This is a genomic window from Agrobacterium sp. 22-221-1, from assembly GCF_053522445.1.
In genome coordinates this window covers 1-99,371 of the sequence record NZ_JBNWCL010000019.1, presented here as the reverse complement: position 1 = coordinate 99,371, position 99,371 = coordinate 1, and the positions used below count along the sequence as shown (strand labels likewise).

100 protein-coding genes and 2 tRNA genes are annotated in these 99,371 nt (G+C 59.8%); 44 read left to right on the top strand and 58 right to left on the bottom strand.

Annotated features, from left to right (window positions below):
* Positions 1 to 156: 156 nt before the first annotated feature.
* The 29 genes from folD to motA form a co-directional block, all read right to left on the bottom strand.
* Positions 157 to 1,056: a bifunctional methylenetetrahydrofolate dehydrogenase/methenyltetrahydrofolate cyclohydrolase FolD gene (gene folD, locus ACQZ5N_RS22330; RefSeq protein ID WP_448734134.1), complete on the bottom strand. Its 900-nt coding sequence runs from the start codon at positions 1,054 to 1,056 to the stop codon at positions 157 to 159.
* 77 nt (positions 1,057 to 1,133) lie between these two features.
* Positions 1,134 to 2,909, bottom strand: coding sequence for a hypothetical protein (locus tag ACQZ5N_RS22325; RefSeq protein ID WP_448734133.1), 1,776 nt, complete (start codon positions 2,907 to 2,909; stop codon positions 1,134 to 1,136).
* Positions 2,910 to 3,023: 114 nt separating this feature from the next.
* Entirely contained in the window at positions 3,024 to 3,698 is a 675-nt protein-coding gene (locus ACQZ5N_RS22320) for a WecB/TagA/CpsF family glycosyltransferase (RefSeq protein ID WP_269830465.1), read from the bottom strand.
* Between the two features lie 203 nt (positions 3,699 to 3,901).
* Positions 3,902 to 4,435: a flagellar basal body-associated FliL family protein gene (locus ACQZ5N_RS22315; protein WP_080852680.1), complete on the bottom strand. Its 534-nt coding sequence runs from the start codon at positions 4,433 to 4,435 to the stop codon at positions 3,902 to 3,904.
* A complete protein-coding gene (locus ACQZ5N_RS22310) occupies positions 4,435 to 4,803 on the bottom strand; it encodes a hypothetical protein (protein WP_026363659.1) in 369 nt (122 codons plus the stop codon). Before ACQZ5N_RS22310 ends, ACQZ5N_RS22315 begins: the two co-directional genes overlap by 1 nt.
* Positions 4,804 to 4,832: 29 nt before the next feature.
* On the bottom strand, positions 4,833 to 5,390 hold the full coding sequence (locus tag ACQZ5N_RS22305) for a rod-binding protein (protein WP_448734132.1): 558 nt from the start codon (positions 5,388 to 5,390) through the stop codon (positions 4,833 to 4,835).
* Between the two features lie 115 nt (positions 5,391 to 5,505).
* A complete protein-coding gene (locus ACQZ5N_RS22300) occupies positions 5,506 to 5,925 on the bottom strand; it encodes a hypothetical protein (RefSeq protein ID WP_004432556.1) in 420 nt (139 codons plus the stop codon).
* A gap of 14 nt (positions 5,926 to 5,939) precedes the next feature.
* Complete coding sequence (gene fliR / locus ACQZ5N_RS22295) at positions 5,940 to 6,695, bottom strand: flagellar biosynthetic protein FliR (protein WP_020812910.1); 756 nt, start codon at positions 6,693 to 6,695, stop codon at positions 5,940 to 5,942.
* Complete coding sequence (gene flhA, locus ACQZ5N_RS22290) at positions 6,692 to 8,779, bottom strand: flagellar biosynthesis protein FlhA (RefSeq protein WP_004432552.1); 2,088 nt, start codon at positions 8,777 to 8,779, stop codon at positions 6,692 to 6,694. The genes fliR and flhA overlap by 4 nt, the downstream gene beginning before the upstream one ends.
* Before the next feature lie 157 nt (positions 8,780 to 8,936).
* Positions 8,937 to 9,203: a flagellar biosynthesis protein FliQ gene (gene fliQ, locus ACQZ5N_RS22285; RefSeq protein WP_003503352.1), complete on the bottom strand. Its 267-nt coding sequence runs from the start codon at positions 9,201 to 9,203 to the stop codon at positions 8,937 to 8,939.
* Between the two features lie 48 nt (positions 9,204 to 9,251).
* Positions 9,252 to 9,722 carry a flagellar hook assembly protein FlgD gene (gene flgD / locus ACQZ5N_RS22280; protein WP_020812913.1) on the bottom strand — a complete coding sequence of 157 codons (471 nt, stop codon included), beginning with the start codon at positions 9,720 to 9,722 and terminating at the stop codon, positions 9,252 to 9,254.
* A complete protein-coding gene (flbT, locus tag ACQZ5N_RS22275; RefSeq protein ID WP_004432543.1) occupies positions 9,713 to 10,162 on the bottom strand; it encodes a flagellar biosynthesis repressor FlbT in 450 nt (149 codons plus the stop codon). The genes flgD and flbT overlap by 10 nt, the downstream gene beginning before the upstream one ends.
* Positions 10,159 to 10,503 (bottom strand): flagellar biosynthesis regulator FlaF, encoded by a 345-nt coding sequence (gene flaF / locus ACQZ5N_RS22270; RefSeq protein ID WP_004432537.1) that lies wholly within the window; start codon positions 10,501 to 10,503, stop codon positions 10,159 to 10,161. Before flaF ends, flbT begins: the two co-directional genes overlap by 4 nt.
* Before the next feature lie 34 nt (positions 10,504 to 10,537).
* Complete coding sequence (locus tag ACQZ5N_RS22265) at positions 10,538 to 11,641, bottom strand: flagellar hook-associated family protein (protein WP_004432535.1); 1,104 nt, start codon at positions 11,639 to 11,641, stop codon at positions 10,538 to 10,540.
* A 3-nt stretch (positions 11,642 to 11,644) separates the two neighbouring features.
* Complete coding sequence (gene flgK / locus ACQZ5N_RS22260) at positions 11,645 to 13,123, bottom strand: flagellar hook-associated protein FlgK (protein ID WP_004432533.1); 1,479 nt, start codon at positions 13,121 to 13,123, stop codon at positions 11,645 to 11,647.
* A 22-nt stretch (positions 13,124 to 13,145) separates the two neighbouring features.
* The gene (locus tag ACQZ5N_RS22255) at positions 13,146 to 14,426 is read right to left on the bottom strand and encodes a flagellar hook protein FlgE (protein WP_080852683.1); all 1,281 of its coding nucleotides are present in this window, start codon (positions 14,424 to 14,426) and stop codon (positions 13,146 to 13,148) included.
* A 105-nt stretch (positions 14,427 to 14,531) separates the two neighbouring features.
* Entirely contained in the window at positions 14,532 to 15,203 is a 672-nt protein-coding gene (locus ACQZ5N_RS22250) for a response regulator transcription factor (protein WP_004432529.1), read from the bottom strand.
* 282 nt (positions 15,204 to 15,485) lie between these two features.
* Positions 15,486 to 16,052, bottom strand: coding sequence for a lytic transglycosylase domain-containing protein (locus tag ACQZ5N_RS22245; RefSeq protein WP_448734131.1), 567 nt, complete (start codon positions 16,050 to 16,052; stop codon positions 15,486 to 15,488).
* Entirely contained in the window at positions 16,000 to 17,361 is a 1,362-nt protein-coding gene (fliK, locus tag ACQZ5N_RS22240) for a flagellar hook-length control protein FliK (RefSeq protein ID WP_448734130.1), read from the bottom strand. The genes ACQZ5N_RS22245 and fliK overlap by 53 nt, the downstream gene beginning before the upstream one ends.
* Entirely contained in the window at positions 17,358 to 18,635 is a 1,278-nt protein-coding gene (motC, locus tag ACQZ5N_RS22235) for a chemotaxis protein MotC (RefSeq protein WP_448734129.1), read from the bottom strand. Before motC ends, fliK begins: the two co-directional genes overlap by 4 nt.
* Entirely contained in the window at positions 18,632 to 19,939 is a 1,308-nt protein-coding gene (locus ACQZ5N_RS22230) for a MotB family protein (RefSeq protein ID WP_448734128.1), read from the bottom strand. Before ACQZ5N_RS22230 ends, motC begins: the two co-directional genes overlap by 4 nt.
* Positions 19,936 to 20,592 carry a hypothetical protein gene (locus ACQZ5N_RS22225; RefSeq protein WP_448734127.1) on the bottom strand — a complete coding sequence of 219 codons (657 nt, stop codon included), beginning with the start codon at positions 20,590 to 20,592 and terminating at the stop codon, positions 19,936 to 19,938. The genes ACQZ5N_RS22230 and ACQZ5N_RS22225 overlap by 4 nt, the downstream gene beginning before the upstream one ends.
* Positions 20,593 to 20,905: 313 nt before the next feature.
* Positions 20,906 to 22,198: a flagellin N-terminal helical domain-containing protein gene (locus tag ACQZ5N_RS22220; protein WP_020811422.1), complete on the bottom strand. Its 1,293-nt coding sequence runs from the start codon at positions 22,196 to 22,198 to the stop codon at positions 20,906 to 20,908.
* Between the two features lie 308 nt (positions 22,199 to 22,506).
* The gene (locus ACQZ5N_RS22215) at positions 22,507 to 22,944 is read right to left on the bottom strand and encodes a hypothetical protein (protein WP_004432518.1); all 438 of its coding nucleotides are present in this window, start codon (positions 22,942 to 22,944) and stop codon (positions 22,507 to 22,509) included.
* Positions 22,945 to 22,949: 5 nt separating this feature from the next.
* The gene (flhB, locus tag ACQZ5N_RS22210) at positions 22,950 to 24,032 is read right to left on the bottom strand and encodes a flagellar biosynthesis protein FlhB (RefSeq protein ID WP_004432517.1); all 1,083 of its coding nucleotides are present in this window, start codon (positions 24,030 to 24,032) and stop codon (positions 22,950 to 22,952) included.
* Between the two features lie 128 nt (positions 24,033 to 24,160).
* The gene (gene fliG / locus ACQZ5N_RS22205) at positions 24,161 to 25,204 is read right to left on the bottom strand and encodes a flagellar motor switch protein FliG (RefSeq protein ID WP_020811423.1); all 1,044 of its coding nucleotides are present in this window, start codon (positions 25,202 to 25,204) and stop codon (positions 24,161 to 24,163) included.
* A gap of 27 nt (positions 25,205 to 25,231) precedes the next feature.
* Complete coding sequence (gene fliN, locus ACQZ5N_RS22200) at positions 25,232 to 25,771, bottom strand: flagellar motor switch protein FliN (RefSeq protein ID WP_425647865.1); 540 nt, start codon at positions 25,769 to 25,771, stop codon at positions 25,232 to 25,234.
* 64 nt (positions 25,772 to 25,835) lie between these two features.
* Entirely contained in the window at positions 25,836 to 26,795 is a 960-nt protein-coding gene (locus tag ACQZ5N_RS22195) for a FliM/FliN family flagellar motor switch protein (RefSeq protein ID WP_035263931.1), read from the bottom strand.
* A complete protein-coding gene (motA, locus tag ACQZ5N_RS22190) occupies positions 26,792 to 27,664 on the bottom strand; it encodes a flagellar motor stator protein MotA (protein WP_004432509.1) in 873 nt (290 codons plus the stop codon). Before motA ends, ACQZ5N_RS22195 begins: the two co-directional genes overlap by 4 nt.
* A gap of 186 nt (positions 27,665 to 27,850) precedes the next feature.
* Between motA and ACQZ5N_RS22185 the strand changes: the two genes are divergently transcribed.
* From ACQZ5N_RS22185 to ACQZ5N_RS22105, 17 genes are all read left to right on the top strand, one after another.
* Positions 27,851 to 28,630 carry a DUF1217 domain-containing protein gene (locus tag ACQZ5N_RS22185; protein WP_448734137.1) on the top strand — a complete coding sequence of 260 codons (780 nt, stop codon included), beginning with the start codon at positions 27,851 to 27,853 and terminating at the stop codon, positions 28,628 to 28,630.
* 1 nt (position 28,631) lies between these two features.
* On the top strand, positions 28,632 to 29,366 hold the full coding sequence (gene flgF, locus ACQZ5N_RS22180; RefSeq protein WP_004432506.1) for a flagellar basal-body rod protein FlgF: 735 nt from the start codon (positions 28,632 to 28,634) through the stop codon (positions 29,364 to 29,366).
* An 11-nt stretch (positions 29,367 to 29,377) separates the two neighbouring features.
* Positions 29,378 to 30,784 (top strand): flagellar protein export ATPase FliI, encoded by a 1,407-nt coding sequence (fliI, locus tag ACQZ5N_RS22175; protein ID WP_020811273.1) that lies wholly within the window; start codon positions 29,378 to 29,380, stop codon positions 30,782 to 30,784.
* A gap of 42 nt (positions 30,785 to 30,826) precedes the next feature.
* Positions 30,827 to 31,351, top strand: coding sequence for a hypothetical protein (locus ACQZ5N_RS22170; RefSeq protein WP_233283552.1), 525 nt, complete (start codon positions 30,827 to 30,829; stop codon positions 31,349 to 31,351).
* Positions 31,352 to 31,522: 171 nt separating this feature from the next.
* Positions 31,523 to 31,915 (top strand): flagellar basal body rod protein FlgB, encoded by a 393-nt coding sequence (flgB, locus tag ACQZ5N_RS22165; RefSeq protein ID WP_004432502.1) that lies wholly within the window; start codon positions 31,523 to 31,525, stop codon positions 31,913 to 31,915.
* A gap of 3 nt (positions 31,916 to 31,918) precedes the next feature.
* Entirely contained in the window at positions 31,919 to 32,338 is a 420-nt protein-coding gene (gene flgC / locus ACQZ5N_RS22160) for a flagellar basal body rod protein FlgC (protein ID WP_020811275.1), read from the top strand.
* Complete coding sequence (locus ACQZ5N_RS22155; protein WP_004432500.1) at positions 32,335 to 32,670, top strand: flagellar hook-basal body complex protein FliE; 336 nt, start codon at positions 32,335 to 32,337, stop codon at positions 32,668 to 32,670. Before flgC ends, ACQZ5N_RS22155 begins: the two co-directional genes overlap by 4 nt.
* 18 nt (positions 32,671 to 32,688) lie before the next feature.
* The gene (gene flgG / locus ACQZ5N_RS22150; RefSeq protein WP_004432499.1) at positions 32,689 to 33,477 is read left to right on the top strand and encodes a flagellar basal-body rod protein FlgG; all 789 of its coding nucleotides are present in this window, start codon (positions 32,689 to 32,691) and stop codon (positions 33,475 to 33,477) included.
* 20 nt (positions 33,478 to 33,497) lie between these two features.
* Positions 33,498 to 33,986 (top strand): flagellar basal body P-ring formation chaperone FlgA, encoded by a 489-nt coding sequence (flgA, locus tag ACQZ5N_RS22145; protein WP_059760559.1) that lies wholly within the window; start codon positions 33,498 to 33,500, stop codon positions 33,984 to 33,986.
* Positions 33,983 to 35,104, top strand: a complete 1,122-nt coding sequence (locus ACQZ5N_RS22140; protein WP_004432497.1) for a flagellar basal body P-ring protein FlgI — start codon at positions 33,983 to 33,985, stop codon at positions 35,102 to 35,104. The genes flgA and ACQZ5N_RS22140 overlap by 4 nt, the downstream gene beginning before the upstream one ends.
* Positions 35,101 to 35,637, top strand: coding sequence for a MotE family protein (locus ACQZ5N_RS22135; RefSeq protein WP_004432496.1), 537 nt, complete (start codon positions 35,101 to 35,103; stop codon positions 35,635 to 35,637). The genes ACQZ5N_RS22140 and ACQZ5N_RS22135 overlap by 4 nt, the downstream gene beginning before the upstream one ends.
* On the top strand, positions 35,634 to 36,353 hold the full coding sequence (gene flgH, locus ACQZ5N_RS22130; RefSeq protein WP_020810646.1) for a flagellar basal body L-ring protein FlgH: 720 nt from the start codon (positions 35,634 to 35,636) through the stop codon (positions 36,351 to 36,353). Before ACQZ5N_RS22135 ends, flgH begins: the two co-directional genes overlap by 4 nt.
* Before the next feature lie 28 nt (positions 36,354 to 36,381).
* Positions 36,382 to 36,882 carry a flagellar basal body-associated FliL family protein gene (locus ACQZ5N_RS22125; RefSeq protein ID WP_059760557.1) on the top strand — a complete coding sequence of 167 codons (501 nt, stop codon included), beginning with the start codon at positions 36,382 to 36,384 and terminating at the stop codon, positions 36,880 to 36,882.
* Positions 36,879 to 37,616 (top strand): flagellar type III secretion system pore protein FliP, encoded by a 738-nt coding sequence (fliP, locus tag ACQZ5N_RS22120; protein WP_059760555.1) that lies wholly within the window; start codon positions 36,879 to 36,881, stop codon positions 37,614 to 37,616. Before ACQZ5N_RS22125 ends, fliP begins: the two co-directional genes overlap by 4 nt.
* Positions 37,617 to 37,988: 372 nt before the next feature.
* Complete coding sequence (locus ACQZ5N_RS22115; protein WP_020810649.1) at positions 37,989 to 38,909, top strand: flagellin N-terminal helical domain-containing protein; 921 nt, start codon at positions 37,989 to 37,991, stop codon at positions 38,907 to 38,909.
* 408 nt (positions 38,910 to 39,317) lie between these two features.
* Positions 39,318 to 40,280 (top strand): flagellin N-terminal helical domain-containing protein, encoded by a 963-nt coding sequence (locus ACQZ5N_RS22110; protein WP_142778667.1) that lies wholly within the window; start codon positions 39,318 to 39,320, stop codon positions 40,278 to 40,280.
* Positions 40,281 to 40,520: 240 nt separating this feature from the next.
* Positions 40,521 to 41,462: a flagellin N-terminal helical domain-containing protein gene (locus ACQZ5N_RS22105; protein ID WP_059760551.1), complete on the top strand. Its 942-nt coding sequence runs from the start codon at positions 40,521 to 40,523 to the stop codon at positions 41,460 to 41,462.
* 187 nt (positions 41,463 to 41,649) lie between these two features.
* Here ACQZ5N_RS22105 and ACQZ5N_RS22100 read toward each other — a convergent pair.
* Positions 41,650 to 41,724: transfer RNA gene (locus ACQZ5N_RS22100), tRNA-Thr, on the bottom strand.
* Between the two features lie 155 nt (positions 41,725 to 41,879).
* Between ACQZ5N_RS22100 and ACQZ5N_RS22095 the strand changes: the two genes are divergently transcribed.
* The 10 genes from ACQZ5N_RS22095 (at position 41,880) to ACQZ5N_RS22050 (ending at position 48,731) form a co-directional block, all read left to right on the top strand.
* On the top strand, positions 41,880 to 42,146 hold the full coding sequence (locus ACQZ5N_RS22095) for a hypothetical protein (RefSeq protein WP_004432485.1): 267 nt from the start codon (positions 41,880 to 41,882) through the stop codon (positions 42,144 to 42,146).
* Between the two features lie 103 nt (positions 42,147 to 42,249).
* Positions 42,250 to 43,542: a UDP-N-acetylglucosamine 1-carboxyvinyltransferase gene (gene murA / locus ACQZ5N_RS22090; protein WP_448734126.1), complete on the top strand. Its 1,293-nt coding sequence runs from the start codon at positions 42,250 to 42,252 to the stop codon at positions 43,540 to 43,542.
* Positions 43,543 to 43,656: 114 nt separating this feature from the next.
* A complete protein-coding gene (locus ACQZ5N_RS22085) occupies positions 43,657 to 44,097 on the top strand; it encodes a DUF2948 family protein (RefSeq protein ID WP_004432481.1) in 441 nt (146 codons plus the stop codon).
* 133 nt (positions 44,098 to 44,230) lie between these two features.
* Positions 44,231 to 45,529, top strand: a complete 1,299-nt coding sequence (gene hisD / locus ACQZ5N_RS22080) for a histidinol dehydrogenase (protein WP_448734125.1) — start codon at positions 44,231 to 44,233, stop codon at positions 45,527 to 45,529.
* 3 nt (positions 45,530 to 45,532) lie between these two features.
* Entirely contained in the window at positions 45,533 to 46,006 is a 474-nt protein-coding gene (locus tag ACQZ5N_RS22075; RefSeq protein WP_004432477.1) for a UPF0262 family protein, read from the top strand.
* Between the two features lie 2 nt (positions 46,007 to 46,008).
* Entirely contained in the window at positions 46,009 to 46,497 is a 489-nt protein-coding gene (locus tag ACQZ5N_RS22070; RefSeq protein WP_004432476.1) for an arsenate-mycothiol transferase ArsC, read from the top strand.
* Between the two features lie 143 nt (positions 46,498 to 46,640).
* The gene (gene infA, locus ACQZ5N_RS22065) at positions 46,641 to 46,859 is read left to right on the top strand and encodes a translation initiation factor IF-1 (RefSeq protein ID WP_003503453.1); all 219 of its coding nucleotides are present in this window, start codon (positions 46,641 to 46,643) and stop codon (positions 46,857 to 46,859) included.
* Positions 46,860 to 46,892: 33 nt separating this feature from the next.
* Complete coding sequence (locus ACQZ5N_RS22060) at positions 46,893 to 47,516, top strand: Maf-like protein (protein WP_020010410.1); 624 nt, start codon at positions 46,893 to 46,895, stop codon at positions 47,514 to 47,516.
* Positions 47,517 to 47,519: 3 nt separating this feature from the next.
* Entirely contained in the window at positions 47,520 to 47,747 is a 228-nt protein-coding gene (gene yacG / locus ACQZ5N_RS22055) for a DNA gyrase inhibitor YacG (protein WP_065654468.1), read from the top strand.
* A 150-nt stretch (positions 47,748 to 47,897) separates the two neighbouring features.
* The gene (locus ACQZ5N_RS22050; RefSeq protein ID WP_448734124.1) at positions 47,898 to 48,731 is read left to right on the top strand and encodes a DUF6030 family protein; all 834 of its coding nucleotides are present in this window, start codon (positions 47,898 to 47,900) and stop codon (positions 48,729 to 48,731) included.
* 12 nt (positions 48,732 to 48,743) lie between these two features.
* Here the strand turns inward: ACQZ5N_RS22050 and galE are convergent, their stop codons facing one another.
* The 3 genes from galE to mscL form a co-directional block, all read right to left on the bottom strand.
* Positions 48,744 to 49,775: a UDP-glucose 4-epimerase GalE gene (gene galE, locus ACQZ5N_RS22045; protein ID WP_137452377.1), complete on the bottom strand. Its 1,032-nt coding sequence runs from the start codon at positions 49,773 to 49,775 to the stop codon at positions 48,744 to 48,746.
* A 327-nt stretch (positions 49,776 to 50,102) separates the two neighbouring features.
* Positions 50,103 to 51,269, bottom strand: a complete 1,167-nt coding sequence (locus ACQZ5N_RS22040; protein WP_448734123.1) for a pyridoxal phosphate-dependent aminotransferase — start codon at positions 51,267 to 51,269, stop codon at positions 50,103 to 50,105.
* Positions 51,270 to 51,423: 154 nt separating this feature from the next.
* Entirely contained in the window at positions 51,424 to 51,852 is a 429-nt protein-coding gene (gene mscL / locus ACQZ5N_RS22035) for a large conductance mechanosensitive channel protein MscL (RefSeq protein ID WP_003522754.1), read from the bottom strand.
* Between the two features lie 219 nt (positions 51,853 to 52,071).
* On the opposite strand from mscL, the gene ACQZ5N_RS22030 reads away from it, so the two are divergent.
* Entirely contained in the window at positions 52,072 to 55,581 is a 3,510-nt protein-coding gene (locus tag ACQZ5N_RS22030; protein WP_448734122.1) for a PAS domain-containing hybrid sensor histidine kinase/response regulator, read from the top strand.
* 56 nt (positions 55,582 to 55,637) lie between these two features.
* Here ACQZ5N_RS22030 and ACQZ5N_RS22025 read toward each other — a convergent pair whose 3' ends face one another.
* The 13 genes from ACQZ5N_RS22025 to ACQZ5N_RS21965 all read right to left on the bottom strand — a co-directional run bounded on the left by ACQZ5N_RS22025 (position 55,638) and on the right by ACQZ5N_RS21965 (position 69,153).
* Positions 55,638 to 57,485, bottom strand: coding sequence for a methyl-accepting chemotaxis protein (locus ACQZ5N_RS22025; protein WP_080817891.1), 1,848 nt, complete (start codon positions 57,483 to 57,485; stop codon positions 55,638 to 55,640).
* A 143-nt stretch (positions 57,486 to 57,628) separates the two neighbouring features.
* The gene (gene visR, locus ACQZ5N_RS22020) at positions 57,629 to 58,330 is read right to left on the bottom strand and encodes a transcriptional regulator VisR (RefSeq protein ID WP_003522758.1); all 702 of its coding nucleotides are present in this window, start codon (positions 58,328 to 58,330) and stop codon (positions 57,629 to 57,631) included.
* Positions 58,331 to 58,383: 53 nt separating this feature from the next.
* The gene (visN, locus tag ACQZ5N_RS22015) at positions 58,384 to 59,115 is read right to left on the bottom strand and encodes a transcriptional regulator VisN (RefSeq protein WP_035262791.1); all 732 of its coding nucleotides are present in this window, start codon (positions 59,113 to 59,115) and stop codon (positions 58,384 to 58,386) included.
* A 370-nt stretch (positions 59,116 to 59,485) separates the two neighbouring features.
* Positions 59,486 to 61,168 (bottom strand): flagellar basal-body MS-ring/collar protein FliF, encoded by a 1,683-nt coding sequence (fliF, locus tag ACQZ5N_RS22010; protein ID WP_035262795.1) that lies wholly within the window; start codon positions 61,166 to 61,168, stop codon positions 59,486 to 59,488.
* A 129-nt stretch (positions 61,169 to 61,297) separates the two neighbouring features.
* Positions 61,298 to 61,681: a chemotaxis protein CheT gene (gene cheT / locus ACQZ5N_RS22005; protein WP_035262798.1), complete on the bottom strand. Its 384-nt coding sequence runs from the start codon at positions 61,679 to 61,681 to the stop codon at positions 61,298 to 61,300.
* A 14-nt stretch (positions 61,682 to 61,695) separates the two neighbouring features.
* Positions 61,696 to 62,241 carry a chemoreceptor glutamine deamidase CheD gene (gene cheD / locus ACQZ5N_RS22000; protein WP_003522762.1) on the bottom strand — a complete coding sequence of 182 codons (546 nt, stop codon included), beginning with the start codon at positions 62,239 to 62,241 and terminating at the stop codon, positions 61,696 to 61,698.
* The gene (cheY2, locus tag ACQZ5N_RS21995) at positions 62,238 to 62,627 is read right to left on the bottom strand and encodes a chemotaxis response regulator CheY2 (protein ID WP_003503467.1); all 390 of its coding nucleotides are present in this window, start codon (positions 62,625 to 62,627) and stop codon (positions 62,238 to 62,240) included. The genes cheD and cheY2 overlap by 4 nt, the downstream gene beginning before the upstream one ends.
* Positions 62,627 to 63,682 (bottom strand): protein-glutamate O-methylesterase CheB, encoded by a 1,056-nt coding sequence (gene cheB / locus ACQZ5N_RS21990; RefSeq protein WP_196378039.1) that lies wholly within the window; start codon positions 63,680 to 63,682, stop codon positions 62,627 to 62,629. Before cheB ends, cheY2 begins: the two co-directional genes overlap by 1 nt.
* On the bottom strand, positions 63,679 to 64,587 hold the full coding sequence (cheR, locus tag ACQZ5N_RS21985) for a protein-glutamate O-methyltransferase CheR (RefSeq protein WP_174056163.1): 909 nt from the start codon (positions 64,585 to 64,587) through the stop codon (positions 63,679 to 63,681). Before cheR ends, cheB begins: the two co-directional genes overlap by 4 nt.
* Before the next feature lie 13 nt (positions 64,588 to 64,600).
* On the bottom strand, positions 64,601 to 66,868 hold the full coding sequence (locus tag ACQZ5N_RS21980) for a chemotaxis protein CheA (RefSeq protein ID WP_448734121.1): 2,268 nt from the start codon (positions 66,866 to 66,868) through the stop codon (positions 64,601 to 64,603).
* A 16-nt stretch (positions 66,869 to 66,884) separates the two neighbouring features.
* Complete coding sequence (gene cheY1 / locus ACQZ5N_RS21975) at positions 66,885 to 67,250, bottom strand: chemotaxis response regulator CheY1 (protein ID WP_003493773.1); 366 nt, start codon at positions 67,248 to 67,250, stop codon at positions 66,885 to 66,887.
* Positions 67,247 to 67,546 (bottom strand): STAS domain-containing protein, encoded by a 300-nt coding sequence (locus ACQZ5N_RS21970; protein WP_003493771.1) that lies wholly within the window; start codon positions 67,544 to 67,546, stop codon positions 67,247 to 67,249. The genes cheY1 and ACQZ5N_RS21970 overlap by 4 nt, the downstream gene beginning before the upstream one ends.
* Positions 67,546 to 69,153 carry a globin-coupled sensor protein gene (locus ACQZ5N_RS21965; RefSeq protein ID WP_448734120.1) on the bottom strand — a complete coding sequence of 536 codons (1,608 nt, stop codon included), beginning with the start codon at positions 69,151 to 69,153 and terminating at the stop codon, positions 67,546 to 67,548. Before ACQZ5N_RS21965 ends, ACQZ5N_RS21970 begins: the two co-directional genes overlap by 1 nt.
* A gap of 505 nt (positions 69,154 to 69,658) precedes the next feature.
* Here ACQZ5N_RS21965 and ACQZ5N_RS21960 point away from each other — a divergent pair.
* From ACQZ5N_RS21960 to mnhG, 7 genes are all read left to right on the top strand, one after another.
* Positions 69,659 to 70,036, top strand: a complete 378-nt coding sequence (locus ACQZ5N_RS21960) for a hypothetical protein (RefSeq protein ID WP_448734136.1) — start codon at positions 69,659 to 69,661, stop codon at positions 70,034 to 70,036.
* A gap of 106 nt (positions 70,037 to 70,142) precedes the next feature.
* Entirely contained in the window at positions 70,143 to 73,061 is a 2,919-nt protein-coding gene (locus ACQZ5N_RS21955; RefSeq protein WP_448734119.1) for a monovalent cation/H+ antiporter subunit A, read from the top strand.
* The gene (locus ACQZ5N_RS21950; protein ID WP_003503487.1) at positions 73,061 to 73,396 is read left to right on the top strand and encodes a Na+/H+ antiporter subunit C; all 336 of its coding nucleotides are present in this window, start codon (positions 73,061 to 73,063) and stop codon (positions 73,394 to 73,396) included. Before ACQZ5N_RS21955 ends, ACQZ5N_RS21950 begins: the two co-directional genes overlap by 1 nt.
* Positions 73,393 to 75,039, top strand: a complete 1,647-nt coding sequence (locus ACQZ5N_RS21945; protein WP_448734118.1) for a monovalent cation/H+ antiporter subunit D — start codon at positions 73,393 to 73,395, stop codon at positions 75,037 to 75,039. Before ACQZ5N_RS21950 ends, ACQZ5N_RS21945 begins: the two co-directional genes overlap by 4 nt.
* Positions 75,036 to 75,524 carry a Na+/H+ antiporter subunit E gene (locus ACQZ5N_RS21940; RefSeq protein ID WP_003522771.1) on the top strand — a complete coding sequence of 163 codons (489 nt, stop codon included), beginning with the start codon at positions 75,036 to 75,038 and terminating at the stop codon, positions 75,522 to 75,524. The genes ACQZ5N_RS21945 and ACQZ5N_RS21940 overlap by 4 nt, the downstream gene beginning before the upstream one ends.
* Positions 75,521 to 75,802, top strand: coding sequence for a K+/H+ antiporter subunit F (locus tag ACQZ5N_RS21935; protein ID WP_080791409.1), 282 nt, complete (start codon positions 75,521 to 75,523; stop codon positions 75,800 to 75,802). Before ACQZ5N_RS21940 ends, ACQZ5N_RS21935 begins: the two co-directional genes overlap by 4 nt.
* Positions 75,799 to 76,143 (top strand): monovalent cation/H(+) antiporter subunit G, encoded by a 345-nt coding sequence (mnhG, locus tag ACQZ5N_RS21930; protein WP_003522773.1) that lies wholly within the window; start codon positions 75,799 to 75,801, stop codon positions 76,141 to 76,143. Before ACQZ5N_RS21935 ends, mnhG begins: the two co-directional genes overlap by 4 nt.
* A 43-nt stretch (positions 76,144 to 76,186) precedes the next feature.
* Here mnhG and ACQZ5N_RS21925 read toward each other — a convergent pair whose 3' ends face one another.
* The gene (locus ACQZ5N_RS21925) at positions 76,187 to 76,423 is read right to left on the bottom strand and encodes a hypothetical protein (protein WP_448734117.1); all 237 of its coding nucleotides are present in this window, start codon (positions 76,421 to 76,423) and stop codon (positions 76,187 to 76,189) included.
* 126 nt (positions 76,424 to 76,549) lie between these two features.
* On the opposite strand from ACQZ5N_RS21925, the gene ACQZ5N_RS21920 reads away from it, so the two are divergent.
* Positions 76,550 to 76,885 carry a helix-turn-helix domain-containing protein gene (locus ACQZ5N_RS21920; RefSeq protein ID WP_448734116.1) on the top strand — a complete coding sequence of 112 codons (336 nt, stop codon included), beginning with the start codon at positions 76,550 to 76,552 and terminating at the stop codon, positions 76,883 to 76,885.
* A gap of 34 nt (positions 76,886 to 76,919) precedes the next feature.
* Here ACQZ5N_RS21920 and ACQZ5N_RS21915 read toward each other — a convergent pair whose 3' ends face one another.
* The 6 genes from ACQZ5N_RS21915 to ACQZ5N_RS21890 form a co-directional block, all read right to left on the bottom strand.
* The gene (locus tag ACQZ5N_RS21915) at positions 76,920 to 78,095 is read right to left on the bottom strand and encodes a Shedu immune nuclease family protein (protein ID WP_448734115.1); all 1,176 of its coding nucleotides are present in this window, start codon (positions 78,093 to 78,095) and stop codon (positions 76,920 to 76,922) included.
* A gap of 143 nt (positions 78,096 to 78,238) precedes the next feature.
* Positions 78,239 to 78,314, bottom strand: a tRNA-Phe gene (locus ACQZ5N_RS21910).
* Positions 78,315 to 78,556: 242 nt separating this feature from the next.
* Positions 78,557 to 78,982: a hypothetical protein gene (locus ACQZ5N_RS21905; protein WP_448734114.1), complete on the bottom strand. Its 426-nt coding sequence runs from the start codon at positions 78,980 to 78,982 to the stop codon at positions 78,557 to 78,559.
* A gap of 155 nt (positions 78,983 to 79,137) precedes the next feature.
* The gene (locus ACQZ5N_RS21900; protein WP_448734113.1) at positions 79,138 to 81,354 is read right to left on the bottom strand and encodes a 3-hydroxyacyl-CoA dehydrogenase NAD-binding domain-containing protein; all 2,217 of its coding nucleotides are present in this window, start codon (positions 81,352 to 81,354) and stop codon (positions 79,138 to 79,140) included.
* 144 nt (positions 81,355 to 81,498) lie between these two features.
* Entirely contained in the window at positions 81,499 to 82,707 is a 1,209-nt protein-coding gene (locus ACQZ5N_RS21895; RefSeq protein WP_448734112.1) for an acetyl-CoA C-acetyltransferase, read from the bottom strand.
* Between the two features lie 37 nt (positions 82,708 to 82,744).
* The gene (locus ACQZ5N_RS21890; protein ID WP_448734111.1) at positions 82,745 to 84,541 is read right to left on the bottom strand and encodes an acyl-CoA dehydrogenase C-terminal domain-containing protein; all 1,797 of its coding nucleotides are present in this window, start codon (positions 84,539 to 84,541) and stop codon (positions 82,745 to 82,747) included.
* A 377-nt stretch (positions 84,542 to 84,918) separates the two neighbouring features.
* Here ACQZ5N_RS21890 and podJ point away from each other — a divergent pair, with 377 nt between their 5' ends.
* The 4 genes from podJ (at position 84,919) to ACQZ5N_RS21870 (ending at position 91,267) form a co-directional block, all read left to right on the top strand.
* A complete protein-coding gene (gene podJ, locus ACQZ5N_RS21885; RefSeq protein WP_448734110.1) occupies positions 84,919 to 88,656 on the top strand; it encodes a cell division protein PodJ in 3,738 nt (1,245 codons plus the stop codon).
* A 263-nt stretch (positions 88,657 to 88,919) separates the two neighbouring features.
* Entirely contained in the window at positions 88,920 to 89,846 is a 927-nt protein-coding gene (locus ACQZ5N_RS21880; RefSeq protein WP_003522786.1) for a sulfite exporter TauE/SafE family protein, read from the top strand.
* Positions 89,843 to 90,670 carry a TIGR02186 family protein gene (locus ACQZ5N_RS21875; protein ID WP_035265149.1) on the top strand — a complete coding sequence of 276 codons (828 nt, stop codon included), beginning with the start codon at positions 89,843 to 89,845 and terminating at the stop codon, positions 90,668 to 90,670. The genes ACQZ5N_RS21880 and ACQZ5N_RS21875 overlap by 4 nt, the downstream gene beginning before the upstream one ends.
* 159 nt (positions 90,671 to 90,829) lie before the next feature.
* A complete protein-coding gene (locus ACQZ5N_RS21870) occupies positions 90,830 to 91,267 on the top strand; it encodes a universal stress protein (RefSeq protein ID WP_003522788.1) in 438 nt (145 codons plus the stop codon).
* Positions 91,268 to 91,316: 49 nt separating this feature from the next.
* On the opposite strand, the gene pdeM is transcribed toward ACQZ5N_RS21870, so the two are convergent.
* The gene (gene pdeM, locus ACQZ5N_RS21865; RefSeq protein WP_448734109.1) at positions 91,317 to 92,045 is read right to left on the bottom strand and encodes a ligase-associated DNA damage response endonuclease PdeM; all 729 of its coding nucleotides are present in this window, start codon (positions 92,043 to 92,045) and stop codon (positions 91,317 to 91,319) included.
* 34 nt (positions 92,046 to 92,079) lie between these two features.
* Positions 92,080 to 94,599, bottom strand: coding sequence for a ligase-associated DNA damage response DEXH box helicase (locus ACQZ5N_RS21860; RefSeq protein WP_448734108.1), 2,520 nt, complete (start codon positions 94,597 to 94,599; stop codon positions 92,080 to 92,082).
* A gap of 121 nt (positions 94,600 to 94,720) precedes the next feature.
* On the opposite strand from ACQZ5N_RS21860, the gene ACQZ5N_RS21855 reads away from it, so the two are divergent.
* Positions 94,721 to 95,224, top strand: a complete 504-nt coding sequence (locus tag ACQZ5N_RS21855) for an RrF2 family transcriptional regulator (RefSeq protein ID WP_059760503.1) — start codon at positions 94,721 to 94,723, stop codon at positions 95,222 to 95,224.
* A 97-nt stretch (positions 95,225 to 95,321) separates the two neighbouring features.
* On the top strand, positions 95,322 to 95,783 hold the full coding sequence (locus ACQZ5N_RS21850; protein ID WP_448734107.1) for a carboxymuconolactone decarboxylase family protein: 462 nt from the start codon (positions 95,322 to 95,324) through the stop codon (positions 95,781 to 95,783).
* 26 nt (positions 95,784 to 95,809) lie between these two features.
* On the opposite strand, the gene ACQZ5N_RS21845 is transcribed toward ACQZ5N_RS21850, so the two are convergent.
* The 3 genes from ACQZ5N_RS21845 to ACQZ5N_RS21835 all read right to left on the bottom strand — a co-directional run bounded on the left by ACQZ5N_RS21845 (position 95,810) and on the right by ACQZ5N_RS21835 (position 98,212).
* On the bottom strand, positions 95,810 to 96,451 hold the full coding sequence (locus ACQZ5N_RS21845; protein ID WP_269828233.1) for a YitT family protein: 642 nt from the start codon (positions 96,449 to 96,451) through the stop codon (positions 95,810 to 95,812).
* A gap of 73 nt (positions 96,452 to 96,524) precedes the next feature.
* Positions 96,525 to 97,136: a YitT family protein gene (locus ACQZ5N_RS21840; protein WP_448734135.1), complete on the bottom strand. Its 612-nt coding sequence runs from the start codon at positions 97,134 to 97,136 to the stop codon at positions 96,525 to 96,527.
* A 134-nt stretch (positions 97,137 to 97,270) separates the two neighbouring features.
* On the bottom strand, positions 97,271 to 98,212 hold the full coding sequence (locus tag ACQZ5N_RS21835; RefSeq protein ID WP_448734106.1) for a methyltransferase domain-containing protein: 942 nt from the start codon (positions 98,210 to 98,212) through the stop codon (positions 97,271 to 97,273).
* 168 nt (positions 98,213 to 98,380) lie between these two features.
* Between ACQZ5N_RS21835 and ACQZ5N_RS21830 the strand changes: the two genes are divergently transcribed.
* Positions 98,381 to 98,647 (top strand): DUF6460 domain-containing protein, encoded by a 267-nt coding sequence (locus ACQZ5N_RS21830; RefSeq protein ID WP_003493739.1) that lies wholly within the window; start codon positions 98,381 to 98,383, stop codon positions 98,645 to 98,647.
* A 1-nt stretch (position 98,648) separates the two neighbouring features.
* Complete coding sequence (locus ACQZ5N_RS21825) at positions 98,649 to 99,146, top strand: CAP domain-containing protein (protein WP_448734105.1); 498 nt, start codon at positions 98,649 to 98,651, stop codon at positions 99,144 to 99,146.
* Positions 99,147 to 99,371: the final 225 nt, after the last annotated feature.

The following is a 99,371-nucleotide window of genomic DNA, read 5'->3' as shown; positions in this document are numbered from 1 at the left end:
CGGTCTCTAACGACCAGGATTCCGACGGCCTTCCGCCCGCACTCTACATAGCACAAATCCAATACACAGGATTCCGGCTCAAGCCCGGAATGACGGAAGTGAGGGCGCAGCGCACAAAAATCGCTGTGCCGTGTAGTTCGATTGAACGCGACAGGCTTAAAACTTCGGCGCGGTCAGACCCAGCGCGCGATGGGCGGCGATGACGGTGTTGGCCATCAGCATGGCGATCGTCATCGGGCCGACACCGCCGGGAACCGGCGTGATGGCGGCGGCCACGGCGCTCGCCTCGTCATAGGCGACATCGCCGACCAGCTTCGACTTGCCTTCACCTTTTTCCGGCGCGGGGATGCGGTTGATGCCGACATCGATGACGGTCGCGCCGGGTTTTACCCAATCGCCCTTCACCATCGCCGCGCGACCGACCGCCGCAACGAGAATATCCGCCGTCTTGCAGATGCCAGCCAGATCCTTGGTGCGGGAATGCGCCATGGTCACCGTGGCATTGGCATTCAGCAGAAGTTGGCCCATCGGCTTGCCGAACAGGTTTGAGCGGCCGATGACCACGGCGTTGAGGCCGGAAAGGTCTTCGCCATGAATGCCGCGTACCAGAAGCATGGCGCCGGCGGGCGTGCAGGAAATGAGACCGGTGGCGAGATCGCCGGTCGCGAGCTTGCCGGCATTGAGTACGCTCAAGCCATCCACATCCTTTTCGGGCAGGATCGACTGGATGATCTCATCGGAATTGAAGTGCTTCGGAAGCGGCAGCTGCACGAGAATGCCGTGAATGGAAGCGTCGGCGTTCAGTTCGCCGACCAGCTTGAGGAGTGCGGCCTGCGTGGTTTCCTCCGGCAGCGTGTGCTGGATGGAGTTGAAACCGCATTGCTTGGCCATCTTGCTCTTGGAGTTCACGTAAGCATGGCTGGCCGGATCGTTTCCGACGATGACAACCGCGAGACCGGGCTTTACGCCCTTTTCCTCCTCAAGCGCTTCTGCCGATTTGCGGACCGCCTCCGTTACCGAAGCCGCCTTCGCCTTCCCGTCAATCACAACTGCCATGCGTCCTGCTCCTGCTGGGTTACGTAGGCTCCGTATGGTGCCCCCTTCGCAGGAATGCAAGCGAAAATGCGGCGTTTTCAGGCTGTTTTGCGGTAGTCTTCGCGGCGATCGGTGTAATCGGCAAGACGCTCTCTCAGGAACGCCAGTTCGCGTCGCAATTCCATCAGTTCTTCGGCTTCGGCCTGGGCATGGTCGAAGTCCCCGGCCAAGGCTTCGGCCAGAAGCGGTGGAAGTCCGGAAGAGGCCGGATCAGCACTCCTGACCGTGCGGTTGCCCATCAGGACCTGCCGCACGCGCTCGTCCAGCGGCATGTCGTCGTCGTCATTGACGGCCTCGCCGTAATAATCAGCAAAGCCGTCTTCCTCCGGCTCAATCTTGTCCTCTGCGGCAAGGTCCGGCAGATCGTCGAACACCGCCGGCTCGATCGGTTCGAACTCGGAAATCTGCAGAGACTCGACCGGCGACTCGACGGAGGATGGAAGTTGCGCGCCCTCTTCGATAAACAATGCGCCCTCCTCTTCCTCGTCATGGCGACGGTAGCTCAGGAGATAAAGACTACCCAGCAGTCCAATCAAGGCGCCGCCGCCCGCCAGCATGGCGGCCTGCGTCAGATCGCGGGTCAACTCGCCGGGTGCGGCCTTCTTGGTCAAACGGGTTTCGACCGCGGGCGTGGCGGATGCGGAGAGGTCGCGGCGTTCGCTTGCCTCAAGATAGACATTTCGCGCCGTTTCCAGTTCGCCCTGCAACCTGGAGAACTCGCCGGGGGCGACACCGAGTTCGTTCAGGCGGTCGAGATATTTCTTATGCTCGCCATTGGCAGTCGCGATCTCCTGAGAGATGCGCTTTTCATCCGCCCGCAGGCCTTCCAGCAATTGCCGCAATGCGGGGGCGGCAAGCGCCTGTGCGGCATCCACCGCGTTCTGCGCGGCGATACGACGGGGGTGTTTCGGGCCGTAATCGACCGAAACCGCAGCAAGCGCCATGCTGGCGGTCGAATGCTTCTGCCTGATATCCTCAAGCGCCGAAAAACCCACGCCGGCCGGCAGAGGCTTCGCAAAGGCATCATTCGGCTTCAGCGCCGAAGCCGCCGTCAGATCGGCCTGAATGGACAATTGCTGCCGGGTGGTTCGCGCCAGATTGTCGTTTACGTCGCGCAACTGCTGTTCGAGTTGCTGCGCCTCGGCCATCACGGTGTCACCGTGACGCATCTGGAAACCGTTCAGCGCCGCTTCCGCCTCATCGAGCCTTGTCCGCGCCCTCTCCGTCTCACGCATGGCGGGCGTCATGGTGCCGGCCTTGCCATCCGCGATCACGCGCATCGAAAGATAATCGGTAAGCCGCATGGCGGTTTCCGGCGTTGCGGCCTTGCCGGTCACGATCAGCGTATTTTCATCCGGGGTCAGTTCCAGCCGGATCGCTTCGCCCACCGCACCGTTCAGCGCCTCCCGCTCGGATAGCGGACGCGCATCCGCGCCGGTCAGAAGGTCGAAAAGCAGGCCAAGCTCGCCCTGATTGCGAACGCCGACCACATCGGCGGACTTCAGCTTGAGATCGGCGGTTATACGGTCGAGCCCGGAGGGTGAAAGCAGGGTACGACGCGCCATCGCGAGAAAACGGGCGGCGTCGGGGGCATCGTAAGCGGTCTGGGAGACCTCGATCCGGGCCTGCGAAACATAACCGCGAAAGCCCGAATCGACGAGCAGAAGCGGAAGGGCAGCCCCGGCAACGGTGGCGGCGGCGATGCATCCGGACGTCAGGAGACGCCGACAATGTCTGCGCCATTGCGATACGGGCGCAGCGACATTATCCTCGTCAGGGCGGATCGCCATCATGTCCGGATTGTCATCAACCATCTGAAGCCGTCTGCCGCCCTCGGTGCCGCCCGCAACGGGCGACTGTCAAAACCTTACGAGAGGTTAAAGGATCGTGGCAAACAAATGGTTAACGCAAGGCCTGCGAGAACGGCCTCAGCTCTTGCCGAGCGCGATGTGCCAGGGTTCGGCGCAAAGGCTGTAGAGCCAGCTCATGTGAAGCTTGCGGAAAATTTCCGGCATGCCGGCCACTTCCGAAGACAGGACCTTGAACAGCGGGCCAACCGCAATGGTGACCCGCGCATTCTCGCGGCTGACGGTGCGGTGCAGCCATGTCTCCTGGTTTTCCTTCAACATTCCCGCCAGCAGAACATCCACCTTAACGCCCGATGCATCGCGGTTCAGCATGACGAAATCGTGCCAGGGCGCGTGCGCCCGCAACCTGGCGAGAACCTCGCCGATCTGCGCGGCATCATCTCCCGCCACACCGATACGCTTCGGCACGGCCATATAGGTCAGAAGCGCCATCACAAAGGCGACGCCGTCGATGGGCGCAGGCAAAGGCTCACCATTCTCGTTGCGTGCGGCGGTCCTCATTGCCTTGCCCTGCGGCAGAAGCAGGCAGCTTTCCAGAATCTGCCGGTAGGCGTTGTCCTTGAGCGAAAGCTTCGCCTTCTCGATGGTGAGAAAGGACAGCATCGTGTGCCCTTCACAGGCAGACGCCCTGCCGCTGACCAATTCCAGCGCCCCATTCCAGTCGAGATCACAGACGCGCAGTCCGTGGATATTCCGTTGCGATTCCGGCCGCGCAAAACCTGACGCGAAACTCATTGCCAACCCCCAAATGCCAAACCCATCGCCACCGATCCGACACATGGTCTGCGGAATGGTGGTTCATGGGTTTGTTATACAGGTGCAGGTTGAATTTAGCTTGAAAGCAATCTCTAGAATGCCTGGGGATACGGCAAGAGACAATTAACCAGAAGGATGCTCCGCAATCCGCTATCCCGCCGACACCCCTCGCCTGCTGGTCGTCAGTGGCTTGGCGCCGCTTCTTTGCCGGCTTCGGCCTTCTCGCCCTCGACGAGCTTGACCGAACGGGGCGTGCCATTGCCGTTCTGCTCGCGGATGTCGGCTTTCGACAGGTAATCGAGCTGTTCGATCAGCACATCCTCGACCACCTCGTCATCGAGCCTCTTGTTCAGCCCCTCGCGGATGCGCTGCTTGAAGGCTTCGGGATCGAAGGTGGAAATATTGGATATATTGACCATGGAAGAACCCGCAAGCAGCGTGAACAGTTCGTCGGTCATCAGCTGCGTTGCCGGCAGCTCGATCTTCGCCATCTTGGTCTTGTCGACGCGCAGCGAAATACGGCTGAGGAAATAGCCGTTCACCCCGCCATCATTGATGACCGGGATCGTGATGCTTTCGCCCTTGACCAGTTGCAGATTGGCCTTTTTTGCCCCCGCCTCATCCGGCGCGGGCGCCGTCGCCAACTGGACGGAGAAATACACCGCGCCGAGCGTGACGGCGCAAACCCAGACGCCAGTGAGAAGAAGCTTCAACATCAGGAGGCTGCGCCGTACATGAACTGTTCCTGCGAATAGGTGCCGTCCGTATCGGCTTCCTGGATCGCGTTCTTCAAGAGGTCCGCGACCGCGCGAACCGCATTCAGATGCGCCTCGACGCGGCTGGCATTGGTGGCGAGCTTGGACTTGATGCCCTTGACCTGCTCCATGTAACCGGCGGCGATTTCCTCACGCGGCGTATCGCGGAACAGCATCGTCAGCTCATAGAGGCAACGGCTCTTGTGGGCGTTGGAGACCTTGAAGTCGAACTGGGGGTCCTTACCGATATTGTCGTTCTCGTTGTCGATGATCATCTCAAGGCGGCCGAGAACGGATTGGATACGGTGGTCGTTCGACATAAGGTCCATGCTTGTCTCCTCGTTAAGGTTTTTCATTCTCAAGCCTCGTCCGTTTTCTCATTGGAAACGCCGAGGACCTGCCGCTCGAACTCCGCCACCATCCGAATTGCAGCATTATTGTCTTTTTCATTCATCGATACGTCGGTAATGCCTTTGCTTTCAGCCTTCCGAAGCGCATCCTTGTAAGCCTGTTCCGCGATGCCGACGCCGCCATTTCTGGAAATCGTGTCGGCAAACTGTTCGGCCATCATGCTCTTCCAGATCTCGCCGGCATTGCCCTTACCGTAAACTTCCTCGCTGTCTTTCGGCAGCATGTTGGCCACGAAGGTCTGGAGAACCGAGGCTTCATATTTGCGGTATGTTTCCGGGATTTCGGTGCGGGCCGCGCGAATATTGGTGTCGCTGAGACCAGCCTTCGAGGAGGCGCCATCCAGCATCTCGACCGCGGCGCCAAAACCCTTGCCGGCATCGGCAAGGCTGGTTGCGGCAAAAGCCGCCTTGTTCGCCTTGAGTTTTTCCTGGGCGACCTGAACTTCCTGGGGGTCCGCAGCGCGAACCACATCCATCACCAGATCACTTATCACCGATATCGCCACGTCCAGATCTCCCGAGCTGACGAATGGGCGGCACAGAAAGCCGGCGCATTCGCTCAATCAAGAAACATCGCCGGAGACGCCCTCAAAAACGCCCGCGATGCAACAATGGGACAGACTATGGATCGCCAACCTTGCTGGAGGCTGGTGTGTGGGAAACATTCGTAATTTCTAACAAATCATAGATCGCATTATCGTCGGCCTCGCGGTCCTCAAGATCGCGCGCAAGGTGCATCCTGTCCTCCAGCCGGTCAGCCTTGGTCTTTTCCTTCAGCACCTTGTTTTCCTGAAATTGCTGAACGCCTTCAAGCTGGCGGTCCTGGACGACGAGACGGCCGTAGCGGTCCGAATAGTGCCGGGAAAATGTCTGATGCACCGGTTCCATGGAACTCATGGCCTCCAGCACGTTCTCCATGGATTGCGCAACTTCCGCCCGTGTGCGGGTGGTATCGGCCAGTTCCACCTCGGCCATTTTTTCCATGTGCCGCTGGACGGTTACCAGACGCTTGAGTTTGGCAGAGCGCTTGTCCGAAGCCATCGCATTTCCCCCGATCAAAAGCCGATGAAGACCGGGCCGAAACCATCCACGAATTGGCGGATGAGGGCCGCGACCGACAGGTAAAGCATGAAAAGACCACCCGCGAGAACGAAGGGAGTCGAGATAAAGAAGACCGGAATCTGCGGCGCGAGCTTGTTGATGAGGCCGACCGCGACGTTGAACATCAGGCCGTAAATCACGAAGGGGCTGGCAAGCCGTAGCATGATCGAAAAGGAGGCCCTGAGCGTGTCGGTCAGCGTAATCAGCATCTTCTGGCCGCTGATCAGCGCGCCGACCGGCGTGGCGGTGTAGGAATCCACCAGCGCCTTGAGGACGATGTGGTGGAAATCGAATATGAACAGAACCAGCAGACCGCCGAAGGTGATGAAGTTGGATATCTGGTTTTCCTGCACGTCTTCGATGACATCTGCACCGCCCGGCGCACTGAGACCGATGGAAGCCCCGATGAGCGCACCGGTGAACTGGAAACCGAGCGTGTAGAACCGCGCGATCAGGCCATACATCGAACCGATGACGACCTCGGTGAAAATGAGGCCGACGACCGTGCCCTGGCTTGCGCCGGAAACTTTCGGATAAATCGTGTCCCACAGCACGGGCAGAAGCGCCATGGACACCGCGACGCACAGAAGCATGCGAATCTGCGGCGAAATGCGCGAGCTTGAAAAGCCCGGCATGGTCATGAAGCATGCGCCGATACGGCAAATGGCAAGGAACAATGCAATGATTGTCCCCTGCGGGTCGGTTATCATGAAATGGCGCCCAGAATCTTGATCTCGAGACCCTTGGCCAGTTCCACATGCGAAAGAACCGGCAGGGTCGCAAAGAGTCGCTCGATAATCATGCGCACATAGGACCGCGTTTCCGGCGAGGTTACAAGGACAAAGGGCAGGCCGCGATCCATGAATTCACGGATAACTTTGGATGCCTGCTCGGAAAACTCCTCGAGATGGCGGGGATCGATGTCGAATTCGACGATTTCGCCCTTCTGGTCGCGCTTCAGCGCCTGATGGAAGACCATATCCCACTTGTTGCCGAGGCGCAGGACGCGCAACACACCATTGTCGGCCAGATCGCCGCAGAGTTGCTGCGACATGCGCACCCGCACATGTTCGACAATCTGTTCCGTCTTGCGCACATGCGGCGCAAGTTCGGCGACCGCTTCGAGAATGAGATGCAGGTTGCGGATCGATACGCGCTCGGCGAGCAGCAGTTTCAGCACCGCCTGCAGGCCGGAATAGGACATGTGCGACGAGCAAATCTCGTCGGCCAGCTTCTTGTATTCCGGATCGAGCCTGTCGATGAGGATTTTCACATCCTTGTAGGACAGGAGCTGCGGCAGGTTGTTGCGGATAACTTCGCTCAGATGCGTCAGCACCACGGAGACGTTGTCGATCGGATGGAAGCCTTCGCGCTTCAGATCCTCGGTGAAGGTTTCGAGAATCGAGACGGCGGGCATGCCGAAAGCGGGTTCGCGGATTTCGTCGCCGGGAATGCTCGGCTTGCGCCCTGCCCCGGTCACGACAAGAACGTCGCCGACGCGCAGGTTGCTGGATGCGATGGTCGTGCCGTGAACGCGGATCTGATAGGCTTTTTCCGGGATCATGATGTCGTCGGAAACCTTGATCTCGGGTACGACGAAACCGTATTGGGTCGCGAATTTCTTGCGCATCTTGCCGACACGGAAGGCCAGTTCCTGATGCGCCCCGAGAAGGCGGGTGGACACCTGCTTGCCGAGCGCCAGTTCGATCTCGGCCGTCTTCAGCACCTGCTTGACCGAATCCTTTTCTGCCTCGGTGGTCTGGAGAACCTTGTTCTCCTCTTCCTGACGCCGCAGCGCGCTTTCGGCCTCCGCCTGGCGCGGAATATACCAGCTGCCGAAGGCCATGATGCCGCCGAGGAAGATGAAGGGCAGGAAAGGAAGGCCCGGAATGATCGCGAGCAGTCCCATCAGCATGGCCGAAACCATCAGCGCGCGCGGATAACCGCTGAGCTGGTTGACGACCGCCTGGTCCGTCGATCCGGCGGTGCCGCCGCGCGAGACCAGAAGGCCGGCGGCCAGCGATACGATCAGGGCCGGGATCTGCGAGACGATACCGTCACCGACCGAAAGCTTGACGAAAACGTCGGCCGCTTCGCCGATGGGCATGCCGTGGCGGAAATAACCGATGATAATGCCGCCGAAAATATTGATCGCTGTAATGATGAGGCCGGCAATGGCGTCGCCGCGCACGAATTTCGAGGCGCCGTCCATCGAGCCGAAGAAGGAGCTTTCCTCTTCCAGCTCGCGGCGGCGGCGCTGCGCTTCCTTTTCGTCGATGATGCCGGCGGACAAATCCGCATCGATCGACATCTGCTTGCCGGGAATGGCGTCCAGCGTGAAACGCGCGCCGACTTCGGCGATACGCGTCGCACCCTTGGTGATGACGATGAAGTTGACGGTGATCAGGATCAGGAAGACGATCAGACCGATCACGAAATCGCCGGACATGACGAGGCTGGAGAAGCCCGCAATCACGCCGCCCGCCGCCGTCGGCCCTTCATTGCCGTGGGAAAGGATAACGCGCGTCGTCGCGATGTTCAGCGACAGGCGGATCATCGTCGCGATCAGCAGCACGGTCGGGAAGGACGAGAAATCCAGCGGCCGCTGAATCCAGAGCGCCACCATGAGAATGAGGACTGAAAGCGCAATCGAAAAGGCCAGACCGATATCCACCAGCATGACCGGAATGGGCAGGAAGAGAACGCAGAGGATCGCCACAATGCCCAGTGCGAAACCGATGTCACGCGTGCTCGGACTGACCTTGGGCAAGGAGATGACTGGTGGTTGCGCCATAAATTCGTCCTGTCTCTTCATGAGAAGGGCGACGGAAAAGCCGTCGCACGGTTCCGTAACAACGGTTTTCGAAAAGCGCACGCAATTCGGCCCGATGCTTTCCGCCTATCCCTAGCGGCTGAAGCTTGCGCGAAGGTGGCATCCGCAGCGGACGGCGTCAGAAGCCGGACTGGATGCGGGAGAAGACGAGATTGGAAAAGAGCGATATCTGCGCGCCCACGAAGGGGGCGGCAACGCCGAGCACGAGCATGATCGTAACGATCTTGGGAACGAAGGTCAGCGTCATTTCCTGAACCTGGGTCAGGGCCTGAATGAAGGCGATGACGACACCGACGATCATGGCGGCGAGAACCGCGGGACCGGCCGCGACGAGAACCGTCCAGACAGCCGCCTGCATGATGTCAAGCGCATCGGCCTCGTTCATCGTCGCATCCTCAATCCGGAAAGGCGGCGTCATGCCGCCTCTTCAATGTCAGGAACCGGTCGCGCTATCCGAATCGGTTCCGCTATCAGATGTACTCGTAATCGGGCCGTTGGAGAAGGTCACGCCGGCCTGCAGCAGCACCTTGTCACCAGCTTCGGTGATGGCGACAACGCCGTCCGAATAGACCTCGACTTCCTTCACCACGCCGGTGACGGTATCGTCTGCGCTCTTGACCGTCTTGCCGACCAGATCGGAGGCGCGCGTCAGGGCTTCCGCCTGCAGCATGCTCTTCAGATGGGTGTTGGTCTTGATGGTCTGCTCGACCTGCGAGAAGCTTGCGAGCTGCGACATCTGCTCGCCGGCATCCATCGGGCTGGTCGGATCCTGGTTCTTCATCTGGGCGATGAGGAGCTTCAGGAAGCTGTCGTAGTTCAGCGACGCCGCGCTGCTGTCGGAGCTGCTCGCCCCGGCATTGGCCCAGGGATTTGACGCTGCCGAAGTGACTGCATCTACCGCCATGGTGCGATCTCCTTGCGAATCTGTTCGATCGTTGCGGGGGTCATTTCCTGATTGTTGAGGATTTTCTCCTCGATCGGATAGAGACCGCGAATGGCCTTCAGCGCTTCGAAAGCCTTGCCCGAGGCAACCAGCCCGTCGATCCGCTTGAGTTCCGCCAGAACCTCGTCATGCTGGAAGCAGTTCAGCAGCATGCTGACCGACTTGCGGAACATGTTGGTGGACTGTTCGCGCCCTTCCGGGTTGATGAGGATCATCTGCGCGATGAAATAAAGCTGTCTGAGCGGCGTCGTCGCCTGATCGGGCTGCAGAACGTGGTTTTCAAGCAGGAATGTGACATCGTTCAGGAATTCGAGCGCCACCTTGCGATCCACACGCAGAACCGCGCCGTTGATAAAAATCTTTTCGCCCGATTTCAGCGAAATCCGAAGTGTACTTTTCATTTCAGTCCATCCCTGATGATGGTTGTCACGTCAATTATGCCCTGGAAATTCGTCGACTGACGTTTCCGGATCAGTTCGCACTCTTTCAATATCCAGATCGCGATGGAAATCAGATTGGCCCTGAGCTCCATGGCAAGCTGGTTGTCGGGTTGCTTGAGATCTTCAATGAAGCGGATCCAGACCCGTCGAGTGTAAAAAAGCGCTTCGATCGTGTGGCGCTGCGAAGAGGAATCCCTTGCCTCCACCAGAAGGTCGATCGATTTTGTCAACGCCTGCCGCTCGCGATCCTTCGCGTTGGCGACACCATCCTCCATGATTTCGGCGTAGGAAAACTGGTACATTCATGTATCCTTTATCTGCCGCCACCCCTGTTCATCAGAGGTAGTTCACCAGACTCATTTTTTGCAGACGCGACGTGAGGCTGTATGCGATTTCAATCTGCTGCTGCAGCAGATCGAGGCGGGTCTTCGCCTCGTAGGTATCGATCCCCTCAATATCCAACAGATGCGTTTCGATGATCTTCTTCTGGGCCGCCAGCGAATCATTGGCCTTCGAAACGCGGCTTTCGGAAAGGCCGAGCTGGCTTTGCTGCTGGTTCAAGCCACTGATGGCGGTGCCGATATTGGTCACCGACTTGGTTGCCACCATTTCGCGAACGCCGCTATCCACCTTTTCGTCGAGGAAGGTCATCGCCGTCATCGCCGTCAGTGCAAAATAACGCATGCCCTGCGAATTGCTGTTGCTGGAGGTTTCCACGACCTCGTTCTGGCTGATGCGGCTCGTCATGTTGGTGTCGCTCGCCTTGGAGCCGAAGGTCGTCCAGAAATCGTAGTTCTGGCCGGCCGTCAGGCTGCTGTGGGGCGGGTTCGTTACCGTCGTGGTGCCGTTGAACACACCTTCAATATGGGTCATGAAGGCTTCGGCCTGGGTCTTGGACAGGCCGGTGATGTCGCCAACCGCCGGCGTCTGCGCCGCCATGAATGCGTTCAGCTCGGTCTCATAGGCTTCCTTCAGGGTAGACCCTTCAGCGAAATAGTCATCGACGGGCTTCACATCCGTATTGATGCCGGAGAACAGAAATTCGCCATTGACCGCCGTATTGGCGAAGCTGGTGAAATTGTTGAAGGCATTCGAAATGGTTTTGGCAACTGTCGTCAGCGTCGGCGCTTCGCTGCTGGTATTGGGCACAAGAACCTTCTGAATTTCCTGTGCGGCCTGCGCCATGCCGTCCAGCGCCGTCTGCGAGGATTTGAGGCGTTGCGTTGCAATCGAATTGACGCTGACCAGCGAGGTAATGCGGTCGATATCGCGATTGAGATCGAGGCTGCGGGCGGTGTTGGCGCCCAGCGTCACGCCGAGATCGGCATGCTTGCCCGTCGTCAGCTCGGTATTGAGATTGGTCATCTCGAGCTGAGCCTTGAGGATGGTGCTGCGCATGCTGTTCTGCATCGCCAGCGATGAAATGAATGACGTTTTCATCGTTTACCTCACCATGTCCATCAGGGACTTGAGCATTTCGTCAACGGTCGTCACCAGTTTGGTCGCGGCCTTGTAGGATTGCTCGATATCCATGAGCAGCGACAGTTCCTCGTCCAGGCTGACCGCCGTATTGTTCGAATAGGACGTGGCGGAGCGCTCATAAAGCGCGCTTTTCGCTTCGTTCGCAGAAGTCGCGCCGGAACGTTCCTGTTCGAGCCACCCCATCGAGTTGGTGCCGTATTTCAGGATGCTGGTATTCGTATCGATACGTGTCGACGCGGCAAAATTCATGGGCGCGTCAAAAGCAGTAACATAGCTGCGGATCAGCTCGGAGAAACCGGTTCCCCCCGACGCTGCGGTATTGATCACGTAATCGGTACCGTTGATACCGCCGTCACGCAACAATTCCGGATTGCCACCTTTGGAAATAATTAACGCCGGGTTGACGGTAATGCTGGCTGCGAGCCCGGGAGAGACAATCCCGTCTGCCGGAATGGTCGTCGCCGCCGGCGAGCCATAGGTGAAGAGACCCGGCATATCCGGCAGGCCGCTGGTCGCGTCGGCCGGCTTTTCCGCAAACATGGTGATGAGGCCGCGGGCGATTTCGTCGAGCTGGCTCTGCATCGTCGGCGCCAGATCGTCACGAACCTGCATCAGGCCCTGAAGCGACCCCTCAGACGTCGTGTTGCTGCCGCTTCCTGCCTTCAGCGCTACGCCATCGACATAGATTGCGTTGCCCGTGGTCGTCGCATCAAAGCCCGGCTGCGTCTTGAAGGTGACGCTGCGCGGCACGATTTCGAACAGCGTCGCGCCATCCGTCGTATAAAGCGCCACATCGTTGTTGGGACGATTGACGACATTGATGCCGATGATGGAGGAAATATCCTTCAGAAGCGTCTCGCGCTGATCGAGAGCATCGCTTGGATCGCCGCCGATCGCCGTCTGCGCCTTGACCTCGTTATTGGCTTCCTCGAACTTCGCAAGCAGCCCGTTCAGCTTGTCGACCTGAAGGGCGATTTCCTTGTCGGCGCGCAGACGCATCGCCTGCAATTCGCTCGAGGCCTTGTTCAGGGAACTGGCGACATCGGTAGCCGAGGTGACGGCCGTTGCGGCCAGAGCGGCATCGCTCGGCTTGGCGGCGTAAGCGTCCAGGCTCTTCAGCAGTTCCTTCATATAGGTGGCCGGCGAACTCTCATAATCGTTGCCGCCGAAAATGCTCTTCATTTCCTCAAGGCCGGTCAGAACCGTGCTCTGGCCGGAAGCGAGAGAAGAGCTGGAAATCGTCTGCCTGAGAAGACTTTCATTCTGGGCACGGCCGTTGGAGACGATACTCGCTCCAGCCATGGTCGTGCCGAGAATGGCGGTTCGCTTGACGTAGTTAGCATTGCCGACATTGGCAATGTTCTTGGAGGTAACGTCCGTCTGCTTACCTGTATTATTGAAAATCGACTGCGCAGTATTCATTGCTGACGTGAGCGACATTCATCTGTCCTCGTGAGAAGTATTATCTCTTCAGATTGATCAGGACGTCCATCAAATCCGATCCAGTCTGGAAGACTTTCGAATTCGCTGTGTAGATACGCTGGGATTCAATCATGTCGGTGAGTTCGCTGGCGATATCGACGTTCGAGCCTTCCAGCGCACCCTTCTGGATGTAACCGAAGCTGCCCGACTGCGGGAAGCCGATGGTGACGACACCCGACTCGTTGCTCGGCAGATAGACGTTACCGTTCTGCGGGCTGAGATTGTCGACGCTCGGCACCGTGGCCAACGCCAGCTGGTAAATGTTACGGCGACCGCCATCCTGATAGACCGCCGTTACCACGCCATCCTTGCCGATTTCCACATCCTTGATCTGGCTCGGGCCATTGCCGTCCAGAACTGCAGTGCCAGGCGTGAACTTGGTCGAGAACTGCGTCATTTCAGACAGGTCGATGTTGATCGCCTGCGCCACGCCGCTGACCTGATCGTTGATCGTAATCGAATTATCCGAAGTGGTGGTGAGCTTGTTGGTCGCAGGATCGAATGTCAGAGTGACACTTTCCTGAACAAGGTCCGATGCTGGCGTAGCCGTATAGGGGAAACCGCCATTCGTCGACTGATCCTGACGATAAACCGCTACTTCCCAGGTATTGTCGCCGGTCTTGGTATAGTAGAAATCGTAAAGCACCTTAGCGCCACCGCTATCGAATGCCGTAAGCGAGGTCTTGTTACCGAACGTCGCAGTTGCGGAGTTGGTGCTTGGAAGCGATGCCGCCGCCACAGCCGTATCGTCACGGTTAAGATTGGCCGGGAAGCTGCCCTGCGTGGAGGGCGATGCCGTCAGGCCGAAATTATTGACGTTGATGGCTTCAAGACCCGTGAAGCCGTTGACGACAGCCGCCGGCGGGTTGGAACCGTAGGGATAACCCATCAGCTGGAAGCCAGCCGCGTTTTCCAGATACCCTTCCGAGTTCTTCACGAAAGAGCCGGCGCGGGTGAGGTAGGGCGTGCCTGCACCGTCCTGAACCACGAAGAAGCCGTTGCCCTGAATGGCGAGGTCGGTGCTGGAGGTGGTGTAGGAGAGGTTGCCCTGCTCCGAAATGCTGTAGCGAACGTTGGACTGTACGCCGCCGGACGCGTAGCTGCCCGAAGAGGAGGGCAGAACGAGCGAGGAGAACGACGTCGATGCGCGCTTGTAGCCGGTGGTGCTTGCGTTGGCGATGTTGTCGCCCACGGTCCCCAGCTTGTTCGCCTGTGCATTCATGCCGGACACACCGGTTCGCATAGTGCCGAAAATACTCATTCAAAAACCCTCGTGGTCATCTTTCAGGGAGAAGGTAAAGCGTTTGGCTTGCGTGAAGCTGTCGGAAATACCGCGTTTGAAAAAGACCACGCGGGTCAATGAAAATCATTGCCAATCAATGCTGTAGCCGAGGAAACGTTTGGAATCGACCGGATCGTAGCCAAGCTTCTTGCGCAGCTTCTTGCGCAGCTTGCTGATGTGGCTTTCGACGACGTTTTCTTCGACGTCGTCATCGAAGATGCCGTAGATGGCATTGAAAATCTGCGCCTTGGAAACGCGGCGTCCGCGATTGGCGATCAAATATTCGAGGATGCGGCGCTCACGGCGCGGCAGGGGGAACACTTCACCACCCACTTCCGGGTCGCGGCCATCGGAGAAAACCCGGATCGGTCCAGCATCGGTGAAGTTCGAGATAACCTGCAATCGGCGACGGATCGCCGCCGCACGTGCAAGGATTTCACGGGGGTGTACCGGCTTGCGCACGACGTCGTCGACGCCGCTGTCGAAAAGCGCCAGCGTCGATTCCAGCGAGGGCTGGTCGCTGACCGCGATCACCGGGGCCGTCGTGCGATCCCTGATCGCCTTCGGCAAAGAAAAGCTCCGGTCGCCCTGGCCGATCAGGAAGGCTTCCACAGCCGCAAGATCGCTTTCCGCCGCCGTCGAGACCCACTCCCCGAATTCGACCGGATCGAACCCGGTCGAGGGAATGCCCTCACGCCCAAATAGAGATGTATAGCCGTCTTTAACGAGCTCGCGCTCATCAACCACTACGATCATTCGTCCGCCTCCGAATCAGTGTGGTGTTTTCCAATGTGGCATTGGTACGAATCGGGCGATTCAGGGACAACTGTAGGAAATCATCGATAGATATTAATAATTGATTAACCATTTTGTGCCGATTTGATCTATATATAGTGGGTATTAACCATATATGGCACAAAATTTTTGTGTAGAAATTTCAAAATTCCGAAAAAACCGCTTGAAATGCCTTTTTTCGATCAATCTATCGCCACATTTCAAAATACGAGTCCTGCGGCGCCTGAAAGCAATTTCAGGTTGTCATCCGTCGCAGAAATTTTTCGCGTTGGCGGTCCATTTCCCGTAGCCCGTCGCCACCAGATTGGCGATGACACGGCAGACATATTTCTTCTGCGCCGAGTCATTGTTGGGGCCGGCATGATAGCGGGCGACCGCCATGGTCCAGGTTTCATGCCTGTTGTGAAGGTTGCGCAGGAACATGGCGGCATATTCCACATTGCGGCGCGGATCGAACATTTCCCGCGCGGATGCGAAGTTTTCGCCATGGAAATAATGATTTATCTGCATGCATCCGAGGTCGATCAGCTTGGCGCCGTTGCGCTTCGCCGCGTCAAAAGTGGTCAAAGCCTCCTCCGTGGAGGAGGCAAATACCGGTTTTCCCTCGATATTCATGGCGTTGGGGTCGAGACGCCCCTTGCGGCCCGTTTCGGTCAGCCCCACCGAATAGAGAATTCCCTCCGGCACGCCATATTTGCGTGCCGCCGACTGGATCTCTCTTTCACAGACACCTGACGTTGCCGAAGCGGACGCATTCTCAGAGGTAGACGCCATTGTCAGCAGAAGAGCGGGCAGAGCCAGAAACGCCATCCATGCCTTCATTATGCACCCCCAAATTATCGCCATTGCCTTGCCGGCCGCCCCGTGCTCCGGACTCGTCACGGTTGCGCCCGGCGGCGGCCTGCTGACCCTGCTGCTGCGCCTGCTGATTTTGCTGATTGTTGCCTTGTGTGCCCGTTTGGTCACTCTTGTCGGAAGAAGCGATGCTGATGGTGATGTTATCGACCGTCAGACCCTGCGCCTTGAGACCATCGAGGATGCTCTTGCTGTCTTCCTGGAGCTTTTTATAGGCCGCAACACTCTCCACCGTCATGTGAACGGCAAGCTCGTCACCGGCAAGACGCAGCGACATTGTCACCGATCCAAGCTCAATCGGCGTCATGTGCAGCTTCAGCGTATGGACGACCTTGCCGGTGCTGCTCTGGGCCGCCGCATTGGAGAGCGACGAACCGGGCTGCATGGCGCTCACCCATTCCGGATCGTTGACGATCAGGCCGGTCAGGGCCGAAGCGTTGGTCGAGGGCGCCAGGCCGATGAACCGCCGCGAATCGAGAACCGTTATGGTGTCGGCCGCCTTGCCGGTGCTTTCGCGTGCATCGAACTCGACACGGCCTTCACGCTGAACGGTGCTCATATCCAGAGCCCGCGCCGCGCCTGAGCGCGGAGACGAAAAACGGAATGCCGAGGCATCCCCCTCGTTTTCCGAAGCCGAGCCCGCCTCATTACCGGCTGGTGCGATCCCTGTCGGCATGTCCTTGTCCGAATGCTCGACCTTGCCCCGGACAGGTTCAGCACGGTCTAATTTCACCGGGTCGGCCTTGCCGGCAATCGCCTGGGCAATTTCCTCAAGCGGTGTCTTGGCCGTCGCCATATCGGCGGCATTGGCCGTCACCAGCTGCAGTTCCGCCAGCTTCGGATCGATCGTATCGTCCGTCACCTCGGCGTCCTTGTCGGCGTCGTCCTTGAGCTTCTTGCCGGGCTTGCCGTTTTCAGGCGCGGTGCGGGCCGTTTTCACGGCGCTCTGAAACTCGGCCACCGTCTCCTGGGCACGACCTTCGCCGGCATGCTCGTTGACGATCACATTGAGAAATGTTGCGGGCCGCTTGACCGGGACATCCATCTTTTCCGCCTCGCCATCGGGCTGCGCCTGCTGTTCTTCGGCCGGGTTCTCGTCCTGCTGATGCCGCGAATGCAGCGCCTGCGGCGGGCGCTCGTCCCGAACCGTGGAAAGGGCATCGCCGAAACTGCCGCCCTTGGCGTCGTCCCTGACGCTGGCGCTGCCAGCGCGCGGATCGGATGGCGGCGCATTCACTATCGCGTTGATGGTTGCGTCGATCATGGTGCCCCCTCGCCTTTCTTCAACAGGCTGTCGATTTCATCGAGCTTGCTGCGACCGCTCGTCACGAGTTGCCGCACGTTGTCGCCCTCATCGTCAGCCTTCTGGATTTCGACCCGCCATATGCTTCTTGCATCGGCAGCGTTCGCTTCGTGTTCGGGCGCATTCCGCCCGGTGTCCTTCGTGGCCGCAGTGTCGGCCTCGACACCGGACTGCGGGGAAGGAGGACGAACCACCTGCTCGGCAATCGCCCTTGCCGCCTCCCGCAAGGCCCTGTCCCGATCCGAAAGCTGCGCTTCGGGAATTTGCCCTATTGTCTCGATTGCGCTCACCACATCGGGCGTGCCGATGTTGGAAAGGCTTTCATAGAGATTTGCCTGTACTTCCGGCTCACCCGGCAGCGCAGGAGACAGCGCCTTCGCCTTCAAAGCCGCCATGCGCGCCAGCGAATCCTTGCCGCTGATCGCCGCGAGGCGGGAAAGCCGAAGATAGGCTTCCTTCTGCCTCTCGGTATCCATCATGGCGAAGGTTTCCTGTATCGCCTCCTCCCCGATAGAATCGGCGCGCTTGACCACCAGCGAGACCAGAAGGTCCGCGAACTGGCTGGCATAGGGCGAATGCAGGAACCGCCGCGCATAACGCTGCGCATAATCGACGCCGCGTGCCGCATCGCCATCCTCGACCGCGATGGCGAGCGAACGGCGCAATGCCGCCTCCTCGACGATGGTGCCCGGCGCTTCGAGCCGGGCGATATCGTAAAAACCAAGCGCCGCCAGCGGATCGCGCGGGATCGTCACATTGCCGCCGATCAGCGCCAGATAAGCGCCGATCCGCTTGCCGCGATATTCCGGCACCATGGCCGCAATGCTCTGCGCGACAAGCGTTCCCTTGCCGGAGAGGTATTTGCGCAGGATATCGGCAACGCGGCTGTCGAAATTGCCATCCACATCGCGCGCGACCAGCAGTTCCAGCGTGGCCGGATTGCCGCCGCTCATCGCATAGATAAGCGCCGCATCGACATTGCGCGGATCCTTGAAGATCGCCGAAGGCGCGCTCTTCAGCCGCTCATCGATGGTCTGGAGTAGAAATCGCTGCATTTCCGAAGCGGAATGGTCGCCCATGGCGACCGAATCCTGCACGAATTGCAGGGAGCGCAGCATGGCATAGGGCATGAGATTGTCTTGCGACTGCGAAAACGCCCTGCCCGGCTCGGAGCCGAGACCGCAAAGCGTCGCCGCAAGAAGAAGCCAGCGTTTCGAGGTTTTCGTCACACTCACCCCCGATCGGCCTCAAGCAGAATTTCGATGCGGCGGTTGGCGTCCGCCAGAGGGTCCGCCGGCACCTGCAATCTGCGGTCCGCAAAACCCGAGACCTGCTTTACCCGCTCTTCCGAAAGGCCGCCGCGCACCAGCATGTAATAGGCGCTGTGAGCGCGATCCATGGAAAGCCGCCAGTTGTCATTGGCCTCGCCCTTGAACTGCCGTCCGTCGGTATGGCCGCGTATCACCACGCTGCCACCGCGCTCCTGAAGCAGTTTGCCGATTTTTTCCATGGCCAGAACCATTTCACGCCGGGGAACGGCCGATCCGATATTGAACATCGGCGTTTCCGTCTGGTCGGAAATGGTGAGCAGCAATCCGCCTTCGGCCGGCGTCACCACCAGACCTTCGGAAAGCTTGCCGGTAATACCGGATATCTGCTTCTCGATCTCCTCGCGCAGCGTGTCGGCCTTCTCCCAGTCGGCATCGCTGGCCTTTTGCTGTGCATCGCTCGCCTGTCGCGGCTCGTCCGGCTTTGGCTGTGCGAGCGCTGCCTGCTCGGCCGCATCCGGGCGCTGCTGCGGCACAACGGCGGCGACTTCCATCGGTTTGCCGTCTTCCGCCTTGTCGGCCGGTGTCTCGGACGACTTGAGCGCGACCGCCTGAGCGTTTTCGGCCGCATCCTCCTGTGTGCTCTCGGCGAGTTGCTGCTGTTCAACCGGTTTCTGCGGCTGATCGGCGCGGGTGATTTTCACCTGCTGGGTCCAGAAATCGGGATCGAACGGATCGCGATAGGCTTCACCGCCGCTAGCGCCCGTCGCCGGGCCGGAATCGGCGGCACCGCCCTCACCCTTGGCGCTGACATTGGCCTGCTGGCCCACCTGCTGGGCGATTTCCGCCAGCACGGAATAGGGATTTTCGAAAAAGTCCGCTTCGGAGAAGTTCGACTGCTCACCGGTCTGCGAGGTCAGGTCTTCGCCCGTCGCCGCGGCCGAGCCTTTGGTAACCTTTTCCGCCTGGATGTTGGACTGGTCCTTCTTCTGGACGCCCTCTTCCTTATCCACCGGCTTTTCCAGCCCCTTGGACGAGGGTTTCTCATCGGACAGCTTGATCGGGTTAAAGTAGCTGGCGACCGAGGCTTTGGTTTCCTCATTGGCGGCATTGACCAGCCACATGACGAGGAAGAACGCCATCATCGCCGTCATGAAGTCGGCATAGGCGATTTTCCACGCACCGCCATGGGCGCCGTCATGACCGCCCTTGTGGCGCTTGACGATGATGATCTCGTTTTTACCGTGGTGGTGATTTTCGCCTTCACTCATTTCATCACCTTGCGAAGACTGGACGCCCAGGCGGACATGCGCGTCACGAACACGCTTTCACCCAACTCGACGGAAAGATCGATATCGGTGGTCTCGGTAAATTTCATCGTTTCTTCTTCAAAGCCCGGCTGGGTCTTCAGCCGCTCGAACAAATCTTTCGGGCCTTTCACGACAAGCGTGACCCCTTCGCCATCCGGCATGGCGCTACGCACCACATCCGCCAGCGCCGAGACCGCCTTGAGCGACAGCTTTTCCGTCAGGAGCGGAGCAAGGATATTGGCCGTCTGTTCGCTGAGATTGGCCGCAATCGCGTCGATACCCTCGCGCAGACCATGGGACAGGGAGGCCGCGATTTCTTCGAGATGACCCGAACGCAGGGTCTCCAGCTCGGCCGCATGGGCAGCGATCAGCTCTTCCCGCTCCGCCTGCATCTTCTCGGTAATCTCGCGGGTAGCATCTTCGCGGCCGCGGTCATAGGCCGCCTGTTTCTCGCTCTCCACATCGACGGAAGCAAATTCGTCGAAACCGGAAGCGCCATCGGCAAAACCGGACAGGAAATCTGTATCGGCCAACGGGTCGCCGAAGGCCTGCGCCGCCGGTTGCGGTTGCGCTTCACCGAAGTCCTTGAGAAACCGTGCAATGGACGCGCTCATGCCTGCCCCCGGCAAAACAGGAGAAAGGGGCCAGACATGTTTCGTTGCCCGCGCGAATCGCAAAAGCCTCGCCGCATTTCCGGACGGAAAACCGGGGTCCACTTTTCCTGGAAATGCTCTAAGCCGTTTGGCGGCACCACCGTCATCCTTGCTACCCTGCCCGTCTCTTCCACGTTTCCCGGCCGGATCACGCCATGCGATCCGCCCCATATTGACCCGACGTTAGGTGTTCAAACTTGTGCGAGGATGAAGGCGGGCTCGATCAGGAAGCCTGCGCCCTTTCATCCCCGCGCGCCCACGCCGGCCAGACCCGTTACTTGAAGAGCTGGAGGATATTTTCCGCATTGGCGTTGGCGATGGAGAGCGCCTGGATGCCGAGCTGCTGCTGCGTCTGCAGCGCCTTCAGCCTGGTCGATTCCTCGTTCATGTCGGCATCGACGAGACGGCCGATGCCCTTGTCGATCACATCCATCAGGCTGGAAACGAAGTTGTCCTGCATGCTGATGCGGCTCTGCAGCGAACCCAGGCTGGAAGCCGTGCTGGTCATCGCCTCAAGCTGCCCGTCGACGAAGGACATCATCATGTCGATGGCGTCTGCGTCGGTATAGGTCGTGCCGCCGCCGGCAAAACCGCCCATGGCTGCGGCAACGATATCGAGATTGCCGAGATCGAGGGTGGAGACGGAAAAGCCGAGGGAACGATCGGCGGAAGCCGCTCCGCTGCTGGTATCGTAAAACCAGTCATTGCTGCTGGTGTCGCGATAGGCGGGAGAAACGGTGGTGCCGCCGCTCGACGGATCCGTCCCCGTCACCTTGACCCATACATTTTCGGCAAGGCGGAGATAATTGGCGGTGCCGTCGCTATAGACATTTGGATCCGTATTCGTATCCGTCGTCGCGGCATTCAACGCGCCGATTTCTGCATCGGTGAGCTTCGGTACGACAAAACCCGCCTCCGTCGCCGTGCCGGCGGTCGTCGACGTCTGGGTGACTTCGTATTCCGTCTTGCTGACGAAAACAGCGTTCTTGTCGAGAATACCGAGCTTTCCGCCACTGAGGTCGAAAAGCACGGTGCTGCTGTCGAGCGTGTAGTCAACGGTGGTGACACCGACATTGCCCGAGCCTGTGCGGGTGAAGGATGCAACGACCTTTTTGGTGATCGATTCCTCAACCGGCGGCGTGCCACCGTTGCTGATACTGGCCTGCAGCCAGTTTTCACCCGAGAAGGAAGCCGATTCGGAGATGCTTTTCAGCTGTTCCTGAAGCTGCTTGATTTCATCCTGAATCTTGCTGCGGTCGGCGCCGACGCCATAGGCGGCAACGAGCTTGGCCTTGATCTGCTTGACGACCTCGATCGTGCTTTCAAGCGCGTCATAGGCGGTGTCGACCTTGGCGGCGCCCAGACCCAAAGCATCCTGCACGGCCGAAAGCGCATTGTTGTCGGAGCGCATCGTCGTTGCAATGGACCAGTAGGCCGCGTTGTCCGCCGCAGTCTCGACACGATAGCCGGAGGACACGCGCGCCTGCGTCGTTTCCAGATTCTTGTCGATCATCCGCAGGGTTTGCAGCGCGGCCATTGCCGCCGCATTGGTCAAAATGCTGGTCATGGGGTCCACCCAACTCAAAATTTAAGAAAAAATCCGGCGCTGTGCCGACAACGAGCAGGGGCATCATGCGCATCGGCAATGGTCTGAACCGACCACCGCGACCTGCCGTTCGTTAACAAATCGTTAATGCGATAGGTAACAAACAACGAGACTGATTTGCAAGGCGTTCCTCGCTTTCGCAGCCGGGTTTCGCATAAACCGGCAGGCTTCAGGCAAGCTCGGGTTAAAACGCACCGGAACGAGGCCGTTGCGCCCGCGATTTCGGCGCGCGCAACGGAGATGACGGAAATAGGGAGCGGGCGATCCGGTTAAGCCGCTTCGCCCTGACGGGTGGGCACGAATCGGGCAGCCGTCAGGCTTTGACGAAGAAACTCGGTGTTCTCGTCCGGATTTTCGGAAGGGTTCTGAAACGAGACGTGATTGATCTCAATCGCCGCATGTTCGTTGGCGAGCGTCAATCGCGCATAGACCGTGGCGCCCTTCGGCTTCAGTTCGAGATCGAGGACGATCTCCGGCGCGCCTTCCCATTCGAGCTTATATTCGCCGCCGGCGCCGAAATTGATCGTACCGGGATGATAATAAAGCTCCGCAGCCGATGAAACGAGGTCGGCGATACTGCCGTAGCACTCGAATCGGAGCAGCGAAATCAGGTCGGCCGGGTCTAACAATCGAAGTTCGGTGGCGATCGGGTTGATCGCCTCTGCGACGATCATCTCCCGCTGTTCGGAATAGGCGGATTTTTTCATTGGTTTTATTGAACCCGTATTTTCGATGACTTCATGGCGTAAACCCGGTGAACGAGTTCAGCCACAGCCTTGTAAAAGACTGGTGGAATCACACTATCTACCGAGACTTGCGCAAACATGGAGCGTGCAAGCGGCGGGTCTTCAAAAACGGGGATATTGTTTTCTTCCGCAATCTCGCGGATTTTCAATGCGATAAGGTCCTGACCCTTGGCGACGACAACAGGTGCGTCGCCTTCTTCGCGAACATAACGCAGCGCCACCGCAAAGTGTGTCGGGTTGGCGATGACAAGTGTGGCGCGCGGCACATTGTTGATCATGCGGCGGCGGGCACGGTCGCGGGCGATGGAGCGCTGGCGGGATTTGACCACGGGGTCGCCCTGCGACTGCTTGTATTCTTCCTTCACCTCATGCTTCGTCATCTTCAGCTGGCTGAACCAGTGATGGCGCGTCCACAAAACGTCGACGGCGGCAAGCAGCGCGGTCGAAAGCAGAATCACGACCATCATCTTTTTGACGATCTCGACCACCCGGACGAAAATCACCTGCGGATCGGAGAACATCAGATCGATGAGGCTGTAAAAATCGCCACGCAGGGCAAGGAACATGATGACCGAAACGATCATGATCTTGAATACGGATTTGCCGAATTCAACGAAACCCTGCTTGCTGTAGATGCGCGTGAAGCCCTTCGCCGGCGAGACGCGCGACCATTGCGGACGCACCCGCTCAAGCACCGGCGACGGCAGGTTCTGGAAAAACGACGAGGCCAGCCCGAAGACGATGAACATGATCATCGCCGGCATGAGCAGATAGGCCATCGAGGTGCCGAGAAAATACAATAGCGACAGGGCATCCGGCCGGGTGCTGAGGTCCCACTGTTCGGGCTGGCCGAACAGGTCCTTCAATGTCACGCCAAGACGACCGGCGCCATCGGGCAGGAAGAAGACCAGGTAACAATAAAAGGCAAGCGACGAGGCAAAGATCGGCACTTCGCGGGAAAAGGGAAGATTGCCCTTTTCCGCCGCATCGCGGAGTTTTTTCTCCGTCGGGGCTTCTGTTTTACTGTCCTTGTCCTGATCGTCTGCCAAGGCACGTCCCCGGGATCAAAAAAAGGCCCGCCGATCCCGGCAGGCCGTCATTCCCGAAACTAGCGTCCGTGACCGGCCATCGCAATGGCCGCTTCCGCCGTAAGGGCGGGTTATCAACCGGCTTCCGCTTAAGCCGCGGCCGGTTGTTCCTCCGCGGAGGCTTCCTTCAGCTGGATCTGGCCGGAATTGGCGAGCCGGATCGCTTCCTGCGCGACGGCGCGGCGTGCAATTGCCACTTCGCGGGTGTTGATTGAGGCCTGCGGCACCGCAAGATCCGATTCGATCATGCGGCGCTGGCGCGGGCTGATGCTGGAGAGCACGCATTCCTTGATTTCCATCGTGGCGCCGCGCAGCGCCATCGTCAGAACATCGGCCGAAACATCGTTGAGCAGCAGGACGCGGCTGCGCTGCGGCATGAACATGAGGTCGTCGAAGAGGAAGATCTTCGGCTTGACCTTGTTTGCGGCTTCCTTGCTGAGCGTCTCGAGCGAGCTGAGCAGCGTATCGACCTGCGGCTTGTCCAGTTCGTTCATCAGATCGGCAACCTTCGTGGAACCGCCGGCATTGCGCTCGGCTTCGATTTCGTTGATGAGGTTGACCACACGCTTCTCGATGATCTGGGCAGCCGTGGGGCTGACTTCCTTCATGTTGACGGTGCGGTTCATGATATCGGCGCGCTGCTCTTCCGGAATGGTCAGGAGAACCTTCGCACCGAAGGACGAGGGCAGCATGGAAAGAATATAAGCGATGGTCTGCGGATGTTCGCGCAGCAGGAACTTGCCGACGAATTCCGGCTCGGCTTCCTGCAGGCGGTCCCAGATCGATGCTTCATAGGCCTGGAAGGCCGCGCGGCGGCCGAGAAGGCTGTCCACCTCTTCAGGGGTGAGGCCTTCTTCGAGAATGCTCTCGATTGCCTTGGCATTGTCCATCAGACCCGTTCCTTCGGTGAACAGGTCCTCGAACTCGGCTACGATCTGGGCAAGCTCATCGGGAGGAATGACGCGCAGGGTCTGGGCCGAGGAAATGATCATCTGCAATTCGTGCTGCGTGAAAAATTTGAGCAGCTTGCCGGCGACGCCCTTGCCCATGGCAAGAAGCACCGCGGCCGCCTTGTCGGCCTGAGACAACGGTTTCCCTGCCAGGGGGTTACCGAAATCCTCGAAGTCCATCATGGTCTTTCCTCTCCGTCCCCACAGGGATCAGGCTTTTCGCGTACTCAGTACTTCAATCAATTTTACGCCGAAGCGCGTATCGTCGTCTTCCAGAACCGTTATTTCACCGCGCGCAATACGGCGGCCATTCACCATGATTTCGACCGGCTCGCCGATCTTGCGGTCGAGTGCGATCGTCGCTCCTTCTTCAAGGCTCATCAGCCCCGAAACGAGCATTCTGCTGGTGCCGAGAACGATCTGGACATCGATCGGGATGTCCATGATCATTTCCATGTTTTCGGACAATCCGCTGCCAAGCGGCGCCTTCACGCCCGCAACCTGCGGGGCGGCGGCAAAATCATCCATCCCAAAATCGGCCGTTCCGCCACCGAAAGCGGAAAGGTCGGTATCCGTCGAAGCCTCGTCCGTGCTTCCGAAATCGCCGAAGTCGCCGAAATCGGAGAGCGAACCTTCCGCATCCGTCTTGAGGACGCCACGCAGATCGCCGATAGCCTGGTCGAGGTCGCCGCCGTCTTCAAACGACGGCAGCGCCGCATCATCGGTCACAGGTGTTTTCTTCGTAGCCATGCGCTGATTATTCCCTTTGAAACTTGCGTCAGCCTGCCCAAATCCCCGAAGGCCGGGCAGGATTTTAACCCATCAAATGTCGTAAGATCTCGTCGTCCGTGCTGACATTGTTCTTCACCCGAACCATGTAGCGGTCGCCGGACTTGCCGAATTCGCAATTGTAGAGCTTGGAACCGTTGGCGCTGACCTCGACGCCGATATCGTCCTGCTTCAGAGACTGGAACGGAATGACATCGCCGGCCACCAGCTTCGAGATCGTCCTGAGCGTCAGCGTTTCGAGCTTGATGCGCGCCTCGAGCGTTACCTGCGACCGCTTCACCTGCTCCGAAATCATCTCCATCCATTCCTCCTGCTTCTTCAGCGCCTGGGCCGAAGCCTTGGGGGCAACAATGGAGGTCTTGAGCAGGGGTCGCTGCGGCACGATCAGCGAGAATTCCGACGATACCTTGCCGATATCGATCTTCAGGCGGATGGTCACGCCGTAAAGGCCGGCGATCATCTCGTCGAAGGCGCTTTTACCGTTGGAATTGAACGGCGGATCGATGGCCGCCTCAAAACCGCCCGGCGCGTTGACACCGGAGCGCAGGACACCCGCGATGCGGCCGAGAACCATGGCCGCGAGGTCGAGCTCGATATGGGACAGGCTGCGCTCGTCCGGTTCGCCGATCATGTCCGGCGACGCGCCCAGCATGCGCTCCATGAGCGCGATGACGAAGCCGTTGCCGACCGTCATCATGAAATTGGGGCACCAGTTGCGCAGGGAACAATCGGCAACCGCGACATTGCGCCCGACATTGGCGATCAGGTCTGTCATCAGTCCCGATTCGGAACCGACATATTCGACGTCGATCGCTATGCCGGTCTCGCTGTGGAAGATATCAGGCAGGAATTCGCTGTAGAGATGGCCGATATCGGAACCGATCTTGGCGATCGTCTTGCGGTCGGACAGCCCTCCCGTCAATTTTGCGAGCAGGGCGGTGTCGATGGCGGGTGCTTGTTGCGCTGCAGCTTTTGCCATCGTCATGCCGCCTTGTTTTCGCCGCCGGGGTTCATCATCTCCTGCTCGACGGCGTCAATCGACGGCCGCTCGTAGTTGGAGATGGTCTTGCGGCCGTATTCGAGTGCGACCTGCGGCACCGAGCCGTTCATGTAGGCGATCAGCGTCTGCTTGACGATGATGTAGAGGCGGTGCTGCTTGGTGCGGACGATCTTGACCTGCGACGCCAGCGGGTTGCAGATCGAATAGGACAGGATGATACCGAGCATGGTGCCGACGAGTGCGGCGCCGATCAGGCCACCCAGCACTTCCGGCGATTCGTTGATCTTGCCCATGGCCTTGATGACGCCGAGAACCGCCGCGACGATACCGATGGCGGGGAAGGAATCGCCCATGGTGGTGATCGCGTGATAGGGTTTCAGCTTGTCGTTCAGGATGGTCTCGATTTCCTCATCCATCAGCGCCTCGATTTCGTGGCTGCGGGCGTTGCCGATGATGATGAGGCGGACATAGTCACAGATGAACGAGGTCAGTTCCTTGTTTTTCAGAACCGAGGGCGCGCTCTGGAAGATCGAGGATTCTTCCGGATTGTCGATATGGGCCTCGATCTCGTTGCGCGATTTCGTGCGCAGATCGCGCATCAGCGAATAAAGCACGCCGAGCACGTCGAGATAGTTTCGCTCCTTCGGGACCGAATGCTTGAAGGCCTCGCCGAGCGCCTTGCCCGAGTCCTTCACGACCTTCATGGGATTCGCCATGATGAAGCCGCCGAGACCGGCGCCGCCGATGATCATCAATTCGAACGGCTGAATCAGCACGTCCAGATGACCGCCCATCGCCATATAGCCGCCGATGATGCAGCCGAAGGTGATTATAAGTCCAATTACAATATTCATTGATCGACCACGCCCGAACAGTGTTCCATGCCGCCATGTCTAAAAAATGTGGCTTGCGTGAACCTGTCCGCAAAGCCTCTCCCGCGCTGCCGCCTCCAGCCAGTTTCGCACAAGCAAGCCACGGCACTATGCCGGCAAAGGCGGACGTGCGCCTTGAGATCGGGATCAAACGAGAGCGGCGGTTCAGTGACTTCCACCTACACCAGCTACAGACTGATCAGTCAGGATATCGGCAAATCGCTTGAGCGGGTGTCGGAGCAGCCCGACGTGGCGCGCGAGACCGAATATTATCGCGCGAAGATCGGCGATGTGAAATCCATCGACGACTTCATGGCCGATACGCGCCTTTACAATTACGCGCTGAAAGCCCACGGGCTCGAGGACATGGCCTATGCGAAGGCCTTCATCCGCAAGGTGCTGACGGAAGGCACCTCGGACAAGGACGCCTTCGCCAACAAGCTTTCCGACAGCCGTTATTCGGATTTTGCGAAGTCGCTGGATTTTGCCGGCCTGGGGGCCGCGGGAACCTCCACCGAGGCCGCCAAATCGGGCGTCATCGGCAAATACACCCGCCAGACGCTGGAACAGGAAGCCGGCGACGACAATAACGGCGTCCGGCTCGCCCTTTATTTCGAACGCAAGGCGTCAACCATCACATCCGGCCTCGACTTTCTGGCGGACGATGCGCTCGCGCAGGTGTTTCGTACGGCCTACAACCTTCCCGACGAATTTGCCGCCGCCGATGTCGACAAACAGGCGGCGCTCATCGAAAAAACCATCGATATCAAGGATCTGCAGGATCCCGAAAAGGTCGGCAAGCTGCTCGAGCGTTTCACCATCATGTGGGAAATGCAAAACCCCTCGACGACCTATGACCCTCTCGCCGTTTTCGGCTCCTCCAGCGGCTACGGCATTTCACCCGACCTGCTGATCTCCATCAACTCCCTGAAACTCGGAGGCAAATGATATGCAATCCGGACTATACGTCGCCCTGTCCTCGCAGATCGCGCTGGAGCGCCGTCTCACCACCATTTCCGACAACATGGCGAATGTGAACACGGTCGGCTTCCGCGGCTCCGAAGTGAAATTCGACGAAATGGTCGCCAAGAACCACAATGACATGAATGCCCGGGTGGCCTTCGTTTCGCAGGGCAACGACTATCTTTCCACCCGTCAGGGCGCTTTCGAGCAGACCGGCAATTCCTTCGATTTCGCCATCAAGGGCGACGCCTGGTTTTCGCTGGATACGCCCGACGGCCAGATTCTGACCCGCGACGGCCGTTTCACCATGCGTCCAGACGGCGCGCTCATCTCCTCGAACGGTTATCCCGTTCTCGATGCCGGCGGCGGTCCGATCCAGCTCAATCCGAATGGCGGCCCGATCACCGTCGGTCTCGACGGCGCCATCCGGCAGAACGAAAACATCGTCGCTACCCTCGGCATCTTCCAGGCGGATTTCTCGCAAGGGTTCCTGCGTCATCCCAATAGCGGCGTGAAGCCGGTGGCCCAGCCGGTTCCGGTGGTCAACAATCATGAAGTCGGCGTCGTTCAGGGTTATCTCGAACAGTCGAACGTCAACGGCATTTCCCAGATGACCCAGCTCATCCAGGTCAACCGCGCCTTTGAAAGCATCTCCTCGCTGATGCGCGATACCGAATCGACCTTCGGCGAAGGCATCAAGACGCTTGGCGGCGCGCGTTGAGGAACTGAGTAATGACAATGCCGGAATCCATGCTCTCGGCTGACGCCATTTCACCGAAGCTCGCACAGCTCGCCAGCCTCGCCGGGCATTATGCCGATCCGGAGTTTTCGGTGGCGCATGGCGGCCATGTCCGCACCATCGCCGCCGGGCACTATACGGTTTCCGGCCTGTCGCGGCATGTGCGGCTTGGAGAATTCGTCGCCCATCGCAGCGCGACCGGCATTCATCTCGGCGAAGTCGTGCGCGTGGAACCGGACATCTGCTATGTCTGCCCCATCGAGCCCGGCGAGCCGATCGGCATTCACGACACCGTCATCCGCAAGGGCGCCTTCCGCGTCTCGCCCGACGACAGCTGGTGCGGACGCACCATCAATGCGCTCGGCGAACCTATCGACGGCCAGGGGCCGCTGGCCTCCGGCATCGAGCGCCGTTCGATTTCCAACAATGCGCCACCCTCGATGACGCGCAAAAGGGTGGAGACGCCTTTCAAGACCGGTGTGCGCGCAATCGATATCTTCTCGCCGCTTTGCCTCGGCCAGCGCCTCGGCATTTTTGCCGGTTCCGGTGTGGGCAAATCCACGCTGCTGTCGATGCTCGCCAAGGCAGACGCCTTCGACAAGGTGGTGATTGCGCTTGTCGGCGAACGCGGCCGTGAAGTGCGCGAATTCATCGAAGACACGATGGGCGAGAATATGAGCAAGTCCATCGCCGTCGTCGCGACGAGCGATGAAAGCCCGATGCTGCGCAAGATGGCCCCGCTTTCCGCCGTCACCATCGCCGAACATTTTCGCGATCAGGGCGACAATGTCCTTCTCATCATCGACAGCGTGACGCGCTTTGCCCATGCGATCCGCGAAGTGGCGGTCGCTTCGGGAGAGCCTCCGGTGGCGCGCGGCTATCCGGCCTCGGTCTTCACCGAACTGCCGCGCCTTCTGGAGCGGGCGGGACCGGGCGCGGAAGGCACCGGCACCATCACCGCCATCGTCTCCATTCTGGTGGATGGCGACAATCACAACGATCCGATTGCCGATTCGACCCGCGGTATTCTCGATGGCCATATCGTGCTCGACCGCAGCCTTGCCGAAGAAGGTCGTTACCCGCCGATCAATCCGCTCGCCTCGATCTCGCGTCTCGCCAAGAAGGCCTGGACGCCGGATCAGGAAAAGCTGGTGTCGCGCCTCAAGGCGCTGGTGCATCGCTTCGAGGAAACGCGCGATCTTCGCCTCATCGGCGGTTATCGGCCCGGCACCGATCCTGATCTCGACATGGCGGTGAAGCAGGTCCCGATCATCTATGAAACGCTGAAACAGCTGCCGAGCGAACCGGCGGCGCAGGATGCCTATGCCGATCTGGCGACCGCATTGCGCGGGGGAGCACAGAATGGCCAGCCCCAAGTAAACCCGAGAATGAGAGGCTGACCCGTGAACAAGAAGCGGAACGACACTAGCCATGATGAAGACGTGCTGCCCAGGCCCGTTTTCTTTACGCCCGACCGTATTCTCGCATGGACGGGCATCGGGCTTGCGGCTGCAGCAGCCTTTTTCCCCTGGTACGTGTTTTTCAACGAAGAAAAATTCGGCATGAAGGTGGCGGGCGGCGACCGCACCCGCGATCTGCCCCATACCGGCCCACGGGAAGTCTTCAGCGTTTCGCCAATGGCCATGACCAACCGCAACAAGGAAGACACCCCGCCGCCGGCGGAGCTGCCCGACATGCTGACGACGGCGACCGTGAACGCAGGCGGCAAGGAAAAACAGAACAATCTGGCAGCCGGGATCGAGGATCAGCCGTTCCCCGGCCAGACCTCCTTCCGTCTGCTGCATGTTTCCAACGGGCGCGCCCTGATCGAGGACGGTTCGGGCATGTATATGGTGAGGGTCGGCTCGACGCTGCCGGACAATGCGTTGCTGACGAAGATCGAGCAGCGCAATGGCGAGTGGCTGATAGAGACGTCTTCCGGGAAAACCTATCGCCCTGAAAAATAGAAGATCTTTCTCTGGTTCGAAAGGCGCGCCGCATCTGCCGGCGCGCCTTTTTTTGTTTGGGCAGGCCGCATCCATATCCGCGTCTTGCGCCGTTCCGCGCCTTCTCCCCTCTCCGCAAGTCTGACGCAAGATTAGCCCCGTAGGTTCGGGCCATACGAGATGGAGAAGTCTATGCAACCGATTCAACTGTTCGATCTGGCATCCCGCCAAGCGGAATGGCTGAGCGTGCGGCAGGAAGTCGTGGCGACCAACATCGCCAACGCCAACACCCCCAAGTTCCGCGCCAAGGATGTCAGCCCTTTCGAAGCGGTCATGCAGGCCACCAGCCAGCAGGTCGGCATGGCGAGGACCAACCCTGCCCACTTCGGCGAGAGCACCCTCAGCGACAACATCGCGGTGCGCGACAACCCGGTCAATAACGAGATCGGCATGCAGGAATCGGGCAATTCGGTCGCGCTTGCGGAAGAAATGACCAAGACCGGCGAGATCAAGCGGCAGTACGAGCTGAACGCCAATCTCGTCAAATCCTTCCATCGCATGATGCTGATGACGGTTAAGAGGTAAACCATGGATCCCTTGAGTGCGGCGAGCAAGATTGCCGGCAGCGGCCTGGAAGTGCAGTCCACACGACTGCGCATCGTCTCCGAAAACATCGCCAACGCCAGATCGACCGGCGACACCCCCGGCGCCGACCCCTATCGCCGCAAGACCATCACTTTCGGTTCCGAGCTCGACCGTGTCAGCGGCGTGGAGCGCGTGACGGTGAAGAAGCTCGGCGTCGACCGTGGCGATTTCATCAACGAATACGATCCCGGCAATCCGGCCGCCGACAGCAACGGCATGGTGAAGATGCCGAACGTCAACATCCTGATCGAAATGGCGGACATGCGCGAAGCAAACCGCAGCTACGACGCCAATCTTCAGGTCATCCGCCAGACACGCGACCTCGTCGCCTCCACAATCGACCTTCTGAAGGCATCGCAATGATCGACGGTATCAAGCAAGTCAGTTCCCTTTCGCTCACCCGCGGCGCAAGCGGCATTTCCTCGCTGACGGAAAGCGTTTTCGGCAGCGAGCAGACGACGCCCGCCCAGCAGACGGGCGCCAGCTTCGCCAGCGTTCTCGGCAATATGTCGGTGGATGCGATGAACAATCTGAAGAAGGCGGAAGTCGCTTCCTTCGAAGGCATTCAGGGCAAGGCGAATACGCGTGAAGTGGTCGATGCCATGCTTTCGGCCGAACAGTCGCTGCAGACCGCCATCGCACTCCGAGACAAGATCGTGTCGGCCTATCTCGACATTACCAAGATGCAGATCTAGCCCAGCAGGAATATTGACATGAGAGCTCTTGCCATCGCTGCCACCGGTATGGACGCCCAGCAGACCAATCTGGAAGTCATCGCCAACAACATCGCCAATATCAACACCACCGGTTACAAGCGCGCGCGTGCGGAGTTCACCGATCTTCTTTACCAGACCGAGCGCATGCAGGGCGTGCCGAACCGCGCCAACCAGGCGATCGTGCCGGAAGGCGCCAATATCGGCCTCGGCGTGCAGACCTCGGCCGTGCGCAACATCCACACCCAGGGCAACCTGATCGAGACCGGCAACAAGCTGGACGTCGCGATCATCGGCCAGGGCTGGTTCCAGATCGAGGCGGCGGACGGTTCGACGCTCTACAGCCGCGCCGGCGCCTTCAACAAGAATGCCGACGGCAATCTGGTGACGATCGATGGCTATAACGTCATTCCGAACATCAATATCCCGACCGATGCGCAGGACATCACCGTTACCCGCACGGGGCAGGTGACCGCCCGTATCGGCAATGCCACGGAATTCACCGAACTCGGCCAGCTCACCATCGCCAACTTTGCCAACGAAGCCGGCCTGAAGCCGCTCGGCGACAACCTCTTCGCCCAGACGCCGGCTTCCGGCGACGCGGTGATCGGCGTGCCTGACGATCCGAGCTACGGCTACATCAAGCAATCCTACCTCGAAGGCTCGAACGTCGACGCCGTCAAGGAAATCACCGACCTGATCACGGCGCAGCGCGCCTACGAGATGAATTCCAAGGTCATCACCACCGCTGACGAAATGGCTTCGATTGTCAGCAAGAACCTGAAGTAAGAACGGAAAGGCAGGCGAACATGAGGTTTGGCCGGAAACATAGCAGCAGCAGAACGGCGCTCGTCCGTATATGCCTTGCGTCTGCCTTTTCACTGGGCGCCCTGACGCCCGCTCTTGCCCAGGCGCCGATGGCGCTGGTTCCCACCCGCACGATCTATCCAGGCGAGACGATCACGCCCGAACAGGTGAAGCCGGTGGAAGTGACCAATCCCAATATTTCCTCGGGTTATGCGAGCGATATCAGCGAAGTGGAAGGCATGATCTCCAAGCAGACCCTGCTTCCCGGACGCACGATCCCCGTTGCCGCCCTGCGCGAACCCTCGCTGGTGGTGCGCGGCACCAGCGTCAAACTCGTCTTCACCATCGGCAATATGACGCTGATGGCTTCGGGAACGCCGATGACCGACGGCTCGCTCGGCGAAATCGTGCGGGTGCGCAACATCGATTCCGGCGTCATCGTCAACGGCACGGTCATGAAGGACGGAACCATTCAGGTGATGGCGAAATGAGAGTGCTTCGTATCCTGGCCGCGGCCATTCTGTTTTCGGCCCAGCCCTTCCTTTCCGTTCCGGCAGCGCACGCGGATACATCCCGCATCAAGGATATCGCATCGCTGCAGGCGGGGCGTGACAACCAGCTGATCGGTTATGGTCTCGTGGTCGGCCTGCAGGGCACGGGCGACAGCCTGCGCTCCTCGCCGTTTACCGAGCAATCCATGCGCGCGATGCTGCAGAATCTCGGCATCACCACGCAGGGCGGCCAGTCGAACGCCAAGAACATCGCCGCCGTGATGGTGACGACCAATCTGCCGCCCTTCGCCAGCCCCGGCAGCCGTGTCGACGTGACGGTCAGCTCGCTGGGTGACGCCTCGTCGCTGCGCGGCGGCACGCTCATCATGACCTCGCTTTCCGGCGCGGACGGCCAGATTTACGCGGTCGCCCAGGGGGCGCTGATCGTCAACGGCTTTTCGGCGCAGGGCGATGCCGCGACGCTGACGCAGGGCGTCACCACCTCCGCCCGCGTGCCGAATGGCGCGATCATCGAGCGGGAGCTGCCGTCCAAGTTCAAGGATTCGGTCAATCTGGTCCTTCAGTTGCGCAATCCGGATTTTTCGACGGCGGTGCGCGTCGCCGATGTCGTCAACGCCTTTGCCCGCGCCCGTTATGGCGATCCCATCGCCGAGCCGCGCGATTCGCAGGAAATCGCGGTGCAGAAGCCCCGCGTCGCGGATCTCACCCGGCTGATGGCGGAAATCGAAAACCTGACCGTGGAAACGGATACGCCGGCCAAGGTCGTCATCAACGAGCGCACCGGCACGATCGTCATCGGCGCGGATGTGCGCATTTCCCGCGTCGCCGTCAGCTACGGAACGCTGACCGTGCAGGTGACGGAATCGCCGCAGGTCATCCAGCCGGCGCCATTCTCACGCGGCCAGACGGCCGTGCAGCCGCAGACGGATATCATGGCATTGCAGGAAGGCAGCAAGGTCGCCATCGTCGAAGGGCCTGACCTTCGTACGCTGGTTGCCGGTCTCAACAGCATCGGGCTCAAGGCGGACGGCATCATCGCCATTCTGCAAGGCATCAAATCCGCCGGCGCCCTTCAGGCGGAGCTTGTGCTGCAATGATGGAAACTCGCAAGAACAACGCTTTCCCGAATGGCCTTGTCCGCTTCGCGGCCGTCGCCTCGCTGCTTTTCCTGCTTCCCGCCGCTGGCGCCGAAAGCCAGCAGAACGTGGTTTCGGAACTCAGCACGCAGGATGAAATTCAGAAATTCTGCACCAACATCGCCGATGCGGCCCGCGACCAGCGCTATCTGCTGCAAAAGCAGGAGCTGGAAAAGCTGCAGTCCGACGTCAACGAGCGCATTGCCGTGCTGGAAGACCGCAAGGCGGAATATGAGGACTGGCTGGCCCGCCGCGAACATTTCCTCAATCAGGCGAAGAGCAATCTCGTCGATATCTACAAGACGATGAAGGCCGATGCCGCCGCGCCCCAGCTCGAAAAGATGCATGTGGAAATAGCGGCCGCCATCATCATGCAGCTGCCCCCGCGCCAGTCGGGCCTCATCCTTAGCGAGATGGATGCGCAGAAGGCCGCTGTCGTCGCCGGCATCATGTCGCAGGCAACCGATAAAAACACTTCGAAGGATCCTTCATGAGCACGCGTCGTCTTCCGGCCCTCCTCCTGCCGCTCGCTTTGCTTGCCGGCTGCCAGAACAACCAGACCCTGAAGGAAATCGGCAACGCACCCGCGATGAGCCCGATCGGCAGCGGTCTGCAATTCAGCCAGACGCCGCAAATGGGCATGTATCCGAAGCAGCCGAAACACATGGCGAGCGGCTATTCGCTGTGGAGCGACAGCCAGGGCGCCCTGTTCAAGGATCTGCGCGCGCTCAACATCGGCGACATCCTGACCGTCAACATCCAGATCAACGACAAGGCCGATTTCGACAACGAGACCGAGCGCAACCGCACCAATTCCAGCGGTTTGAACTGGAAGGCGGATGCGCAGGTGTTCGGCTGGAACCCGAAGGCCGATTCCAGCATCAATTACGGTTCCGACACCGACACCCAGGCAAAGGGCAAGACCAAGCGTTCTGAAAAGCTGACGCTGCTGGTAGCCGCCGTGGTGACCGGCATTCTGGAAAACGGCAACCTCATCATCAGCGGTTCGCAGGAAGTGCGCGTGAACCACGAAATCCGCATCCTCAATGTCGGCGGTATCGTCAGGCCGCAGGATGTGGATGCACAGAACATGATCTCCTACGAGCGCATCGCCGAAGCGCGCATCTCCTATGGCGGTCGCGGACGTCTGACGGAAGTGCAGCAGCCCCCGGTCGGGCAACAGGTCGTCGACCTGTTCTCGCCGCTCTGACCTCGGCACACGGGAACGGGACTGACCCATGGAAAACGAACAGGCTGAGGGCAAGAAAAAATCCTCCCCTCTGGTCATGACCATCGCAGGCGTTGCGATCCTCACCCTGCTCGGCGCGGGCGGCGGCTGGCTGGTGGGCGGCATGATCGCGCCGAAGATCGCCGGCGCGGAGGCCCACGCCCCGGCTGCCGCTGGCGGACATGGCGAGAAAAAGGAAGAGGGGATCGAGAAAATCTCGGCCGAGGCGAACGGCATCGTCCAGCTCGATCCCATTACCACCAACCTCGCCTATCCCGCGACGAACTGGGTGCGGCTGGAAGTGGCGCTGATGTTCAAGGGGCCGGTCGAGGTGGGTCTGGCGGAAGATATCCACCAGGACATCATGGCCTATGTCCGCACCGTTTCCCTTCAGCAGCTGGAAGGGCCGCGCGGCTTTCAATATCTTAAGGATGACATTCAGGAACGAGTTGACCTGCGCTCTCAAGGACGCGTATCCAAGGTCATGTTCCGGACCTTTGTCATCGAATGATTCGATTTCTTGTAACCATCGCCGTCCTCCTTGCCTTGCCGGGTCTTGCCAGTGCCCAGCAATTCCCGTCCGATCTGTTCAACACGCAGATAGACGGCTCCGTCGCGGCATGGATCATCCGCACCTTCGGCCTGTTGACGGTTCTCTCGGTCGCGCCGGGCATCCTGATCATGGTCACGAGCTTTCCGCGCTTCGTGATCGCCTTTTCGATCCTCAGATCCGGCATGGGACTGGCTTCGACCCCGTCCAACATGATCCTGCTGTCGATGGCGATGTTCATGACCTTCTACGTCATGTCGCCGACCTTCGACAAAGCCTGGACCGACGGCGTGCAGCCGCTTCTGCAGAACCAGATCAACGAACAGCAGGCCGTGCAGCGCATCGCGGAACCCTTCCGCACCTTCATGAACGCCAATACGCGTGACAAGGATCTGAAGCTTTTCGTGGATATCGCCCGCGAGCGCGGCCAGGAAGTGATGACCGACAATGTCGTCGATTACCGCGTGCTCGTTCCGGCCTTCATGCTGTCGGAAATCCGGCGCGGTTTCGAGATCGGTTTTCTCATCATCCTGCCGTTTCTGGTCATCGATCTGATCGTCGCCACCATCACCATGGCGATGGGCATGATGATGCTGCCGCCGACCTCGATTTCCCTACCGTTCAAGATCCTGTTCTTCGTGCTGATCGACGGCTGGAACCTGCTGGTCGGCAGTCTCGTCAGATCGTTCAACTGACGGCCTCTGTGCCTGATTGACACCCGTTAACCCTGTTTTTTAACCCCGCGTGCCCAGACACGCGGGTTTTGCGCGTTTTTACGCTTTGGTTACCAGTTTTTCTGGCGACTTGGTAACTATCTTTTTAAATAAAAAAATTACCATTTAACTAAATCAAAAAGTAACCATAAGTATTTTCCAATATTTCTTGGCCACCAAATTAATAATTGGGCAATTTTTCGCTGCGAATTTCTTTCTACACGCAGCGGGTTTGGTTTCTGAAACTAAGCATTTCCGAACCGAGTGGCATGAAGCCGAAACGTTGCGACCGGTAATACCAAACCCGGTATGTCCCCACTCCAGTATCTCGTAAAAACAAGGGACACATTTATTATGGCAAGCATTCTCACCAACACCAACGCAATGGCCGCTCTCTCGACCCTGCGTTCCATCGCTTCCGACCTGTCGACCACGCAGGACCGCATTTCTTCCGGCCTGAAGGTTGGTTCGGCTTCGGACAACGCTGCTTACTGGTCGATCGCGACCACCATGCGTTCCGACAACAAGGCTCTCGGTGCAGTATCTGACGCACTGGGCATGGGCGCTGCCAAGGTTGACACCGCATCTGCCGGTATGGAAGCCGCTATCGATGTTGTCACCCAGATCAAGGCCAAGGTCGTTGCCGCAAAGGAAGAAGGCGTCGACAAGACCAAGATTCAGGAAGAAGTTACCCAGCTTCTCGATCAGCTGAAGTCGATCGGCACGGGCGCTTCGTTCAACGGTGAAAACTGGCTCGTTTCCACCGCCAACGCCACCAAGACGGTCGTATCCGGCTTCGTCCGCGACGACAACGGCAATGTCAGCGTCAAGACGACGGACTACGCGCTGGATGCATCGTCCATGCTCTACACCGAAGCGACGCCGGGCACGATCGATGCCAACTCCGGTATCCTGAACGCTACCGGTGCAACCACCACCGTCGGCGCCAAGACCTACACCCAGATCTCCGTTCTCGACCTCAACGTCGGCACCGATGACCTGGACAACGCTCTTTACTCCGTTGAAACGGCCCTGACGAAGATGACCAGCGCCGGCGCCAAGCTCGGCTCGCTGTCTGCACGTATCGACCTGCAGACCGACTTCGCCGACAAGCTGTCCGACTCCATCGAAAAGGGTGTTGGCCGCCTCGTCGACGCCGACATGAACGAAGAGTCCACCAAGCTGAAGGCTCTGCAGACGCAGCAGCAGCTGGCAATCCAGGCTCTGTCGATCGCCAACAGCGACTCGCAGAACATCCTGTCGCTCTTCCGCTAAGAGCTGAACTTCTCATAGCCCTTCGGGGCTGGGGGACCCATTTTCTTCCCACATGCATTCGGGGGCTGACCAAATGCATATCCGGGCAGAAAGCATAAAGGTTCGATAGGCTGAATCGAACCGAATGCACCAGACAGGCCGCATCCCAAATAAGGATGCGGCCTTATCTTTTTTTTAAATATTTCGGGATACGCGCGCGCACGCGCGAGAGTTGTAATTTTGAATTTTCATAATGTTGATTTTCTTTTCCCGCTTATCAATTCATTAACCAAACTGGCGTTACCTAAGCTCATCGAAACGGCGAGCTAACGTTAAAAATCAGCCAGTTAGCAGGCATGATGCTGTGCGCCGTTCCCGGTGAAACCGGAATGTCCCTTCTTTAATCAGCCATTCAAGGGGCACACTACTATGACGAGCATTATTACCAATGTCGCAGCAATGTCTGCGCTCCAGACTCTGCGCACCATCGGCCAGAACATGGAATCCACCCAGGCACGCGTTTCTTCCGGCCTCCGCGTTGGCGAAGCTGCTGACAATGCTGCCTACTGGTCGATCGCGACCACCATGCGCTCCGACAACATGGCGCTTTCCTCGGTTTCCGACGCTCTCGGCCTCGGCGCTGCCAAGGTAGACACCGCTTCTGCCGGTATGGAATCGGCAATTGAAGTCGTTAAGGAAATCAAGGCAAAGCTGGTCACGGCAACTGAAGAAGGCGTCGACCGCACCAAGGTTCAGGAAGAAATCGATCAGCTGCAGAACCAGCTCGTATCGATCGCACAGGGCGCATCCTTCTACGGCGAAAACTGGCTCGTAGGCACTTCGACCCTCGGCGCTACCACGCCCGGCACGGACCCGGACAAGTCGGTTGTTGCTGGCTTCGTTCGCTCCACCGGCGGTGCCGTTAACGTCACGACCACGAAATACGCCCTCGACAACACCGCTACCGGCAACACTCTTTTCGGTTCGGTTGACGCCACGGGCGCCCCCGACACGAGCGGTATTCTCGGTACGACCGGAACGTTCACGACTGTCACCGCTCAGTCCGTCTACACACTGGACATCACCCAGTATGCAGCCGCAGACCGCGCCACCAACATGGCCGAAGCACTGACGCTGGTTGAAAACGCGCTCAAGGCAATGACGAGCGCCGCAGCCAAGCTCGGCTCGCTCTCCATGCGTATCGGCCTGCAGGAAGACTTCGCTTCCAAGCTGTCCGACTCCATCGACAAGGGCATCGGCCGCCTCGTGGACGCTGACATGAACGAAGAGTCCACCCGCCTCAAGGCCCTGCAGACCCAGCAGCAGCTCGGCGTTCAGGCTCTCTCGATCGCCAACAGCAACTCCGAAAGCATCCTGTCGCTCTTCCGTTAATCGAAGACCGAAAGCGAAAAAATCAACCGCGCCGAAAGGCGCGGTTTTTGTTTGTGCAATTGACTGCAAAATTCAGAAATTTCTTGATTAAGACTTCATTAACCAAATCACCGCTAAATCAAGCCATCGAAACGACTCGTTAACCAAGACGAAAAAGAGGTTAACAGGCATCACGCCGCGTTGTCGTTTCCGGCGATCCCGGAATGTCCCTTCCCATTTAGCCAGCTCAGAGGGGCAATTATGACAAGTATTCTGACAAACACCGCCGCCATGTCGGCGCTTCAGACACTGCGTGCAATCAGCGGCCAGCTCGAAGACACACAATCCAGAGTTTCTTCCGGGCTGCGCGTTAAAACGGCTTCCGACAATGCCGCTTACTGGTCGATCGCGACCACCATGCGTTCGGACAACATGGCCCTTTCCGCGGTTCAGGATGCACTGGGACTGGGTGCCGCGAAGATCGATGTCGCTTATTCCGCAATGGAAAGCGCCGTCGAAGTCGTGAAAGAAATCAAATCGAAAATCGTCGCGGCAACCGAAGAGGGCGTCGACAAGACGAAGATCCAGGAAGAAATCGACCAGCTGAAAAAGCAGCTGGAATCGATTGCGCAGGGCGCATCTTTCAGCGGTGAAAACTGGTTGCTGGGCACCGGCGCAAAGACCGTCGTTTCCGGCTTTGTCCGTGACGGCAGCGGTTCTGTCAACGTTACGAAAACCGACTATACGCTTATCGATACGACGACCGCGACAGAAACACCCAATGTGATTTTTGGCCTGACCGGCACGCCCGCAACGCTCGACACCACAAAAGGCATCATCGGAGAGGCCGGAGTAGCCTCGGGCATTTCCGTATGGGACATCGATCTCAAGCTTTTCGATAGCGCAACGCCGCCGACCTACACGATCGGCAATCTTCTCACCGATGTCGAAACCGCGTTTCAGTCGCTCAGCAGCGCCTCCTCCGCCCTCGGCTCCATCAAGATGCGCATCGGCCTGCAGGAAGATTTCATCTCCAAGCTCACCGACTCCATCGACAGCGGCATCGGCCGCCTGGTGGATGCGGACATGAACGAAGAATCGACCCGCCTCAAGGCATTGCAGACACAGCAGCAGCTGGGCATCCAGTCGCTTTCCATCGCCAATACCAGTTCCGAAAATATCCTGTCGCTATTCCGTCAGTAAGCGGCGCCCGATGGCTACGGGCGGTTTCGTCCCGCTCTGGCAGCAACAGAATATTCGGATATGGAAACCGCGCTTCGCAAGGGGCGCGGTTTTCCATTTGCCGCTAACTGCGCGGCGCGCGCATGCATCAACCGCCGCAGGCGATCGGTTCAACAACCGCGTAAGCATTTGAAATTTTGGAGAGAAATGGTGCTGCTAGAGAGATTTGAACTCTCGGCCTCTCCCTTACCAAGGGAGTGCTCTACCCCTGAGCTATAGCAGCATCCGGTGCCGAAGCGTTTGCTTCAGCATCAAGCGTGGCGGCCTATTGCCATAGGTTTTTGACGAGCGCAAGTCGCAAAACGATATTCTTCATCAAGCGGGGCAAAAAAGCGTGCCCCCTGTTGAAAAATACATTTTTCAGATATTGCTGAATCTATGAACGAACATCATGACAAACAGGCAAAGGCAGCGGTTTCCGCCGGCGCTTCCGCGGAAGCATCCGCCCCGGTGGCCGATGGCAAGCCGCAGGCGGGGCCCGGCGAAAAGGCGCGGCAGCGCGAGGCGGAACGCAAAGCGCGGGCGGCCAAGAAGCTTCGTGAAAATCTTTTAAAGCGCAAACAGCAGGTTCGCGCGCGCCGTGCCGGCGAAGAGGACGAGACGATTGGCCTGCCTGCCGCAAAAACGGACGAATCATCCTCATAGAGAATTCACCAAGCATAAATTGAAACGCCGCGGAAATTCGTCTAAGGACGCGCCTTTCCGCAAGGCACGATAAAGAAAGGCGGGCACAGGCCCGTAGGGACGCATGGATCGCATCAGAATTACGGGTGGCAACAAGCTAAACGGCATCATTCCCATCTCCGGCGCCAAAAACGCCGCCTTGCCGTTGATGATCGCATCGCTTCTGACCAGCGACACGCTGACGCTCGAAAACGTGCCGCATCTGGCGGACGTGGAGCAGCTCATCCGCATTCTCGGCAATCACGGCGTCGATATTTCCGTCAACGGTCGCCGCGAAAGCCAGGGCGAAGCCTATTCCCGCACCGTGCACTTCACCTGCCGCACCATTGTCGATACCACCGCACCTTACGAGCTGGTGTCCAAGATGCGCGCAAGCTTCTGGGTCATCGGCCCGCTTCTGGCGCGTGAGGGCCGCGCCCGCGTTTCCCTGCCCGGCGGCTGCGCCATCGGCACGCGCCCGGTCGACCTGTTCATCGAGGGCCTCGAAGCGCTCGGCGCAACGATGGAGATCGACGGCGGCTACATCAACGCCACCGCACCCAAGGGCGGCCTGATCGGCACGGTTTACACCTTCCCGAAAGTTTCCGTCGGCGCGACGCATGTGATGCTGATGGCCGCAAGCCTTGCCCGCGGCACCACCGTCATCCACAACGCCGCCCGCGAACCGGAAGTGGTGGACCTGGCGCAATGCCTGATCGCCATGGGCGCGAAGATCGAAGGCGCCGGCACCTCCACCATCACCATCGAAGGCGTCACCTCGCTCTCTGGAGCACGTCACCGCGTTCTGCCGGATCGCATCGAAACCGGCACCTATGCCATGGCAGTGGCAATGACCGGCGGTGACGTGGTGCTGGAAGGCACGCGCGCAGCGCTGCTCGACAACGCGCTCGATACGCTCAGGCTTGCAGGCGCCACGATCAGCGAGACGGAAACCGGCCTTCGCGTCGTACGCAACGGCAACGGCATCCAGCCGGTCGATATCGTCACCGAGCCCTTCCCCGGCTTCCCCACCGACCTGCAGGCGCAGTTCATGGCGCTGATGACCCGTTCGCAGGGTGTTTCGCATATCACCGAAACCATCTTTGAAAACCGCTTCATGCATGTGCAGGAACTCGCCCGTCTCGGTGCGAAGATTTCGCTTTCCGGCCAGATGGCCCGCATCGAGGGCGTCTCCCGCCTGAAGGGCGCGCCTGTCATGGCGACCGACCTGCGTGCTTCCGTATCGCTGGTCATTGCCGGCCTCGTGGCGGAAGGCGAGACCATGGTTTCGCGCGTCTACCACCTCGATCGCGGCTTCGAACGCCTCGAGGAGAAGCTCACCCGCTGCGGTGCGCTGGTCGAACGCGTCAGCGATTGATCCTGTCTTCGCCGCTCATCCGTTTTCTACCCGTTGCAGAGTGGGCCCGGACTGCCTATTTCCAATGTAAGTCATGGAAATAGCGGTCCGCACCGCAGAAGAAGGAAGAAAAAGATGAGCGGCCTGAAATTGCTCGCGCTGGATACTGAAGATCTCTCCGTCATCTCGACGCATATGCAGGACAGTGTCTTCAAGCTGAAGGATGTTGCCTTCGAGCCGAAGCACGGCCAGTTCACGCTTTCCGCCAACCGTTTCGTCTGGGAAAGCACTGACAAAAAGAACCTGCCGCCGGAGCGCTGCCGCAGCGTCGTTTTCCTGAAACGCGTCTCGGCCGTCCGCTCGCACGGCATCAACCGCGCCGACAGGGAACAGGTGCTGTCGCTTCTTGCCATCCGCTTCGTGCAGAACGGCGAAGGGCCTGATGGAGCCGTGGAATTGACGCTTTCGGGCGGCGGCGCCATCGCGCTCGATGTCGAATGCATCGAAGCGCAATTGACCGATGTGAGCGGCGCCTGGGAAACGGCGGCCAAACCGCATCATCCAGACAGCGAATAAGCACACCGCGCCATTGCAACGGTTGCCTTTCGTCACCGTTTCGATTTATGCCACATACCAGAGCCGCAATTTTTCTGCGGTAAGTTCGTGCACCTCGCGGGATCGCCCGCGGGGACAATGAAAGGGTAATGGCGTGGCAATCTGGCTGGAGCAGGCGTCGGCGGATTTCGAACAGAAATTCGCGGCCTTCCTGACAACCAAGAGAGAAGTTTCCGAAGACGTCAACGCAACCGTTCGCGACATCATCAACGATGTCCGCCATCGCGGCGATGCGGCCCTTGCCCATTATTCCCAGAAATTCGACGGTATCGATTTCACCAAGGTCTCGATGCGTGTCACGGCGGACGAGATCGATGCGGCCTTCGCCGCCGTCGACAGCAGCGTCATCGAGGCGCTAGAACTCGCCGCCCGGCGTATCGAAAAACACCATGCGCGGCAGATGCCGAAGGATGATATTTACGAGGACGATATCGGCGTGGGTCTCGGCTCGCGCTGGACCGCCATCGAGGCCGTGGGCCTCTATGTGCCCGGCGGCACGGCGAGCTATCCAAGCTCGGTGCTGATGAACGCCGTGCCTGCCAGGGTCGCCGGTGTGGAGCGCATCGTCATGGTCGTGCCGGCCAATGGCGGCGCGGTCAATCCGGCGGTGCTGGCTGCGGCGCGTATTGCGGGCGTCGAGGAAATCTATCGCATCGGCGGCGCGCAGGCCGTCGCCGCACTTGCCTATGGCACGGAAACCATCGCGCCGGTCGCCAAGATCGTCGGTCCCGGCAATGCCTATGTGGCGGCCGCAAAACGCCAGGTCTTCGGCACCGTCGGCATCGACATGATCGCCGGTCCCTCCGAAGTGCTGGTTATTGCCGACAGGGACAATGATCCCGACTGGCTTGCCGCCGATCTTCTGGCGCAGGCGGAGCATGATCGTGGTGCGCAATCCATCCTCATCACCGACAATGCCGAACTCGGCAAGGCCGTTGAAGTCGCTGTCGAGCGGCAGTTGAAGCGCCTGTCACGCTCCGAGACGGCGGCGGCAAGCTGGGCCGATTTCGGCGCGGTTATTCTGGTCGAAAAACTCACGGACGCCATTCCGCTCGCCAACCGCATCGCCGCCGAGCATCTGGAACTTGCCGTCGACGACCCGGATGCCCTGATGGCGCATATCCGCAATGCAGGTGCGATTTTCGTCGGACGCCATACGCCGGAAGTGATCGGCGATTATGTCGGCGGCTCCAATCACGTGCTGCCGACAGCGCGGTCGGCGCGCTTCTCCTCAGGCCTCTCGGTGCTGGATTTCGTCAAGCGCACCTCGATCCTGCGGCTTGGACCGGAGCAGTTGCGACAGCTTGCGCCCGCGGCCATCACCCTTGCCCGGTCCGAGGGACTGGACGCGCATGCGCGTTCCGTCTCCATTCGCCTCAATCCGGAAAGTTAAGCGATGGCTTCAGGCGATTTCCGGCTTTGCGACGTGGTACTGGACGACAGCATCGGCCGGTCCACGCCCGACGTGGAGCATGAACGCGCCGTCGCCATTTTCGACCTGATCGAAGAAAACAGCTTCGAACCCTTCGGCCATGATGGCGGCCCCTATCGGCTGCATATATCGCTGGTCGATGCCAAGCTGGTTTTTTCGATCCGCACCGAAGACGAGAAGGATGTCGCGACCCATATTCTGTCGCTGACGCCGTTCCGCCGCATCATCAAGGATTATTTCCTGATCTGCGAAAGCTATTACGAAGCGATCCGCTCCTCTACGCCGAGCCAGATCGAGGCGATCGACATGGGCCGGCGCGGCATCCACAATGATGGCTCGCAGACCCTGATGGACCGGCTTTCCGGCAAGATCAGGATAGATTTCGACACGGCGCGCCGCCTCTTCACCCTTGTCTGCGTGCTTTATTGGCGGGGTTAGAGATGATCGATCCTGCCGCAGCGCCAAACGAGGGACGAGCGCCGAAATCGGTCCTCTTCATGTGCGGCATGAACTCCATCCGTTCCCCCATGGCGGAGGTCATCGCCAAACGGCTGGTGGCGCCCGGCATCTATATACAGTCCGCCGGCGTGCGGGCGGGCGAGCGCGATCCATTCGTAGATGCGGTGCTGGAAGAACAGGGTTTTTCGCTCGGCAAGCACAAACCGCGCACTCTGGACGAGATCGAGGATGATTTTTTCGATCTGATCATTACATTGACGCCGGAAGCCCATCACGCCGCACTGGAACTGACGCGCTCGAATTCGCTCGACGTGGTCTATTGGCCGACCATGGACCCGACGGTGATCACAGGCACGCGCGAGCAGATTCTCGACGCCTATCGCGAGGTGCGGGACCATCTGGCAAAGCTGATCTCGGAACGACTGCCGAGGCGGCAGCAGCCGGTGGCGGATACGCTTTCAAAAGACTGAAAACTGCCTCAGCCTGTTAAAATCAATCGCGATTTTCAAGCCGATGCTTTAGAGGTTCACAAATGTGCCGGGATTGTGTAGTTTCCGCGCAATTTTCCCGGACTCGATATGTCCGGCACTATCAACAGGAAGAAAACCCTTACATGACAAAAGAAGAAGTCCTTGAATTCCCGGGCATCGTAACCGAATTGCTGCCGAACGCAACATTCCGCGTGAAGCTTGAGAACGACCACGAAATCATCGCCCACACGGCGGGCCGCATGCGCAAGAACCGTATCCGCGTTCTGGCCGGCGACAAGGTGCTGGTCGAAATGACGCCTTACGACCTCACCAAGGGCCGCATCACCTATCGCTTCAAGTAATCCACCTTCCGCATCGGACGCCCGGGCAGCGCAATGACCAATTCAAAACAAAAGCTCGTTCTGGCATCCGGCTCGCCGCGGCGTCTGGAGCTGCTGCATCAGATCGGTATCGAACCGGCACGTCTGATGCCGATGGATATCGACGAGACGCCGGCCAAGCTCGAGCATCCGCGCACGCTCTGCCGCCGTCTGTCATTGCAGAAGGCGGAAGCCGCGCAGGCGGCGCTGAAGAACGAACAGGCGTGGAAAGACGCCTATGTTCTGGGATCCGATACGGTGGTCGCCGTCGGTCGCCGCATCGTCGGCAAGGCCGAATATACGGAAGAGGCCTCGGCGGCGCTGCATCTTCTCTCGGGACGCAGCCATTGGGTCTATACCGGCATCTGCCTCGTGACCCCCGGCGGCAAGATCCGGCAGAAGGTCGCGGAGACCAAGGTGCGCTTCAAGCGCCTCTCCACGCGGGAGATCGAGGCTTACATTGCGTCGGGCCAGTGGCGCGGCAAAGCGGGAGCCTATGGCATCCAGGGCATTGCCGGCGCCTTCGTGCAGAAACTGACCGGCTCCTATACCAATGTCGTCGGCCTGCCGCTTTATGAAACCATGTCGCTTCTTTCCGGAGAAGGATTTGAGGTGACTTCGGGCTGGCTCGAAGGATAGGCCATGGCAAAGTCCCCCACCGAAGGCGCTGGAAACGTCACCCCGCTTCGCAAATCCCAGCCATGCCCTGAATGCGGGCGGCCCTCGACGCGCGAAGACTATCCTTTCTGTTCGGATCGCTGCCGCTCGCTCGATCTCGCCCGCTGGCTGAACGGTTCCTACGCCATTCCGGTTGCGGACGATGAAAGCAGCGCCGGCGGACAGGACGGCGGCAAGAATAACGCCGAATGAGAACCTGCACCGCCGGAAACTTCGGCGGTGAATTGCATAAGATTTTCAGAGCCACCGCTCACACCACATATTCACCGGGTTGCCGACAGCCCGAAAAACCATATCAGAACCGGCTGACGCCTTTTTCCGCCAGCCCCTTAAGGTCTTGCGATGGACGCAGGCTTGCAGAAGAGAGTGAGCCATGGCGCGCTGCTGTTTGCGGTGCTGGCCGTTTGCCTTGCCATAGGCGCGACGGTGCTGCTGGCCAATGACAAGAAGCACCTCAAAAGCCTGCTGGCCTATCTCAATCTGGCGCCCACCATGCAGTCCGCCACGCCACCGAAGATGAAGCCTGTCAAACGACAGAAACTCGTCGCCCAAAAAGTCTCTCTGCCGCCGCATCTGCTGAAGTTCGAGCAAGTGGGCGACAGAGCATCTTTCGCCCGCGATTTCGTTGTTTCCGGCAAGGAGCTGTGCGACCGCTTTATCGCCGCAGGTTTCTCCAACCCGCGGGGCTGGCATGCGAGCCCGGTTAACATCCGCAGTTTCGAATGTATGGCCGATTTTGCGGCAGGAAACGCATCAGACCCGGCCGAGCGGGCATCGCTCTTTCTTGAAGTCAGGGGGGAAGCCTCGGGAGAAATTCGCTCCATCCGGATGAAGGCCGTTGCGCCCAAGACACCGGACGGAGCGGCCGTTCTGGCGAAGCTCGATGAAGCGCTCGCCATGATCATCGGACAGACACGCTGGGCCGATCTGGCGGACATGCTGGAGCCGGCACGCCGGATGCAGCCCTATCAGGCACAACATTTCGGTATTTCGGTTTCCATAAAACCGGAACCGACGGCGCCGCATCGCCTGAACGTGATTTTGCTCGCAAACGAACAATCGCCGGGGTTGAAGCTGACACGCAGTTTCTTCGACCGGGATCGCTGGCTTAGCCCAGCCGCTCCACCGGATCGGCCGGCGCTCTATGCGTCCGTCAAGAAAGACCGTGTCCGGTGAGGCGAAGGCCGCTCAGCCTATTGCAGCCAGCTTGCGCCGCACCGGCGGAATCCTGTCGCTTTGCTGGGCCTGACGTTTGGCCTCCCACTGAAGCGCGGTGCGAACGATGGTCGCCAGATCGTTGAAGCGGGGACGCCAGCCCAGTTCCGACTGGATACGCGACGAATCCGCCACCATCGTCGCAATATCGCCCGCGCGGCGCGGACAATGGATGATCGGAAAATCGCGTTCCGATTCCCGCTGCACCGCCTGCAGGACGTCCAGAACCGAATAACCGACGCCATAACCGCAATTGAGCGTGCGGGTGCCGCCACCGGCGCGCAGATGCGCCATGGCCAGCATATGTGCGTCGATCAGGTCGCTGACGTGAATATAGTCGCGGACGCCGGTGCCATCGGCGGTCGGGTAGTCCGTTCCGTAAACGTCCACTTGGTCGCGGCGACCGGTTGCGGCTTCACAGGCGACTTTGATGAGGTTTGCCACGCCCGTGGGCGAAGGCCCGGCGCGGCCCTGCGGGTCGGCTCCGGCGACGTTGAAATAACGCAGCGCCACATAGTTGAAATCATGCGCCTGCACGACATCGCGCAGCATGATTTCGGAAGCGAGTTTCGACAGGCCGTAGGGGTTTTCCGGGCTGAGGATCGCGGTTTCAGGAACCGGGCCATCAAAGGGCTGGTTTCCATAGACGGCGGCTGTCGAGGAGAAAATGAAATTGCGGATGCCATGGGCGACCGCCGCAGCGACGAGGGCGCGGGTCGTGCCCGTATTGTTTTCGTAATATTCGAGCGGCTGGCTGATCGATTCAGGAACGCTGACAGAGCCCGCGAAGTGGAAAATGGTCTCGATCTGGTTTTCTTCGAAAATCTGGTCCAGCAGGGCGCGGTCCGCCGCATCGCCCAGATAAAAACGCGCCGCTGGCGCAACAGCCCAGCGCGACCCCGTCGAAAGCCGGTCGACGACAACGACCTCTTCTCCGGCATCGAGCAAAGCCCACACCATGTGGCTTCCTATATAACCGGCCCCACCCGTGACCAGAACAGCCATGACACTACTTCCCTGTTTGCTTTTCTTGAGCTCATCAAAGCCAATAATTCTTCATCATTGATTACTTGCACAGCGAATACGCGACCAATCCACCGCCCCATTAAAAAGGTGGCTTACGATTGGTTAGCGCAATGAAGTGCTTTTTATCTATTAGTGAAAATGTTCTCATAAATGGAACAAGGAGCGCATATCACAGAAAATGCCCCACGTCGATGGTTGCGCCGTGGGGTTGCAGTTTTAGGTCTTCGCTGTGATTTTGTTGTCGATTTCCCTACCGCAACGCGATCCCGGCACGGCAGGGGAAACCATTGCACGGAAAGCCGACGCTTACCTGCCGAGGATATAGGATGCCAGCCGTTCGGCCGCGTCTTCTATCTGCCTGGGGTTGCGCAGGAAACAGGCGCGGAGAAACAGCTCCCCTCCCGGGCCAAAGGCCGTGCCGGGCGCAAGACCGACCCCGGTCTTGTCGACGATATCGAGCGCCGTCGCCCGGCTGTCCGTTACGCCGTCAATCTTGAGAAAGGCGTAAAGGGCGCCGTCGGGCTTCAGGGTTTCCACACGGTTCGTCGCGATGAGCGCATCGCATAGAATGTCGCGGGAGGTCAGAGCGCGTTCGTAATTTTCGCGGACGAAACCATCGCCGTGATCGAGGGCGGCGACAGCGCCGCGCTGCATGAATTGCGCCACGCCTGAGGTGGAATATTGAATGAGATTCTCGATCACCTGGCCGATGGCCGGCGGGGCGACAAGCCAGCCGACGCGCCAGCCGGTCATGGACCAGTTCTTCGAGAAGGAATTGGCGAAGACGATCTTGTCATCCGGCTCCATGACATCAAGGAAGGACGGCGCACGGCTGCCGGAATAATGATAAAGCGCATAAATCTCGTCGGCGACGATCCACAGATCGTGTTTGCGGGCGAGAGCCAGAACGTCGCGGAGATTGTCGAGCGTCGCCGTCCAACCGGTCGGGTTGGAGGGCGTATTGATGAAAAGCGCCTTCGTCTTGCCGGTGATCGCGCTTTCCAGCCTGTTGATATCGAGATCCCAGCGGCCGTCGCGGAAATCGATGCCGACCGGAACCGCCTTCGCACCCGCCACGCCGATGGCAGCCACGATATTCGGCCATGTCGGAGACAGATAGATCATTTCGTCGCCGGGCGAGGTCAACGCCTGCACGGCAAGCACGATGGCCTGCATGCCGGAACCGGTCGCGTAAAAATGCTCCGGCGGCAGCGACGCTGCGAAATGACGTTGATAATAACGGCTCAGCGCCTGGCGCAATTCGGGAATGCCGCGCTGCCAGGTATAGAAGGTTTCGCCGTTGTTCAGCCCATCGATGGCGGCCTGATTGATGAAGTCCGGGCTCGGCAGATCGCCTTCGCCGACCCACAGCGGCAGGAGATTGTCCCGCCCCCGGGCATAATTCACGACCTCAACGATACCGCTCTCGGGAGCCGCCAGAGAGCGCGCACTCAGACTGTTCAAAATGGACATTAAAGACACTCCGTTTGGTGCCTTCTTATCGCATCGAACCAGCCATGTGCATGATATTCCGTGAGGCGATCATGGATTTTCTTTATGGGTCATCCCCGGCAGGAGATCGCCGGCCTCATGGGCCGGCACATCAGGCCGGGGACGATGGCGGCAATCAACGCGTCTTCAGCAGATCGCGGATTTCGGTGAGGAGCTTGACGTCTTCCGGCGGCGGTGCTGCTTCCGGCTTTTCCTCGACCTTCTTGCGCTCAACGGAATCACGAAGCTTGTTGACGCCCTTGACCATCAGGAAAATGATCCAGGCCAGGATAAGGAAGTTGATGAGAACCGTCAGAAAGTTGCCGTAGGCGAAGACGGCGCCCTGATCGCGGGCGGCGGCGAGCGACGTGGCGTTGACGCTGGAGCTCAGCGGCAGGAAGTAGTTCGAAAAATCGAACCCGCCGAAGATCGCGCCGACAATCGGCATGATGAGATCGTTGACGACGGAGTCGACGATCTTGCTGAAAGCCGCACCGATAATAACACCCACGGCCAGATCCATGACATTGCCGCGGGCAATGAAGGTTTTAAATTCGTTAAGCATTCAGATTGTCCCTCTCTCCTGCTTCGCGAGCTGAAGCTATGTGACTGTCCCTACGGGTCGAACCATATAGGGTCCGGGCTTCATTTGGAATCCGCGGGATTGCATTTATTAGCTTTTTTGCACGCTCACCTTGAACTTTATGCTCAGACCGCGCTCATTCTCAACGGCGCGGAATTCGCCTATGCTTGATATCAGGGAATTCTTGCATGGGGAGGATGCGTGCTTCCTGGGTGGATCATATTCGGTTCGGCCTTCGCTTATGTCCTGCTGCTGTTTGCGGTTGCAAGCTATGGGGACAGGAAGAGCCGCAAAAGAAACGCTCCGAACAAGGGGCGTCCGTTCGTCTATGCGCTCAGCCTGGCGATCTATTGCACCTCCTGGACCTATTTCGGCGGCGTGGGGCTTGCGGCAGACAGGGGGCTGGAATTTCTCGGCATCTATACCGGCCCGATCCTTGCCTTCACCATCGGCATGCCGATCATCCGCCGTATCGTCGAACTGGCGAAAACGGAAAAGCTGACGTCCGTTGCGGATTTCATTGCCGCCCGTTACGGCAAGAACTCCACCGTGGCGATGATCGTCGCCATCATCGCTCTCGTCGGCGCCATTCCCTATATCGCGCTGCAGCTGAAAGCCGTTTCCAGCTCGGTGGCGACGATGGTCGATCCCGGCGATTACGGCATTGGCAGCGGCAATCTTTATTTCCTCGATCTGCCGCTGGTGGTCACCATCGTCATGGCGGGGTTTGCCGTCATGTTCGGCACCCGGCACACCGATGCCACCGAACATCAGGACGGGCTCATTCTGGCGATCTCGATGGAATCGCTGGTCAAGCTCGTCGCCATGTGCACCGTCGGCTTTTATGTGCTCTTCGTGCTCTTCGACGGTCCCGTGCACCTATGGCAGCTCGCCTCCGAGAACGAACAGGCCATGCGGGCCATATCCTATCACACGCCCGTCAGCCGCTGGATCGTGATGACGCTGCTTTCCGGCTTCGCCATCATCCTGCTGCCGCGCCAGTTCCACGTCACCGTGGTTGAAAACCGCACGCCGCAGGAGCTGCGCATGGCGGGGTTCCTGCTGCCGCTCTACCTCATCGCGATCAACATCTTCGTGCTGCCGATTGCGCTGGCCGGCATTCTGACGCTCGGCGCCAATGGCGATGCCGACCTCTACGTGCTGCAATTGCCGCTCAATCACCAAATGCCGGTCGTGTCGCTGATCACCTTCATCGGCGGATTTTCGGCGGCGACCGCGATGGTGATCGTCGCTTCGGTGGCGCTGTCGATCATGATTTCCAACGATATCGTCATGCCGATCTTTCTGCGGCAGAAGCTGCTGAACCGTTCTCCGCATCGGGACGACTTCGCCAAGACGCTGCTCAACATCCGCAGAACGGCAATCTTTGCGGTGCTGCTTCTGGGCTATGGCTATTATCGCGCCGCCGACAGCGCCACGGGCCTCGCCTCCATCGGCCTTCTGGCATTCGCCGCCATCGCTCAGATGGCCCCTGCCTTGTTTGGCGGGCTGTTCTGGCGGCGCGCCAATGCGCGCGGCGCGATCGCCGGGCTGAGTTCCGGCTTTTTCGTCTGGGCCTATCTGCTGTTCCTGCCAAGCTTTGGCGGGCCGGATAATTCCGAGGTCGCGGCGAATATTCTTGGCTTCCTGTTTTCCGGCAGCACGGTGTTCAACGGGCCTGAAGCCGACCCATTCGTGAATGCGGTCATTCTCAGCCTGCTCGTCAACAGCCTTGCCTTCGTGCTCGGCTCGCTTTCGCGCAATCCGAGGCCGGTGGAGCGCATCCAGTCCGGCATCTTCGTCAAGCGTCACTCGAAATCGCAATTCGCCACGCGCGGCTGGAAAACCCGCGTCAGCGTCGGCGACCTCAAAAGCGCGGTCGCCCGTTATCTCGGCGAGGAGCGCATGCTGCGGTCACTCGCGACCTATGAAAAGACGGCGGGCAGGAAGCTCAATGACGACCAGCCGGCGGACATGGCGCTGATCCATTTCTCCGAACAGTTGCTGGGCAGCGCCATCGGCTCCTCCTCCGCCCGTCTGGTGCTTTCGATCATTCTTCAGAAGGCGGAAGACACCAGCGCGGACACGGCATGGCTGCTCGATCAGGCAAGCGAGGCCCTGCAATATAATCAGGACATGCTGCAAACGGCGCTCGCCCAGATGGATCAGGGCATTGCGGTTTTCGACAGTTCGCAGCAGCTCACCATCTGGAACCGGCGCTTCCGCACGCTGCTGGATTTGCCCGAGCAATTCGGCCAGGTCGGCGTACCGCTGACGGATATCGTTTCGATGCTGCAGGAACGCGGCGATATGCCTGATGGCGACACGAATGAGCTGATTACCAGCTTCCTGACCATGGACCTGCCCTTCTCGCTGGTGCTGGCGGGCGGCGAGCGCATCATCGAAGTGCGCTCCAATACCATGCCGGACAAGGGCATCGTCGCCACCTTCACCGATATCACCCAGCGTGTTGCGAGCGATCAAGCGCTGAAACAGGCAAACGAGACGCTGGAGCAGCGCGTGGCGGAGCGAACAGTGGAGCTTACCCGCGTCAACCGCGAACTGGCGGAAGCGAGGGCATCCGCCGACGAGGCGAATATCGGCAAGACACGGTTTTTCGCCGCCGCAGGCCACGATATTCTCCAGCCGCTGAATGCCGCCCGCCTCTATTCCTCCTCGCTGGTCGAACGGCTTGGCGCATCGGGAGAAAGCGATCTCGTCCACAATATCGATTCGGCGCTGGAATCGGTCGAAACCATTCTCGGCGCGGTTCTCGATATTTCCCGTCTCGACACCGGCTCGATGAAGGCGCGCATGACTTCCGTGCCGCTGAATGAACTGCTGAAACGCATCGAAACCGATTTCGCGCCGATGGCGCAGGAAAAGAACCTCGACCTCGTGGTCATCCCGACCTCGCTCACAGTCCGCTCCGACCCCAACCTCCTGCGGCGTCTGATACAGAATCTCGTTTCCAACGCCATCAAATACACGCTGAAGGGCAAGGTGGTCGTCGGTGCGCGCCGTCGGGGCGGCGAAGTGGTCATTCAGGTGACGGATTCCGGTATCGGCATTCCCTCATCCAAGTTTCGCACTGTCTTCAAGGAATTCGCCCGGCTGGACGAGGGTGCGAGAACGGCGTCCGGCCTCGGGCTCGGTCTTTCCATCGTCGACCGGCTGTCGCGCATGCTGCACCATCCGGTCCGGCTGATTTCCACCCCCGGAAAAGGCACAACCTTCCGCATCCACCTGCCGCGCGAGGCGGATCGCCTCGAACCGGCCAAAGCCGATGGCGGGACAATCAGTCCCACAGCCAGCGATCGCCTTCAGGGCGTCCGGGTCCTGTGCATCGACAACGAGCCGAAAATCCTCGAGGGCATGACGCTGCTCTTGACGGGATGGGGCTGTGAGGTTTTACCCGCAGGTTCCGTGGCGACGCTTGAGGAGCCCTTCCTCACTTTGACCGAAGCTCCCGACGTCATCGTCGCCGATTACCATCTGGACGATGGCGACGGCATCAGCGCCATCCGTCTCATCAGGACATTTTACGGCAAGACGATCCCTGCCCTGCTGGTGACGGCGGACCGCAGCCCGGAAGTGCGCAGCGATGCCGAAAAATACGGGATTTCGGTTCAACACAAACCGGTCAAACCGGCAGCGCTGCGGGCCTATATCAACCAGATATCCAGTACTGTGCGGGCAGCGGCCGAATAAAAACTCCCGGACCTTGCGGATCCGGGAGCGGTTTTGACCTTCAAAAAACAGACCTATCAGGCCGCCTGATTGTAGCGATCCCTGCCGGTCGCCGAACCCTGTTCCATCTGGAACCGCTGCACCAGATCGAGCAGCGCTTCGACCTCGCCGGAAAGCACCCGGCTGGCCGCGCTCGACTGTTCGGCAAGCGCCGCATTCTGCTGCGTCATCTGGTCCATCTGGTTGACGGAGCTGTTGACATTATGAAGCGCGGAGGACTGGTCCTGCGTCGCCGTCGCGATGGTTTCGACATGCTGGCTGACGGTAACGATCTGCTGGCTGATGGCGGAAAGAACCGTGCCCGCCTCCTGCACCAGCTTCGAACCGGAGCTGACCTCATGCGTCGACTGGTTGATGAGCTGCTTGATCTCGCGGGCCGCGTCGGCGGAGCGCTGGGCAAGCTCGCGCACTTCCTGCGCCACCACCGCAAAACCCTTGCCCGCCTCACCCGCACGCGCGGCCTCGATGCCGGCATTGAGCGCAAGGAGATTGGTCTGGAAGGCGATGTCGTCGATGACCTCGATGATCTGCTCGATCTTGCGCGAGGCGTCTTCGATGCGGCCCATGGCGTCGACGGCGTTGCTGACGACCGAACCGGAGCTGTCGGCGCTCTGCTTGGTGATGCGCACGGCCTCATTGGCCTCCCGCGCCCGCTCGGCCGACGATCTGACGGTAACCGTGATTTCGTCCACGGCGGCAGCAGTCTCTTCCAGCGAGGCAGCCTGATTTTCGGTGCGCTTCGACAGATCGACCGACGACTGCTCGATTTCAAAACCGCTATGCTGGATGATGAGCGTGCGCTCGCGGATCTGCCCCAGCGCATCGCGCAGGTTGAGGAGAGATTCGTTGAAATCCGTGCGCAGACGGTCGAGACGGCCAGCGAAAGGCGTCTCGATGGTGCGGCTCAGATCGCCACGCGAGAGCCTGCCGAGACCGGAAGCAATCTCGCTGACCGCAAATTCGATCTGCCCGTCGAGCTCCTGTTTCTCGGCGTCGTTGCGGTGACGTTCGGACTCGGCTGCGGAGCGTTCCTCAGCGCTTTTGCCCTCGATCGCCAGTTTCTCGATCGCATTCTCGCGGAAAATCACCAGGGCACGGGCGATGTTGCCGAATTCATTGGTGTTGGTGGCATAGGGGATCGGCGTGTCGAGATTGCCGTCCGAAAGGGACTTAACCGCATCGGTCAGCTTGCCAAGCGGCTGAAGCGTACGCTTGATGACGAAATAGGCGAGCAATCCGACGCCAAGCATGGCGAGCGCGCCGCAGATCAGCATCATGTCGCGCAGGCTGTATATCTGCGCATCGTAGACATCCATGGGAACGCCCACGAACAGGATGCCGACGGTTGCGCCGGTCTTGTTCGTAACCGGCATATAACCGGTCATGTAGCTGGTGCCGAACAGCGTGGCGGTGCCAAAATAGGCCTCGCCCTTGGAAACTTTCGGGAAAGCGGGATGATCGGTAGCAAGCTTGGTGCCTGCTGCTCTCTCACCCTTTTCGTTCTTCAGATTGGTGGTCAGGCGAATGAACTCGCCGGCCTTGGCTTCAAAAACAGTAGAGATACCGCCGTTGCCGGCTGCCGTGCGATCGACGAGGTCATTGTCACGCATCGTTCCGATGCTGGCGCGACCGACGCTCTTCAACTCGCCATCCACCATTTCGAGGGCAACGCCGCCGACCTTCATCTCATAGAGGATGGCCATGCCGCGCATTGCGCTGTGCGTATCACGCAGCGCGGTGGTGATGATGTTGTCCTTCAAGCGAATGTAGGTCGAAAAACCAACTGCCGCCACGCTGAGCGTGATCAGGCCGATCGTCAACGCGACGACCTTGCCGGCAACGGACTTAAAGAGCCGGTTGTGCATGAAACAGTTCCCCAAAGCCAAACTTATAAAAGTTCTAGTAGGCAACTGTTAAAAAAACGCGAAGTGTCGATAGCGCCTTTTAGGGGGGCACAAGCCGGGCCGGCGCCTGCCGGCTTATGAGGGACGGGAAAACCCGTCCGCCATCAGTGGATATAACCGAGCCGGATGGCCTTGGCGATCGCCTGGATGCGGTTGACGGAATCGAGCTTGATCGTCGCCGAACCGAGATAGGCGTTGACGGTGTGCACGGAAAGCCCGAGCTTGACCGCGATTTCTTCGCTGATACGGCCGTCCCCCGCCAGTTGCAGGCAGGCGATTTCCCTCTCGCTCAGCGCCTCGGAAGGCGCCGCCTTGCGCTCGTCCAGCGCCAGCATGTCCACCATGATCTCGCAGCACTTGATGTGCTGTTCGATCACGACCTCATTGTCGAGAACGAGGTTGGTGCCGCAGAAGACGATATAACCGTTGCCGATGGTGCCGAGCCGCACCGGGAGCGCCAGCCCCGCATAGGGCAATGTGTCGTTCTCGATGCGGCGCAGAAGTGCGGGCACATCGGGAAGATCGGCAAAGCCGCCGGCATTCTTGTTGCGCCAGATGACCGGCAGGAGCGAGGTCTCGATATGATCGAGAAGAATGTCGCCGACGGCGCGGATGAACTGCGCGCTCTGCTCTGCGGCATTCATGCCCCAGTTTTCCAGCTCGCAGGTCAGCTTCTTCTTGTTGGGGAAACCGGAAGCGGCAGCCTTCGTCACCACGAAATTGCGCGCGCCGACCAGCTTCTGCATGGCGACGAGCTTCGGAAAAAGATCCGACCGGCTCGTCACGACAGGGCTGCGGTAAAACATGCCCGTCTGACCTGAACCCTCATTGTCTTTCGTCTGTACCATCCGTCCGACCATTATACGAGGTTGTTGCGCACGGCGTAGGCAATTGCCTCCGAGCGGGTTTTCGTCGCGGTTTTACGCATCACGCTTGTAATGTAATTATTGATCGTATTGCGCGAAATGCCAAGGATCATCGCAATTTCATCGCTCGTCTTGCCTTCCGCGATCCAGAACAGGCATTCGAGCTCGCGCTCCGTAAGATCGATATCGCGCACGGTCTTTGCTTCGCTGGCAATGCCGAAGCTGACGCAATAGCCCGTCAGCAGGGCGATTTCGCGCAGCCGTTCCGGCGAAGGCACGGCTTCTTCGGGAAACAGCAGCAGCAGCGAAAGCCGGATGCGGCCCACACAGAAAGACAGCGCCGAATATTGCCGGTCTATGCCGTAGGGAACTGAAACATCGTCGGGAAGGAAGAGCAGCCGCGGCTGCAGAAGCGAAAGGCATTTCTCCATTTCGCTCGATCTGTTCTGGCTGTTGGCCAGTTCGATACCAAGCCTGCGGACCAGATCGAAAGGCCAGTCGGAGGTGACGATGAATTTCAGTCCGGTTTCTTCGAGAAGATCATCCCGCGCCAGCAGATAATGCGAGGCGCCAGCGTAGGTTACGAGCAGATCCAGTGCGCCTGCAACGTTACCGGCAGCAGCCGTGGCTGCGACGTTTTTAGCAAGCTGATCGCGCGGCAAGGGCTTACCCATGCCCTCCATAGGCTTGGCAGACAGCCTGCGGATATCAACATCGACTTTCAATCGCCTACGCCCTCTTGCTCCCAGTGGGAGATTATACCTCGGGATGGAATCATTCCATTCGAGAAGCTTACCAAAATGGGACGGCAAGCCCCCGGAGACCGAATCACTTCATTTTATGGAACGGACTGGGATTTGCCATTACCTGACACCAGCCTTTCCACGTATTTCCCTGCTCGTCTATTACTAAAAAAACATACTGAAAAGCTGTTCAATCCATAAACGGCATTCTCAGCCAATTCCCAGCAAACTGTATCGTTGCTGAATTTTTTGTAAACACTGTCCTGAAACGAGATTGCCACGGCTCGCCCGCCAAGCATAGCGAAAAGCCCAAAAACGGAAAAAGGGCCGGGTAAAACCGGCCTTTTCGATATTATGCTGCTTTTTCCACCGCCCATTTGCGCAGGATCTTGGCGGCTCTTTCCTCGCTGATTTCCACCATGCGGGAGAGCCTGCGTTCCGGTCCTTCGCGAACCCTGCGGTTGAATGTGCCCTCGCCATCGCCGCCCGCCAGAAGGTCGTCGGTGCTGTCGAAACCGAAATCCGCCCCGAAACCTTCCATGAGACCGCCTGCGCCCGCATCCATGCCGGGAGAGAAATCCGGCAGTTCGAGACCGGCGGCCTCCTGGCTGAGCTGACCTGCGGCGGCACCGTTGCCGGTCACCGTGCGGACCAGAGGGCGTACACCGAGCCAGACGACAAGGAAGGCGACCGCGACAAAGGCGAGCGAGTTGATGATGCCGGCGGAATTGCGGCTCAGCACTTCCATGATGCCCGGTCCGGTTGCGGCCTCATCCAGCAATTGCGTTTCGAGGAAGTCCATCGCCGTCAGCGAGACGATGTCGCCACGGTCGGAGGAAATGCCCGCCGCCGAAGTGACGATCTTCTGCATTTCGGCAAGATAGGCGTCGATCTTCGCCTGATCGGCGGGCTCGCCGACCATTTTGGCGATCCGGCCCTTGTTGACGACGACCGCGACCGAAATCTTCTCGACGGTGTAGCCGTTCTTGACCGTGGCTACCGTCTTGGAATTGATTTCGTAGTTGGTCTGCTCTTCCTTCTTGGCCGACTGGTCGGAGGACTGCGGACCGCCGCCGCCGCCCTGGGGTGCTGCCTGCGGTACGTTCTGCTCCACGGTCGCGGCCGTATCCGGCTGCGTTTCCTGGGATTTCTGGTCTTCCTTTACCGTGCGCACGGAGCGCTCGACGCGCGATTCCGGATCGTAGACGGTTTCCTGGATCTGGCGGCTGTCGGTATTGAGCTGCGCCGTGACGCTGGAGCGGAAATTGTCCATACCGAGGAAAGGCGCCAGCGCCTTGTCGATATTGGTTTCGATTTCCTGCTGCACGTTCTGCGCCAGCGTCAGCGAGCGGTTCATGGCGGCATTGGTGACATCGTCGCCGGAAGCGAGAAGCTGGCCGGTCGAATCAAGCAGGGTCACATCGTCGACTTCAAGGCCGGGAACGGCCGAGGCGACGAGGTGACGGATGGAGGCGGACGCCTTGCGGCCGGCCGAAGCACTGGCGCGAATCATGACCGATGCGGTGGGCTTCTGTTCGCCACGGCGGAAATTGCCGACGTCAGGCATGACGATATGGACGCGTGCGGCCGCAATGCCGTCGATCTGCTGGATGGAGCGGCCGATCTCGCCTTCAAGGGCGCGAACGCGCGTCACTTCCTGCATGAAGGAGGTCAGGCCGAGAGAGCCGACATTGTCGAAAAGCTCATAACCGGCATTGGCGCTGTCGGGCAGGCCGCGCTCAGCCAGAAGCAATCTTGCCTTGCTGGTGAGGCCGACGGGAACCTGAAGGCTGGAACCATCGGTCCCCACCTGAAAGTCCAGACCCGATTCGGCGAGCGCAATGCTGATCTTGTTAAGGTCGCTTTTTTCAAGCCCCACATAGAGGGTCTCGTAAGCGGGACGGTTCACGTAAAGAGCTGCAGCAAGGATGATGGCCATGGACACAACGCCCACGCCGCCCAGCATCAGCAGCCGTGTCTGCCCCAGCGCCGCGACATTCTTCAAGACCTGAGGGATTTGATTTAACAGATTCATTCTGTTCCGCACCGTCATTCATAGAGTCCGAGACCTTTTGGCCCCGTCGTGACAATAGGGTGCGAAGCTTGCGCGAGCGTTGCCTTTCTCCGCATTCCGCGAAGGACGGCAACGCTGGCCGAAATAGTTCTAGAAGAGGTCGAAGTCGCCCGAGGCCTTGTCGAGCGGCTGGGAATGGCCATGGCGGAAGGCCGCGCCGAGCGCCTTCTGCATTTCGGCCAGCTTGACGAGGCTGAGGGCGGTGGAGACATCCACGATCCAGTCTCCCGGGATGGAACCGGTGATGGTATCGATGAATTCCGCAAGGCCGCGGGTTTTCTGGACGGCAAGGTCGATGCCCTGCAGCAGCTTGACGCCTTCGCTGGACAATTGACCGCTGGTCACTTCAAGCAATTGCGGCTCGATGCGCTCGATGAGATAGGCGACGTCGTGCAGTTCCGATACCACGCGCATTAGAACGTCCGGCAGGGCTTCTTCGAACGGAGTGGCGGCGGTGTGCTCTGCAAGCTGCATTGGAAACTCCGTGACTAGAAAAATTCGATGTCGTTGGCGACTGGCTTGGGGGCCGGCACCGGACGCGTTTCCATGGCAACCGTCTTCTGGGTTTCCGCGCCACTGAGCGGATGCTGACGTGCACGCCCGGAGACCGGCCAGAATTCGATCTTTCGGCCGTGGTCCCCACCCGTGGAGGAGCTTAAGACCGGAATACCTTCATCCTTGAGAAACTGCATGGCGAAGATGGCATTCTGCTCGCCGACGTTGGAGAAGCTGGCAATCGTCTTGGCGCCGCCGAAAACCTTGGCTTCCAACCGGTCGCGCCGCGCCCCCTGCTTCAGGAGGCCGTTGATCAGGAGCTCCATGAGATGCACGCCGTAACGCGTGGCATCTCCGCCGGTCACATTTCCCGTTCCCGGCAGCAGGAAGTGATTCATGCCTCCCAGGCCGGCAACGGGGTCTCTCAGACAGGCAGCCACGCACGAACCGAGTATCGTCGTCAGCACCACATCGGGATCGCTGACGACCTTATACTCGCCCTGAATGATATGTACGCGCTTGGCCGCAGCTTCAATCATTTCAGCGATCCGAAAACCGCCTCGATGGCAGCGCGCATCTTGTCGATCGTGAAGGGCTTGGCCAGCACGTTGTTGGCGCCGAGCTGGGCTGCCTTCTGTACCAGCGCGCGGTCGCCCTGCGCGGTGAGGATGATGAAGGCGGCCTTCTTGGTGGTCGGGTTGGCCCTGACGGCGTGCAGGAAACCGAGACCGTCCATCTTCGGCATGTTGAAGTCGGAAATGACGAGATGATGGGGCTGCTGCTCCATGATCTTCATTCCCTGCTCGCCGTCACCGGCGGCGGTGATCTGCTTGAAGCCGAGCTGTGTCAGCGCATCGCTGAGGAGCAGCCGGCTGGTCACCTGATCGTCGACGATCAGAACTTTGATCTTTTCTGCGAGAGACATTAGTCAGCACCTTCTTTGCGGGCAGTGGTTAGTTTCAGGATTTCTTCGCCGATGGAGGCCAGCGGGAGTTGCTGTTCCACGGCGCCAAGTTCATAGGCCACGCGGGGCATGCCGTAGACGACACATGTTTTTTCGTTCTGGCCGACGGTGCGCGCGCCGGCATGACGCATTTTCAACAGCCCGGCTGCGCCATCGCGGCCCATGCCGGTGAGAATGACGCCGACGGCGTTGCGGCCGGCAAGCTCCGCCACCGAATCGAACAGCACATCGACGGAGGGGCGATGGCCGTTGACGGGATCGCGCTCGACAAGCCGGCAGCAGGGTGCGGACCTGTTGGCGATCTGCAAATGGCGCTCGCCGCCCGGCGCAAGATAGATCTTGCCGGTCTGCAGACGCGCACCGTCCGTCGCCTCTTCCACCACGGGCGCACAGATACGGTTCAGCCGTTCGGCGAAACTCTTGGTGAAGGTCGGCGGCATGTGCTGGGTGATGACGGTCGGCGGGCAATTGGCCGGGAATTTCTGCAGCACGGCGATCAACGCTTCGACACCGCCCGTGGAGGAACCGATGGCCACGACCTTGCGCCCAGCCCGATATTCACTGACCGGGACCGGCTGCGGCGCGGCAACGGCTTCCGGGCGCGCCGCACGGTATGCGGCGTGTTGCGAGCGGGCGGCAGCCTTCACCTTGTCGGCCAGATCGCCGAAGGGGCGTGCATCGCCCGGCGCCGGCTTGCCGACACAATCGAAGGCGCCGATTTCAAGCGCGGCCAGCGAAGCATCCGCGCCGCGATGGGTCAGCGACGAGACCATGATGACCGGCATGGGCCGCAGGCGCATGATCTTTTCGAGAAATTCGAGACCGTTCATTTCCGGCATCTCGATGTCGAGCGTCACGACATCGGGATTGAGCTGCTTGATGGCCGCGCGTGCTTCCATGGCGTTGCCGGCCTGCCCGACCACCTCGACTTCCGGATCGGCCTTGAGGACAGCCGAAATCAGGCCGCGCATGGTGGGGGAATCATCGACGACGAGTACCCGTGCGAGTGCGCTCATGCCTTCCTCCCCGAAGCGTGGCCAGTGAAGCGGTAGGTGGTGATGCCCGTATTGTCGAACAGGTTCTTGGCGTCACCGGAGACGCGTTCGGAATGCCCGATATAAAGATGACCGCCTTCCGGCAGCAGCCCGGCGAAACGCGACCAGATGCGCATCTGCGTCGGCTCGTCGAAATAGATGACGACGTTGCGGCAGAAGATCACATCGAAATTGCCCTTGAAGGGCCATTGCGTCATCAGGTTCAATTCGTTGAAGGTGATGAGACGCTTGACCTTGTCATCGATGCGAAACTTGCGGCGACCGCCGGCATCGACCTCCGTGAACCATTGCTTGCGCATGGCGGGAGACACGGTTTCGAGCGCATTGTCGTCATAGACCCCTGCCCGGGCCTGCGCCAAAATCTTCGGGTCGATATCCGTCGCGAGAATTTTGAAATCGTAATCCGCCGCATTCGGGAACATGGCGAGCACGGTGAGTGCGATGGAATAGGGCTCCTGCCCATCCGAACAGGCGGCCGACCAGATGCGGACACGTCCGCCGCTCTTCGCCCGGGCGATGAGGCCCGGCAGGACCTCGTCACGCAGATGTTCGAAATGGTGGTTCTCGCGAAAGAAGCGGGTGAAATTCGTCGTCAGGTGCGACAGCATTTCGCGCCGCGCCTGCGCGCCATCCGGCGAGGACACCAATGCGCAATATTCGCGGAAACCCGACAGGCCGAGATTGCGGATATGCTTCGACAGGCGGGAATAGACCAGCGACGCTTTGGTGTCGTTGAGGTAGATGCCCGCATCGGCATAGATCATCGCCGCGATTTCCGAGAGATCCCGTCTCGTCAGCGGATATTCGCCGCTGGCAAGAACCTCATCGGGAGACTGGCGCTGGTCGCTGAAGTTAAGTGATGCCATGGATGATCCGCTTTCAACCTGTCGCCGCAAGCGACATTTCCTGCTTCAGGGGCTGTCCGCGCGAGGCGCTGACGATGGCATCGACATCCAGAATAAGCGCGACACGGCCGTCACCCAGAATAGTGGCGGCGGCGATGCCCTGAACATGGGTATAGTTGGCTTCCAACGACTTGATGACAACCTGACGCTGGCCCTGGATCGCGTCGACCATCAGGGCGCGCTGGCCGCCGCCTTCCGATTCCACCAGAAGGGCGACACCTTCGACCGGATCGGCCTGGGTCGGGCGGAAGTTCAGCACGCGGCCGACATCCACCAGCGGGCAGAAGGAGTTGCGGATGGAGATCAGCCGCTGGTTCGCGCCGAAGGAGTGAATGTTCTTCGCTTCCGGCTGCAGGGTTTCGACGATTGCCGTCAGCGGCACCACCAGCGTCTGGCCGGCAACGGTCACCACCATGCCGTCAAGAACGGCAAGCGTCAGCGGCAGGCTCATGGTGAAGGTCGAGCCATGGCCGGGGCGCGAGGAAATGCTGATACGGCCGCCAAGCGCCTGAATGGAACGCTTGACCACATCCATGCCGACACCGCGGCCCGAAATGTCGGAAATCTTGTCGGCGGTGGAGAAGCCCGGCGCGAAGATCAGATTGTCGATCTCCTCATCGGTCAGGTTCGCATCGGCGGCAATGAGATCGTTGTCTATTGCCTTCTGGCGAACGCGCTCGCGGTTGATGCCGGCGCCATCGTCCTGAAGCTCGATCAGGATACGGCCCGAACGGTGCTTGGCCGAAAGCTTGATGGTGCCTTCCGGGTTCTTGCCCGCCGCTTCGCGTTTTTCCGGCGTTTCGATGCCGTGGTCGACGGCGTTGCGGATCATATGCGTCAGGGGTTCGGCCAGCTTGTCGATGACCGTCTTGTCGACTTCCGTGTTCTCGCCTTCGGTGACGAGGCGGATCTGCTTGCCGATCATGTCGGCGACTTCGCGGACGATACGCGACATGCGCTGGAAGACGGGCTTCACCGGCTGCGCGCGGATCGCCATGACGCTGTCCTGAATTTCGCGCGTCAGCTGCTGCAGTTCGTCCAGACCCATATTGACGGCGGAGGTGCCGCTCGCATCGTTTTCGATCACGCTCTGCGACAGCATCGCCTGATTGATGACGAGCTCACCGACGAGGTTGATCAGGCGGTCGACACGGTCGAGGTCCACACGGATGGTCTGGCCGGCGCTGGCATTGGCCGCCGCATTGGCATTCGCCTGGGCCGCGGCAGGCGCTGCCGCCGCTTCACGCTTTTCGATGGCGGCATTGACGCTCTGGGCGATCTGCGTCGTCGCGACGGCCGTTTCGACGGCTGCGGCAACGTAGGACGCTTCAGCCGTGGCGATTTCAACAGCGGGCTGCTCTTCCGCTCCGCTATCGAGGGCCGAAAGATCGAACGGCACCGGGATCATCGGAAGCTCTTCCGCATCGTCTGCGGCATCCGAAACAACCGGAACGATTTCGAGATCGCAATCCCATTCGGCAAATTCGAAGACGCTGCGGATGCCCTCTTCGCCCTTGTCGGTGGCAATCGAAACCGTCCAGGAAAGATAGGATGCTTCAGGATCGAGCTTGTCGAGCGAAGGCAGCTCCGACATGTCGCAATTGATGCTCATATCGCCGATGCGCGAAAGATCGCGCAGGAGAAGTGCCGCTTCGTTGCCCTTCGAATAAAGCGACGCATGCGGCTTGAAGGTGATCTGGAAGGACGGCGCTTCCATCAGCGGTGTGGTTTCGTCGGCAAAGTCCGTGAAGGAGAACGGGATCGGCTCGAAGCCGCTCTCATCCGTCGGCTTGGGTGCGACGGGTTGCGGCGCCTTGACGGCAGCTGGCGCTGCCACCGGCGCGGAAACCTGTATGGTTTCGCCGTTTGCCAGCGCTTCCAGTTCCTTGACGAGGCCGCGGGTGCGGCTTTCATCGACGCTGCCGCCGTCTCTGGCCGCATTGGTCAGGTCCGCCAGCACGTCGGCGGAGCGCAGCATGACCTTCAGAACATCCTGTGTCGGCTCCAGCTTGTTGGAGCGGACGCAGTCGAGGGTCGTTTCAAAAACGTGGGCGAAGGCCACGAGATCATCGAGACCGAAGGCACCCGCCCCGCCCTTGATGGAATGAACGGCACGGAAAACGGCGTTGACGGTTTCCGGATCGCGGTCGCCGTCATTCAATTTAAGAAGCCCCGATTCCAGTTCGGCGAGCTGCTCCTCGCATTCCTGGAAAAAGATTTCCTTGATTTCGTTCATATCCATCGTGAAATGTCCCGTATCAGGCGGTTACGCGTTCAATGGCATCGATGAGTTTCGCAGGGTCGAACGGCTTGACGATCCAGCCCGTCGCACCGGCCTGACGGGCGCGGTTCTTCTTCTCTGCGTCGCTTTCGGTCGTCAGAACGAGGATCGGGATCGCACGATACTTTTCGTTGCGCCGTACACCCTCAATGAAGCCGAAACCGTCGAGACGGGGCATGTTGATGTCCGTCACGATAACATCGGGGTTGCTCTGTTCGAGCACTTCGAGGCCCTCGATGCCATCTTCGGCCTGAATGGTTTCGAAACCGGCATTGTTGAGCGTAACCAGGAGCATGTTCCTGATCGTCCGGGAATCATCCACGGTAAGAACTTTTTTCTTCACTTTTGCATCTCCTTGGGGAGCAAATGGTCAATATCGACGCCTATGAGTTTCATCGTCTTGTCGAATGCATCGGACACCTTGGCAAAACCGAACCGCTTGCCGTCCTCTTCCCAGGATTTCGCGCCGGCCATCAGAACCTGGGCGCAAAGCGCGCCGATACGCTCAACCTCAGACGCATCTACCGACAAAGGTGCTCCCCTCAGCGTCATCAGCTTGCCGTGCAGGGCCGATGCTTCGTTGAGATCCAGCACCGGTGACAGTTTCAGCGTCGCCTCAGCTGCTTTTCTGGCTGCCATTACATGACTCCCTGACGTCTGAATTGTTGGTAATCCTGGCCGTAATCCGTGCGATTATCCGCACGGGCCATAAATGAAGTGTCCTGCCGGTCCGCACCGGACGCCGCTTTCGCCTGCCCCTGACGGGCGATGCGGAATTCGCGGATGGTGCGGCCGAGTTCGAGAATGACGGTTTGAAGCGCGTCCGCCTCGGAGGCGCTCGCGCTGATATCGACGGCGTTCCGGCCTGTCTGCCTTTGCTGCTCGCCGATATCGGCGGCAACCGATTGCAGTTCGCCGGCCTGTTCGGCCGTATGCCGGGAGACTTCCGCGATCATGTCGTTGATGCCGGAGACCTGCCGGACGACACCGCCGATTGCGTCCTGCGTGCGGTTGACCATGCGCACGCCGCCCTCAACCTGCGTCTTGGTGGTGCCGACAAGGCTCTTGATTTCCCTTGCAGCGTCGGCGGAACGCTGGGCGAGCGCCCGGACCTCCTGCGCGACGACCGCGAAACCACGTCCGCTTTCACCCGCGCGCGCCGCCTCGATGCCGGCATTGAGGGCGAGAAGGTTGGTCTGAAAAGCGATCTCGTCAATCGTGCCGATGATCCTGCCGATCTGTTCGGCGGATTGTTCGATGTCAGACATGGCGTCAATCGCCTCGCCGATAGCCTTGCCGCTTTCGACCGCCGCCTCGCGGGCGCGGGAAACAGCCGTTTCCGTGGCCGATATGCGCGCGCCGTTTTCCGCAACGTTCCCGATCATCGTCTGGATGGCGCGGGAGGTTTCGGCAAGGGCTTCGGCCTGCTGGCGGGAGCGCTCGGCCATGGAGCGGCCCATATCGGCAAAGCGCGCGCCGAGCGCCTCGGCCTCGCCGATGCTGTTTTGCGCCGCGATCAGCGATGCGCCAATCGTTTCCAAAGCCGTGTTGAAGGAAACCGCAACATCGCGATAGGCTTCCGGCACTTCACCGCCGATGCGGGCCTGCAGATCGCCTGCGGCAAAGGCCGTCAGTGCCGTGCCCAGCAACTTCGCCGCTTCCGAGCGGTCATTGTCACGCTGTTCCGCCAGTTCGCGGCCATGGCGCAGGCGCAATTCGTTGAAGCGCAGCGAGACGGCGATTTCGGTATCGACCATCACCAGACGGACGACATTCTTGACGGCTTCCGCCAGCTCACGGGTTTTCTTGCGGTTGCCGGGCAGGATGGAGCGCGGCGCATGTTCGGCCACCAGCCCGCCGACGAGATGTTCCAGAACCACCGCGTGGCTGGCGATCTGCCAGCGCGGATCGAGACCCATGCGGCTGGCATTGTCGGAAAGAACCTTCACCCGCTCGGCATAAAGCGCATCGAAACGCGCATCGGTCAGAACGCTCCAGTGCGAGGATTGCAGATCGTGCAGGCGGTCGAGCTGGTTTTCGCTTTCGAAAGACGGAGAACAGTCCGGCATGGACTGGAAACGGGTCATCACATCCCGCAGGCCGGCCTTGACGTAAGGCTCCAGCATGCTGCGATAGCTGCGCAGGAAATCGGATTGCGTCTCGTCGAGGCCGGCAAAACGCAACCGTCCCGCCAGGCTTCCGCCTGCCGATCTGCGCGCTTGATCTGATGGCAAATCCTGCCCCAACCGACGTCCCCAACAACATGACGGCCGGTAAAACCCGGCCAAATTGGCCAAGGTTCAGAACGCCAGCACCCTAAGGGGATTTTTGAACGAACATACCCATCGCGGACGATGCGGCATCGACGCCTGCCAGACCTTCTTGAACCAAGAAACGAAAATACCGGATCGGCACCGGTACGGCAGTGCGGCGTCATGCCTGGAAGGGGAGAGAACCCCATTCCGCCGTGGAAATACCATCAATCTTTATGGTTAATTCCTTGCTTGAAAGTTAAGAAACACAGGCGTCGGCGTCAAACGGTAAAATTTGTAAAAGCTTTTAGCCAATGCCGCCCTCACTTTGCCGCAAACGGGCAAAAACGAGAAGGAATCGGACGCCGCGGGCGGTTTTTCCCGCATGCGCGCTGGACAAGCATGTCCGGCTTCCCCTAAAACAAATCAACAGGATATTCGCTCAACGGTGATGCTTTAAAGAGACCTTTACGATCAAGGAGATGCCAACTTGCCATGGATGGAGAAAGGCCGCAGTTCAAGGCGCCATCCGCAAGTGTTGATCGGTCTCGTGGTCGCGAGCCTGCTGGTCATGATCGGCTTTCAGGCACCGGCCAGCGTCAAGCCCCTTTCCAAAACCAGTCGCCTCGAACGATTGCAGAGCGTCGATCCCGGCCGTTCCCTTTCTCTTCGCGAAAAGGATTGCAATAGCGGCAATGATTTCGGCTGCAGGACCGGCGATGCCGGCTCAGGCTTTCGCCTGGACGCGTTTGCCTCACCCGCCCCGAGCCTCAGGGATAATGCCGACGTCTCGCTCGTTGCTGTTGCCATCGTGCCACAAGCTTTCCGAGACTTTGCCAGCGTGGTTCCACGCGCGCCTCCGCATATTATGTATTAGTCATTCCGGCGGTCCTCATCATTCGGTTCATTGCGAACCTTGAGGGATCGGAGTCGTCGGAAACCCGCCGTAGGCTCCCATTCCAGAGAGAAAACCGCCGCCGCATATGACACTTGCAACCATTCTTCCATTCATTGTCGCATTGCCCTTCGTCGGCGCGCTTCTGACGGCCTTCATGCCGCGCGAGGGTGCGGCCGCCGGTCCCGCCTCCGTTGCGGGCGGAGTCGCCCTTTTTGGCCTTGTCAGCAGCATTTTTCTTTATACGAGCGTCAGCGGCGGCGCGGTTCTCAAGTATGATGTGGAATGGCTGCCCCAGCTCGGCCTGAACTTTACCCTGCGGCTGGACGGATTCGCCTGGATTTTCACGATGCTCATTACCGGCATTGGCCTGCTGGTGGTGCTCTACGCGCGTTATTACATGTCGGCCGAAGACCCGATCCCGCGCTTCTTCGCCTTCCTGCTCGCCTTCATGGGTTCGATGCTTGGCGTGGTGCTCTCCGGCAACGTCATCCTGCTGTCGATCTTCTGGGAAATGACCAGCATCTTTTCGTTCCTGCTGATCGGCTACTGGCATCAGAACGCCGGTGCGCGCGACGGCGCCCGCATGGCGCTGACAGTGACCGGCATCGGCGGCTTCAGCCTGCTGGCGGGCCTGCTGATCCTCGGCCATATGGCGGGAAGCTATGACCTCGACAAGATCATCGAGGCCGGTGCGGCCATCCGCGCCCATTCCCTCTATGTACCGGCGCTCATCCTCATCCTCGGCGGCGCGCTGACCAAGAGCGCGCAGTTTCCGTTCCATTTCTGGCTGCCCAACGCCATGGCGGCGCCCACACCCGTTTCCGCCTATCTGCATTCGGCCACCATGGTGAAGGCCGGGGTTTTCCTGCTGGCGCGGTTCTGGCCGGTGCTGGCGGGCACGCCGGAATGGTTCTGGCTGGTGGGCGCGGCCGGCATCATAACCCTGCTGCTCGGCGCCTATTTCGCCATGTTTCAGCAGGATCTGAAAGGGTTGCTCGCCTATTCCACCATCAGCCATCTTGGCCTCATCACCACGCTTCTCAGCCTCGGCAGCCCGCTTGCGGCAGTGGCGGCCATTTTCCACATGGTCAACCACGCCACCTTCAAGGCCTCGCTCTTCATGGCGGCCGGCATCATCGACCATGAAACCGGCACCCGCGACATGCGGCGCTTAAGCGGGCTTTATACCTATATGCCCGCAACCGCGACGCTCGCCATGGCGGCAAGTGCGGCCATGGCCGGTGTGCCGCTGTTCAACGGCTTCCTTTCCAAGGAAATGTTCTTTGCCGAGGCTGTCGAGACCCATGCCGACTCGCTGCTGGACCGGGCGCTGCCCTATGTCGCGACGCTATCGGGCGCCTTCGCCGTCGCTTATTCGCTGCGCTTCATCCATACGGTCTTCTTCGGCCCCAAGCCCGTCGATCTGCCGAACCCGCATCCGCACGAGCCGCCGCGCTGGATGCGTTTCCCCATCGAATTCCTCGTCTTCGCCTGCCTGATCGTCGGCATCGTTCCGAGCCTCTCCATCGGCCCGTTCCTGCATTCGGCCGTGCTTTCGGTGCTTGGTGCGCAAACGCCGGTCTACAGCCTGTCGATCTGGCACGGTTTCAACCTGCCGCTGATCATGAGTATCGCGGCGCTGATCGGCGGGGTTACGATCTATGCCCTGCTCGGCGGTTATTTCTCGCGCTGCGACGATGGCCCGCCGGTCTTCCGGCATTTGCGAGGACAGCGCATCTTCGAGCGCATTCTCGTCACCGTGTCCTGGAAATGGGCGCGGTGGCTGGAAAGCACGCTCGGCACGCGGCGTCTGCAGCCGCAGCTGAGGCTTCTCATCCTCGTGGCGCTTCTTGCCGGTTTCTCGCCTCTCTTCCTTTCGGAATTCTCCCTGTCGCTGCCGCGTGTGACGACCTTCGATCCGATCTTCGCCATTCTTTGGCTGATCGGCATGATCGCGGCCATGGGTGCGGCCTGGCAGGCGAAATATCATCGCCTCGCCGCCCTCGTCATGCTCGGCGTCTCGGGCCTCGTCACCTGCCTTACCTTCGTCTGGCTTTCCGCGCCGGATCTGGCGATCACCCAGCTGCTGGTGGAAATCGTCACCACGGTTCTCATCCTGCTCGGCCTCAGATGGCTGCCGAAACGCGTCGAGAAGGTCGACAGCAGCGATGAGCTGCCGGCGCAGCTTCGCCGCGCCCGCGACTTCCTGCTCGCCGCAGGCAGCGGTATCGGCATGTCCGTCATCGCCTATGCCGTGATGACGCTGCCGGTGCCGAACGCGATTGCGACCTATTTCCTCGAACGCGCCTATACCGAAGGTGGCGGCACCAATGTCGTCAACGTCATCCTCGTCGACTTTCGCGGCTTCGATACCTTCGGCGAAATCGCGGTGCTGGCCATCGTCGCGCTCACGGTCTTTGCGCTGCTTCGCCGTTTCCGCCCCGCCCATGAAAGCATCGGGGTGCCGGAACAGCAGCAGATGCAGAACGCCTTCGATGCCGAACGGCCGGACCGCAGCAAGGGCGATACGGTCCGCGATTATCTCTATGTGCCGTCCATCGTGATGCAGTGGATGTTCCCGGTCATCATCACCTTCTCGATCTTCCTGTTCATGCGCGGCCACGACCTGCCGGGCGGCGGCTTTGCGGCCGGCATCACCATGGCCATCGGCTTCCTGCTGCAATATCTCGCCGGCGGCGCACGCTGGGCGGAAGACCGCATCCGCATCCTGCCGCTGCGCTGGATGGGTTTCGGCCTTTTGATGGCGGCGGCGACGGGTATCGGCTCCTGGTCCTTCGGCTACCCGTTCCTGACCTCCTATTTCCAATATACGGAGATACCCTATATCGGCAAAATGCCGACGGCATCCGCCCTGCTGTTCGATCTCGGCGTCTTCTCGCTGGTCGTCGGCTCCGTTGTTCTTATCCTGATAGCACTGGCACACCAATCGTTGCGTAACTACCGCGTTCGCACGCCTGAAACCGCAAAAGCGGAGGACGTGTAATGGAACTCATTCTCGCAATCGGTATCGGCATCATGACCGGCTCCGGCGTTTGGCTGGTGCTGCGCCCGCGCACCTATCAGGTCATTGTCGGGCTTTCGCTGCTGTCTTACGCCGTCAACCTCTTCATCTTCGGCGTCGGCGGGATCAAGACCAATGCGCCGCCGGTGCTGGTCAACGGCGTCGACAGTTCGACGCTGGCCGACCCCGTGCCGCAGGCGCTGGTGCTGACGGCCATCGTCATCGGCTTTGCCACCACCGCATTGTTCCTCGTCGTGCTGCTCGCCGCCCGCGGCCTCACCGGTACCGACCATGTGGACGGGAGGGAGTCGAAATGATGTCTTTCCCCTTCCACATCGTCATAGCGCCCATTCTTCTGCCGCTGATTACCGCGGCCCTTCTGCTTTTCTTCGACGAGCGCCAGCGCGTGGCGAAAGCCGCCATCAGCCTCACCTCGGCCGTGCTGTTGCTGGTGGTCGCCATATTGCTGTTCCGCGAAGTGAACTCGACGGTCAATACCGAGATCGCCGCCGTGGTGTCGAGCGGCGTCTATCTGCTCGGCAACTGGCCGGCGCCCTTCGGCATCGTGCTCGTCGCCGACCGTCTTTCGGGCCTGATGGTGCTGTTGACGGCGCTGCTTGCCATCCCGTCCTTGATCTATTCGATGGCGAAGTGGCACAGGTCGGGCGCGCATTTCCATTCGCTGTTCCAGATGATGCTGATGGGCGTCAACGGCGCATTCCTGACCGGCGACCTCTTCAATCTCTTCGTCTTCTTCGAAGTGATGCTGGCCGCGTCCTACGGTCTGCTGCTGCATGGTTCCGGCCAGCAGCGCGTCAAGGCCGGGCTGCATTATATCGCCATCAACCTCGTCGCCGCCCTGTTCTTCCTGATCGGCGTCAGCCTCATCTATGGCGTTACCGGCACGCTGAACATGGGCGATCTCGCCCATCGCATCGAGGGGCTCAACCCCGATCAGCGCATGCTCTTGGAAACCGGCTCGGCCATCCTCGGCATCGCCTTTCTGGTCAAGGCCGGCATGTGGCCGCTGAATTTCTGGCTGCCTTCCGCCTATGGCGCGGCATCGGCCCCGGTGGGCGGGCTCTTCGCCATCATGAGCAAGGTCGGCATCTATGTCATCGCCCGCCTGTCCTTCCTGCTTTTCGGGCAGACGGCCGGGGAATCGGCAGGCTTCGGCCATGATGCGCTGCTGGTTGGCGGCATCGCTACCATCATCTTCGGCGCCATCGGCGTTCTGGCGTCGCAGGCGCTGGGGCGGCTTGCCGGCTTTTCGGTTCTCGTCTCGTCGGGAACGCTGCTTGCCGCCATGGGCACCGGCAATCCCACGGTTGCGGCCGGCGCGCTTTATTACATGGTCAGTTCCACCCTCACCATCAGCGCGTTCTTCATGTTGATCGAGCTGGTGGAACGCGGACAGGATGCCGGCGCGAACGTTCTTGCCGTGACCATGGAGGCCTATGGCGAGGGCGACGAGGAAGAGGAGGAGGAGGAAGTCGGCGTGACGATGCCCGCCACCATGGCGGTGCTTGGCGCGTGTTTTGCCGCCTGCGGCATTCTTCTGGCCGGCCTGCCACCGCTTTCGGGCTTCATCGCCAAATTCTCGATGCTGACCGCCATCCTCAATCCTTCCGGGCTCGGCGCCAATGACAGCGTTTCCACACTCTCCTGGTGGCTGGTTTTCCTGATCGTCTTTGCCGGTTTCGCCTCGCTGATCTCGATGACGCGCGCTGGTATCCGCACCTTCTGGGCTTCCATCGAAGGCACCGTGCCACGCGTACTCGTCATCGAAATCGCTCCCGTGATGCTGCTGCTCGGCCTGACGCTTGCCATGACCGTACAGGCAGGGCCGGTGATGCGTTACATGCAGGAGACGGCGCGTATTCTCGACCTGCCGGCGAGCTATATTCAGGGCGTCATTTCCGCGCCGAGGGCGGGAAGCAACCCGGAGGCAGAGCCATGATAAGCCGTGTCCTGCCCTACCCGCTGCTGACGATCTCGCTGATCTTCTTCTGGATGACGATCAACAGCTTTTCGCCGGGGCATCTGCTGCTCGGCACCGGGGTTGCGCTTGTCGCCTCGTGGGCGATGGCGTCGCTCAGGCCCGCCAAGCCGCGCATCCGCAACTGGCACAGGCTGGTGCAGCTCATCCTGATCGTGCTTTACGATATCGTCAGGTCCAATCTATCGGTCGTGAAGATCATCCTGTTCAAGCGCGAGAGAGATCGCAAATCCGGCTTCCTGGCCGTGCCGCTCGATATTCGCGACCCGATGGCGCTTGCGGTTCTGGCGACGATCCTGACCTCGACGCCGGGAAGCGCATGGCTCGAATATAATTCCAGCCAGGGCACGCTGCTGCTTCACGTTCTCGACGATGTGGATGAGGCAGCGTGGATAAGCCTCATCAAGAACCGTTATGAAAAACTGCTGATGGAGATATTCGAATGAGTTCGATTATCCTTTTCTGGTCCTTTTCACTCGCGCAGCTGATGCTGGCCATCGCCATGGCGATCTCGGTCTATCGCATCGCCATCGGCCCGCGCGCGCAAGACCGTGTGCTGGGCGTGGATACGCTCTATGTCAACGCCATGCTGCTTCTTTTGACCTTCGGCCTGCGCACCGGCAACGACATCTATTTTGAGGCATCGCTGCTGATCGCCATCCTCGGCTTCGTCTCCACCGTCGCCCTTTCCAAATTCCTGATGCGCGGCGAGGTGATCGAATGAGCGAGGCGCACGAATTTCCCCTCTGGGCCGCCATTGCCGTGGCCTTCTTCGTGCTGCTCGGCGCCTCGCTGACGCTGATCGGCACCATCGGCTTTGCCAGGCTCAACAGCTTCTATGAACGCCTGCACGCGCCCACACTCGGCACCAGCTGGGGCACCGGCGGCATCGTCATGGCCTCGATCATCTATTTCTCCGTCTCCGGCGACCGCTTCGCCTTCCACGAAATCTTCATCGGCATCTTCATGACGGTGACGACCCCGGTTTCCCTGATGTTGCTGGGACGCGCCGCCCTTTATCGGGACCGGGCGGAGCAGAATACGGATAATCGGGAGCATCTTTAGGCTAAGGCTCTTTACGGCGGCGAAGCTCCGCGCGCACCCGCCGTCATTTGCCCTGTTCGAAATTCCGGGAATATCGCCACGACCTGTCTTCTTCGATAAAAGCTATTTCTTCGGCGCGTTGGCCATGTTCCTGAATCAGCTCGTCGGTCATTCTTGTTATTTCCGCGTCGGAAATGAACATTGACCGTACACAACTTTCCCACTTCACCCACAAGAAGACGATCAGCACGAACGCGCCGAATGCGATGAGCGAAAGATACTCCGCGTGAATATAGGACATATGCAATCTCACGACAGAAATTCCACATACTGCATCATTATTGCATATTTCTGATTTTCAGCAATAGGAATGCCTTAAGTCGCGCAGTTGCAAAGACGACTGTCCCTTCAGTTCGGAGGGTAGCGATTGGAACTTAGAAAGATTTTCGGCAGCAATATTCGCCATCACCGAAAAGCGTTGGGTCTGACGCAGGAAGCCCTTGCGGAAAAAGCCGATCTTTCGATTGAGATGATGGGACGTCTGGAACGAGGCGACGCCTCGCCTTCGTTTGAAACCATCGAGAGTATCGCAAAAGCCCTCGGTCTCCCCGCCATCGCGTTCTTTGGCTCCGGTACTGTTATCGCACCTGAGGGCGAACGAGGTCGTCTGCTTCACCGCGTGAATGCCGCACTGGCACATATGAATGAGGACGATCTTGTGCGTGTCACCCGCATGCTGGAGGCATTCACTGGCAAGCCGTAATCACGGGACCAAATAATGAAAAAGAATACGCAAATCAATCAATCGTCTGATTGCCGCTATGCTCCACTATATATTTAGCTCGGTGAAAAAGCTCATCAAAGGTAACAATCTCTGGGCGATGTAGATTTTTGCGAAATAATTCAAATGAACGATACTTATTTTCATTGAGGCCGTTGTCGGTTTGAAACTCGTTCAAACTACCTATAACAAGCACTGATTTCGGCTCAAAGTTGAAGACTACCTCCCCTGTGGGATCGCCACCACTATTTGTCGGCTGAACCTTTCGAGAATACAGTTCCATTGCTTCCTGGACGGTAGCTTGCGATTGGGCGACTCCACCCGACAATTCCTCCGAAGGTTTCCACGCACCTGAACGATAGGCCTTTGAATCCAAAAGCGCCGTGTCGTGCCTCTTAATTTCCACGTAACAAAGGGCACTCACATAAGCTTGCGTTTTTAGCAGAGCATCTGCCCGTTTACCGACTGTAGCGATAGAATGTCCGACAACAGGTTGTTCTAATCCCCGCCCGTCTAAGTTAGAGAAAAATGAAAAGGATAACCCATATCCGAAAATCCAGTTATTCTTCTCAAAGAATTTTTGCCAAAGTCCCTCAGCAGTTGTGCATAATCTCGATTGCTGTTTTGCAAAATACTCGGCATCGATTAGTAGACGCTCAAAAACATCAAGCTGTTTTCGCCGATAACCGAGGGCCACTATATCTCTTGTCAACTCTTCACTTTGAACCAATTGCTCTATCATTTCGCGATTTTCTAAAAAAACACGGCGAGCCTGATCCTCATCAATAATTATCTGCCTCAGATCACTATCTGAAATGTTCACCTTTCCAGTATCTGGAAAATGGAAATTCTTAATGTTGAGCAAGAATTCAATAAGATTGTCTATTTCTTCGCCAACGAATGAAAAGTGATACTTATCAGATGGCCCAGAAGTTTTATTGAATTTCTGAATAGTTAAGGTGAATATTTGCCTGTCGTCTTCGGTAAATTTAACGACTATCTCATGCCTACCTGAAAACGTCTTTCGCAAGACAAGTTCATCATGTTCCCTAGCGTAGACATAGCCTCCGTCTACATCGAAAACCTTGGAAGCAATTCGCATCGAAGGTTCGTTGTTCCCAGGGACTATCCTACGACTTATGTAGGTGCGGTCCGACTGCTTCTTCCAGTGATATTCAGCATCATCTGTCATGCAAAGATTATGCAGCATATTTGCGAATTAAGCGACATTGCTTCACTTGCTATACACAGGTCGATAGTATTAAATTTTTAATCTGACATTGAGGGCGCTACCATCGAGCACCCGCACCATAACAAAACTCATTTGATGAGAAATGGTGCCCGGAGGCGGATTTGAACCACCGACACGCGGATTTTCAATCCGCTGCTCTACCAACTGAGCTATCCGGGCACTTCAGGTCCTTGAAGAACCTCCGCTTTTGGCGGGCGGGGCTGTTTGGTGCCCCGAAAGTGAGCGGGGTTATAACATCTTGTTCGGACATGGCAAGCGCCATCGCGAAGTTTTTTGACAGTTTTTTCACGGCGCCTGTGGATGGTTGAAATCTATGCCCGGCGAAGGCCGGATTGCGGCGGAAAACCCGCTCTCGGGCATCCGCCGCCGGGCCAGCGGGCGGCGGCGCAGCGGGTGGCGGCTTATGCCCCCTCATTGCGCCGTGCGGCAAGGCCAAGCGCGATGGGCACAACGGCCACCAGCGCCGCCATGACGGGCGAGGAGGCGAAGATGCGGCTTGCCAGCGAGGTGACGGCAACGGAGCGCACCACCGTCATCAGGCGCGAATTCTCGCGATCGCGCTCATGCCGGGCATCGGCGGTTTTGTGGTGCGACGGATTGGCGGCGGCTTCCAGCCGTTTTACGTCGCGGCGAATCTTTTCGAGCTGTTTGCGCAGGTCTTCCAGTTCCGCCCGCAAGGATGATTCCGGCGGGGCGGAGGCCCGCACCCTTCGGGCAGCAGCGGGTTTTGCAGCCTTCTTCTCCACGGCCTCCTCGTCCAGTTCGGCCAGATGGTCGTCAAGATCTGAGGGCTTGTCGAAACCGTGGGATCGCAGTGGTGCTTTCATCGCTGTCTCCTGAGGCGTGCTGAATTGCGGCGGCGGGCGCTTTTGCCCGGTCAGCCTTTTCAACGCCTCAGCCCGGCAAAGGATGCACGGAAAGCAGGGAGACGGGCATAATAAAACAGGCCCCGAAGGGCCTGTTCAATGTCTCTCTTGAAGCCTCAGGCCGCCTTGGCGGCGCTGGCATAGGGATCGAAGCGACCGTAGAAGGTCTCGCCCTTGGCGGCCATGTCCTTCAGCAACGGCGTCGGCTTGAAGCGTGGGCCGTAGGTCTCGCTGAGCTTTTCGGCGAGTGCGACGAAGTTCTTCACGCCCATGCCGTCGATGTAGGACAGCGCACCGCCGGTATAGGGCGCGAAGCCGAAACCGAGGATGGAGCCGACATCCGCCTCACGCGGATCGGTGACGATGCCTTCTTCCACCGTGCGGGCGGCTTCCAGCGCCACGGTGACGAGGAAGCGCTGTTTCAGCACCTCCATATCCACCGCTTCAGGCTTCTGCTGCGGATAGAGGTCCTTCAGGCCGGGCCAAAGGGACTTCTTGGCGGGCTTTGGCGGATAGTCGTAAAAGCCCTTGGCGTTCTTGCGGCCGAAACGGCCCTCGCCTTCCACCAGCGTCTTCACCAGCTCCATATGGCGCGGATCGACGGCCTTTTCGCCGAGATCGGCGACTGTGGCTTTCAGAATCTTGTAGGAAAGATCGATCGCCACCTCATCATTCAGCGCCAGCGGGCCGACCGGCATGCCGGCGAATTTCGCGGCATTTTCGATCATGGCGGCGGGTACGCCTTCGATCAGCATATCGTAGCTTTCCGCCATGTAGCGCAGCACGCAGCGATTGACGAAGAAGCCGCGCGTATCGTTGACCACGATCGGGGTCTTCTTGATCTTCGCCACATAGTCAAGCGCGACGGCGAGCGCCTTGTCGCCGGTTTCCTTGCCGAGGATCACTTCCGTCAGCATCATCTTCTCGACCGGCGAGAAGAAGTGGATGCCGATGAAATCCGTCGGGCGCTTCGAGTTCTTCGCAAGGCCGGTGATCGGCAAAGTGGAGGTGTTGGAGGCGAAGATCGCGCCCTGCGGCAAGACGGCTTCCACGGCTTCGATGACGGCTTTTTTCACGTCGCGGTCTTCGAAGACGGCTTCGATGACAAGATCGGCATCGGAGAGCGCCTTGTAATCCGCCGTCGGGGTGACGAGGTCGAGCAGGGCCTTGGCCTCATCCTGCGTCAGCCTGCCCTTGCCGATGGCGGCCTTGACGCTTTCCTCGCAATGGCCCTTGCCCTTGTCGGCGGCGTCCTGATCGCGGTCCACCAGCACAACGGGGATGCCAGCGGCAGCGGTGACATAAGCGACGGCAGCGCCCATGAAGCCCGCGCCGACAACGCCGATCTTCTTGAACTCGGTCTTCGGCTGGCCGGCCGGGCGGCGCGCGCCCTTGCCCAGTTCCTGCATGGAAATGAACAGCGAGCGGATCATGCCGAAGGCTTCCTTCGAGCGAAGGATTTCGGTGAAATAACGCTGCTCCACCTTCAATGCGGTATCGAAGGGCAATTGCAGGCCTTCATAGACGCATTTGAGGATGGCGAGTGCGGCCGGATAATTGCCGGCGCTTTCACGGCGCAGGATTGCCGGTGCTGCGGGCCAGAGCTGGGCTGCGGCAGGCGTCCAGATGCCGCCGCCGGGGGCCTTGAAGCCCTTTTCATCCCAGGGGGCGACCGGTTTCAGGCCGTCCTTGATCATCTGCTTCGCAGTGGAGACCAGCTGATCCGGCTCCACCACCTGATGCACCAGACCCATGGCCTTGGCGCGCGCGCCGGTCAGCGACTGGCCGGTGGTCATCATCTGCAATGCCGATTGCGCATCCGTCAGGCGCGGCACGCGCTGGGTGCCGCCGGCGCCGGGGAAAATGCCGACCTTGACTTCCGGCAGGGCGATCTTGAGGTTCTTGGCGCTGGAGGCGACCCGGCCGTGGCAGGCAAGCGACAGCTCAAACGCGCCGCCCATGCAGGTGCCGTTGATGGCGGAAACCCAGGGCTTGCCGTTGGTCTCGATCTTGCGGAACAGGCCCGTCATGCGGCCGACCAGTTCGAAAAGCTTTGCCGCCGCCTGATCCGGGTTCTTCGTCTTCTCATCATTGTAGAAGGAGAACATCGACTTGATCATCGAAAGATCGGCGCCGCCGGAAAAGGTGCTCTTGCCTGACGTGAAGACAACGCCCTTGACGGCGCTATCGGCGACAGTCGCGTCAACAATGGCGTTCAGCTCGTCCATCACCTCTGATGTGAAGACGTTCATGGATTTTTCTGGCATGTCCCAGGTGACGAGGGCGATACCGTCTGCGTCCGTCTCGATGGTGAAATTGGTGTAAGTGCTCATTTGGGATTCCTCTTCCCTGAATTTCCTGACGCGTCTAACTCCTCCTTCCCGTCATGGTCGGGCTTGACCCGACCATCCAGCACCTCGGCGTGGATCCTCGGGTCAAGCCCGAGGATGACGGAAGCGGGGGTTGTTACCGCTGCCTCAAACCCGCTCGATAACCGTCGCCGTGCCCATGCCAGCGCCGATGCAGAGCGTGACGAGCGCGGTGTTCAGATCGCGCCGCTCCAGCTCATCCAGCACCGTGCCGAGGATCATCGCGCCGGTTGCACCCAGCGGATGGCCCATGGCGATGGCGCCGCCATTGACGTTCATCCGATCGTGATCGATGTCGAAGGCCTGCATGTAACGCAGGACCACGGCGGCGAAGGCTTCGTTGAGTTCGAAAAGATCGATATCGGCAAGCTTCATGCCGGTCTTTTTCAGGAGCTTTTCGGTCACATCCACCGGGCCGGTGAGCATCAGCGCCGGATCGGAGCCGATATTGGCGAAAGCCTTGATGCGGGCGCGGGGCTTGATGCCCATCGCCTCGCCGCCCGCCTTCGAGCCAACCAGCACGGCGGCCGCGCCATCGACGATGCCGGACGAATTGCCGGCGTGGTGCACGTAATTGATCCGCTCCACTTCCGGGTGCGCCATGATGCCGACGGCTTCGAAGCCGCCCATTTCACCCGGCATCTGGAAGGAAGGGTTGAGCGAGGCGAGCGCCTGCATGTCCGTGCCGGGGCGCATGTGCTCGTCACGGTCGAGGATCGTCAGGCCGTTTGAGTCCTTCACCGGAATAACCGACTTGTTGAAATAGCCCTTTTCCCAGGCATGCGCCGCACGCTTCTGGCTTTCGACGGCATAGGCGTCGACATCGTCACGGGAGAAACCATACTTTGTGGCGATGAGATCGGCCGACACGCCCTGTGGCATGAAGAAGGCCGGGAAGTTCACGGAAGGGTCCATGTACCAGGCACCGCCAGACATGCCCATGCCGACGCGCGACATGCTTTCGACGCCGCCGGCGATGACGATATCGTCAGATCCCGCCTTGACCTTGCCGGCTGCGAAGTTGATGGCATCGAGACCCGAGGCGCAGAAGCGCGAGATCTGCATGCCCGGCGCCCTGTTGGAATAACCGGCCTCGAAAGCGGCGGCCTTGGGGATCACCGCACCGGCATCCATGACGGGATCGACGCAGCCCATGATGATGTCGTCTACCGTGGATGTATCAAGTCCATTGCGGTCGCGGATGGCTTCCAGCGTCTTGGCGGCAAGGCGAACGGAAGGCACCTCATGCAGGCTGCCATCCTTCTTGCCGCGTCCGCGCGGGGTGCGGACATGGTCGTAGATAAATACGTCGGTCATTGTTTCTCTCCCTGCGGCGTCAGAAACGCCAGCCTCATCAGAATGCTTCCGCAGCCAGTTCCATCATGGTGTCCGCGCCGGTTTCGATGCGGGCCTTGCGCAGCGCCGTTTCCGGCATGATGCGCTCCATATAAAACTTCGCCGTGACAAGCTTGGTCTTGAGGTAATCCTCGTCCGAAGCGCTGCCTGCTGCAAGCGCTTCGCTGGCGGCTTTCGCCATGCGCGCCTGCATGTAGCCCAGCACCACGATACCGAAGAGATGCATATAGTCCGTCGAGCCGGCACCGGCATTGTCGGGTTTCGCCATGGCGTTCTGCATGAACCACATGGTTGCGGCCTGCAGGTCGTTCAAGCCCTTCTTCAGACCCTTGGTGTAAAGGCTGAGTTTTTCATCGGCGCGGTTTTCCTCGCAGAAATCGCCGATTTCCTTGAACAGCGCAATGACGGCACGGCCGCCATTCATGCCGAGCTTGCGGCCGACCAGATCGAGCGCCTGAATGCCGTTGGCACCCTCATAGATCATGGTGATACGCGCATCGCGGACATATTGGCTCATGCCATGTTCCTCGATGTAGCCGTGACCGCCGAAGACCTGCTGCGCCATCACCGCATGGTCGAAGCCCTTATCGGTCAGCACACCTTTCAGAATCGGCGTGACGAGGCCAAGCAGGTCGTCCGCCGCCTGCCGCTGTTTTTCGTCAGTGGCGCGGTGGGCGATGTCGGATTGCAGCGCGGTCCAAAGCAGGAAGGCGCGGCCGGCCTCGTTATAGGCCTTGATGGTCATCAGCGTGCGACGGATATCGGGATGCACGATGATCGGGTCGGCCTTCCTGTCGGGGAATTTCGCACCCGAAAGCGAGCGGCCCTGAATGCGCTCACGGGCATATTCAACCGCGTTCTGGTAGGCGATCTCGCCAACGGAAAGACCCTGCAGGCCAACGCCGAGGCGGGCTTCGTTCATCATCACGAACATGGCCGAAAGGCCCTTGTTCTCAGCGCCCAGAAGATAACCGGTCGCATCGTCATAATTCATGACGCAGGTGGCGTTGCCGTGAATGCCCATCTTGTGTTCGATGGCACCGCAGGTGACGCCGTTGCGCTCGCCCGGCGTGCCGTCTTCCTTCACGAGGAACTTCGGTACGATGAAGAGCGAAATGCCCTTGGTGCCTTCCGGTGCGCCTTCGATGCGGGCAATTACCAGATGAACGATATTGTTCGTCATGGAATGTTCGCCGGCGGAGATGAAGATTTTCTGGCCGGAAATTTTGTAGCTGCCGTCAGCCTGCGGCACAGCCTTGGTGCGCAGCATGCCGAGATCGGTGCCGCAATGGGGCTCGGTGAGGTTCATGGTGCCGGACCATGTGCCTTCCACCATCTTCGGCAGGTAGGTGTCCTTCTGCTCCTGCGTGCCATGCACCAGAATGGCGGCAATCGCACCCTGCGTCAGGCCGGGATACATCATCAGCGACAGGTTGGCCGACGACATATATTCGCCGATGGCGGCGTGCAGCGTATAGGGCAGCCCCTGCCCGCCGAATTCCGGCGGAACGGCAAGGCCGATCCAGCCGCCTTCGCAATAGGCGTCATAGGCATCCTTGAAACCATCCGGCACGGAAACCGAACCGTCATCGGCGCGTTTGCAGCCTTGGCTGTCGCCGGAAAGGTTGAGCGGGAAAAGCCGCTCTTCGGCAAGCTTTGCGGCTTCACCGGTAATGGCCTCGATCATGTCGGGGGTTGCATCCTCGAAGCCGGGCAGGTTGTTATACCGCTCCAGGCCGAGAACGTCGTTCAGGATAAAAAGCGTGTCTTTAACTGGGGCCTTGTAAACAGGCATTACCGATGTTCCTCCGCATCGTGGGCGCCGGCGATAATCCGGCCGATATGGGATGACAATATTTGACGTGCGCGTAAACGTCAAATAAATTTCAGCGGAATATCCCTTCTCCTTTTTCGCGGAATGGACGTCCGGCCCGGCGCAGGGCTGTCGCCTGCCGCAAAAGTTAAAAAATTCCGACCATAGTTAACCACTTCTTTACCACGTTTCGTGAATTCTCCCGACAGAGGTAACTGCTTCGTACTCCGGCGCATTTTCCTCAACGGGGGCGAATACCGGCTCTAGGATTGCTGCATGTTGCGGCGACGGCGTGTCCAGACAGGCAACGTCGCGACAGATAACCGGGCACGGCGGGCGGAAGCGAAGCGAGCGAAAAGATGAACGGATTGCGATCGAAAACCCAACAGCCAAGCGACAGATCGTCTCTTGATGCGCTCAATCGCACCATTGAAGGCCTTGAAGCCCGTATCGAAGGGCTGATGAGCCAGAAGTTCCCGCGCGACCCCCGGGCCGCGAGCGCTCAGCCCGAAGCGAAAAGCGAGGCTTATGCCGCGCGTGCCGCCGTCACGCCGCCGCAGCTCGATCCCGTCAACGAAATCCGCCAGCGCCAGCGTCTCCTCGAGGCGAGCTTCCAGCGCCCGCAGGAACCCGCCGCCCGCCCGGAACGAACGATTACCAGACCGCTTGCACCGGAATACCGGCCGAGGGATGCGCAGCAGGCCGCCGCTCCCGCACCGCGCGCGCGTTCCATCCCGCCCTATCAGGAACCGCAGCGCAATGACGCGGCCCTGCAGGAAATCGCCCAGGCGCTCGTCAATCTGCGGCATGAGCTGAAGCACGACATTGCCGAGGGCGTTGCCCGCGAAGCGCAAGGCCTGCGCACAGAGATCCGCAATATTCGCGCGGTGGCGGAAGACCAGCAGTTCATCGGCGATCTGCGCGACGATATCGCGCGGCTGGCCGGCAGCATCGACCAGCTCGGCAATCTGGCGTCTCCGGATGCCTACGGGCTGCGCAACGAATTCGAGGACCTGCGCCTGACGATCGATCAGCTTGCGCGCGAAGACAGCGTGCACCGGATCGAAAGCCGCTGGAACAATGTGGAAGACACGCTGCGCGGTTTCGACGCCAGCGCGTTGCAGGATGAGATCGTTTCGCTCGCCTATCGTCTCGACGACATCAAGACGCAGCTCGGCGGCATGAGCAACAATCCGGCCGTGCGCGTGCTCGAAGACAAGCTGATCGCCATTGCCAGCGCCGTGGAGCAGCTCGGCAAGCACATGCAGCCGAACGAGGCGGCCTTTACCGAACAGTTTTCCGGTCTCGACCAGCGGCTGGACGAAATCAGCCGCGCCATTGCCGCAACCGGCACGCGCGCCAATGCGCAGGCAACGGACAATGCGCTGGCGCAGCGTCTGGAAACCCGGCTGAACGGCCTTGCCGAACAGCTCGGTGACATCAACCGCCTTGCCGCCGCAAAACCTGAACCGGCGCTGGACCTGACCGCCCGTCTTGAAGCGCTGGCGGGCAAGATCGACGAACTCAGCACCGCCCGCGACGCCGCCCAGTTGCATGAGCGGCTGGACCAGCTTTCCCTGCTTCTGGAGCGTTCGCAACGCCCCTCGCAACAGGCGGAGCTGACGTCTTTCCTCAGCGACATTTCCCGCAAGATCGATGCGCTGGATCACGGCGCCGTCAATGACGGTCTGGCAGAGCGGCTCGATACGCTCTCGCGCCGGATCGAGGACCTAGACTATCGTTACAGCCAGCCGCAGCCGGCATCGGGCCTCAGCGAAAGCGCCTTCTCGCGTCTGGAAGAGCGGCTTGGCAATATTGCCGCCCGTCTCGACGAGACCGCCCATGCCGCGCCCGCCGACAGCCACGCGCTGGCAAGCCTCGAAAACCAGATCGCCCATCTCTCGACGCTGATCAGCCAGCCGGTGCAGATGCAGGCCGCGGGCATGCCGCCTGAACTCGATGCCCGCATGGCGGCCATCGAAGACTACATGGCGTCCAACGACGAATATATCATCGAGGCAGCCCGGCAGGCGGCCGAGGCCGTTCTGGACGCCTATACCCGTAACAATCTCTCGGCCGGCGCAAACCTCGCCGACATGACCATGCTGACCGATCTTGCGACCGATCTGCGCAATCTCGAAGCCTTGAGCCGCAACACCGAAGAGCGCACGCACCGCACATTCGAAGCGCTGCATGAGACGCTGGTGCAGATCGCCGGCCGGCTGGATAACCTCGACAATGCCCCCGTCTACCGCGAAGAGGCCGCGCCCCGCAACGTCGCGAAGCCTGTGTCGGCCCCTGCGCACGAAGATGTGTCCATGCCGGCCGCCATCTTCCCGGAAGAGGGTTATATCGCCGAAGAACAGGCCATTCTCGACGCCGACGGGAAAGATGGGGATGCCATCGTGCCTCCCGCTGCGGCAAAGCCCGCGAAGGCGGAAAAAAAGAGCCTGCTTGCCGGCCTGACGAAGCGTTTCAAGACGGGTACGGCAAAGACCGTCAAAGCCGCAGAAGAACCCGTATCGGCCTCTTCCTCCGCCCGCACGCAGGTCGAGCCCGCCCCGTCGCTCGATCCGATCGACGTTCTGCCGGCAGGTCAGGAGAACGAACTTCTGGAGCCAGGTTCGGGTGCGCCTGATATCAAGAAAATCCTCGAGCGCGTGCGCGCCAGCCAGGTGGCCGCCAGCGGCAAGGCCGCAGACGCCGAAGGACGGACGGATTTCATTGCCGCCGCCCGTCGTGCGGCGCAGGCCGCCGCCATGGAAACATCGCCGGAGAAGCTCGATACCGGCAAGAAGGGCCGCAAGGCCGAGGCATCGGGGCTTTCGCGCTATCGCCGCCCGCTGCTGCTCGGCATCGGCGCCATTCTTCTGGCGATGATGGCCATGCCGCTCGTCAAGACGCTGATCGGCGGCGCGGAAGCCCCGGCTCCGGTCATCGAGCAGAAGCAGGACAGTGGCCCGGTTTCCGCGCTTCCCGAAGCGGGCGACAAGGCCGTGACCATTCCGTCCGATCTCGCCATCGATCCGGAACAGGCCGCATCCGCCGACAGCATCGAAAACGCCGCACCGGCGGAAAACATCATCGATCCCCGCACCGTCGGCGGCGCACCGCTGCCTGACGAGCCGCCGGTTGCCGAGGTTCCTGCCGTGGATGCGGCAAATTCCGGCACCGTCGCGCAGAACGAACCTTCGGCTCCGGCACAGGTCGCAGCCACGGCTGTTCCCGCCCAGGACGCCATCACCGTTCCCGCCGGCATCGAGCCGGCATCGCTTGCCGAAGCGGCCGCCAGGGGCGACACGCAGGCGCTGTTCGAGATCGCAGCCCGCTACACCGATGGCCGCGGCGTTGCCGCCGACCGCACCGAGGCGGCAAAATGGTACAAGCTGGCCGCTGATCGTGGTCTTGCACCCGCGCAATATCGTCTCGCCAATCTCTACGAGAAGGCGAACGGCGTCGAACGCAACCTTCCCGAAGCCAAGCGCTATTACACGCTGGCCGCGGAACAGGGCAATGCGGGCGCCATGCACAATCTCGCCGTCCTGCTCGCTTCCGATGCGGCCGGTCAGCCGGATTTCGCCGCCGCCGCACAATGGTTCATCAAGGCTTCCGACCTCGGCGTTCGTGACAGCCAGTTCAACCTCGCCATTCTCTATGCGCGCGGCAGCGGCGTGAAGCAGGACATCGAGGAATCCTACAAGTGGTTCGCCATCGCCGCCAGGGATGGTGACGCCGACGCCGCCCAGAAGCGCGACGAAGTGGCGGGGGCCTTGAACCCGCAGCAGCTTCAGAGCGCAAAGGCCAAGGTGGACGCCTGGAAGGTCAAGCCGCTTTCGGAAGATGCCAACAGCGTCAACCCGCCCGAGGAATGGGCCGGCAAGGAAGGCGTGAAAACCGCTTCCGTGGACATGGAAAAGGCGATCCGCAACATTCAGGCGATCCTGAACAAGAACGGTTTCGATGCCGGCCAGCCTGACGGCAAGCTCGGCAAGAACACCGTGACGGCCATCAAGGACTTCCAGAAGTCCGTGGGCCAGACGCCGGACGGCCGCATTACCAACGAGCTGGTGACCGCGCTTCTCGCCCGCAACAAATAAACATTCGAGAACCGGCGAAGCGGCCCCTAGGCCGCTTTCGCTCAGCCCGGCGCAGGAATGTGGCCGGCTGCCGACACACGGCCGCTATCTTTCCAAATTATCAACGTATTTACCGTTGAATGTTGACAGGTCAGGCCCTCGCGGGCATGACGGATGAAGGCTGGGCATGCCCGGTCTTTTCAGACAGAAAGTGTAAATCGCGGCGCGGCCCCCTCACCCGGACAAGCCCTGCCGCCCGGAACCATTTGCCCGAGGTCCGAGCCGTGACTGTCTATCTGCCGATCGCAGAACTGTCGGTGAATATTTTCATCATTCTCGGCATGGGCGCGGCCGTCGGTTTTCTTTCCGGCATGTTCGGCGTGGGCGGCGGCTTTCTGATTACCCCGCTTCTGATCTTCTACAATATTCCGCCTGTGGTGGCCGTGGCGACGGGTGCAAACCAGGTGGTCGCCTCCTCCGTATCAGGCTCGATCACGCATTTCCGGCGCGGCACGCTCGACGTCAAGCTCGGTAGCGTGCTGCTTGTGGGCGGTCTGGTCGGGGCGACGGTCGGCGTGTGGATATTCTCCTTCCTGCGCAGCATCGGCCAGCTCGATCTCATCGTCTCGCTGCTCTATGTCATCCTGCTCGGCACCGTCGGCGGGCTGATGCTGAAGGAAAGCATTTCGGCGCTCCGCCGCGCCGCCCGCAACGAAACCGTGACGCTGCGCCGGCCGGGCCATCACAACTGGGTGCACCGCCTGCCGCTGAAAATGCGATTCAAGAAATCGAAGATCTATCTCAGCATCATTCCCATCGTCACGCTGGGTTTCGGCATCGGCATCCTCACCTCGATCATGGGTGTGGGCGGCGGCTTCATCATGGTGCCGGCGATGATCTATCTCTTACGCATCCCCACCAGCGTAGTTGTCGGCACCTCGCTGTTCCAGATCATTTTCGTAACTGCCTATACGACCGTGGTTCAGGCGGCGACCAACTATTCCGTCGATGTGGTGCTGGCCTTCATCCTGATGGTGGCGGGCGTCATCGGCGCGCAATATGGCGTGCGCGTCGGCCAGAAACTGCGCGGCGAACAGCTGCGCGCCCTGCTTGCGCTTCTCGTTCTCGCTGTTGCGCTTCGCCTTGCGGTATCGCTGGTGGTGCGCCCGGAAGACCTGTTTTCGGTGGCCGTCGGGGGGTTAGGTTATTGACCCGCCATTTGCTGCTTGCCGCCCTTGCGCTGGCCTCATGTCTCACCTTCGGGCAGACCGCTTCGGCCCAGACGCCGCCGCTTGCCCTGCCCCCCGGCCCGCAGCAGCGATCCCTGCTGGAAAATATCGAAATCGGTGCATCGACGACTGAAATTCCCATTGCTTCCGATTTTCGCGGCGCGGATTTCACGCTTTTCGGCGCGCTGAACAATACCGACCAGTTGCTGCTCGCCATCGGGCAATATGATATTGTCGTGACGCTCGAGGGACCGAGCGACTATATGACCGTGCGCAAGAAGGAGCGTGTGGCGGGCATCTGGATCAATACCAGCGCCATCACCTTCACGCCGCTGCCGGAATCGTATTCCATGGCCAGCACGCGCAATATCAGCGATGTCGCCTCGCCCGGAACGCTCCGCGCCATGGGGCTTGGCGTCGACCATCTGTCACTGAAAAGCGCGGTCTTCTCCGGCGTACCCGACAATGTCTTCGATTTTCAGGAAGCCTATCGGCGTCTGAAGCTTTCCAGCGGCATCTATCGCAACGACACGACCGGGGTGCGGCTGGAACGCACCGGCCTGTTCTGGGCGACCCTGCGCCTGCCCGCCAACGTGCCGAACGGCGTGCACACCGCACGCGCCTATCTCTTCAAGAGCGGCAAATTCATCGCCCAGCGCGAACTGAAACTGCGCGTCGTCAAGACGGGCATGGAGCAGGCGATCACCGACGCCGCGCATCAGACGCCGCTTGCCTATGGCGCGCTCTGCGTTCTGCTTGCCGTCGTGACCGGCTGGGGCGCCAGTATCATCTTCCGCAAGGACTGATCGGTTTTCATCCCGCAAAAGAGAGCGTCTGCCGTCCTTGTCGGCAAAGATAGCATTCGCTTCCGCCATCGGTTTGCAGTAAAATTCAAGGCGTTACAATCATACATGCAGCTCAAGGCGGCATGTGCGGTTGTGACCGGGATGAAAAGGAGAAATGTCATGTTCAAGCACATTCTCATTCCCACCGATGGCTCGCCGCTGGCGCAGATCGCAATCGACCAAGGGTTCGCTCTCGCCAAAGAGGCAGGCGCAAAGGTGACCGTCGTGACGGTATCGGAACCCTTTCACGTGATTGCCAGCGATGTCGAGGACATTGCCGCGATTGCCGAAGAAGAATTCCACCGCTGCGAGGAAGCGGAACATCTGCTGAGGGATACGCAGGCGCAGGCCACTTCCATGGGGCTGGATTGCGAAGCGCTGCTGGCGCGGGCGGGAAGGCCCGACGAGGCGATCATCGAAGCCGCCAACAGGAGCGGCTGCGATCTCATCGCCATGGCCTCGCACCGGCGCAGGAGCTTCGTGGAAATGCTGCTCGGCAGCGTCACGGCCAAGGTGCTGAAGAATTCGAAGATACCGGTGCTGGTCTACCGGCAATAGAGCATTTCCAGTAAAGCTGCGTAAGCGGTTTTACGTCCGGAAAATACGCTCAGTCGAGAAGATTTGAAAACCGCACCGAATAGATGCGGTCCCTCCCCATCAGATGCGCGACGAGAGCGGCATGATCGAACAGGCCGCGCATGGCCTTGTGCCGCAAATCCAGCCCGCCGCTCATCACCCCGAACGCCGGCATCAACAGACGCGAACCATCGGTGGCGAAACAAGGCCGCCGCACCGTCTTTTCGCGGCGGCGGACCGTGGCGGAGGGATGCAGGTGCCCGGCGATTTCGCCGGCGGCATCGCCCGGTTTCGGCTCGTGGCGGAAGACGAGAGTGCCGTAAAACATTTCGTCCACCGAAGAGCCCGGCAGATCGACCGTGCCGTCGGGATCGTGATTGCCGTTGATCCATATCCATTCGCGGCCACGGGCCATGTCGCGGATGAGCTCGCGCAACGGCAGCGGCAGGTGCTCGGAACCGACGCGGTCGTGGAAATTATCGCCAAGGCTGACGACGATCTTCGGATCGTAACGGTTGACGAGGGAGGAGAGGATTTTAAGCGTGGCGATGGTGTCGTAAGGCGGCAGCATACGTCCGCGCCGGGCGAACGCCGCGCCTTTTTCCAGATGCAGGTCGGAGACGACAAGCAGCGACAGGTCCGGCAGGTAAAGCCCACCCAAAGGATCGCACCAGGCGGCGACGCCATTGATGGCGGTTTCGCTGCCGAGGCATTCGAAGCCATTGGAAAACCTGTCGCTCAATGTCAGCCGGCTTAGCACTTTTGCCTTTGTTCCTTCATTCCGCTCAGATGTTTCAGGACATGGCCTCGGCGACCAGCTCGTCGGCGGCCTCGGCCAGCACATCGTCCATCGCCTCGCCCGCCACCGTCTCGCGGCCGATTTCCAGCATGACGGGAACGGCAAGCGGCGAGACATGTTCCAGCGCGCGATGGGTTGTGTGACCCTTGATTCGCCTCAGCATATCGCCAAGACGGCCAATGTCCAAAAGTCCCGCCGCGGCATCGCGCCGCGTCGCTTCCAGCAGGATATGATCCGGCTCATGGCTGCGAAGAACGTCATAAATAAGATCGGCGGAGACGGTGACCTGTCTGCCGGTCTTTTCCTTGCCCGGATGGCGGCGCTCGATCAGCCCGGAAATGACGGCGCAATTGCGGAAGGTACGCTTCAGCATGAAGGATTCGTCCAGCCACGCCTCCAGATCGTCGCCCAGCATGTCCTCGTCCAGCAGGTCTGCAAGCGACAGGCGGCGGGATTTCAGCCGCCTGCCGATATCTTCCATGGCCCAGATGGCGAGCGAATAATCGGTGGCGACGAAACCCATCGGCTTGGCGCCCGCGCGTTCCAGCCGTCGCGTCAAAAGCATGCCGAGCGTCTGGTGTGCCAAGCGTCCCTCGAAGGGATACATGACCATGAAGAAGCGCTTGCGGAAGGGGAAGGTCTCCACCAGCAGCTCGTCGCGCTCGGGAATGATCGACTTTTCCTTCTGGATCGCCAGCCAGTCGCGCACCTGATCCGGCAGGGCATGCCAGCGCGCCGGGTCTGCCAGCATGGAGCGCACCTGATCCGCGAGATAGGTGGAGAGCGGAAACTTGCCGCCGGCATAGGAGGGTATCTTCGGGTCCATGGAGAAGGCCTGCGAGACCAAGCATTCATTCTCGCGGATACCTTCGAAACGCAACACCTTGCCGGCGAAGAGGAAGGTATCGCCCTGCACCAGCTGTTCGAGGAAATATTCCTCGACTTTGCCGAGCGACATGCCGCCGCGCCCGACCGTGCCCTTGGCATTGCGCTTGACCATGCGGACATTGAGTTCCGCCGCCTCGACGATGGTGCCGAGGTTCAGGCGATATTGCTGCGCGACCGCCGGATTGGAGACGCGCCAGCGACCGTCCTTCATCTGGCGGATGCGGGCGTAACGCTCATAGGTGCGCAGCGCATAACCGCCGGTCGCGGTGAAATCCACCACCCTATCGAAGGTAGTCCGCGGCAGGTCGGCATAGGGCGAAGCGCTGGTCACTTCACGATAGAGATCATCCGCATCGAAGGGCTCGGCGCAGGCCATGCCGAGCACATGCTGGGCAAGAACATCGAGCGCGCCCTCGGCAATCGGCGGCGTATCCTGCGCGCCGATATAATTGGCATCCAGTGCGGCGCGGCACTCCATCACCTCGAAACGGTTGGCGGGAACGAGGATCGCCTTTGACGGCTCATCCATGCGATGATTGGCGCGGCCGATGCGCTGGGCAAGGCGGCTTGCGCCCTTCGGCGCGCCGACATGCACGACGAGGTCGACATCGCCCCAGTCTATGCCGAGATCGAGCGTGGAGGTGGCGACGACGGCGCGCAATTTGTTTTCCGCCATGGCCGCTTCCACCCTGCGGCGCTGGCCGGCATCCAGCGAGCCATGATGCAGCGCAATCGGCAGATTGTCGTCATTGATGGTCCAGAGTTCCTGAAAGATCAGCTCCGCCTGCGAACGGGTGTTGACGAAGATCAGCGTCGTCTGATGGTCCTTCAGCGCGGCGTACAAATCCTTCATGGCGTAACGTGCCGAATGGCCGGACCATGGGATGCGCTCTTCAGTGCTCAGGATGGAGATATCCGGCTTTGCCCCACCCTCGACGGTGATGAGACCGGCGGGCGGCTCATCCTGCCCCTGCGGTGCGAGGTAACGGCGCAAATCCATCGGCTCCGCCACCGTGGCCGAAAGGCCGATGAAGCGCACATCGGGTGCGTGCCGGCGCACCCGGGCGAGCGCCAGCGACAGCAGATGGCCGCGTTTGGAGGTGACGAGCGAATGCAACTCGTCGAGCACCACATATTTCAGGTCACGGAAAAAGCGCTCGGCCTCCTTGTTGGCGAGCAGAAGGGAGACCTGTTCCGGTGTCGTCAGCAGAATGTCTGGCGGCTTCACCTTCTGGCGCTGGCGTTTGCCCTGCGGCGTATCGCCGGTGCGGGTCTCAATGGAAATCGGCAGGCCCATTTCGGAGACGGGTCTGGTGAGGTTGCGTTCGATATCCACCGCCAACGCCTTGAGCGGCGAGATATAGAGCGTGTGCACGCCGACGAAGCCGGAGCCCGGCGGCACCTTGCCGCGTTCCGCCAGAGCGGTGAGCGAGGCCATGAAGCCGCCCAGCGTCTTGCCGGCGCCCGTCGGCGCGATCAGCAGCATGTTCTCGCCGCCGCGCGCCCGTGCCATCAGCTCCAATTGATGCGCGCGCGGAGACCACCCTTTTTCGGCAAACCATTTCTGGAATGGAAGGGGCAAAGTGCCGACATGGGTGCCGGAAATGGGAGACTCGGTGTGTTTCACGTCTTCAAGGTAGTGAAAAACCTGCAAAAAAGAAGGGCGGAACGGGACCGCTTGACAGAAAGCATAATCGCGGATAAATTTTATCCACGATACTGAAACGAACCGCACAGGGACAAGTCGGATGAAACTCGGCGACGGCGTGGAACAGGCCATTCACAGCGTGGGCATGCTGGCGGGGCTTTCCGAAGGCGGCGTGCTGTCTGCAGCGGCGCTGGCCGAATTTCACGGCGTTTCCACCAGCTATCTGCTGAAGCATCTCCAGTCGCTGTCCAATGCCGGGATTGTCGCCACCGTGCCGGGGCCGAAGGGCGGTTACCGTCTGGCCCGGGCGACCGACAGGATCACCCTGCTCGATATCGTGCTGGCCGTCGAAGGCCCACAGCCTGCCTTCCGCTGCGCCGAAATCCGCCAGCGCGGGCCGAACCCCTTGCCGGGGCGTTATTTCACCAAGCCCTGCGGCATCAATGCCGCGATGCTGAAAGCGGAGAAGGCCTATCGGGCCGAACTCGCCAAAACCACCATCGCCGACATTCTGGGCGATCTTGCCGCCAATGACGATGGCGGGATTGCCGCGCGAGGCTGCGCCTTTCTGGAGCTGAACGAGCGTAAAGCAGCGACGCGCTGATACAGCCAAACCTTAACCAACCCAATGCCGGTCAGCCCGACAGCTTTCCGGACCGATGACGCATGACTTCAAACAGACCCAACCAATGGAGAGACCCATGAAAACCCGTGTTAATTATGCCAAAGCATCGCCCGAAGCCTTCAAGGCCGTCATGGCTCTGGAAAATTACGTTCAGGGCAGCGGGCTAGAGCGCCGCTTCGTTCACCTCATCAAGCTGCGTGCCTCAATCATCAACGGCTGCGCTTTCTGTGTGGACATGCATGTGAAGGAAAGCCGCCATGACGGGCTTTCCGAACAATGGATCAACCTGATGAGCGTGTGGCGGGAATCCCCCGTTTATACCCAGCAGGAACGGGCGCTGCTCGGCTGGGTGGACGCGGTGACGAAGATTGCCGAAACCGGCGCCCCGGATGACGCCTTCGAGGCGCTGAAGGCGCATTTTTCCGATGAGGAGATCGTGAAGATCACCGTCGCCATCGGCGCGATCAACACCTGGAACCGCATTGCCGTCGGTTTCCGCTCGCAGCATCCGGTCGATGCGGCTGCGAAGGCGGCGTGACCTCTTAAACCCGAAACGGGCGGCCGCTACATGGCGATGTAGCGGTCGTTCCTGTGATTGATGGCAAGCGTGAGGTTCATGACCAGCGCACCGAGGACGGAGCAGATGATGACGAAAGGTGTGGCCACGAAAAACGAGCAGGCCAGCACCATGCCGTCGAAGGCGAGCTGCACGAGGCCCGCGCGCCAGCCGAAACGATCCTGCAGATAAAGCGCCAAAATGCCGAAACCGCCGAGGCTGGTGCGGTGGCGAAACAGCGCCAGCATGCCGGCCGCAACCGTCAGCCCGCCGAAAAGTGCGGCGGCAACCGGATTGATGCTCTGAAATGCGAAAAAGCCGGGCATATATTCCGACAGCAGCGCCGTCATGGCGATGGCGCAGAAGGTCTTGACCGTGAAGGCAAGGCCGAGGCGACGGAAGGCGAGATAATAAAACGGCAGATTGACGAGGAAGAACACCGCGCCGAAGCTGAAGCCGGTAGAATAATGCGCCAGAAAGGCAAGGCCGACGGTGCCACCGGTGAGCAGGCCCGCGGCAGAAAGCAGTGTCACACCGAGCGAGACGAGCATGCTGCCGGCCAGAACGCCCTGGGCATCCTCCAGCAGCGAATGACGATCGGGCGCGGAAGCCCAGATATTCAAGCGCTTGCGTGCAGTCGTATCGACCATGCCTGTTCCCCTGATTTTCCGGCCTCTGTCGAGCTATTGCGCAAAAGCGCGATGGATTTCAAGCGTGCTTCGCTCAACGCACAACGATGTATCTGTCCGAGCGGTGATTGATGGCCAGAAACATGTTGAGCACGAAAGCGCCGACAATCGAATAGACAACCGTGGCCGGATCGATGATGAGGAAGGCGCAGAGCATCACGAAGGCATCGAAGGCCAGCTGGATGAGACCAGCGCGGATGCCGAAGCGATCCTGAATATAGATGGCGAGAATGCCGATGCCGCCGAGGCTGGCGCGGTGACGATAAAGCGCCAGCAAGCCGTAACCCAGCAACAGACCGCCGAGCAGGGCCGCCCAGAGCGGGTTGATGCTGTCGATCACCATCCAGCGCGCTTCCACTTCCGTCAGCACCGAAACAAGGCCAATGGCGATGAAGGTCTTGAAGGAAAAGGCAAGACCGAGGCGACGGAAGGACAGGTAATAAAACGGCAGATTGACGAGGAAGAACAGGAGGCCGAAGCTGATGCCGAAGGCATAATGCAGGAGAAAGGCGACGCCGGCGGTGCCGCCGGTCAGAAGGCCGACCTTGTTCAGAAGATAAAAGCCGAGCGCCGACACGATGGCGCCGGTGACGATGCCCTGCACGTCTTCCACCGGCGCATGTTTGGCCGGATCGGAACTCCACATGCCGTAAACGCTTCTCGTTCTGCTCACGCTTTTTTCCTCAGCTTCAGGCATATTTTGCACTGCAAAAAACATCTGAGCAAGATGGATACGTAAGGAAGCCTGACCTATCGCGAAAATGGCAAGAAACGGAATGTTCAGGCTTTGGCGCGGGCAAGAAAAAGAATGCCGGAAAGGGGTTTTCCGGCATCCTTGCGAATGGTGGTTTTGCGGATTTCGATGAGGGAAAAGCCCGTCCGCTCAAGAAGCTCGGTCACGTAGCTCTTCGAATGGGCGTAACGAAGGGATTCCCGCAGCACGAAACCGTCTTCCTCCCCCGCATCCTCCACCGAAAAGGCGAAAAAGCCTGAAGGCGAAAGCAGGGCGGAAACGAGCGGCATGACGGTTTCGAGACTGCCGAGATACATCATCACATCGGCGGCGGCCACAAGGCCGGCGCGGTGCTGCGCTAGCGTGGGGGTGAAGAGCCCCGAGGCCTCCGGCTCCAGCGAAAGATCGGCCTGGTCGAGATGATCGTAAAGCCCCTTTTCCTCCGCCTTGGCCAGCATGTTCTGGGAAATATCGAAACCTTCCAGCCGGTTTGCGAAGGTGCGGATTTCAACGCCAAGGAGACCGGTGCCGCAGCCAATATCGACAATGGTGTCGAACGCGCCGCTTCCCGCCGCCTTGCCGATCAGTTCCGCCAGCTTTTGCGGCACGCTGTAATCCAGCTTTTCCACAAGCGAGGTTTCGAAACGGTCGGCATAATCGTCGAAGAGCCCTTCCACATAGCGGCTCGGCGGTTGCTCGGGCGTTTCGGCGGCGCCGAGAACCGCGAGTTTCAGCTCGGCTGCAAACAGTCCTTCGGTGTCCAGCTCGGCGACTTTCCCGTAGGCCGCCACGGCTTTTTCCGTTTCGCCCGCTTTTTCGTGATATTCCCCGAAGCGAAACCAGCCCGCTGTCCACCGCGGCGCAAGCTCCAGCGCCTGTTCCATGAGTTCGGCGGCGGCGGGAAAGTCACCGCTCTCCGCCAGCATGCGGGCATAGTCCGCCCGGCGGTCGGCAATGACGTCACCGGAAGAAAACTGGTTTGGGGCCATTCAAGATTCCTGAGAAGATGTCGGCTGTCATTTATCAAGCCATAAAAAAACTCAAGTCCTATTTCATGGCGGCCTCGTGGAATTGGCGAATTTGACGCGATATAGTGCGCCGAAACTTGCATCGAAGCGTCGTGCTTCATATGTCAGGACAAAACAGGAGACGTGCTGATGGCCGGTGAGGTCAACAAAATGCTGGGTGACACGGTGGCCCGGACCGTGGTGAAGCTGCTGGTGGTTTCATTGCTCGTCGGCTTTCTGATGGCGATCTTCGGATTGACGCCATGGAACATCATCTACGGCGCGCGCGATTTCGTGGTCGATCTCTGGCGCAGCGGCTTCCATGCGCTGGGCGCAATCGGCGACTATCTGATCCTCGGGGCAACGATCGTCATTCCGGTTTTCATCATCCTGCGCCTCCTGAGCTACCGCCGCTGACATGACCCACTCCACGTTTCAAATGCTTTCACGGCGCGGCTTCGTGTTGCTTTCCGCCGGCTCCGTTCTTTCCGCCTGCGTTTCCATGCCCACCAACAAGGGCATGCCCTCCGGCACCCGCGACGAGACGGCGGCGGCCCTTCCCATGGTCAACGATCTGCGCCGCTCCAAGGGGCTTTCGCCGCTTGCCATCAATGGCGCGGCAAGCGGTGCTGCCGCCTATCAGGCCGGCCGCATGGTCAAGGCGCAGAAGATGGCGCATCTGATCGGCCTGACCGACAGTTTCCTGATCCGCATGAAAGACGGCAATGTGCCGCTTCCGGCAGCGGAAAACGTGGCCGCCGGGCAGGACAGCGTCGAGCGGGTGGTGAAGGCCTGGATCGGCTCACAACATCACCTTGAAAACATGCTCGGGCCCTATAACGGCCTCGGCGTCGCTGTCGCCTATGACGCGGCCAGCCGCAACCGACCCTATTGGGCGATGGTGCTCTGCGCCTGAGATAGTGGTGGGGTTTTGGGCGGAAAACACTCATATTTTTCGCCATTCCGCCGGCTCCCTCCATACTCGACGTCATCCTCGGCCCTGTGCCGAGGATCTAATCAGGTCCAATAAAATCAATCGGTTGCAGATGCTCGGGACAAGCAACCGTGGATCTACTGTGCGAATGCCGGGTCTGATCGAGCGATTGCGTTGAGGATTGTGATGAGCTTTCGCACGGTTGCG

Excerpts from the sequence above, each read along its gene's own strand:
- folD (WP_448734134.1), bottom strand. The coding sequence starts at position 1,056 with ATGGCAGTTGTGATTGACGGGAAGGCGAAGGCGGCTTCGGTAACGGAG.
- ACQZ5N_RS22325 (WP_448734133.1), bottom strand. The coding sequence starts at position 2,909 with ATGGTTGATGACAATCCGGACATGATGGCGATCCGCCCTGACGAGGAT.
- ACQZ5N_RS22320 (WP_269830465.1), bottom strand. The coding sequence starts at position 3,698 with ATGAGTTTCGCGTCAGGTTTTGCGCGGCCGGAATCGCAACGGAATATC.
- ACQZ5N_RS22315 (WP_080852680.1), bottom strand. The coding sequence starts at position 4,435 with ATGTTGAAGCTTCTTCTCACTGGCGTCTGGGTTTGCGCCGTCACGCTC.
- ACQZ5N_RS22310 (WP_026363659.1), bottom strand. The coding sequence starts at position 4,803 with ATGGACCTTATGTCGAACGACCACCGTATCCAATCCGTTCTCGGCCGC.
- ACQZ5N_RS22300 (WP_004432556.1), bottom strand. The coding sequence starts at position 5,925 with ATGGCTTCGGACAAGCGCTCTGCCAAACTCAAGCGTCTGGTAACCGTC.
- fliR (WP_020812910.1), bottom strand. The coding sequence starts at position 6,695 with ATGATAACCGACCCGCAGGGGACAATCATTGCATTGTTCCTTGCCATT.
- flhA (WP_004432552.1), bottom strand. The coding sequence starts at position 8,779 with ATGGCGCAACCACCAGTCATCTCCTTGCCCAAGGTCAGTCCGAGCACG.
- fliQ (WP_003503352.1), bottom strand. The coding sequence starts at position 9,203 with ATGAACGAGGCCGATGCGCTTGACATCATGCAGGCGGCTGTCTGGACG.
- flgD (WP_020812913.1), bottom strand. The coding sequence starts at position 9,722 with ATGGCGGTAGATGCAGTCACTTCGGCAGCGTCAAATCCCTGGGCCAAT.
- flbT (WP_004432543.1), bottom strand. The coding sequence starts at position 10,162 with ATGAAAAGTACACTTCGGATTTCGCTGAAATCGGGCGAAAAGATTTTT.
- flaF (WP_004432537.1), bottom strand. The coding sequence starts at position 10,503 with ATGTACCAGTTTTCCTACGCCGAAATCATGGAGGATGGTGTCGCCAAC.
- ACQZ5N_RS22265 (WP_004432535.1), bottom strand. The coding sequence starts at position 11,641 with ATGAAAACGTCATTCATTTCATCGCTGGCGATGCAGAACAGCATGCGC.
- flgK (WP_004432533.1), bottom strand. The coding sequence starts at position 13,123 with ATGTCGCTCACGTCAGCAATGAATACTGCGCAGTCGATTTTCAATAAT.
- ACQZ5N_RS22255 (WP_080852683.1), bottom strand. The coding sequence starts at position 14,426 with ATGAGTATTTTCGGCACTATGCGAACCGGTGTGTCCGGCATGAATGCA.
- ACQZ5N_RS22250 (WP_004432529.1), bottom strand. The coding sequence starts at position 15,203 with ATGATCGTAGTGGTTGATGAGCGCGAGCTCGTTAAAGACGGCTATACA.
- ACQZ5N_RS22245 (WP_448734131.1), bottom strand. The coding sequence starts at position 16,052 with ATGGCGTTTCTGGCTCTGCCCGCTCTTCTGCTGACAATGGCGTCTACC.
- fliK (WP_448734130.1), bottom strand. The coding sequence starts at position 17,361 with ATGATCGACGCAACCATCAACGCGATAGTGAATGCGCCGCCATCCGAT.
- ACQZ5N_RS22230 (WP_448734128.1), bottom strand. The coding sequence starts at position 19,939 with ATGAGTGAAGGCGAAAATCACCACCACGGTAAAAACGAGATCATCATC.
- ACQZ5N_RS22225 (WP_448734127.1), bottom strand. The coding sequence starts at position 20,592 with ATGAGCGCGTCCATTGCACGGTTTCTCAAGGACTTCGGTGAAGCGCAA.
- ACQZ5N_RS22220 (WP_020811422.1), bottom strand. The coding sequence starts at position 22,198 with ATGACCAGCATTTTGACCAATGCGGCGGCAATGGCCGCGCTGCAAACC.
- ACQZ5N_RS22215 (WP_004432518.1), bottom strand. The coding sequence starts at position 22,944 with ATGAAAAAATCCGCCTATTCCGAACAGCGGGAGATGATCGTCGCAGAG.
- fliG (WP_020811423.1), bottom strand. The coding sequence starts at position 25,204 with ATGATGGACTTCGAGGATTTCGGTAACCCCCTGGCAGGGAAACCGTTG.
- fliN (WP_425647865.1), bottom strand. The coding sequence starts at position 25,771 with ATGGCTACGAAGAAAACACCTGTGACCGATGATGCGGCGCTGCCGTCG.
- ACQZ5N_RS22195 (WP_035263931.1), bottom strand. The coding sequence starts at position 26,795 with ATGACGATGGCAAAAGCTGCAGCGCAACAAGCACCCGCCATCGACACC.
- motA (WP_004432509.1), bottom strand. The coding sequence starts at position 27,664 with ATGAATATTGTAATTGGACTTATAATCACCTTCGGCTGCATCATCGGC.
- flgF (WP_004432506.1), top strand. The coding sequence starts at position 28,632 with ATGCAATCCGGACTATACGTCGCCCTGTCCTCGCAGATCGCGCTGGAG.
- fliI (WP_020811273.1), top strand. The coding sequence starts at position 29,378 with ATGACAATGCCGGAATCCATGCTCTCGGCTGACGCCATTTCACCGAAG.
- flgB (WP_004432502.1), top strand. The coding sequence starts at position 31,523 with ATGCAACCGATTCAACTGTTCGATCTGGCATCCCGCCAAGCGGAATGG.
- flgC (WP_020811275.1), top strand. The coding sequence starts at position 31,919 with ATGGATCCCTTGAGTGCGGCGAGCAAGATTGCCGGCAGCGGCCTGGAA.
- ACQZ5N_RS22155 (WP_004432500.1), top strand. The coding sequence starts at position 32,335 with ATGATCGACGGTATCAAGCAAGTCAGTTCCCTTTCGCTCACCCGCGGC.
- flgG (WP_004432499.1), top strand. The coding sequence starts at position 32,689 with ATGAGAGCTCTTGCCATCGCTGCCACCGGTATGGACGCCCAGCAGACC.
- flgA (WP_059760559.1), top strand. The coding sequence starts at position 33,498 with ATGAGGTTTGGCCGGAAACATAGCAGCAGCAGAACGGCGCTCGTCCGT.
- ACQZ5N_RS22140 (WP_004432497.1), top strand. The coding sequence starts at position 33,983 with ATGAGAGTGCTTCGTATCCTGGCCGCGGCCATTCTGTTTTCGGCCCAG.
- ACQZ5N_RS22135 (WP_004432496.1), top strand. The coding sequence starts at position 35,101 with ATGATGGAAACTCGCAAGAACAACGCTTTCCCGAATGGCCTTGTCCGC.
- flgH (WP_020810646.1), top strand. The coding sequence starts at position 35,634 with ATGAGCACGCGTCGTCTTCCGGCCCTCCTCCTGCCGCTCGCTTTGCTT.
- ACQZ5N_RS22125 (WP_059760557.1), top strand. The coding sequence starts at position 36,382 with ATGGAAAACGAACAGGCTGAGGGCAAGAAAAAATCCTCCCCTCTGGTC.
- fliP (WP_059760555.1), top strand. The coding sequence starts at position 36,879 with ATGATTCGATTTCTTGTAACCATCGCCGTCCTCCTTGCCTTGCCGGGT.
- ACQZ5N_RS22115 (WP_020810649.1), top strand. The coding sequence starts at position 37,989 with ATGGCAAGCATTCTCACCAACACCAACGCAATGGCCGCTCTCTCGACC.
- ACQZ5N_RS22110 (WP_142778667.1), top strand. The coding sequence starts at position 39,318 with ATGACGAGCATTATTACCAATGTCGCAGCAATGTCTGCGCTCCAGACT.
- ACQZ5N_RS22105 (WP_059760551.1), top strand. The coding sequence starts at position 40,521 with ATGACAAGTATTCTGACAAACACCGCCGCCATGTCGGCGCTTCAGACA.
- ACQZ5N_RS22095 (WP_004432485.1), top strand. The coding sequence starts at position 41,880 with ATGAACGAACATCATGACAAACAGGCAAAGGCAGCGGTTTCCGCCGGC.
- murA (WP_448734126.1), top strand. The coding sequence starts at position 42,250 with ATGGATCGCATCAGAATTACGGGTGGCAACAAGCTAAACGGCATCATT.
- ACQZ5N_RS22085 (WP_004432481.1), top strand. The coding sequence starts at position 43,657 with ATGAGCGGCCTGAAATTGCTCGCGCTGGATACTGAAGATCTCTCCGTC.
- ACQZ5N_RS22075 (WP_004432477.1), top strand. The coding sequence starts at position 45,533 with ATGGCTTCAGGCGATTTCCGGCTTTGCGACGTGGTACTGGACGACAGC.
- ACQZ5N_RS22070 (WP_004432476.1), top strand. The coding sequence starts at position 46,009 with ATGATCGATCCTGCCGCAGCGCCAAACGAGGGACGAGCGCCGAAATCG.
- infA (WP_003503453.1), top strand. The coding sequence starts at position 46,641 with ATGACAAAAGAAGAAGTCCTTGAATTCCCGGGCATCGTAACCGAATTG.
- ACQZ5N_RS22060 (WP_020010410.1), top strand. The coding sequence starts at position 46,893 with ATGACCAATTCAAAACAAAAGCTCGTTCTGGCATCCGGCTCGCCGCGG.
- yacG (WP_065654468.1), top strand. The coding sequence starts at position 47,520 with ATGGCAAAGTCCCCCACCGAAGGCGCTGGAAACGTCACCCCGCTTCGC.
- ACQZ5N_RS22050 (WP_448734124.1), top strand. The coding sequence starts at position 47,898 with ATGGACGCAGGCTTGCAGAAGAGAGTGAGCCATGGCGCGCTGCTGTTT.
- galE (WP_137452377.1), bottom strand. The coding sequence starts at position 49,775 with ATGGCTGTTCTGGTCACGGGTGGGGCCGGTTATATAGGAAGCCACATG.
- ACQZ5N_RS22040 (WP_448734123.1), bottom strand. The coding sequence starts at position 51,269 with ATGTCCATTTTGAACAGTCTGAGTGCGCGCTCTCTGGCGGCTCCCGAG.
- mscL (WP_003522754.1), bottom strand. The coding sequence starts at position 51,852 with ATGCTTAACGAATTTAAAACCTTCATTGCCCGCGGCAATGTCATGGAT.
- ACQZ5N_RS22025 (WP_080817891.1), bottom strand. The coding sequence starts at position 57,485 with ATGCACAACCGGCTCTTTAAGTCCGTTGCCGGCAAGGTCGTCGCGTTG.
- visR (WP_003522758.1), bottom strand. The coding sequence starts at position 58,330 with ATGTTTTACCGCAGCCCTGTCGTGACGAGCCGGTCGGATCTTTTTCCG.
- fliF (WP_035262795.1), bottom strand. The coding sequence starts at position 61,168 with ATGAATCTGTTAAATCAAATCCCTCAGGTCTTGAAGAATGTCGCGGCG.
- cheT (WP_035262798.1), bottom strand. The coding sequence starts at position 61,681 with ATGCAGCTTGCAGAGCACACCGCCGCCACTCCGTTCGAAGAAGCCCTG.
- cheD (WP_003522762.1), bottom strand. The coding sequence starts at position 62,241 with ATGATTGAAGCTGCGGCCAAGCGCGTACATATCATTCAGGGCGAGTAT.
- cheY2 (WP_003503467.1), bottom strand. The coding sequence starts at position 62,627 with ATGTCTCTCGCAGAAAAGATCAAAGTTCTGATCGTCGACGATCAGGTG.
- cheB (WP_196378039.1), bottom strand. The coding sequence starts at position 63,682 with ATGAGCGCACTCGCACGGGTACTCGTCGTCGATGATTCCCCCACCATG.
- cheR (WP_174056163.1), bottom strand. The coding sequence starts at position 64,587 with ATGGCATCACTTAACTTCAGCGACCAGCGCCAGTCTCCCGATGAGGTT.
- ACQZ5N_RS21980 (WP_448734121.1), bottom strand. The coding sequence starts at position 66,868 with ATGGATATGAACGAAATCAAGGAAATCTTTTTCCAGGAATGCGAGGAG.
- ACQZ5N_RS21970 (WP_003493771.1), bottom strand. The coding sequence starts at position 67,546 with ATGGCAGCCAGAAAAGCAGCTGAGGCGACGCTGAAACTGTCACCGGTG.
- ACQZ5N_RS21960 (WP_448734136.1), top strand. The coding sequence starts at position 69,659 with ATGGAGAAAGGCCGCAGTTCAAGGCGCCATCCGCAAGTGTTGATCGGT.
- ACQZ5N_RS21955 (WP_448734119.1), top strand. The coding sequence starts at position 70,143 with ATGACACTTGCAACCATTCTTCCATTCATTGTCGCATTGCCCTTCGTC.
- ACQZ5N_RS21950 (WP_003503487.1), top strand. The coding sequence starts at position 73,061 with ATGGAACTCATTCTCGCAATCGGTATCGGCATCATGACCGGCTCCGGC.
- ACQZ5N_RS21945 (WP_448734118.1), top strand. The coding sequence starts at position 73,393 with ATGATGTCTTTCCCCTTCCACATCGTCATAGCGCCCATTCTTCTGCCG.
- ACQZ5N_RS21940 (WP_003522771.1), top strand. The coding sequence starts at position 75,036 with ATGATAAGCCGTGTCCTGCCCTACCCGCTGCTGACGATCTCGCTGATC.
- ACQZ5N_RS21935 (WP_080791409.1), top strand. The coding sequence starts at position 75,521 with ATGAGTTCGATTATCCTTTTCTGGTCCTTTTCACTCGCGCAGCTGATG.
- mnhG (WP_003522773.1), top strand. The coding sequence starts at position 75,799 with ATGAGCGAGGCGCACGAATTTCCCCTCTGGGCCGCCATTGCCGTGGCC.
- ACQZ5N_RS21925 (WP_448734117.1), bottom strand. The coding sequence starts at position 76,423 with ATGTCCTATATTCACGCGGAGTATCTTTCGCTCATCGCATTCGGCGCG.
- ACQZ5N_RS21915 (WP_448734115.1), bottom strand. The coding sequence starts at position 78,095 with ATGACAGATGATGCTGAATATCACTGGAAGAAGCAGTCGGACCGCACC.
- ACQZ5N_RS21905 (WP_448734114.1), bottom strand. The coding sequence starts at position 78,982 with ATGAAAGCACCACTGCGATCCCACGGTTTCGACAAGCCCTCAGATCTT.
- ACQZ5N_RS21900 (WP_448734113.1), bottom strand. The coding sequence starts at position 81,354 with ATGAGCACTTACACCAATTTCACCATCGAGACGGACGCAGACGGTATC.
- ACQZ5N_RS21895 (WP_448734112.1), bottom strand. The coding sequence starts at position 82,707 with ATGACCGACGTATTTATCTACGACCATGTCCGCACCCCGCGCGGACGC.
- ACQZ5N_RS21890 (WP_448734111.1), bottom strand. The coding sequence starts at position 84,541 with ATGCCTGTTTACAAGGCCCCAGTTAAAGACACGCTTTTTATCCTGAAC.
- podJ (WP_448734110.1), top strand. The coding sequence starts at position 84,919 with ATGAACGGATTGCGATCGAAAACCCAACAGCCAAGCGACAGATCGTCT.
- ACQZ5N_RS21870 (WP_003522788.1), top strand. The coding sequence starts at position 90,830 with ATGTTCAAGCACATTCTCATTCCCACCGATGGCTCGCCGCTGGCGCAG.
- ACQZ5N_RS21855 (WP_059760503.1), top strand. The coding sequence starts at position 94,721 with ATGAAACTCGGCGACGGCGTGGAACAGGCCATTCACAGCGTGGGCATG.
- ACQZ5N_RS21850 (WP_448734107.1), top strand. The coding sequence starts at position 95,322 with ATGAAAACCCGTGTTAATTATGCCAAAGCATCGCCCGAAGCCTTCAAG.
- ACQZ5N_RS21845 (WP_269828233.1), bottom strand. The coding sequence starts at position 96,451 with ATGGTCGATACGACTGCACGCAAGCGCTTGAATATCTGGGCTTCCGCG.
- ACQZ5N_RS21840 (WP_448734135.1), bottom strand. The coding sequence starts at position 97,136 with ATGTGGAGTTCCGATCCGGCCAAACATGCGCCGGTGGAAGACGTGCAG.
- ACQZ5N_RS21835 (WP_448734106.1), bottom strand. The coding sequence starts at position 98,212 with ATGGCCCCAAACCAGTTTTCTTCCGGTGACGTCATTGCCGACCGCCGG.
- ACQZ5N_RS21830 (WP_003493739.1), top strand. The coding sequence starts at position 98,381 with ATGGCCGGTGAGGTCAACAAAATGCTGGGTGACACGGTGGCCCGGACC.
- ACQZ5N_RS21825 (WP_448734105.1), top strand. The coding sequence starts at position 98,649 with ATGACCCACTCCACGTTTCAAATGCTTTCACGGCGCGGCTTCGTGTTG.